This window comes from Duganella sp. OV510, assembly GCF_900100205.1.
Classification (GTDB): Bacteria; Pseudomonadota; Gammaproteobacteria; order Burkholderiales; family Burkholderiaceae_D; genus Rugamonas.
The window spans coordinates 285,769-397,376 of sequence record NZ_FNEQ01000003.1 but is presented as its reverse complement, the minus strand read 5'-3'; the positions used below and the strand labels follow the sequence as shown (position 1 = coordinate 397,376).

Here is a 111,608-nt window from a genome sequence, read left to right as displayed (position 1 = left end):
TGGTTGCGGGCGTTGAGGCTGGCGCCTTCAACCTGCGTAAATAAGCGGAGGCCCCATGCACATTACGCTTATCAAGCGCGCCGGATTGGTGCTGGCGCTGGCTGGCTCCGCCTTTCTGAGCGGTTGCGCCTCGCCGGCGAAAACGCTGTACGGCTGGGAAGGCTATCAACCGCAGGTGTACCAGCACTTCAAGGGCGAAAGCACGGACCAGCAGATCGCTGAAATGGAAAAGTCGCTGCAAACGATCAGCGCCCGTGGCGCGTCGGTGCCTCCGGGCTTCCATGCTCATCTCGGCATGCTGTATTCGCTGACCGGCAAGTCGGACCAGATGGTGGCGCAGTTCGAGGACGAGAAAAAACTGTTCCCGGAATCGGCCGCGTATATGGACTTCCTGCTGTCCAAAGTAAGCAAGGGTGAAAAATTATGATCAAGCGCATATTCAAACTGGCCGCGTGCCTGGCGCCGATGCTGCTGGCCGTCGGCTGCGCGACGCAGAAGGCCACGCCGTACGACTACACCGCCTTCAAGGCGGCGCAACCACGTTCCATCCTGGTGCTGCCACCGCTGAACAACTCGCCGGAAGTTAACGCCGGCAACAGCGTTTATGCGCAGGTGACTTATCCATTGGCGGAAGCGGGCTATTATGTGTTGCCGGTGGCGCTGGTGAATGAAACCTTCAAGCAGAACGGCATGACCACCTCGGCCGATATCCACATGCTGCCGCCCGCCAAGCTCAAGGAAATTTTTGGCGCGGATGCCGGCATGTATATCACCATCACCCGCTACGGCTCGACCTACACGGTGCTGGACAGCGTGGTGGTAGTCGCTGCCGAAGCCAAGCTGGTGGACCTGAAAACTGGTGCCGTGCTGTGGACCGGCACCGCCAGCGCCTCCAATAACGAAGGCGGCAACAACGGCGGCGGTGGCCTGATCGGCGCGCTGGTGGCGGCGGCGGTCAAGCAGGTCATCAACAGCACCACCGACCAGTCGCACCCGGTCGCCGGCGTGACCAGCGCACGTCTGCTCTCCGCAGGCTACAACAACGGCATCCTGTACGGCCCGCGTTCGGCCAACTACAGCAAGCAGTAAGGCCTTATTCCGCCAGCGCGGCCTGCACGCGTTGCAGTACCTCGTCCCAATCGCCGGGACGCTGCTGGCGGAATAAGCGCATGGTGGGATACCACGGGCTGTCCTGGCACTCCAGCATCCAGCGCCAGTCCGGCGCGTAGGGCAACAGCAGCCAGACTTGCTTGCCCATCGCGCCCGCCAGATGGGCAACCGAGGTGTCGACGCAAATCACCAGGTCCAGCTGCGCCAGCAGCGCGGCGGTTTCAGCGAAATCCGTCTGTGCAGCCGCATGGCTGTGCAAGGCTGGCAGGCGGGCCAGTTGCAACCGGTCGGCGGCGCTCAGGTCGCGTTGCAGCGAGATGAATTCCAGGCCGGGTTGCAGCAGCTGGCTGATTTGCCGCAGCGGTATCGAGCGCTGGCTGTCGTTGTCATGCTTGGGATTGCCCGCCCACGCCAAGCCGATACGCCGCGCACTGTTTGGGCCCAGCCTGGCCTGCCATTGCGCGCCGCGCGTGGCATCGGCCTGTACGTAGTGTGCGCTGGCGGGCAGGTTATCCAGGTGCGTGCCCAGCGCTGCCGGTAAACTCATCAAGGGAATATGCAGGTCGTGCGGTGGCGCCGCTTGCTGCGCGCCGATCACTGTGGCGCCGTCTGTGCCTTGCAGCAGTGGCAGCAGCGCCTCTTGCACTTGCAGGATCACCTGCGCGCCCTGCGCCACCAGCAGCGGCACATAGCGCACCATCTGTACCGTATCGCCCAGGCCTTGCTCGGCGTAGACCAGCAGGGTTTTTCCTTGCAGTGCTTCGCCCTGCCATGGCGCTTGCGTCGATTGTCGCGCCTGCGCCTGATAGGCCGGGCGACGCCGGCGCCATTCGTATTGCTGGAATCCTTGTGCCAGGTCGCCCATCAGCAGGCGGCAGGCGCTTTGCGCGAAGTGGGCATCGGCCATGTCCGGCGCCAGCGCCAGCGCGGCGTCGTAGCTAAGCATCGCTTCATCCAGCCGGTTCAGGAATTGCAGCGCGTTGCCCTGGTTGTAAAGAGCCAGCGCCAGGTCGGGCTGCAGTTGCAGCGCACGTTCAAGGCATAGCAGCGCGTCGTCGTAACGGCGCAGCTCCACCAGCGCGTAGCCCATGCCGTTCCAGGCGGTGGCGTCGTTGTCGTTGAGGCGCAGCGCGTGTTCCAGCAAGGGCAGCGCTTCCGCCGGCCGCTTGAGGTCCGACGACAGCAGGGCGGCGCCATTGTTGAGGGCCAGCGCGTGATCCGGCGCCAGCCGCAGCGCCTGGCGGATGGCGACCAGCGCTTCATCCAGCCGCCCCAATTTTTGCAGCACGGCGGCGTGGTGCACCTGCGCCAGCACGTCGTTGGCGTTGATGCGCAGCGCTTGCGTCATCAGCCTGTGCGCCGAGGGCAGGTCGCCAGTTTGCAGCGAGTACACGCCCAGCATGTGCAGGGCGTCGAAGTTGTGCGGCTCGGCGCGGACGATTTGCAGGTACAGCGCGGCGGCTGCATCCAGCTCGCCGCGCGTGTGCAGATCGATGGCTTGCGCCAGCTTGTCCGCCTGTTGCGTCATTTGGCTTTGACGCGCACACCCGCCAGTTGCGCCACGCCGGCCAGCGTGGTTTGCGCGGCGTTCAGGCCAAGCAGGAAGTCCTTGTCGGAGTAGGTGTCGTAGTTATCGGTCGGCTGGTGCCAGTTGGGATTCCAGCCGGAGCCGATCTGCTGGCCGCGTTCGTTCTCGCGCAGCGAGATCGATGGCACCAGCTCCATGAAAGGCGTCGAATCGGTATTCGTCATGTGGAAGCCGACGGCGGCCGGATAGTTGGTCGCGTACTTGTCGTTGGCGGCGCGGAAGGCCCACGCCAGTTTCGCAGAACCGTCGGCCTGCTTCGACACCGACTGGTACTCGATGTTGACGTCCGCCTCCAGGCGCTGCTCCGGCGGTGATACATAGATCGCCTGGCCTTTCTCATCCAGCACGGGCTTGCCGTTGGCGTCCAGCTTGGGGACAGGCATGCCATGGTCGTACATCATCATGTCGTGCTGGATCATGCCCAGCCACTTCGGCTCCGGATACTTGCCCGAGCCCTTGGGCGATTCGATGCCTTGCAGGTCCTTGCGCTGCTCGACGTAGGCGGCGGCGCCATTCAGGCCGGTCTCCTCGTTATTCCACAGGACGAAGCGGATCGAACGGTCGGTCTCCACGCCCGGCTGGCTGAAGATGCGTGCCAGCTCCATCACCAGCGCGGTGCCGGAACCATCGTCGTTGGCCGCTTCGCCGAAGCCGATGCCGTCCATGTGCGCGCTGACGATATACATTTCTTCCGGATGCTTGCTGCCCACTTTGGTGCAGTAGACGTTCTCGCGCTGCGAGGTGCCCACCGGCGTCTGCTCGGCATTCAGCGCGCGCAGGCGTTCGTTTGGCTGGCGCAGCGGATCGGCGTTGACGCCGGTCGGGATGCGGTTGCCGAACAGCGTACTGCCGCCTTGTCCTGGCGGGCCGCCGGCGCCGCCGCTCGGAATGCCGGGCGCGCGTTTGGCCGATGGCGCGCCTGGCGCCGGCTGGGTGAATTGATATTGCAGGCGCTCCGTATTGGTGCAGCCATAGGACTTGAGTTGCGCTTCGATCCAGTCCAGCGCGTCGCGGTTGCGTTGTGTGCCCTGGCGACGGTCACCGAACTTGGTCAGGCCTTTGATGGTGGCCTTGTATCGTTCCAGCTCCAGCTGTTTGACCAGTTGCGAGATGGGATCGGCGGGCGCTTGGGCCGAGGCCAGCGGCGCGGCAAAAGCCAGCGCGACGCTCAAAGCTACAACTGCTTTCATGGGACATCCTTATGGTTTTTAAATGGGAAGCCCGGTCATTCTGCATCAGATGCGCGCTGGCGTAAATCCATGTAAGCGCCGCACAACACTACGATACAAAACGGCTGTCGGTGGCAATGTTACAGACAACTACGGTTGGGAATATGCGGAATGACTCCACCATCTTCACCGCTCCTTAACATGACCCTACCGCGTTTGCTGCGCCACAGCTTGTACCTGCTGGCCATTTTCCTGCTCTGCCTGAGCTATTGGCTACACCGCTCCTTCGGCCAGCCAGACCTGGCGCAGATCGCCTATCACCTCGACTTTGGCGTAGAACTGATGGATACCGCCGATCCGGTCATCGTCAGGCGCTTCCTGCGCTGGTGCGTGCTGGCGCCGCTGATCTTCCTGGCGCTGATGTACTACGCCGAGCAGCGCTGGCTGTGCATGATCGAGAAGGCGCCGCAGCGCAGGCGCGCGTTGCTCTACCATCTGCACCGCTGGTTCCCGCAACTGATGGTGATGGGGGCGACGATTTTCTGGATGTCCGACGTATCGGCGTTTAAATATGTAACAGCAGATTTCGGACCGGATTATTTCGGCGCCAACTACGTGCATCCGGAAGCGGTGAAGATCGCTGCGCAAAAGCCGAAGAACCTGGTGCTGATTTATGTGGAAAGCCTGGAGCAGGGCTATAGCGATCGCGCAGTGTTCGGGCGCGACCTGCTGGCGCCGCTCAACGATTTGCCAGGCACCAGCTTCCGCAGCTACGAACAGGTGGCCGGCACCGGCTGGACCATAGCGGCGATGGTGGCGACACAGTGCGGCGTGCCGCTGGAGCGGGTCACCATCTTCGACGGCAATACCCAGGGCCAGATGATGAACTCCTTCCTCAAGAACGCCGTGTGCCTGACCGACCTGCTGGCGGCACGCGGCTATCGGAATGTCTTCATGGGCGGCGCGGCGACCGCGTTCGCCGGCAAGGACAAATTCCTCGGCCAGCATCATTATCATGAAGTGTATGGCCGCGAGGAGTGGCTGAAGAGCGGCGTGCCAGGCAGTGACATGAACGGCTGGGGTTTGTACGACGCCGACCTGTTCGCGCGCGCCAGGACCAAGCTGCGCGAGTTGTCCGCCTCGGGCGAGAAATTCAACCTGACGCTGCTGACGGTGGACACGCACGAACCGAAAGGGCACCTTTCCTCGTATTGTGCGCGGCGCGGCTTCCATGGTTTTGACGGCGTCGTGTCATGCACCGCGCAGGAGGTGGCGGACTTCGTGCGCTACGCACAGGACAATGGCTACCTGGAGGACACCAACGTCGTCATCCTGGGCGACCACCTGTCGCGCAAGAACCCGCTGACCGCGAAGCTGTCGCAGCTCGACGAGCGCACCATCTTCAACCGCTTCATCTCGAAGGACGCACCGCGACAGAACCGCACACAGATGCTGCACTTCGACATGCTGCCGACCATCCTGGAGTTCACCGGCTACACGGTGCCGGAAGGCCGCATGGCGCTCGGCTACAGCGGCTTCAATGCGCACAGCGCGCAGCCGCCAGCGGAGCGCATGGCCGACATGGATCAGAACCTGATGAATCGCTCAGCGCAGTACATGGCGCTGTGGTCCGATCCAGACGACCATTGAGCGGGCTATAGCGCGCCAAGCTTGCCAAGGCTGGGGATGCCCGCATAAAATGCCTGGCATGCGGGTGTAGTTCAATGGTAGAACGGCAGCTTCCCAAGCTTCATACGAGGGTTCGATTCCCTTCACCCGCTCCAGTCCGTACCGCCTTTCTCTTCCTGAAGTAATTGTATAAAAGAGCACAAGTGTTAGTGGATTTTAGCGCCGCCAGGAATAGTTTGACTGCACTGTCCAGCACGCTGGGCACCTTCAGCGGCGGCCAGGACCGCCTGATCGGTTTCGTGGTGCGTCGCCGCCGCTCAGGCCAGGCGCAAGCTAGGTTTTTCCCGGCGCCGCCTTTACCAGGTTGTTGCGCAGCTTGACCACGGCTTTTTGCAGCACCGGAAATTCTTCCGCTGTCAGGCCGGTGGCGTCGCGCAGGTTCATGTTCAGTGCGCTTTCGCGCAGTGCGCGGCCTTCCGGCGTCAGGCCGACGCGCACCACGCGCTCATCGGCAGCGTCGCGGGCGCGGTGGACGTAGCCCATCGCTTCCAGCTTTTTCAGGATCGGCGTCAGGGTGTTCGATTCAAGGAACAGTTTTTCTCCCAGACCGCTGACGGTCTGATTGTCTTCTTCCCATAACGCGATGATGGCGATGTACTGCGTGTACGTCAGCCCCAGCTTGTCCAGAATCGGCTTGTACGCCTTGCCGAACGCCAGGTTGGCCGAGTAGACCGCGAAGCACAGGAAATCCGCCAGCTGCGGCGTGTTCGATTTGCTCATGATGGTTCTCCTTTACGGAAATTATATATCGGATACGATTTAATCGAAAGTGCTTGACTTGCTCAAAAGCGCTGGTAATATGCAACGTATCCGCTTCAATCGAATACGATATAAATCAACCACAAGGAGCTCAGCATGACCAAAGTCCTCTACACCGGCAAAACCCACACCACCGGCGGCCGTGAAGGCGCCGCCCGCAGCAGCGATGGCCGCCTCGACGTGCAGCTGTCGTCGCCAGGCAGCAGCGCGCCGGGCACCAATCCGGAGCAGTTGTTTGCCGCCGGCTGGTCGGCCTGCTTCATCGGCGCCATGGGCCTGGCCGCCGGCCAGTTGCAAGTGAAACTGCCTGCCCACACAGCGGTCGACGCCGAAGTCGACCTGCTGAACAACGACAGTGCTTACTTCCTGGCGGCGCGCCTGAACGTTAGCCTGCCGGGCCTGGAGCGCGACACTGCCCAAGCGATCGTCGACGCGGCGCATGCCACCTGCCCGTACTCCAAACTTTCGCGCGGCAATATCGACGTGCAGATCAAGCTGATCTGACACACACAAGGGAGGGCGCATCATGAGCAACAATCTGCATCACGGTTCCTGCCACTGCGGCGCGGTTGAGTTTGAAGTGCGCAGCGTGCTGACGCCGGCCGCGCGCTGCAATTGCAGCCTGTGCCGCCGCAAGGGCGCACTGATGTCACCGCTGTTTCCAGCGGCCGGCCTGACCATTCTCAAGGGCGAGGATGCGCTCACCCTGTACCAGTTCAACACCCGCGTGGCACGGCATTACTTCTGCAAGCATTGCGGCATCTATCCCTTCCACCAAACGCGCAAGGACCCGCTGATGTGGCGCGTGAATATCGGCTGCCTGGACGGCGTCGATCCCTACGCTTTCGAGGCCGGCGTCAATGACGGCGCCAGCCTTTCTACCGTTCATCTGGAGGACGCATAATGAATACCACCCAACGCCAATTCGCCGCCGCCACTGCTTTCGCACTGGCTGCCCTGTTCGGACCGGCACAGGCTGCAACCCCGGCCACTTTCCCGGTCATCAAGCAGATCAACGCCGGCGACCTGAATGTCGGCTATGTCGATGCCGGCCCGGCCACCGGTCCGGTAGTGATACTGCTGCACGGCTGGCCTTACGATATCAACAGCTTTGTCGACGTGGTGCCGAAGCTGACGGCGCAGGGCTACCGCGTCATCGTGCCGCACCTGCGCGGCTATGGCACGACCCGTTTCCTCGATCCGCAGGCGCGGCGCAACGGCGAGCCTGCCGCGCTGGGCGCGGATGTGGTGGCGCTGATGGATGCGCTGAAGATCGACCAGGCCACGCTGGCTGGTTATGACTGGGGCGCGCGCACGGCCGACATCGTGGCGGCGCTGTGGCCTGAGCGGGTGAATGCGCTGGTGTCGGTCAGCGGCTACCTGATCGGCAGTCAGGAGGCGGGCAAGCAACCGTTGCCGCCGGCGGCGGAACTGCAATGGTGGTATCAGTTCTACTTCGCCACCGAGCGTGGCCGCGTCGGCTACGAAAAGAACTATCGTGATTTTGCCAAATTGATCTGGAAGCTGGCGTCGCCGCAGTGGCAGTTCGATGACGCCACCTACGAGCGCAGCGCGCTGTCGCTGGATAATCCGGATCACGCGGCGGTGACTGTATCCAACTATCGCTGGCGCCTCGGGCTGGAACAGAGCGAGGCGAAGTATGCGGCGCTGGAAGACAAGCTGGCCAGGCTGCCGAATATCAGCGTGCCGACCATCACCATGGAAGGCGATGCGAACGGCGCGCCGCATCCGGAGCCGGCCAGCTATGCGAAACGCTTCACCGGCAAGTACCAGCATGTGACGGTTGCCGGGGGCGCCGGCCACAACCTGCCGCAAGAGGCACCGGAGGCCTTTGCGCAGGCTGTGATCGATGCCGGCAAGCTTTAACGGATCAGGGCGATCAGGATGATGATGGGCAGCGGTACGCCGAGCATCCACAGTAGTATCGAGCGCATGGTGTTCTCCTTGGTTAAATGATGACGCGGGCGTGGTCGCGGTTGCGGCCACCGGCGATGGCGCTGATGGCGGCGATGAAGGCGCCAAGCAGCAGGGCGACGAACATCCACAGCGCCGAATGTGCTGCGGCCTTGCGTGCTTCGTCCGCTGCAGCCATGGCTTTGGCCTTGGCTTCATTGGCCGCCTGCGTGGCCTGGGCGTAGATCAGGTCGACGCGCTGTTCGGCTTCCGCCTGCGACAGGCTGGTGCGCTTGGCGATCACCTGCGCCAGATACAGGCGGTCTTCGCCGCTGATCTTGCCGGCGGCCAGGTCGGCCAGCAGGATGCGGTTGATTTCCGCGCGTTGCGCCTCGGTCGCCGCTTCGCCATCCGGCGAGCGCAGCACCATGTCGGCGAAGTAGGCGTTGGCGCGGCCACTGCCTGCCGCCGCTCCGGCGCCGGCTGCAGCAGCTGGGGCAGCGGCGGTGGCTACTGCAGCGCCGGTATCGATGGCGCCACTGAGCGCAGCGCGTGCGCCGCCGGCCAGCACGGCTACCGTCACCAGCGTTGCCACTGCCCAGGCCAGCAGGCCGTGCGCGGTGTCGCGGAAGTAGACTTCGTCGGTGTGGATGCTGACCCACTTGACGCGCAGGCGGCCGGCCATATAGCCGCCGATGCCGGATGCGGCCAGCTGCATGAAGGCGATCCAGACAATGCTGGCGACGCCCACTGGCGCGCTGTTGTACTGGTAGGGCGAGACTGACGACAGCCCCAGGCCCATGCCGAGTATCAGCAGGATGAAGGACAGTGCGGCAGCAGCAGCGGCGCCGGCCAGGATGGCGCCCCACGAGACGCCGGAGGTATGGCCGTCGCCGGCAACCACGCCGGCGGTGAGAGGTTGAGTTTGCATAATCGCTCCTTATTGTTGGTGCTCACATCATGCAGCGTCGTGCGTGGCTGGTATGTTAGTGCACCAACATAATGCGTCTATACTGTGGCCCTTCCACATTCAGGGCCAGTGCATGAATATCGTCGGACCGCAGCAACGCTTATCCACGCGTCTCACCTTTCTGGCTTCCGGACTGGCGATGGCGGCCTGGGCGCCGCTGGTGCCGTTTGCCAAGGCGCGGCTGGGACTGAGCGAGGCCGAGCTTGGGCTGCTGCTGTTGTGCCTGGGCGGCGGCTCGCTGGTGGCAATGCCGTTCACCGGCATGCTGACCGCGCGCTATGGCTGCCGGCTGGTGGTGCTGTTGTCCGGCGCGCTGATCTGCCTGGTGCTGCCCGGTCTGGCGTGGGCGCCGACCTCACTGCTGCTGGGCGCCACGTTGCTGCTGGTGGGCGCGGCCATGGGCACGATGGATGTGGCGATGAATGTGCAGGCGGTGATCGTCGAGCGCGACAGTGGCGGGGCGCTGATGTCAGGCTTCCACGGCCTGTTCAGCCTGGGCGGTTTCATCGGTGCCGGGCTGATGGCGCTGATGCTGTGGCTGGGCACGACGCCGACTGCTTCCGCCGCCGCCATTTCGGTGCTGGTGGCGCTGGCGCTGCTGGTCGCCAGCCCGTATTTGTTGCGCCATACCGACGTCGCCGACCGCGATACGCCGCTGTTCGTGGTGCCGCATGGCGCGGTAATCTTCATCGGCGTGCTGTGCTTCCTGTGTTTCCTGGCGGAAGGTGCGATTCTTGACTGGAGCGCGGTGCTGCTGACCACCGATCAGGGACTGGACGCCAGCCGTGCCGGCCTCGGCTACGCCGCTTTCGCCATCGCCATGACACTGGGCCGGCTGACCGGCGACCGCGTGGTCGGCAAGCTGGGTGGCAAGCGCGTGCTGCTGTTGGGCGGCCTGTGCGGCGCGGCCGGCTTCTTCCTGTCGGTGCTGGCGCCCTCGGTGCCGCTGGCGCTGCTGGGCTTCGTGCTGATCGGGCTGGGTGCGTCGAACGTCGTGCCCATCCTGTTCACCGCCGCCGGCAATCAGCGCGCCATGCCGGCCAGCCTGGCGATCGCTGCCGTTACCACGCTGGGCTATACCGGCATCCTGGCCGGGCCGGCGATGATCGGTTTTGTCGCCCATGCTTCCAGTCTCAGCCTCGCGTTCGGCGGCCTGGGTTGCTTCATGCTGTTGATCGCCACCAGCGCCCGGCTCGGCGCCGCCAAGGCAGGTTAAAAAAGCTACAATTTTTAATTTGACATTCCAACCTGGACTGGTATTATGAAATCGATTTCAGAAATCTAGAAAACGATTTCAGAACGAGTTTTTCATGTAGTCCAGTGTTGTCTGTGGTTTTACAGCCCCTCGCGCCTTCACCGGCCGAGGGGCTTTTTTATGCCATACTCGTAGCGATTTGCTGCCGAGGTATCCATGCCTGTTCTGAGTGCTGTTCTTGCCGCCGCGCTGGTGGCCACGCCGCCGTGTGTGGAGCCGCCGCCCGATCCCGCCAATACTTACGACGCTGCCCACACTTACACCAAGCTGGTGCGCGACTATCCTGCCATCCGCATCGCCAGCGATGCGTTGCCATTCGGCGTCAGCAAGACGGCGGACCTGGTGTATGCGCATTACGGCACGCGCTGCCTGAAGCTGGACCTGTACCGGCCGCAGGGCAGCCGGCTGCCAGTGGTGGTGTTTGTCCACGGCGGTGGCTGGAAGGCGGGCTTCCGCTCGGAATTCGTACCGATGGCGCTGCGGCTGGCGCAGCACGGCTATGCGGCGGTGACGGTCAGCTACCGGCTGTCCGGCGAGGCGCGCTACCCGGCGGCGGTGCAGGACGTGCAGGCGGCCGTACGCTGGGTGCGCGAGCATGCCGGCGAATATGGCCTCGATCCGCAACGGATAGCGCTGGCCGGCGGCTCGGCCGGTGGCCAGATCGCCAGCCTGGCTGGCGTCACTGGCGACGGCGTCAAGGCCATCATCAATATCGACGGCCTGTCCGACTTCACTTCCGCGCTGGCGCTCAAGCATGAAGATGATCCGGCCAAGAATCCGTCCTCGGCCGGCGCCTGGTTCGGTGGCCGCTACGCCGAGCAGACGGCGCTGTGGCGCGAGGCATCGCCAATCCGCTATGTGCGTCCCGGCATGCCGCCGATATTGTTCATCGGTAGCGGCCAGCCGCGCTTCTCCGCCGGACGAGAAGAGATGATGGCGAAGATGGCCGAAGCCGGCGTCGCCAGTGACAAGCTGGTGCTGCCGGGTACACCGCATTCGTTCTGGCTGTTTGATCCGTGGCTGCAAACAACGGTTGAGGCCAGCGTGGCATTCCTGCATCAGAACTTGCCGTAGCCCATGTTAGTATCGAAGCACTATGCACAAGACCATCTTTCTATTGCTGGCAATGGCATTCGGCGCGGGCACGCCGTTGCTGGCCCATGCGGTGGAGCGGTTGGCGGTGGGTGCCAGCTTTCACCAAATCTACGAGCAGCGCGACGATGGCAGCTGGCAGGGCCTGGGCGTCGACGTGTTGCGCCTGCTGGCAGCGCGCGCCGGCGACACGGTGAGTTTCAAACTGTATCCGTGGCCGCGTGCGATGGCGATGGTGGAGCGCGCCCAGGCCGACATCCTGGTCGGGCCGTACAAATCGCCGGAGCGGCTGAAAAATCTTTCCTTTACCGACCAGGCGTTTTACCGCGACCGGGTGGTGTTCTACGGCCGTCGCGACGGCAATGTGTTGTGGCGTGGCGACCTGGCGGCGCTGAAGGATAGACGCATCGCCACCATGCGTGGCTGGCACTATGGCTTGCAGTTCGATCAGGCGCGCCCGCTGTTCGACATCAACGAGGTGCCGCAACTGGAGAACGGCTTGCAGATGCTGGCGCGCGGCCGGGTCGAGCTGCTGGCTACCAATGAGCGCAATATCGCCGGCATGGTCGACAGTCTGCAACTGGGGGCGGCGGTGACGGTGCTGTGCCCCGACATTACGCAACTGGACGGCTACCTGGCTTTCCCGCGCGATCCGCGTTTCTCCGCCGTGCGTGAACGCTACAACACGCTGTTCACCGAGATGGTGCGTTCCGGCGAGCTGGCGCGGCTGGGTGCGCGCAATGGTGTGCTGGTGCCGCTGAGCGATACTGCCGCGCGTGGCGCGGCGCCCTGCGTGGAGAAGCTCCGATGAGGCGACCGCGCTTGCCTCGCCTGTCGCCGTTTGCGGCGCTGTTGCTGTGCCTGACGCCGGCGATGGCGCAGCAGCCGCCGGCAAAGTTCGCGCCGATCCCGGTCAGTGCCATCTTCCGGCCGCTGCAAGCCAACGGCACGGCTGACGATGCACTGGCCAGCGGCCGCGTGGTGACCGGGCAATACGGTCCGGCCATGCACGCGAGCAAGCGCTGGCGCATCGCCTTCCTGTTCCCGCATACCAAGGACCCATATTGGAGCGGTGTGGCGTATGGCGTCATCAGCGAAGCGCGGCGGTTGGGCGTGGCGGCCGATATCTTGCCGTCCGCCGGCTATGATGACCTGCAAGGCCAGTTGCGCAAGATGAATGAAGCGATTGCCGCAAAGTACGATGCGATCGTCGTGTCGCCCATCAGCATGACGGCCAATAATGCCTCTATCGCCAAGGCGCGCGCGGCCGGCATCACGGTGCTGGAACTGGCCAACGACAGCCGCAGCGATGATCTGCATTTGAAAGTCACCACCTCGCTGCGCGGCATGGGCCTGGAGGCGACGCGCTGGGTGATCCGCGACGCGCAGCAGCGCGGCCTGAAGTCGATCAACATCGCTCTGCTGCCGGGGCCGATGGGCGCGGGCTGGGTCAAGGGCGAGGTGGACGGCACGCGCATCGCTGCGCAGGAAGCGCCGATCGAAGTCAACATCCTCGACATCCGCTACGGCGACAGCGAGCGCGGCTTGCAGGCGCAACTGGCGGGCCGCATCCTGGCGCGGCATGGCAGGCGACTGGACTATCTGCTGGACTGCACCGGCTGCGCGCCGGCAGCGCTGGGGCCGCTGAAATCCGCCGGGCTAGCGGAGCAGGTGCGGGTGGTGGCCTACGACCTCACCAGCGAGATTATGCACTTGATTCGCAGCAAGGAAATCGCCGCAGCCGCCGATACCAAGGGTGTCAGTCAGGCGCGGGTGGCGATTAACGCCGCAGTCAATTTGCTTGAAGGACGGGCCAAGGAGCAGCCGCACACAGTGCTGGTCAAGCTGGGCATGCTGGATCAGCAGAACCTGGCCAGCTATCCTTTTGATACCTCGATCGCACCGGACGGGCACAAGCTGCAACTGTCGTACGACCCGGCGAAAGAATAAGCAAATCGGGCGCGCATCCGGCCTCATCTTGCGTTACCCTATGCGGACGCAAAGATGAGGAGATCACCATGATCCCGGATCACGACAGGCGCCAGTCCCGGCCGCAAACGTCGGACACTGCTGGCTGGCATTCCTTTGATTTTATTGTTCGGCAAGCGTTGCAAGTGCAGCGCGACATCGGCACGCCCGGCGCGGTCGAACTGCTGCAAAACATGGGACTGAATCCGCAAGTGATCGCCCGCGTACTCTCACCCGAGCGCAAGATTCGCTCCGAAGACCTGCGCGCTCTGGCCGTCGATTAAAAACCGGGGTCAGTTCTGCCAAACGGACACGAGCTCGTGTACGTTTGGCAGAACTGACCCCGAATTTAGAACTGACCCCGAATTTAGTCTTTGTGGTGGAAGGGGGCGAACCAGGTGACCAGGAAGGATGGGATGGTGGCCGCCATTACCAGCCAGAAGTAGTGCACATAGCCCATCATCTGTTGCAGGTGGCCGCTGACTACGCCGGTCACCATCATGCACAAGCCCATCAGCCCGGTGCCGAACGCGTAGTGGGTGGTGGTGTACTTGCCTGGCGCTAGTTGCTGCATCAGGTAGATCATGAAGCCCACCGAGCCAAAGCCAAAGAAGAATTTCTCTACAGCCACGCCGGCGCAAATCACGATCAGGTTGTCCGGCTGGTAGACACTCATCAGCAGGAAGGTGATGTTCGGGATGTTGACCGCGCAGCACAGCGTGAACAGCGTCTTTTGCAGCCCACGGCGGGCGACGAAGATGCCGCCCAGTAGCGAGCCGAGCAGTACAGCGATCAGGCCGTAGGTGCCGTAGATCAGTCCCAGCATTTCATTCGACAGGCCCAGGCCGCCTTGCGCGACCGGATCGACCATGAAGAACGGGCCGATCTTTTCCAGCAGGCCGATGCTCAGGCGGAAGACGAAGGCAAACGCCACCATCAGCCAGACATCGCGCTTCTGGAAAAATGTGACGAAGGAATCCTTGAGGATGAAGGCGGCCTCGGCCACCGAGGTTGGCGCGTTCTCGGCCTTGGCGCCCTCCGGCATCACGCGCATATGCCACAGCGCGGTGAGGATGGTGATGCCGGCCACGATGAAGAAGATGATGCGCCACGAGTCGATCCATTCCGGACCGAACACGCCGGCCTGGTGCTTGAAATAGTGGGTGTGCAGCCAGCCGCTCAGGTACACCATGCCGCCCGAGGCGACGATGGGACCGATGTTCCAGCTCAGGCTCTGGATGCCGCAGAACAGCGACTGCGTCTTGCTGTCCAGCGCGGTGACGTAGACGCCGTCCGAGGCGATGTCCTGCGTGGCGCCCACCAGCGACAGCACGCCGAACAGGAACACCATGATGACCATGTAGTCGGGCAGCGACATCGCCAGCGCCACGCCGGCAAAGCCGACACCGACGATCAGCTGCGCGCACAGCACAAAGAATTTCTTGGTGCGGTACATTTCCACGAAGGGCGCGAACAGCGGCTTGATGGTGTAGGCCAGGATCAGATAGCTGGCGTATTGCGCCGCCTGGCCGTTGTCCATGCCGAGGTTCTTGAACATGATGGAGGTCACGCTGGTCAGCATCATGTAGGTCAGCGCCATGGCGAAGTAGCCGCTTGGCACCCACAGCATCGGCGTGTTGCGCGCGAACATGGCGCGCAATAGCGATGGCGGCTGTGCCTGTGCCTGCGCTGCTTGCTGGTCTTGCGTTTGCTGCACAGTGGTGTGTGCGCTCATAGTGTCATCCTCGTTGTTCTCGGTGGAGTGTAGCACCAGCTCTGCGGCCGGTTTAAACGGGAGCCGCCGGCCCGAGGGCCGGCGGCGGTACTACTGTTGCGTTGCTCAGGCGGCGTTCGCGGTTTTCTGCGGACGCTGTTGGATCAGGTAATCGCGATACCACAGCGCGCTGTGCTTCAGCGTGCGCTTCTGCGTGGCGTAGTCGACGTGGACGATGCCGAAGCGCTTGGCGTAGCCGGAGTTCCATTCGAAGTTGTCCAGCAGGCTCCACAGGAAATAGCCCTGGATGTTGACGCCTTGCAGGCGGGCATCGTTGAGCGCCTTCAGGTGACGCTGGACGAAATCGATGCGCGCCGTGTCCGGGATCTCGCCGTTGACGATGCTGTCCGGATTGGCCATACCGTTTTCTGTGATGTAGATCGGTGGCAGCGCGTAGGCCGCGTTCAGCTTGAGCAGCAGCTCGGTCAGGCCGTCCGGGTAGATTTCCCAGCCCATGTCGGTCTTGCCCAGTTTGCACTCCGGCTGGCGCGGCGGCGTTTCGGTCGAGCAGAACGCGCGGAAGTAGTAGTTCACGCCGAGGAAGTCGATCTTCTGATGCGCGGTGGCGAGGTCGCCATCCTGCACCACCGGGCCGTTGTCGCCGTAGACCTGGAGCGCCAGTTCCGGATATTTGCCTTTGAAGATAGGGTCCATAAACCACTCGACCGAACGCGCATATTCGAATTCGGCGGCGGCCTTGTCGGCGGCGCTGTCAGTGGCTGGATCGGCGGTCCACTGGTTCAGCACGATGCCAAGCTGGGCCTTGCTGCCGACCTTGCGCATGGCGCTCATCGCCAGGCCGTGCGACAGCACCAGGTGGTGCGATACCTGTACCGACTGCTTGAGGTCGGCGACGCCTGGCGCGAACTGCGCATTGCCGTAACCGAGGTTGGCCGTGCACCATGGCTCGTTGTGCGTTGCAATCGTTTTCACGCGATTGCCGAAACGGCGCGCGACTTCGGCGGCGTACTCGGCGAAGTGGTAGGCGGTGTCGCGATTCAGCCAGCCGCCTTCGTCCTGCAGACCCTGCGGCAAATCCCAGTGGTACAGCGTGATGTGGGCGTCGATGTTCTTGCTGGCGAGTTCTTTCAGCAGGCGGTCGTAGAAGTCCCAGCCGGCCTCGTTCCACGCGCCCTTGCCCTGTGGCTGCACGCGCGACCAGGCCATCGAGAAGCGGTAGGCGTCCACGCCCAGGCCGGCCATGATGGCCACGTCTTCCGGGTAGCGGTGGTAGTGGTCGCAGGCGACGTCGCCGGTGGTGCTGTCGATGATCTTGCCTGGCGTGTGGGTGAAGGTGTCCCAGATCGACGGGCCTTTGCCGTCGACGTTCCAGGCGCCTTCAATCTGGAACGCGCTGGTGGCGACACCCCAGGTAAAAGTTGGGGGGAATTGCGTGAAATCGGTCATTTTTTAGGTTTTGTCAGAGTAGGATGGGAGGACATAGCGACGTTTGAAAACGATTTCACGCCTCGGGTGATGATTAGACCTCAACTACCTGTGAGTGTCAATCGATTTGAAAAATGGCATCGGCAAGCCTGATATAATGCCGCCTCAATAAAATTTAACGACCATTCCGACCATGTCTTCCGATACGCCTAAAGACGCCCCAGCGCGGGGCATGCTGTATGACCCGACCGAGCACCGCATCCGCAGCTTCGTCACCCGTGCCGGCCGCCTGTCGACCGCGCAGGCGCGCTCGCTGGAAGAGCTGGGCCCGAAGTTCCTGATCCAGTACGAGAAAGCGCCGCTGGATTATGAGAAGACGTTCGGCCGCAAGGCGCCGGTGGTGCTGGAGATCGGCTTCGGCATGGGCGGCACCACGGCGCACATCGCTGGCGTGATGCCGGAGAAGGACTTCATCGGCGTGGAAGTGCATACGCCAGGCGTCGGCAGCCTGTTGAAGCTGATCGGTGAGCAGAACCTGACCAACCTGAAAGCCATCCAGCACGACGCGGTGGAAGTGTTGAACTTCATGATACCGGACGGTTCGCTGCACGGCGTGCATATCTACTTCCCGGACCCATGGCACAAGGCGCGCCACAACAAGCGCCGTTTGATCCAGTCGCCATTCGTCAAGCAACTGGTGCAGAAGCTGGAAGTAGGCGGCTATCTCCATCTGGCCACCGACTGGGAAGATTACGCGGTGCAGATGCTGGAAGTATTGAGCGCGGAAGAGGGCTTGCAGAACACCGCTGACGGCTATGCGCCGCAGCCGGCCTATCGTCCGCTGACCAAGTTTGAAAACCGCGGCCTGAAGCTGGGCCACGGCGTGTGGGATCTGGTCTTCACCAAGAAGTAATCATTTGATCAGCGCCGCGTTCAGGCGCTGCATCGTCTCATCCGGCACCGATAGCGTGCACCACAGGCGCCGCTCGTCGTAGACCGGCGCCGAGAGTTTGCCGCTGCGCTCGCGTCCCGGCAGGCCGACCCAGGCCAGCATGCAGGCCGGCTGGCTGTTTGCCTTCAAGATCACCAATTGCTGTTTGGCCGGCGTGCTGCGAAGTTCGTAGGCTATGCCGGCGGCCACCAGCGCGCCGCTGACCTTATCGATGGCGGGGCCTTGCGCGACGCCGTGCCTGGTGTAGTGCTGCGGCGGCCGTTCGTTGTAGTGGATGAGCAACGGCGGCCCGGCGGCCAGGGCCAGCATCGGCGCGGCCGACAGCACTGCCGTTGCCCATGCGGCCAATGCTGCCCATGCGGCGCTGCGGCGGGCGCGGCGCTCCGTCATTTCTCCAGCCGCTCCAGGTCCAGCACCACGATGTATTGCAGGCGCTTGTCCTGCCACAGCGCGCCGCCGCGCACTTGCGCGTCGACGGTACTCAAATGGCCGGCAGCTTCCTGCTTGCGCAGCAGCTCGCGGAATTTGATCGATGCCTTCTGCGACAGGTAGCCCACCAGGCGGCCTTCGATGAACACCGCCACCGCTTCATTCTCGTAGGCGTTGTGATCGTCCGGCATCAACGTCGCCACATGGGGAGTAGCGGCGGCGCTGTCGCCATGATCGCCGGCCAGTTCGCGCAGCGTGGCCTGGTAGCGCGACTCGTTCATCACCTCCACCATGAAGTGCCCGTCGTCCGACCAGTGCAGCGCCGGCGCGCTATCCGGCAGTTTCGGCTCATACGGCACGCCGGTCGGCAGCGGCAACGGCTTCGGCTTGTTCGGATTGGTCTTGATGATCGCGTAGACCACCGCCGCCGTGGCGGCAATAATCAGCAGGGAGATAAGAAGCTGCATGGCGTGCTGTGTTTAAACAAAGGCCGACATCTTAACGCATGTCCTTGGACTGATAGACGATTTTGCCGCCCACCACCGTTTGCAAGACCTTGATGTTGGCGATGTCCTCGGCCGGAATGGTGAAGAAATTGCGATCGAGGATGATCATGTCGGCCAGCTTGCCCACCTCCAGCGAGCCGGTGTCCTTTTCTTGGCGCAGCGTGTAGGCGGCGTTCAGCGTGATCGCGCGCAGCACGTCGGCGCGTGGCATGCCTGGCTGCGCGGTCAGCTTGCCGGCGTAAGCTTGGCCGGCGTTGGGCGCGGCAGTGCGGGTCACGCCGACTTTCAAGGCGAACCATTCATCCAGCGGATCGACCGGCCAGTCGCTGCCATAGGCGACGCGCGCGCCGGCGTTGAGTAGCAGCGCCTGCGGCTGCACCACCGCGTAGCGTTGCGGGCCGAGATAATCCTTCAGCGCCTCCACCGTGTCCGGCGCCGGTTTCCCCCACTGGAAGGACAGCACTGGCGTCACATCCAGTTTGGCAAAGCGTGGATAATCGGCAGGGTCGACGATTTCATCATGCGCCAGTGCCGGGCGCACGCGCTTGCCTTCCGGCGTCGCACGCAGATCTTCGATGGCGTCCAAGGTTTCGCGCACGGCGCGGTCGCCGTCGACGTGGACGTGCGGATCGATTTTCGCCCGCGCCAGTTCGCTCAGCGTGGCACGCAGCGATTCCGCCGTGAAGTAGGTCGGCGGACCGTTATGCGGGCCAGGCTGCCAACTAGGCTTGTCCGGCGTGCCCTGGTTGACCAGATAGGGCTCCAGCATGGCGCCGGTGAAGGCCGGCGCGGCGATCACGCCGTCCATGAATAGTTTGGCGTGGCGCACCTGCATTGATGGCGCTACCTTGGTCGGCCCCTGGTCGAACTGCTTTTGCTGCTTGAGCAGTTCCGTCACCGTGCTTTGTGGCGTACCGCCTTTATCCAGGTCGATCAGCACCGCGAAGTGTGCACGCGCGGTCAGCTTGCCCTGTTTTTGCAGATCGGCGAAGGCGGTCATTGTTTCCGGATCGGTGTAGGCGTCGAGGAAGGTGGTGATGCCTTGCTGGCGCATCGCCGCCAATGCTGCCTTGGAGGCGGACAGGTTCTCGGCCACCGTCAGCGGCGGCAGCAGATTCATGGCCAGATCCTGCGCGGCGTCTTCCAGCAGGCCGGTGGCGTTGCCCTTGGCGTCGCGGGTGATGATGCCACCTGGAGGATTCGGCGTGTCGCGTTCTATCTTCGCTGTCCTGATGCCTTTGGAATTCAGTAGCGCCGAGTGGCCGAAGGACGAGCGCACGATGATCGGGCGTTCGGTCTTCAACGCATCCAGCATGACGGCGGTGGTTTCCACACCATCCGGCTGCATCCCTTGCTGGAACCAGTTCACCACAATCATCCAGCGCTCCGGGCCGGATTTCTTGTCGTTATCCAGGCAGGCCTGGATGCGCGACTGGAACTGCGCCACCGTCAGCGGCTCGTAATTCAGGCTGCAATTCAGCAGGCGGCTGCCGCCGGATTGCGGATGCATATGGCCGTCGATCAGGCCGGGCATCAGCATGCGGCCGTGCAGGTCGATGGTCTCGGTCTTCTTGCCGGCATACGCCTTGGCGCCATCGTTATCGCCGACGTAGACAATGCGGCCGCCGCGCACCGCCAGTGCTTGCTGCACGCTGTCCTTTGCATCCACCGTGTAGATGTAGCCGTTGCGGTAGATGGTGTCGGCCGGCGTGGGCGCGGCGTAGGCGTTGAGGCTCAGGGCAAGTGCGGCAAACAGGCCGGTGCGGATCATGCAATCTCCTATGTGGCTCCCATCAGCTTTGCACGCAGGGACGGCGGCAGAAACGCCAGCAGATTCCCCAGCAGTACCAGCGCCAGCCCGCACAGGGCCAGCGGTGTCCAATGGTAGCCTTCGTAAATGGTCGAAATAGTCAGCGCTACGATGGGGAATAATACCGTGGAATAGGCTGCGCGGTCCGGCCCGATGCGGCCCACCAGCAACAGGTAGGCGGTAAAGCCGATCACCGAACCGGGAATGGCAAGATACAGCAGCGCGCCGAGGTAGCGCGGCGACGGATCGAGTGTGAACGGCATGCCCAGTGCCAGCGCGCCCATACCGAGCGTGGTGGCGCCGATCAGCATCGCCCACGTGTTGGTCAGCCACGGCGTCAGGCCCAGCCCCATCGACTGCATGCGGCTGGACAGCAGGTTCCCGCACGAGAAGCACAGCGTGCCGCCGAGCGTCAGCGCGAGGCCAAGCAGTGTATGGCTGTCCTGCCAGTGGCCAGCCATTTGCGGCGCGAACAGCAGCACGATGCCGCCCAGGCCGAGCAGGGCGCCCAGCATCACCTGCGGCTTGATCGGCCGGCCGAGGAAGATGCGGCCATTGATGGCGTTCCACAGTGGTGCGGTGGAAAACACCACCGCTTCCAGGCCGCTGGTGATCCACTGGCTGGCGTAGTAGAAGCACAGGAAATTCAGGCAGAACAGCGCGATCCCCTGCGCGAACAGCCAGGGCCAAGCCTGGCGCGGCGGCCACCAAGGCTTGCGGGCGATCAGCAGAAAAGCCATCAGCACGGCGGCGGCGATCCAGAAACGGTAGGCGATCGACACCGGCGCCGGCACTTCGCCGAGCTGGAAGGAAATGGCGATCCAGGTGGTGCCCCAGATCAGCACAGTGAGAGCGTAGAGTAAAGTATTCATGCCGCCAGCTTGACGATTGCGCGGTGCGGCGACTTGTCTGAAATTGCGCATATGCCGCGTGGCCTGGCCGTGTGGCAGGCAGCGTGGCAAAGGCCGTGCTAGACTTTATCGCATGACTTCCCGTGCCAACAACCTGCCTGCCACGCTGCTGTCCGCGCTGCCGGACGGCCGGCTGTCGCATTCTGTCTTCAAAACCATGTCGGAGACCGAAGCACAACTGGAGCGTTTTGCATGGCTGGGAGACGAACTGGCGTTGGCGGTCTGGCGGCGCGATACGCCGGTGGCGGAAACCAGTTACAACCAGCCGGGGCATCACACGCTGTCGTTTTATCTGGACGGCGGCCACCGCACCGAGCGCTGGGAATTGCCGGGCCTGTACGGCGCACCGAAGCGGCTGTGCACTTTGCCGGACTGGCATGAATCGTCATGGACGGTGCGCGGACAGATGCACTTCATGCACCTGTACTTCCTGCCCGAACACTTTACGCGGCGCGCGGTGGTGGAACTGGACCGCGAACCGCGCGAACTGACACTGGCCGATCGCACCTATTTTGAACATGAGCGCATCGCCCAGTTGTGCGCAACGCTGGCGTCAATGTCGTGGGAAGGCGCCGATGCACAGTTGCGCGCCAACGAAATTACGCACGAAACGCTGAGCCATCTGCTGCTGGCACAGTCAGTGCCGCAGCATCAGCAGCGCGTGCGTGGTGGGCTGGCGCCGGTAGTGCGCCGCCGGCTGGCGGATTACATCGAAGCGCATCTGGCGCAGAGCATCACAGTGGGCATGCTGGCCGAACTGGCATGCCTGTCGGAGTACCACCTGGTGCGGATGTTCAAGACATCGTTTGGGATGACGCCCTCCGCCTGGATCGCTGCGCGTCGCATCGACCGCGCGCGCACGCTGCTGAAGTCCAGCGGCCAGCCATTGCAGCAGATCGCCGATGCCTGCGGCTACGCAGACCTGAGCCACTTCAGCCACCGCTTTCGCGACGCTACCAGCGCGTCACCTAGCCGCTACCGCGCCGTGGTGACGGCTTAGCGTTATTCCATCTCGTTGATCAGATCGACGATTTCGTCGCCATACGAGGCGAGTTTTTTCTCGCCCACGCCCGAAATGCCGCGCAGTTCGTCCAGTGCGGTCGGGCGGGCCTTGGCGATTTCGCGCAGCGTGGCGTCGTTGAAGATGATGTAGGCGGCGACGTTGTGTTCGCGCGCCGTGCCCATGCGCCAGGAGCGCAGACGGTCGAAGATCTTCTGCTCGTGCACCGACAGGTCGCTTTCCACATAGCCTTTGGCGGCGCGGCTAGGCTTGGCCGCCTTGACCGGCTTCTGGTACTGGCGCAGTTGCACCTTCTGTCCGCCTTTCAGCACCGGGCGCGCGGCGTCGGTCAGTTTCAGGGAGCTGAATTGTTCGTGGTCGACGGTCAGCAGGCCGAGCGCAATCACCTGGCGCAGGATGGCGCGCCATTCCTGTTCGCTGCGGTCGGCGCCGATGCCGAACACCGACAGCGAATCGTGATGCCAGGTTTTGATGCGCTCCGTCTCCTGGCCGCGCAGCACGTCGATCACATGGCCGGCGGCAAAGCGCTGGTCGACGCGGTACACCGTCGACAGCAGTTTCTGCACCGGCACCGTGCCGTCGAAGGACACCGGCGGGATCAGACAGGTATCGCAATTCCCGCAAGGGCCGGACGGTTCGCCGAAGTAGTCCAGCAGGCGCACGCGCCGGCAGCTCAGGGTTTCGCACAGGCCAAGCATCGCATCGAGCTTGTTGCCCAAGACACGCTTGAAGGTTTCGTCGGCTTCGGATTCGTCGATCATCCGGCGTTGCAGCACCACGTCCTGCAGGCCGTAGGCCATCCAGGCGCTGGCCGACTCGCCGTCCCGGCCGGCGCGGCCGGTTTCCTGGTAGTAGCCCTCGATACTCTTCGGCAGATCCAGGTGGCAGACGAAGCGCACGTCCGGCTTGTCGATGCCCATGCCGAAGGCGATGGTAGCGCACATGACGATGTTCTCTTCGCGCAGGAACTTCGCCTGGTTGGCGGCGCGCACCGAATGCTCCATGCCAGCGTGATACGCCATCGCGCGCACGCCGTTCTCGTTGAGGAAGTCGGCGGTTTCCTCGACCTTCTTGCGCGACAGGCAGTAGACGATGCCGCAGTCGCCGCTATGCTCGGTGGTGATGAAGTCCAGTAGCTGCTTGCGGCCATTGGCTTTCTCGACGATCTGGTAGCGGATGTTGGGACGGTCGAAGGACGAGACGAATTGCGCCGCGTCCTCCAGTTGCAGGCGGTGGACGATTTCGGCGCGCGTCTGCGGATCGGCGGTCGCGGTCAGGGCGATGCGCGGCACATTCGGGAACTGCTCGTGCAGGATCGACAGCTTGATGTACTCGGGGCGGAAATCATGGCCCCATTGCGATACGCAGTGCGCCTCGTCGATGGCGAACAGCGAAATATTCGATGACTGGAACAGGTTCAGGCAGCGGTCCGTCATCAGGCGCTCGGGCGCCACGTAGACCAGATCGATTTCGCCGGTGCGCACCAGGCGCTCGATACGGCTGGCCTCTTCGTAAGTCTGGGTGGAGTTGAGGAAGGCGGCGCGCACGCCGACTTCTTCCAGCGCGTCGACCTGGTCCTGCATCAGCGCGATCAGCGGCGAGACGACCACGCCGACACCATCGCGCAGCAGGGCCGGAATCTGGTAGCACAGCGACTTGCCGCCGCCGGTGGGCATCAGGACCAGGGCATCGCCGCCGCCGGCCACGTGGCTGACAATCTCCCCCTGATGCCCGCGGAAGGCTGGGTAGCCAAACACGGTTTGCAACAGATGGAGGGCGCGTTCGTTATTATCCTGATGAATCATGGTGCTACTGCAACTACTTTAGAGGTTAGTCCTTCCAGACGATCACGCCAGTGTAACCTGTGATGAGCACCAGCAGGCCAAAAGCGATGCGATACCAGGCAAAAATCGTGAAAGTATGGGAGGCGACATAGCGCAGCAGCCAACGAACGCAGAAGAAAGCCGAAATAAACGCCGACACGGTGCCGATGGTGAACATTGGCAGGTCGGACACTTCCAGCAGGTCGCGCGCCTTGAACAGCGAGTAGGCGGAGGCGATCAGCAGCGTTGGAATCCCCAGCAGGAAGGAGAACTCGGTCGCCGCCTGGCGCGAAAAGCCGAACATCATGCCGCCGATGATGGTGGAACCGGAGCGGCTGGTGCCAGGTATCAGCGCGAAGGCCTGGGCGATGCCCATTTTTAAGGCATCCAGCGGCGTCATGTCGTCGACCGAATGAATGCGCACGGAGACCGGGTTGGCCGCCACGTGGCGCTCGACGATCAGGATGACGATGCCGCCGATAATCAGCGCCAGCGCCACCGGCACCGGCTTGAACAGATGCTCCTTCAGCAGGTTGCCCAGCGCCAGGCCGAGGATGGCCAGCGGCATGAAGGCGATGGCGATATTCAGCGCAAAGCGTTGCTGCTTGCGGTCGGTGGTCAGCCCGGTGGTGACTTTGGCGATGCGGGCGCGGTATTCCCAGCAGACGGCAAAGATGGCGCCGGCCTGGATCACAATTTCAAATACATTAATTTTTTCTTCCATGCCCTGGAAGCCTAAAAGGTGCTCGGTGAGGATCAGATGGCCGGTGGAGGAGATCGGCAGGAATTCCGTGAAACCTTCAACCAGGCCCATGATGAGGGCTTTCAGCGCGAGAACAATATCCATGAAATTAAGTATTTACGGGTGAAAAGAAGGAGCAAACCGTCGAAGCTTAACATGTTCAGCATGTTGTTTTCTGATTATGACTCAACCGTAATACCCGTTTTTGTCTGACAAACGAAAAAAAGCCCCCGCAGCAGCGCTGCGGGGGTGGAAGTGCGACCAACAACAGCGTCGCGGGAGATGTCAGTTTAGAAAGTCACGTCGAGGCGGGCGCCGTAGTAGCGCTGGAAGTCGCGCGGCGGCATCCATTCGGTGGTGTTGACCGCGACCGGCGTGTTCGGCGCTTTCGGGCTCCAGGTGCCGTTGGCGATAGCGTTGTTCAGGCCTGTCGCGTAGCGCTTGTCGAACAGGTTGTTGACCAGGAAGGTCAGCTTGTAGCGGTCCTGCTTGTCCTTGACGCCGAAACTCAGGTTGGTGATGCTGTAGGCGCCCTGGATGGTGCCCGGGTCCTGGTTCAGCGAGAACTGCGTGCGGCTCTGGTAGCGCGTCGATCCGGCGATGAAGCCGTTGAAGCTTTGCGACGGCAGCATCAAATCATATTGCCCACCCAGGTTGAGCTTGACCTTGGGCGCGTTCGGCAGTGTCTTGCCGGCCAGGTTCTGCACGAAGGTGTTGTTGTACTTCGGATTTTGCGCGCAGCCGGGACCCGGCACGCCCGCCGTGCCGGCGGCGTTGATGACGTTGTAGCATGGCCCGTTCTCAAATGACTGGATCGTCGCTTCGGTGTAGGCCAGGCTGGCGTTCAGTTGCAGCGTGCGGGTGACGCGGACATTGCCTTCCACCTCCAGGCCCTGCGTGCGCAGGCCGCCAATGCTGTTCAAGCCGGTGCGGAAAGTGCCGTCATCGTCGAAGAAGCTGGACGACTGCTGGAAGTGTTTGAAATTCGTGCGGAACAGGGCGACGCTGAACATCGCGCGGTTATCCCACAGGCTTTGCTTCCAGCCCAGCTCATAGCTCCTGGCGGTTTCCGGCGCCACCGCAGGCAGCGCGGCGGTGGCGGCAGTGAAGCCGGAGGTCAGGTCGTATGCCTTGCCCTTGTGGCCAGTCGACGCCATGGCGTAGAACATGGTGTCCTTGTTCTGGCGGTGCTCCAGGCCCAGCTTGTAGGTACGGCTCTTGTCGTTGTCGGACTTGGTGTAGAACTCGGTCTGGGCAAACGCTTGCGGCGGCACCGTGTAGCGGCGGAAGTTGTAGCCGGTGTCCTCGTCGTTGTAGCGGGCGCCGAGAATCAGGCTGGTGTCGGCGCGGAAGTCCCACGTGCCCTGGCCGTAGATGGCTTTGCTGGTGTTCCAGGCGTCGGCGCCGTAGGAGGTGCCGTAGGACTGGATCAGCGGTACTTTGGTCAGCTCGCGCGTCAGGTCGTTCTTGCCGTACCACAGGCCGGCCACGTAGCGCAGCGCGCCCTTGTCCGGTGAGGTCAGGCGAAATTCCTGCGTGGTCGATTTGACGTCGAAGAAGCCGTATTGATACAGGCCGCCATGCATATTGGTCGGCTGGCCGTTCGGCAGCAGCAGGTAGGGCAGGATGTCGACGTCGGTGTTGTCGGTGTCCTGGTAGTCGTCCATATGGTATTTGCTGTACGACGAGATGGAGCTCAGCGTATGACCGGCCAGCGGGCCGTTGTCGTCGAACGCCCAGTCCAGCTTGACGCCGGTGCCGGCATCGTGGAATTTGCCGCCGGTCGGATAGTCGTTGCGCACATCGCGGTTGTCCGGGTTGATGTTGATGCCGGCCAGGACCACCGACGGCGGCAGCTGCGGCGCGTTGCGGTACAGCGCGCCCGGCGACATCGAGGTGAACGCGGTCGAGCAGCAGAATTTTTCGGTGCGGTTGTAGTGTGGCGTCAGCGTCAACGTCAATTGGTCGAGCGGCTGCCATTCCAGCTTGCCGCTGATGTTGTCGCCCTTGCTGCCATTGAGCTTCTTGCCGGTGGTGAGGTTGTTCAGCGTGCCGTCGAAGCTGGTCTTGCTGGCGGCGATGCGCAGGCGCAGCGTGTCCGACACGGCGCCGCCGGTGCTGACGCCGACGCGCCATTCATCGTCGTTGGTCACATAGGTGGTGGCGTTGGTTTTCCACGGGCCGCCCAGCGGCTTGGTGGTGATGTTGATGGCGCCGGCGATCGAGCTTTTGCCGAACAGCGTGCTTTGCGGGCCTTTCAGCACTTCGATGCGGCCGACATCGGCCAGGTCCTTGAAGGCGCCGGCCTGCATGCCGAGCGGGACGTCGTCGACGATCACCGCCACGTCGGCCTCGACGCCGATGCCGAGCGAGAAGGTGCCGATGCCGCGCATATTGATGCTGAAGTTGCCCGGCTGCGTGCCATAGGACAGCGTCAGCGCCGGCGATAGTGCCGGCACGTCTTCCAGGTCGCGCACATTGGCGCGTTGCAGGACGGCGTCGCTTAGCACAGTGATCGAGGCCGGCACGTCCTGCAGATTCTGCGCCCGCTTGTTGGCGGTGACGACGACGGATTCGAGTTTGCCGCTGTCGGCTTCCTGCGCGGCTGCTGCGCCGCCGATCAGGGCGAGTGCGACTGCGACTGTGACGCGCCGCAGTTGTGGTTGTTTCGGTTGCATATTGTAGTCTCCGTTATTATTAAAGTAGATTGTGGTAACGTTTCCATTTGGGTGAAAAAAAATCCGCCGGCGTGCTGCGTGGCCGGCGGGGCGAAGTTACTTGCTGCTGATCTTGAGCGGTGCTTTCAGCTTTTCCGTGTAGCTGCGGACGTAGGCGTCCCAGGCGTTGGCGTCGGCGAAATCGCCTTTGCTCCAGCCGGCGCCGAAGTAGTAGACGAAGGGCTTGCCTGGTTGCGCGGCGCCCAGCGTCAGTTGCTGCTGGTCGGTCACTGCGAAGCCGCTGACGCCGGCCGGCAGGATGACGGCGCAACCGGTACTGCCATCGTCGCCATGCGCAGGTTCCCAGTAGCTGTTGAAGCCAGCGGTGCCATCGGCCGTGTAATGGCCGACGCCGTCGCGCTGGACGATGCCGACACCGACCGTCAACGGCGCCTTGCTGCTGCTGGCGAACCTGGTTTCAACGCGGGTCAGGTTGGAGCCGGCGTCAATCGAGAAGCGCTTCACTTCCGAGACCTTGCGGCCGTTGCCCGCATCCCAGTCGCCATAGGTCAGCTCGAACACGGAGCGCAGCGGGCCGTCGGCCAGCACTTTCCAGCGCTTGAAGTTGGACGAGTTATGCAGTTTGCCATCGGTGTAGATGGTGGTGCCTCCGCAGCCACGGCTCTGGCCCACGCTGTAGTAGTCCAGGCCTTCGCCTTCGTCGTGGTGATACTCGCCGCGCTTGTACCATTTGTCGATGACCGGCGTGCGTACCTTCTTCACCCACACATCGACGCCGCTGCTGATCAGGTGTTCTTTGGGATCGTTGATGATGGCCGGGCCGTAGACGCGATGCGCGGTGCGGTCGCTCTCCCAGGCGAAATCATCGAGGCGCTCCGGCACAAAGCGCGCGTGCGTCTTCACCTGCGCCGGTGGCACGGCAGCCAACTGCGCGGCTGGCAGCACCAGATAGCGGCGCGTTTCATTGGCGGCCAGATTCACCGGGAACAGGATGTTCTTGCCAATCGCCTGTGAATTGACGATGGCCGACGTGGCGGCATCCATCACCACCGGCTTGCTGATGCCTTTGCCGACAGCGACTTCCGCCAGTTCGTCACTACGCACGCCGCCGGTTGGATTGCTTACGCTGACCGCCTGCGGCCTGGCCTTCTCCAGCGTCGCCATCCGATACATCTCGCTGCCCGCCAACAGGAAACCGCCGACGCCATACACTTCGGTCAGATTGTCGTCGAAGACTTTCGGCGCCAGGCCGATAGGCTGCACGTGCGTCAGCTTGCCGTCCGCCTGCACGTTGGCCACCAGTGCCGCCCACGCCTTCTGCACCGAGGGCTTGAAGGCTTTCGCATCCAGCAGTCCCTGGTTGACGCCCCAGGCGAACGCATAGGTGTACAGCGCCGAGCCGCTGGACTCTTTCATCGGATAGGTGGCCGGATCGAGCAGGCTGGCGCGCCACAGGCCGTCCGCCTGCTGCAGCATCAGCAGCTTGACCGCCATGTCCTTGTACTGCTGCACAAAGCGTGGACGCTCCGGATGGTTCTCCGGCAGGTATTGCAGCACGCGCACCAGGCCGCCCATCACCCAGCCATTGCCACGGCTCCAGTAGACCTTCTTGCCGTTGGCTTCGCGCTTGTCGAAGTAGTTGGAGTCGCGGAAGTACAGGTGTTCTTCCTTGTCGTACAGGTAGTCCGACGTCACCCACCATTCGCTGATGGCGAAATCGAGATAGCGCTGGTCGCCGGTAATGGACCACAGGCGCAGCCAGGCCGGCGGCGCCATGTACAGCGCATCGCACCACGACCAGCGGTCCTGGTTGCCCTTGACGGTGAACTCCAGCGTGCCGCTGCGGCGATTGGCGAGGATGTCGTCGAAATGCGCGCGCATCGGTGCGATCATTTTTGGATCGCGCGTTTGCAGATACAGCTCGGCGTAGGTCTGGCCGACGATGTGGTCATCGGCGTGGTAGTGGTTGGGGCCCAGCTTCCAGTTGTTCTTCTCGCCCATGGCGATCATCGCGTCGCGGTATTTGCTGTCGCCGGAAATGCCGGCCAGCGCCATGATGCCGTTGTAGCCGACCGCCTGTGTCCAGTCGTCCGGACGGTGCTTGCTTGGATTGGCCAGCTGCCAGTCGGCCACGCGCTCCATTACCGACAGCACGGCTTTCGGATTGATGGCGGCCGATGGTGCGGCTGCCTGCACCGCCGGCGTTTCGGCAGCGTAGGCGGGAACTGCTTGAGCTACGGCCGCCATGGCCGCCATGGCGGCCAATACAGCAATGCGCAGATGCGATGATGTCATGCGGTGTGTCTCCTCTATGGGTTTTTTATTTGTACATCGGTCCTGCGGTGACGAAGGGGCCGCCCTGGTAGATGGTTGGCGCGTCGCCCGCTGCGGGATACTCCGCATTATCCGGGAAGTGGCCGGCGAAGTTCTTTGAGCTGTGCTGCGGCACATAGCCCAGGTGCGAGGCATGCTTGTTGTCCCACCACTTGGTGGCGTTGTCCGAGGTGCCGAAGGTGATGGTGTGGCCGACGCGCGGCGTGAACAGCGAGCAGCGGATCAGTTCCACCAGGTCGTCGTAGGCGAGGTAGGTGACCATCATGCGTGGGTTCTTCGGTTCGGGGAAGGAGGAGCCGATGCGCAGGCAGACGGTCTCGGTGCCGAAGCGGTCGTAGTAGTAGCGCGACAGCGCTTCACCGAAGGCTTTCGACACGCCGTAGAAACCATCGGGACGCAGCGGCATCTGCGCATCCACCAATTGCGTGGTCGGGTAGAAGCCCACCACGTGGCTGGAGCTGGCATAGATCACGCGCTTGACGCCGCACTTCTGCACCGCTTCGTACAGATGATGCAGGCCGAGGATGTTGGCGTTCATGATCGGCTCGAACTTGTCTTCGACCGAGATGCCGCCGAAGTGCAGCACGGCGTCCACGCCTTCCATCATCTGCATCACCTTGTCGCGGTCGGCCAGATCGCCGATAACGATTTCCTCGCCATCCTGCGCCGGGCCGAGATCCTTGACGTCGTTCAGGCGGACGATGTCCGCCCAGGCCTTGGCGCGTTCGCGCAGCACGGTTCCCAGGCCGCCACCAGCGCCGGTCAGCAGGATGCGTTTGAAGGGTTTGTTGTTCGAAGTAGGGGTCATGATTTTATATATTTAGTTAAACGTTTAATCGCAAGTATAACCATTTTGCCGCAGCGGTCAATCTAAACCTATGCTGCAATGCTTTACCTGTTCAGAAAAATCACATACCATCTGTAAAACGTTTTCCATAATAATTGAGACACCATATGACATCCTTGAATTCCACCGCCCTGGCCGTGCTGCTGGCCTTCGCTCCCGCCTCCGCCGTTATCGCCCAAACCTCTCCCGCCAGCTACGTGCCACCGCTGGCCACCACGCCGATGAACCGCATCGTGCAGGACAACGCATACAAGCAACTGGACTTCTTCTTCAAGAAGCTGGTGGCGGAGCGCGAGGCCATGGTGCTGGACGGCGCCTCGCCATTCAAGAGCGGCGACAAATTCCTGCCGGGGAAAGTGGCGGCGGGCCTCGGCCATGTGCTGCTGAACACCGCCAAGGACGATCCGTCGCTGCCGCAGAAGCTGAAGAATTACCGCGACATCGCCGACATGACGGTCGGCATGGACAACCACACCTGGGGCATCTACTACTACATCGGCACGCTGGTGAAGCTGAAGCAGGCCGGCCTGCTGGAACGCGCCGTCAGCCCGGCCACGCTGGAGAAGCTGCGCAAGCAGCTGGACTGGCGTACCTTCATCACGCCGCAGTGGGATCTGATTAGTCTGCCGACCAATTACTATGGCGTCGCCTTCAGCATCGCGCGGCTACGCATGATGATGGGCTGGGAAGACGACAGCGCCGGCAAGGTACTGCTGGAAAAGATGATGTCCCACTATAAAAAATACTCCGGCAAGTTCGGCTTCTCCGACGAGACGGATGGCGAGGGCCGCTTCGACCGTTACAGCATCCTGCTGATCGCCGAGATCTGCGAGCGCTTCCTGGAAACCGGCCTGCAACCGGATGAAGAACTGAAAACGCTGCTGCGCAAGGCGGCCGACATTGCGCTGAATGTCGCCAACACCGCCGGCGATGGCTTCAGCTTCGGCCGCAGCCTCGGGCCTTATGGCGAGACGGCGCTGGTGGAGATCCTGTCCGTGTCGGCTTATCTGAATGTGCTGACGCCGGAAGAGAAACAGTATGCGTATGCCTTCTCGTCACGCGTAGCGGCGCGCTACATGGACTTCTGGTACGACCCGTCCATGCAGTCGATCGATATGTGGGGCAAGGGCCGCCGCACCGATACCTATCGCGGCAAGCACCGTATCCTCGGCGAGAATTTCTCGCTGTTGCATCAGCTGCTGTCCACCAACGAGACGTGGAACGAGGCCGGTTTCAAGGATGCGCAGCCGAAGGCCGACCTGCAGGCATGGCTGGACAAGAACCGGCCCCAGTTCAGCGTCACCACCTTCGCGCAAGGAGATTACGACCGCGCGCTGGCCATCTTCCGCGACGGCAGGCATGTGGTCAGCCTGAACATGATCAACGGCGGCGCCAGCCAGCATGACAACAGCCCTTACTATCCGCTGCCTTTCGCACCGGGCATTGTCTCCGGCGTGGCTGATGGCGGTGGCGCGCACGCGCAGCTGCTGCCGAAGTTCACCATGGCCGACGGCGCGCAACTGATTGGTGCCGCATGGATCAAGGACATCAAGACCAGCAGCAGCGGCCAGCGCCACACCATCACCTATCGCCAGGATGAACTGGACAAGCTGGGCAAGCGCGGGCCGGTGAAGGATGCGCGCATCAAGCTGAATACCACCTACACGCTGGAGCACGGCGTCATGACCCGTACCGATGTCTACACGCCGGTGGGCACGCAGGAAGTCGACAAGATCGTACTGGAATTCGCGTCGTTCTCGGATCAGGCTACTATTCAGGGCAATACCGTCACTTTCGCCCGGGGCGATGTGAAGGAGTACAGTGTCAGCGGCCTTCAGCAATGCCAGTCTGCGCCGACCAATGGCAGCAAGGATTTCCAGGCCCCATACGGACCGATGAAAACCCTGGTCACGTGTAGCACCGGCAAGCTGTCGATGAAGGAACCGCTGACCATCAAGTGGACCATCAAGTATCAATAAGGAGTTGTATGCCGCATCTGACGATCGAATACACCGCTAACCTGGATGCGCATTCCGATATCGGCGCCTTGTGCAAGGCGCTGTCGCACACGCTGGTCACGTTGAAAGACGCGGCCGGCGCGCTGGTATTTCCGCTGTATGGCACGCGCGTGCTGGCCTATCCGGCTGCGCAATACGCAGTAGCGGATGGGGAGCAGGGAAGAATCTTCCTCTATCTGAACCTGCGCATCACGCCTGGCCGCAGTGCGGATCTGGTCAAGACCATCGGCGACACTGTGCTGTCCGCTGCCAGGGAACATCTGGCACCGGTGATGGACAAGCTGCCGCTGCGCCTGACGCTGCACATCGATGAAACACCGCCGGCGTATGAAGGCAAATTCACCAACTAAGAAAAACTTCAGGAGACAATGAATGTATAAAGTGTGGAAGCTGCTGTTGTTATCAGGCTGCCTGGCCGTCAGTTCGCTGGCGGGCGCGCAGGACGATCAGGCTCCTGGCCAGGCGCAAGCCAATCAGGGCGCAGGCAAGCGCGCCGAACTCGCGCAGCGGCTGCCTACGCTGCAAAACATCTATGGCCGCCAGCACCTGTCGCTGAATGGCCGCTGGCACTACATCGTTGATCCTTACGAAACGGGCTTCTACAACTATCGCCGCCAGCCCTTCGATCAATCGGCCACCGGCGCCGGCGGTTTCTATGACGACCGCAAGCCGCGCTCCAAGGACGACGCGGTCGAATACGATTTCGATGGCTCGCCGACCCTGGCGGTGCCGGCCGACTGGAACTCGCAGAACGCCAAGCTGGAATTCTACGAAGGCACGGTGTGGCTGCGGCAGAAGTTCAACGCCGAGCCGAAACAGGGCAAGCGTTATTTCCTCTACTTCGGCGCGGTCAACTACGAGGCGCACGTCTACCTGAATGGCAAAAAGCTGGGCAGCCACAAAGGCGGTTTCACGCCGTTCCAGTTTGAAGTCACGGACCGGCTGCTGAAGGGCGGGAATACCGTGGTGGTCAAGGCGGACAACACGCGCCACCAGGATGACATTCCGACCGTGAACACCGACTGGTGGAACTACGGCGGCATCACCCGCGACGTGCTGCTCGCCGAAACGCCGGACACCTACATCGAGGATTACCAGATCCAGCTGGCCAAAGGCGATATGGGCCGCATTGAAGGTTATGTGCAGATGAGCGGCGCCAGGCGCGCACAGGATGTCACCATCGCCATCGCGGAACTCGGTGTCAAGACTACGGTGAAGACCGATGCCAATGGCCGCGCCGCCGTCAGCATCGCCCTGCCGAAGAACAAGGTGCGTTACTGGTCGCCGGAAGATCCGAAGCTGTACGCCGTGAGCATCGCCGGCGCCACCGACACGCTGAACGACCGCATCGGGCTGCGCACCATCACCACGCGCGGTCACGACATTCTGCTGAACGGAAAATCGGTCTTCCTGCGCGGCGTTTCGCTGCACGATGAGAATCCGCTGATCCCCGGCCGCCTGCGCGGCGAGGGCGATATGCGCATGATGCTGCAATGGGCCAAGGACATGAACTGCAACTACGTCCGGCTGGCGCACTACCCGCACAGCGAAGAGATGATGAAGCTGGCCGATGAAATGGGCCTGATGGTGTGGGCCGAAGTGCCGGTCTACTGGACCATCTCGTGGGAGAAGCCGGAAGTCTACGCCAACGCCGCGCAGCAGCTGACCGACCTGGTGGTGCGCGACAAGAACCGCGCCAGCGTGGTGATCTGGTCCATCGGTAACGAGACGCCTGTGAGCCCGGTACGCACTGAATTCATGGGCAGGCTGGCGGACACGGTGCGCAAGCTGGATAGCACCCGCCTGGTTGGTGCGGCGCTGGAAGTGCACCGCAACGGCGACGTGGTGACGGTGGAAGATCCATTGGCCGACAAGATCGACCTGGCCAGCTTCAACCAGTATGCCGGCTGGTACTGGTCCAACAACAAGGAGATGCTGAAGTTCTCCTTCAAGGTGGATTACAACAAGCCAGTGCTGGTGACCGAGTTCGGCGCCGACGCGCTGGGCGGCTACCACGCCGACGTGGACACCAAGTGGAGCGAAGAGTATCAGGACCAGCTGTACAAGAATACCTTCAAACTGCTGGACGCGATTCCCGGCCTGCGCGGCATCACGCCATGGATACTGACCGACTTCCGTTCGCCACGCCGTCCACATCCCGAATACCAGGACTACTGGAACCGCAAGGGCCTGATCTCGGAGACCGGCAAGAAGAAGCTGGCCTTCTACACGCTGAAGTCCTACTACGACCATAAACAACAACAGTACAAATGAAGACACGATACATTGCTGCCGCCGTCAGCGCGGCCCTGGCCTTCTCGGCCCAGGCGCAAGATGCACAGATCGACCGCAAGGTCGCCGACCTGATGAAGCAGATGACGGTGGCCGAGAAGGTCGGCCAGCTGCATCAACTGTCCGGCCGCCAGTTCACCGGTCCCACCAGCAGCGAGTATGCCGACAAGCTGGCCGACATCCGCGCCGGCAAGGTCGGCTCGATGCTGAACGTGGTCGGCGTGGCCGATACGCGCGAGATCCAGGCGCTGGCGTTGCAATCGCGCCTGAAGATTCCGCTGCTGTTCAGCCTTGACGTCATCCACGGCCACAAGACGGTGTTTCCGGTGCCGCTGGGCGAAGCGGCGTCCTGGGATATGGAGGCGATCGAGCTGTCGGCGCACATCGCCGCCAAGGAGGCCGCTGCCGCCGGCATCCACTGGACCTTCGCGCCGATGGTGGACGTGGCGCGCGATCCGCGCTGGGGCCGTGTGATGGAGGGCGCCGGTGAGGATACCTATCTCGGCTCGCAGATCGCCGTCGCCCGCGTGCAAGGCTTCCAGGGCAAGAAGCTGGGCGCCACCGATTCCGTGATGGCCACCGCCAAGCACTTCGCCGCCTATGGCGCGGCGGTGGCAGGGCGCGACTACAACGCGGTCGACATGAGCGAGCAGCAGCTGTTCGAAGTCTACCTGCCGCCGTTCAAGGCTGCCGCCGATGCCGGCGCCGCCACCTTCATGAACTCCTTTAATACGCTGAACGGCATTCCTGCCACCGGCAGCAGTTTCCTGCAACGCGATATCCTGAAGGGCGCCTGGAAGTACAAGGGCTTCGTGGTCAGCGACTGGGGCTCGGTGCGCGAGATGGTGCCGCATGGTTATGCGGCCGACTTGTCCGACGCCGCCGTCAAGGCGATCAACGCCGGCAGCGATATGGACATGGAAGGCTATGCCTACAGCCAGCACCTGGAAGCCGCCGTCAAGGCCGGCAAAGTGAAGATGGCGACGCTGGACGATGCGGTGCGCCGTATCCTGATCAAGAAATTCGAACTGGGCCTGTTCGACGATCCTTACCGTTATTCGGACGCCGCGCGCGAGAAGGCGGTGCTGAATGATCCGTCACACCGCAGCGCCGCGCTGGATGTGGCGCAGAAATCCATCGTGCTGCTGAAGAACGAAGGCAAGCTGCTGCCGTTGTCGCGCGACGCCAAACGCATCGCGGTGATCGGGCCGCTGGCCGATGCGCAACGTGATCTGGAAGGAGGCTGGGTAGTGAATGGCGAGCGCGCCAAGGTGGTCAGCATCCTCGAAGGCATCCGTGGCCACGCCGGCAAGGCCGACATCAGCTATGCCCAGGCTTGCGCATCCGGCTGCGCCAACAGCGATGGCTTCGCGCAGGCGGTGGCAACGGCGCAGAGTGCCGATGTCATCGTGCTGGCCGTTGGCGAAACCTGGGACATGAGCGGCGAAGCCAAGTCGCGCACCGACATTTCGCTGCCAGGCCAGCAGGAGGCGCTGTTCAACGCGCTGAAGGCCACCGGCAAGCCGGTCGTGGTGGTGATGCTGGCTGGCCGGCCGCTGGTGTTCAACACCATCGCCGACAAGGCCGACGCCATCGTCTACGCCTGGTTCCCCGGCAGCGAAGGCGGCAACGCCGTGGCGAATGTGCTGTTCGGCGATGTCAACCCGTCCGGCAAGCTGCCGATCACTTTCCCGCGCAGCGTGGGGCAGATTCCTATCTCCTACGCGCAGTACAACACTGGTCGCCCGGTCACGGATGAAAAAAATGTGGTCTACAAGTCGGCCTACATCGATTCCGTTAATACACCGCGCTACGCCTTCGGCCATGGCCTCAGCTATACCGACTTCAAATACACCGGCCTGGCGTTGAGCAGCTCTGCCATCAGCGGCGCACAGAAAGTCACGCTGTCGTTCGATCTGGCCAATAGCGGCAAGTTGGCAGGCACGGAAATCGTGCAGCTCTACCTGCGTGACATGGTGTCGTCGGTGGTGCGTCCGCTGAAGGAATTGAAGGGCTTCCAGAAAGTGCACCTGAAGCCGGGCGAAACGCGTCGCGTGACGTTCACCATAGACCGTGACACGCTGTCCTTCTTCAACAGCAAGCTGGCATGGGGCGCGGAGGCGGGCGACTTCAAGCTGATGGTGGGCAGCGCTTCCGATGACATCCGCCTCGAAAGCACGTTGACGCTGCGCTAGCGCAGTTTCAGGATGCCGGGCAGTTCGCCGCTCTTCTCCAGCGCATTCACCGCCGCATTGACTTCGTGGATGGTGACCTTGCTCTTGCGGGAGACGGCGCACATGGTCTTGACTTCCGAGACGATCATCACGTGATAGCCGTGCGGCAGTATGTCGTCGTTGGCGTGCTGCGTGATGACATTACGCGTTGTCAGCAGGTAATCGAAACGTCCACCGGTCCACTTCTTGATCGATAGTGAGCTGGTAGGCGCATCGTCACGGATGAAGTCCGCGCCTAGCGCTTTCTCCAGCGTCGGATAGCGGAAGCCCAGCACGGTGCCGAGGCGCTTGCCGCGCAATTCTTCGATCGATACAGGCGGCTTCACATGCGGAATGGTCAGCAGCACTTCAACCACCGGGATGAAGGCACGAGTCCAGTCGACATCGCCGGGCGTCCATTCCGGCAGATAGCTGCACAGCACATCGCCTTTGCCATTCTCCAGCGCCGCCATGATGCGCGTGCGTGGCAACTGCACGTATTTGATCGGGCGCCCCAGCTGACGCGCCAGAGCGGCGCCCATCTTTTGCTGGAACTCGGTTGGCTTTTGCTGATCGGCGCTAAGCATTGCATCTGTCTTCACCACATAGCGCAGCGGCTCCTTGTCTGCCGCCTGTGCCGGGGCAGTGGCGAGCAGCATGGTGAATAACAGTGGTTTTAACATCGGTTTAGTCCTCTTTGCATCGCGCTGACCTCGTCGCGCAGCCAGTCGCAAAAGTGCGTGATCTTGCTCATGCCGCGCTTGTCGCGGGCCACAATGATACGGTATCCGCGATCATACGGCGCACATTCGCAATCGACCATTTTCAGCGCGCCGCTGCGCAGGTCCTCGCTGGCGATGGCGTGCGATACCAGCGCGATGCCTTGTCCGGCCAGTGCTGACTGTACCATCACCGCAAAATTGGTGTAGCTCCGCGAGAACTGGTAATTCCCCTTCAGCGCATTGTTCGCGCGCAGCAGCGCGATCCAGGTATCGGTGGTGAATTCGTGCAGCAGCGGATAGCGTTCCAGGTCGGCCACGGTGATCTCGGTTGCGCCGGGCGCCAGCAGCGACGGGCTGTACACCGCCACCAGGCGGTCATGGAACAGCATGTCGGGATCGCCGGGAACGATGTTATAGGTGCGCAGCGCGATGTCGGTGCTGCCGTCGTTCATGTCGGCCAACTGGTCGCTGGAGTCGATGCGGATATCCAGTTCCGGATATAGCGCGGTGAAGCGGGCAATGCGCGGCACCAGCCATTTGATCGCCAGCGAGTGGGTGGTCGACAGGCGCAGGATCTTTTCTTCGTCGCCGCCCTGTAGTGCGGCCACTTTGGTATTCAGCTCGCTCAGCGTGCGGCGCACCGTGGCCGCCAGCTCCTGTCCTTTCTCGGTGAGCGTAATGTGGCGCGGGTGGCGCACGAACAGCTCAAAGCCCAGTGTCTCCTCCAATTGCTTCACTTGCAGGCTGATCGCCGCCGGCGTTTTATGCAGTTCCTGCGCCGCCAGCTTGAAGCTGCCCCAGCGCGCCGCGCAATCGAAATCGAGAAGGCCGGACAGGGAACGGAGTGGTTTGCTCATGGTTTAGTTTTTCTTGTTCAAATGGCGAAAATAACTCGTTTGATAACAATTTGATCCAAGTGGAGAATATAACGCATAAGTTTTCTTTACGGGAGTTCACCATGTTTCATGCTACTGCTTGCCCTCGGACGGCCGTTCCTGATCAACAAAAACGGTCTGTATTGATTGCGCGATTCCGCGCCGAGCTGGCGCGGATGCTGGCGCAAATGAGCGAGCGCCAATAAGACTCGCCAATCCAGTTACAGCTATCAGGCCGCCCGCTCAACCAGCGTGATATCACCGCGATGCGCGACAAAGAAAGTCGCATCGCTCAGCGCCAGGGCGTCGTGCACATCGCCCTGCCTGAGCAGCAGCGTATCGCCGGCTGTCAGCTCGACATCGCCGAAGCGGATCTGGCCGCTGAGCATGAGGATCTGTTCCCAGCCGTCGTGGTCATGCAGCGGAAAGCGGGTGCCGGCGGTGAACTGCACAAAATAACAGCCATCCGTGCTGTCGTTCCACACTGTCGCGACACGCATGCCTGGAATCTCGGTAGGGTTCCATTGGCGATTCAGTTGTCGTTCCAAAATCATGATTTTCTCCTTGGCTTAAGTTGGCTAACGGGCCTCAGGTTGCCGTCCGTGCGCCACTTGGTCAAGAAATCCCGCCCGCCTCGGGCATTTACCCGATAGGTCTGTTCAGCGCATCCAACCACAATCGCTGCATCAACCTTTTGGAGAACCATCATGTCCTCATCCGTCTCTTTCGACTATGCCTCGCTGAGCGTGCGCTTCCCTGGCCTGCCGGCCACGCCGGTGATCCTGCACGCCTTTGAATATGCCCGCGAACGCATGCCTGAATATCTGTTCAACCACGTGGTGCGCAGCTGGATTTTTGCGCACCAGCTGGGCCAGCTGAAAGGCTGGTCATATGACGCGGAAGTGGTGGCCGTCGCGACGCTGCTGCACGACCTCGGACTGACGGAGCATGCGGACGGCCCGCATCGCTTTGAGGTCGATGGCGCGGCAATCGCCGTGGCGTTTGCCCGTGAACATGGCTTTGACGGCCGCCGCTGCCAGCTGGTGTGGGATGCGATCGCGCTGCACGCGACGCCGTCGATAGGCTTTCTGAAGGAGCCGGAGGTCGCGCTTTGCGCGCGCGCCATCAGCGTTGATTTTGGCGCGCCGGATTACCTGGCCTTCGAGCAGGCCGATATCGACGCCATCGTGGCGGCGGTGCCGCGCCTGCAATTGAAACGTGAATTCGCCGCCTGCCTGTGCCAGATTGCGCATACCAGGCCGGAAACCACCTACGATAACCTGATCCGTGATTTCGGCGAACGCTACGTGCCCGGCTATCAGCGTACCTCGTGGGTGGACATCATTGCCGGCGGTCCGTTCAAGGAGTGATTAAGGCGCCACGCCAGATCGCATGCGCGCGCCAACTGACGCTTGCCTGCGGCGGTGCTCACGCCGCATTTTTTTCCCTGGTGCGGTCGAACGCCTGCAATAGCTGCTGGACGGCGCTATTCAGCGCCTTCAGTTCGGCCAGTTGCATGTCCGTCGCACTGCGCAGTATCTCGGTCAGCGAACACCGCTGCTGCAAGGCCCGTCCGGCGGCGCTCAGCGTCACCAGTACCTGCCGGTCATCCAAGGGATTGCGCTGACGTGACAGCAGGCCAGCCGCTTCCAGACGCTTGATCAGTGGCGTGATATTGCTCGACTCCAGCGTCAGCCGTTCGGCGATTTCGCCCACCGTGCGGCCATCCTTCTCCCACAGCGTATTCAACACCAGGAATTGTGGATAGGTCACGCCCAGGGTGTCGAACAGCGGCTGATAGGCGCGCCCCACCTCCAGGTTGGCGCGATACAGCGAAAAACATAACTGGTCTTCGAGGGCGGTGGTGGCTGTTTTAGGCATGGTATAAAAATATAAATACTTATCGCGATATATTTTACTGGACATCGACATTTAAAGCAGCTATCTTATTTATATATCGCGATATATATTATTGTGACACATATGCCAAGGGAATCTTATGCAATCTGCCACCGCCCTGGTCAGCATGCCAGAATGCCTGCGCGCGCTGGCCTTCATCGGCGATCTGGTCAGCGAACAGCCACCCGATCCGTCGCTGCGCACCATGTGCCTGGGGATGACCATCGCGCGGGTAGCAGGGACGCAACCGGTACCCGCACGGGTGATCGCGACGCTGGCCGGTGACCTTGAAGTGTTGAGCCGCACTGATGGCATCGCCGCAGCGCTGCGCGTGGTCGCGAGCCGTCACGGGCCATCGTATCCGGCATCGCTGATGGACACGGTGCGCCGCAATGCGCGCGACTGGCTGGCGGAGCTGGATGACCGCACGCTATGCAGGCTGCCGGTGGCGACCGGCGAACGTCCCAACGAGATGGTCTCGCTGGAACTGATGGCCGACCTGATCGACTTGCAGCAACCGTGGCTGCGCGTCACTCGCGCCGCGTGGCGGCGGCTGCAGCAAGCGCCGCCGCGCAGATCGGCCTGGATGAACAAGCGCAGCAGCGTTGCTATCGGGCTGGCCTGGTACACGGTATCGGGCGTGGCGCCGTGCCTGGCGCGTTGTGGAATGCCAGCGGCCCATTGATACCAGCGGCGCGCGAGCAGTTGCGGCTGGCGCCCTATTGGACGCTGCGCGCATTGCGTGAGGTCGGTGGACTGGAGGCTGAAGCGGAAATCGCTTCCTATGTCGGCGAGCGGCTGGATGGCTCGGGCAGTTTTCGCGGCGCCGCCGGCGCCGCCATGCCGATCGAGGGACAGGTGCTGGCAGCCGCATCGGCGTGGATAGCGATGCAGTCCCCACGTCCATGGCGCGCGGCATTGACGCCGGAGCTGGCTGGCGCGGTGCTGGCGCAGGAGGCGGCGGCCGGACGTTTTCATGCAGGCGTGGCGCAAGCACTGCGCGGCCTGCGCGAGGAAGCGGTACTGCCATCCATCAGCACCGCCGCCAGGATCAGCTTGAGCGAACGCGAGACCGCAGTGCTGCGCGCCATCAGCCAGGGACATACTAATAAGGAAGTGGCGCGCCAGCTGGAAATCAGCCCGCGCACGGTTGGCACGCATGTCGAGAGCGCGTTCCGCAAGCTCAGTTGTACCACCCGTGCGGCGGCAGCACTGAAGGCGCTGACGCTACGCCTGATATGAGCGACATGCAGCATGAAACGGAAAAGCGCCAACACAGGCGATGTTTAAAGTGGGTTTGGTGGCGAGCACATCGCCTGGATCGCATTTAAAAAGGAATCACAATGGACCAGCAAACAAGCAACCAGATTATCCGTTTGCAAGCAGTACAGGATTTGAAGCGCAAACAGGCGGGCGCCACGCCGGGCCTGTTTGCGCTGCTGGCCGAACCACGACTGGCGCCGGCCATGCAAGCCATGCTATTCCTGGTGCCGAACGGCTACCCGGTCACCATTGATGTTGCCCAGGCCAGCATTGGGGGTGCTGGCACGGCCATGCATTTCAGCTTGCCGCTCAACGGCCATAACCTGCCGCTGATGCATCAGCGCGAAAGCAAACTGCTGGTGGCGCTGGAAGGCGAGGTGGAGGTCCGCAGCGGTGCGCGGCGGATTGCTTTGCTGCGGCAGGGACAGGCGGTGCTGCTCAAGCCTGGCACCGCGCATCGCGTGCATCAGCATGGCGCGCAAGAGGTGAAAGTAGGCGTGGCGCTATGGCCGGGAAAGGTGGAGCAGGCTTTCCGCGACATGGCTGCGCGTGTCGTCGATGGCCGTTACAGCCGCGAAGAGATGGTGCGCATTCTGGCTGCCTACGATGTCGTCTGGCACGCGCCAACAGAAGGCGAGGGCGTGGCCGCAGAAGTGAAGTCGCTCGAAGCATGGCTGATGGCGCTTCCTGCCGAACTGGCGGCGCAGATCCGCTTGCGCTGGCTGAGCTGACCTGGAACGAATCCGCACCACATCCGAACCAATTCGTCTTCCAGCGCCAGTATTCTGACAGCTCCAAACACTTTCAGGAGCTAGGAAATGAAACCGTTAAAAACACTGGTGCTGGCCGCAGCACTGCTGGCCGCAAGCGTTGCCGGCGCCGCCGATATCGATCCTTATGCCGGCCCGGAAAAGCCAGCATTGCCGCCATCGACCTTTAAATGGGACGCCAGCCGCACCGCGATGGTGGTGATCGATCCGCAAATCGACTTCATGAGCGCAAAAGGTGCTTCGTGGGCGATCTTCGGCGAAAGCGTCACCGAGCAAAAACTGGTGCCGCACTTGCTGCAACTGTTCGCCGCCACCAAGCGCGCCGGCATCACCGTGGCCATCTCGCCGCACTATTACTATCCGCACGATCACAAGTGGAAATTCCAGGGACCCGCTGAAATCGTTCAGCATAAACTGGGCATGTTCGACCGTCATGGTGCGTTGTCGCTGGATGGCTTCCGTGGTTCCGGCGCTGACTTTATGCCGGAGTTCAAACAATATATCGAGGACGGCGAAACCTTGATTGCGTCGCCGCACAAGCTGTACGGACCACAAAGCAATGATCTAATGCTACAGCTGCGCAAGCAAGGCATCGATAAAATCATCTTGACCGGCATGGCCTCAAACCTGTGCGTGGAATCGCATCTGCGCGAATTCATTGAACGCGGCTTTGAGGTGGTGGTGGTGCGTGACGCGGTGGCCGGTCCCAAGCTGCCGGACGGCGATGGCTACAGCAGCGCGCTGGTCAACTTCCGCTACATCGCCAATGCGGTGATGACCACGGACGAAGTGCTGAAGCGTATTGAAAACAAGTAGGAGTTGGTGATGTCATTGAGTCTGGACCAGGCGTTAACGCAAATCGATATATCGTTCTCGACCTTTCGGCGAATGGAGAGCACGGATCAACTTGCGCCTGCGGTCATGCCTGGCCAGACGCATTTCGTGGCGGTGCTGGATGGCGAGGGCGAGCTGGCCTGCGGCGCCGGGCGCAGGCCCGTCAGGTCCGGCCAATTGCTGCTCTTGCCGGGCAGGGAAACACCGGCCTCGGTGCCGGGCGTGGTGCTGGCCCACGGCCTGCTCAGCGCAACGCTGCTCGATGGCCGCAGCCTGTTTGAGTTTTTCCCCTTGCCGCATCAGCTTGATGCGGCGGGAACCGAATTGTTTACCGGTGCGATCCCGGAATTGCTACGCGAATCCGCCTATGCCGGACCCGGATCGGCCGCCATCATTACCTGTCTGGCGCGGCGCTTGGTCACCACGCTGGTGCGCGATGCATGGCCGGATGATGGACAAATCGTTTCAGCCTGCACCGCAACGCGCCAGCAGCGCCTCGGGAAAATCGTTGACTTGTTCCAGAAAGATCCGGGACGGGAATATACGCTGGATGGATTGGCTGGTCTGGCAGGCATGAGCCGCACGGTGTTTCACCGCGAATTCGTTACGCTGCATGGGTGTTCGCCGCTGACGATGCTGCGCGGGCTACGCCTCAAACGCGCGGAGGAACTACTGCGCCAGACCGACATGCCGATCAAGACGATTTCCAGCCGCATGGGCTACCGCAGCCGCAGCCATTTCTGCAAAATATTCAAGGATGAATACGGTGTGGACCCTGAGCAGTTTCGCAGCACGCGCTGAAACACGCGTCACCGCCACATTCACGGCGCGGTGGCTTTTTCCAGCGCGTCCAGCCATCGGATGGCCCACGCGCGGTCCGTGCCACACATCTCCGCCGACGGTTGCAGGCCGCCGCAGAACGCCGGGCGCTCGGGCCGGCCGAATACCAGGCAGCGGTTATCGTCCGCCAGTTGCACGCAGCGCACGCCAGCCGGCTTGCCATTCGGCATACCGGGTATAGGGCTGGTGATGGAAGGGGCCGTGCAGCAGGCGCCGCAATTGGGCCGACACTCCAGGGGAGGCGTGGTTGATTGCATAGGGGCGGTATTTTACCGCGCTTTGCTGAGCCACTTGCCGATTTCGCTGGCAACCCAGGCGCCGGCGTCCAGCGGCAGGTCGTGGCCGGCGCTCGGATGAATGGCGTGGTCGGTTTTCCAGGCGCGCGCCAGGTTGGCCGAACAGCGCGGGTCGACCAGCTGATCGCCGGCGCTGCTCAATACCAGCAGCGGCACCGGTGGCCGCGTGGCTGGTGCACGGAAGCCGGCGGCCGACCATAGCTGGCGCAGTGCGTTGGCGCGCGTGACCGGGTATTCGCGCTGGTAGCTCAGCCAGCGTTCCAGCATGCCGTTGCGCCGTTCGATATCGCCTTCGCGGCTGGTCAGGCGTAAGATCAGGCGCTCCTGGTTTTCCACGCCGCCGTCCCACATCTGCTTGATGATGGCCGGGTAATTCTGCCAGCGCAGCCGTTGGTGGAAGCGGCTGTAGGGCCGCATCGAGGTGTTAATCAGCACGCAGCGTTCGATCTCCTGCGGATAGCGGCTGGCCCATTCCACCGCCACCATGCCACCCAGCGACAAGGCCAGCAAGGACCATGGCGCCGGCACGCCGCGCGCACGCAGGTCGGCACGGCAGAACTCCACCATCGCCGCCACTGTGGTGGGGCTTCGCTGCGCATGGTGTTCGCCATTGCCGGGCAGGTCGGTCGTGATGATGTTCGCCTCGGGCAGCACGTGCGCCAGCTCGCCGGGGAAGCGTCCCCAGTGCCGCTGTTCGCGCATCAGGCCGCGCAACAGAACCCAGTTGCTCATGTGTGATACCACTGCGTCAGCGCGCGGCGGTGCTGGATGGTGCGCGCCATGCCTTCCGGCAGCCAGCGCCCGTGGCTGTTTGCCGCACGCATCAGAAAATCGAACAGTATCAGGTGGCGGCGCAGAACCCGTTGCAGGCGATGGCGCGCGGTCGGGTTGAACATGGCGATGCGGTCGAAGATCTGACGCGGATTTTTTTTCACCCACAGCCACGAGCCCATTTCCAGCGTCAGCGGCAGGAACACGTTGTCGCTGTTCAGGTAAAGGTAGTCCCACAGGTCGCCGTGCGTGCGGTACTGGCGGCTTTGCGGCTCGAACACGTAGTTGTGGTTCGGGTAGCTCTGGCTGAACAGCTCTTCCAGCGCGCCGATATCGGCCAGGTGTGGAATCGGTATGGCGGTGTGCGCGTGCGGGAACCAGACGCGGTCACGCAGGCCGAAGCCGGAGTGGCAGTCGAGCGCCATGCTGAACTGGCGCGGCAGCAGCTCGCGCTTGACGATGTCGCACACCGCTTCGGCCTCCGGCTGCATCGGTGCGCCGCGCACGCCGCGATACCACGGCAGGTGGTGGCTGAAGGTTTGCCCGCCCAGCATGAACGGCACTTTCTCGACGGCGCTGAGCGGCGCGTTGCGCATCAGGTCCACGCCTTGCGGATTGCAGCGCGTCGCCTGCCACATGCCGCCCGGGTTCACCAGCGGCATGAACACCAGCCGCATCGACTCCAGCTGCTGGTGCAGCGTGCTGTCCCAGCGCAGTCGCGCCAGCAGGCTTTCCATGAACGACAGCACCACCTGGGTGCCGATGCGTTCCAGCCCGTGGATGCCGCCGAAGAAGCCGAGCGCCGGCACGTCCAGGCTGGGATTCCCCAGCGCGATGGTGTACACCGGGAACTGGCGGCCGTCCATCGCCACCGTGCACGAGGTCTCCACTTCGAGATGCTTCCCGCCTTCATCAATCAGACGTTTGAGGGTGATGAGTTCGGGCAGGTTCTTCTCGGGCATGACGGGTACGCAAAAAGATGTGACCAACAGTGTAGCCGATATTCTCAGCCTTTCGGCGCCAGTTCCAGCAGTGTTTCGCGGAAGATAGCGACCAGCGGCCGCAGGTTGACGCGGTGCCAGGCAGCCCACACCGCCGCGCGGTAGGTGAACCACGGCAGCTCGCGCAGTACCACGCCTGGCGGCGCCTGGTGGCGCAAGCCTTGCTGCACCAGTGCGATGCCCAGTCCCGCCGCCACCAGCCCGAGCGCGGTGGTCGGCTCGCTGGCTTCCATCTTGATGTTGGGCGTGAAGCCGGATTGCACGCAGGCGGCGACAAAGCGGTGGTGGTGGTCGCCGGTTTCCTGGTGCCGCACGACGATGAATTCCTGGCCCGCCAGGTCGGTGGGCCGCACTTCCTTCAGGTCGGCGAGTGGATGGCCTTCCGGCAGCGCCAGGATCATCGGATCGCTGAGCACCTTGACGCCTTCCAGGTCCGGGTCGTCGGCTGGCGGTGCATCGCAGATCAGCGCGATGTCCAGGCTGCGCTGGCGCAGCCCTTCCAGCTGCTCGGACGAGTGCAGGCTATACAGCGCCACGTGCACACTCGGGCGCGTGGCGCGCAGCTCGCGCAGGCCGGCCGGCAGCACGCCGGCGTGCATGGCGTTCTCGATGTAGCCGACGCACAGGCCGCCCTCGTCGCCGCGCCCGAGGCGTTTGGCCAGTCCTTCCAGCCGGGCGGCGTGGGTGAGGAAGGCTTGCGTCTCGGTGAGGAAGGTGCGGCCATCGCGCGTCAGGCGGATGCGCTGCTGGCTGCGTTCGAACAGCGTCAGCCCGAGCTTTTCTTCCAGCTGGGCGATCTGGCGCGACAACGGCGATTGCGAGATGTGCAGGCGCTCGGCGGCGCGGCCCACATGTTCTTCCTCTGCCACCGCGACAAAGTATTGGAGTTGGCGGATATCTAACATTTCAGACCTTTAAGGACTTAAGCTGTGCAAATTATGTCTTGGACAGTCTTATCTCGTCAACTTAAACTGGCATCACTTTCTCGTCATTTACTTAAAGGAATCAAGATGAGCATCCGCGACAAACTGACCGGCAAACTGGGCTTCGGCACCGCGCCACTGGGTAATATGTTCCGCAACATTCCTGAGGCCGAAGCGCTGGCCACGGTGGATGCAGCCTGGGAACAGGGCATCCGCCACTTCGACACCGCGCCGCTGTACGGTGCCGGCCTGGCCGAGATCCGCCTGGGCGAAGCACTGGCCAAGCGCAAACGTGATGAGTATGTGCTGAGCACCAAGGTAGGCCGCCTGATCCTCGACGAAATTGAAGATCCGGCCCTGCGTGACATGGGTGAAAAAGGCGGCGTGTTCGAACATGGCCGTCCGAACAAGATTGTCAACGACTACAGCGCAGACGCCACGCTGCGCTCCATTGAAGACAGCCTGAAACGCCTGAAAACCGATCACCTGGACATGGTCTACGTGCACGATGTCGCCCAGGATTTCTATGGCGACGACTGGCTGGCGCAATTCGAGATCGCCCGCACCGGCGCCTTCCGTGTGCTGGACCGTCTGCGCAACGAAGGCGTCATCAAGGGATGGGGACTGGGCGTGAACCGTGTCGAAGCGCTGGAAACGCTGCTGGACCTGAACGAACCGCAGCCGAACGTGTCGCTGCTGGCCGGCCGCTACACGCTGCTTGACCACGAGCGTGCCCTGCAACACCTGATGCCCGCAGCGGCCAGGCGTGGCGTCGACATCGTCGTCGGCGGCCCTTACAGCTCGGGCATCCTGGCCGGCGGTGCGCACTTTGAATACCAGAAGGCGCCGGCCGACATCATCGCCAAGGTGGAGCGCATCAAGGCCATCGCACAGAAGCACGGCATCAGCGTCAAGTCGGCGGCATTGCAGTTCTCGCTGGCTCACCCTGCGGTGGCTGCCGCTATTCCTGGCGCCAGCCGTCCGGAACGCATCACCGAAGATGTCGCCGCGCTGAACGAGAACATCCCGGCCGCCTTCTGGCAAGAGATGCGCGAACAAAAACTGGTGGCCGCCTCGGCGCCGCTGCCAGGCGATAAAGTGTAAGAACATGGCCAGCACCATTGCAAGCATTGCGCTTCCCGTGGCTGCGGGCCGTGTATGGGAACTGACCGGAGGTCGAACACCAATGGGCTGCAAACTTTAAAGGAAAAAATCATGGGTATTCCCGCACTGGGACTTGGCACTTTCCGCCTGCAAGGCGATGTGGTCATCGATTCGGTACGCAACGGCCTGGAAGCAGGCTATCGCGTGATCGACACGGCGCAGATCTATGGTAACGAGGCGGAAGTTGGCGCGGCGATTGCCGCCAGTGGCGTGCCGCGTGCGGAGCTGTTCATCACCACCAAGATCTGGATTGATAACCTGTCCAGGGAAAAGCTGATTCCCAGCCTGAAGGAAAGCCTGGCCAAGCTGCGCACCGGCTACGTCGACCTGACGCTGATCCACTGGCCGTCGCCGGGCGGTGACGTGCCCGTGGCCGAGTTCATGGCGGCGCTGGCGGAAGCCAAGGCACAAGGGCTGACGCGCCAGATCGGTGTCTCCAACTTTACCGTGGAGCTGATGCAGCAGGCGATTGATGCGGTCGGCCCCGAGGCGATTGCCACCAACCAGATCGAGCTGCATCCGTATCTGCAAAACCGCAAGGTGGCGGACTTCGCGCGTGAGCAGGGCATACACATCACGTCCTACATGACGCTGGCCTATGGCAAAGTGCTGGGCGATCCGGTGATCGCGAAGATCGCCGAACGCCATGGCGCGACGCCTGCGCAGGTGGTGCTGGCGTGGGCGATGAAGCTGGGCTATGCGGTGATTCCGTCGTCGACCAAGCGCGCCAACCTGGAAGGCAACCTGAAGGCGCTGGATCTGAAACTGAGTGACGAGGACATGGTGCAGATCGCGTCGCTGGAGCGCCACGAGCGCCTGACCAGTCCTGCCGGGCTGGCGCCAGCCTGGGACTGATCGTGCTATAGTGTTCGTTCACTACATATGAGGTATTCGTCCGATGCGCAATTAATGCTGTTGTCTGTTCAACCGTTGACACAACATTATTGGGCTCGCCATGACGAATACCTGTCTGACGCTGGAAGGCGTCTCCTTTACGCTGGCTGACGGCCGCGTTCTTTTCCACGACCTGCACGAAGTTTTCGACCAGCGCCGCACCGGGCTGACCGGCCGCAATGGCGTCGGCAAGAGCGTGTTGGCGCGCTTGCTGGCCGGTGAACTCACGCCATCGGCGGGACGTATCGTGCGTAGCGGCGACGTGTATTACCTGTCGCAGCATATTGCGCCACAAGGCACGGTGGCCGCATTGGCCGGTGTGCAGCCGGTAACGGAAGCGCTGGCGCGTATCGAAAGCGGCAGCGCCGATCCGGTGGACTTCGACGCCGTCGGCGACCGCTGGGACATGCGCGAACGGCTGCAATCCGAACTGGATCGCTGCGGCCTGGCGCATCTGCGACCTGCAACGCCGGCGTCCGCGTTGAGCGGCGGTGAAGCGATGCGCGTGTCGCTGATCGCTGCGTGGCTGTCCGGCGCCTCCTTCCTGATTCTCGATGAACCCACCAACCATCTGGACCGCGCCAACCGTGACGCCTTGCTGGCGCAGTTGCAGCGCTGGCCGAACGGCCTGCTGGTGGTCAGCCACGACCGCGAACTGCTGGAGCAGATGGAACGCATTGTCGAACTGTCGCCACTGGGCCTGCGCAGTTACGGCGGCGGCTATTCCTTCTACGCGGAATGCAAGCAGCAGGAACGCGACAGCGCGCAGCGCCGCCTTGACCAGCGCAAGCTGGAACGCAAGCGCGACACGCTGGCCATGCGCGAACAGCAGCAACGCCAGGAACGCCGGCTGGCGAAAGGCGCCAGTGATAGGCGCGACGCCAATCAGGCCAAAATACTGCTGGGCGGGCAGAAGAACCGCGCGCAGGGCACGGCGGGCAAGCTGCGGCAGCAGCACGCGGCGCAACAGGAACTGCTGTCGCAGCGCGTGCAGGAAGCCGCACAGCAGGTGGCGCTTTCCACAGCCATCGCCATGCATGCGCTGGCGCCGCCGCAGGCCGCGCGGCAGCGCATGGCGGAACTGGAGGATGTCGTGCTGCCGCATGTGCCATCCACCACGCCGGCGGTCAGCCTGGCCATCACCGGCCAGCAGCGCATCGCGGTGGTGGGGCCGAATGGCTGCGGCAAGTCGACCTTGCTCAAGGTGCTGGATGGCCAACTGGCGTCGCTGGCCGGCCGCTGCGAAGTGCATGCGCGCACCGCTTATCTGGATCAACAACTGGCCAGCCTGGCGCCGCAACGCTCGGCGATCGAGCATCTGCTGGCCGTCAACCGCGAGGCCGGCGAAGCGACACTGCGCACCCATCTCGCGCAAATGGGGCTGGATGCGCAACTGGCCGCCGCGCCGGTCGGCGCGTTAAGCGGTGGCGAGCGCCTGAAGGTGGCGCTGGCCTGCGCGCTGTACGCGCATCCGCCAGCGCAATTGCTGCTGCTGGATGAGCCGAGCAACCATCTCGACCTGGACTCGCTGGCGGCGTTGGAAACCATGCTGCGCCAATACCAGGGCGCGCTGGTGGTGGTGTCGCACGACGAGACCTTCTTGCGGGCGCTGGATCTCACCGCCCGCTTGCACTTGCCGTGAGCTACGCCGCCATCGGGCCCGTCAAGGCTTGATGATGGCCACGGCGCCGCCGGACGGCGCCAGCTTCAGCGTGATGGTCTGCATGGCCGTGACCTTGCTGTCGCTGGCTTCCAGGCGGGTGACGTCTTCGCCATCCTGTAGCACATGGGCGTTGTACTCGCCCTTGCCGAGGAATGCCAGCGGCACTTTCAGCGTGCGTTCCGATTCATTGGTCATGGCGCCGATGTACCAGACATCACCCTTGCGTCGGGCCGAAACGATGTACTCGCCGATGTCGCCGGCGATGATGCGGGTTTCGTCCCAGGTGGTGGGTACCTGCTGGATGAACTCCGCGCCATCGGCCCATTTGCCGTCGGCAGTCTTGTAGGCGGCCGGGCTGTCGGACACCATCTGGAACGGGCTGTCGTACACGACGAACATGGCGATGGCCTGGCCGCGCGTGGTCATCACCATCGGCTCGCGGTTGCGCGGCGCGAAGTTCGACGGTGTGACGTTGTGGAAGCCGCCCGGCGTGTAATCCATCGGGCCGAGGATCATGCGGGTGAACGGCAGCGTGACATTGTGGGTGGCGGTGATGCGGGCGCCCCACTTGTTGTATTCCGCGCCGAGCACACCTTCCTGCGTCACGTAGTTAGGCCAGGTGCGATTCAGGCCGTTGGGCGGATAGGCGCCGTGCAGGTCGACCATCAGCTTGTATTCAGCTGCCTTTTGCAGCACCTTGTGATACCAGTCGACCATCTCCTGGTCGTTACGGTTCATGAAGTCGATCTTCACGCCCTTGGCGCCCCAGGCGGCGTACTTCCTGAAGGCGGCATCCATCTGCTTGTCCAGCTGATGCCATTGCACCCACAGCCATACTCCCACACCCTGCGACTTGGCGTATTGCAACAGCTCCGGCATGTCCATCTCCGGCTTGCCTTTGGTGATGTCGGCTTTCGGATTCGGCTCGATGTCGCTGCCGACCGACCAGCCTTCGTCGATCAGGATATCGTCCAGCTTCATGTCTTTCGAGAAGTCGATGAAAGCCTTGTAGGTGGCGGTGTTGATGCCGGCGTTCGGCACGTTGACTGCCCAGTCATTCCACCAGTCCCACGAGGTCTTGGATGGCTTGATCCAGCTGGTGTCCTTGATCTGCGACGGCGCCGCCAGCGTTGGAATCAGCGAGGATGCGGCCAGGTCGCCCGGCGTATCGCCCAGCATGACCACGCGCCATGGCGTCCTGAATCCTTGTCCTTTCAGCTCGACGCTGGCGGAGATGCTTTTACGCGAACGGAAGTCGCGGTTGTTGTCGAAGCGCTGCGGCAGCGTGACCTGCACACCCAGGCCGGCATCGCCACGGCCAGACAGGAAGAAGCCCGGATAGTCCTTGACGTCGGATTCGGCGATGGCAAAGGTGGTGGCGTTGACGCCGGTCTTGCACACCAGCGGCGCCATATAGTTGTTGAACGGGCGGATGCGCGACGCCTTGGTCAGGTCGTATTCGGCTTCGAAGCTGGTGTCATAGCGGCCCATGTTGGCGCCCCAGCAGTCGTAATCCTTGGCGAAGTTGAATTGCGTTGCCTCACTCATCACCTTCACGGTTTTGAGGCCGGCCTGTTCGGGAATCGCGTAGCGCAGCGCCACGCCGTTGTCGTAGGCGCGCACCAGCAGCTTGAATTGCAGCTTGCCGGCAAAGCTGATTTCCGACTGGTTGTAATGATCCGGTGCGCTGCGCGCCTTGCCCAGCACGATCTCGTACGTGTCCTTGACGGTGCTTTCGGTGTGGCCGGTGAGCTTGGCGGCGGCGCCGATCGGCCCCTGTTCCAGCAGTTTCAGTCCCAGCGGCGACGGCTCGATGATGCGTTTGCCGTCGCGGTTGAGAGACCACGTGAGTTTATCGCTGTCGATGCTGACCGCGTTGCGGCCGTCGGGGGATTTAACAGTGACCGTTTCGGCGCTGGCCGAAGCGGCCAACAGGCCGAGTGCCAGCAGGCTGGCAAGGCGGATCTGATCTACCATGGGTGTACATGCTCCATTCTCGTTTTAATGATCAATATTCTGCTATCAGCACAGTTATACCGCAATTACGAAAATCACCAAGTTTAGGCATGTTTATTCACCCGTCACGCGACAAGCCTCAGAACGACAGCGTCAGCCCGATATCCACCGAGCGGCCGTAGCCCGGCAGCGGTTGCAGCGCGCCGCCCTGGCGTTGCAGGCCAGCCAGGTAGACGCCACCCATCGGATCGGCGTAGACCTTGTCCAGCAGATTGCTGACGCCCAGCGACACGCGCAGGTTTTTCTGCAACTGGTAGTTGGTGCGGGCGTTGAGCAGGCCATAGCCGGCGGTTCTCGGCTCCAGCCGGCGCAGGTCGGCGTGATCCTTGTTGGCCACCAGCCTGGCTTCGATCTGGTTGGTCCAGGCGCCGCTGCTATGCTCCAGCGTCAACAGGGCGTTGAGCGGCATGATGTGATACAGATCGCCATCGTCACTGCGCTTGCCGCGTGTGTAGGCGGCGTTGCCGTTGAATTTGAGATTGGCGGCCACCGGCACATTCCACGACAGGTTGGCGCCGTACAGGCGGGCGTCGTGGTTGGCGAAGCGCAGCAGGGCGCCGCTGGCGTTCATCTGCATATAGGGATTGAAGCTGCCCAGCACATCGACATCGATGTAATCCTGCACCCGGTTGAAATACGGATTCAGCTTGACGAACCAGGCTTGCGCGCCTTCGCCGCCGTGCCAATGGGCGGTGAAGCCCAGCGTGTAGGCGGTCTCCGGTTTCAGGTCGATATTGCCGACATAGCCGTTGCCATCGCCGAACCAGTTGGTCATGGTCATGGCCATGGTGCCGCGTCCCCATGCAAAGCGCTCATACAGGTTGGGTGAGCGGGTCTTGCGGGCGGCGGCCAGTTCCAGCGTGGTGTTGGCATTCGCCTCGTAGCGGGCCAGCGCGGTCAGGTCAAGATTGCTGTCGCGCTGATGGCGGTCGCGCGCGTTGAAGGCGCTGGCGGCGGCTGCATCGGCGGCGTTCATCATCGAGGTGGAATAAGGCTGCACGTCGCCGGCGTTCATGCGCACGGATTCCCAGCGGGCGCCCAGCAACGAAGTCCATTGTGCGCTGTGGATGGTTTCCGCTTCGCCGTACAGGGCGATGCGGTCGCGCTGGCCGTCGTTGATGTTCACATAGGTGTTCGGCCCCATCATCATCGAGCCGCTGACGGCCGGCCAGAAATCTTGCAGGCGGAAGGTGTGGTATTCCTGGCCGATGCGCAGTTTGACCGCTTCGTCCAGCGGCAACGTGGCCTTGAGCGTGTAGCCAATGTTGCGGCCGTGCGTGACCATCGGCATGGTGCCGGGACGTTCGGGCGAGAAGAAGCCCATTTCGTGGTCGGTGCGCTGCCAGTACAGATTCGCCTCCAGTTCGCCCCAGCCGAAGCGGCGCAGATAGTCGGCGTTGACGAACTTGCCGGTGTTATCGGTCATGTCCATGTACTGGTTGGGGAAGCCCTGATACGGAATGTGCTGCACGCCGGCGCGCACTGTCAGTTGCTGGTCCTGGTCGCGCAACGCCAGCACCGCCGACTGGTTGATGCTCTCATACAGGCTGCCCAGCACGCGCTTGCCGTTGCCGTCTTCATAGCTATGACCATGCGCATAAGCGGCGCTGTAGCCGAAGCTCATGCTGTCGCTGGCGATACCGGCCGAGACGCCGGCGTTGAGCGCTTCGCCGTTGCTGCGGCCACTCAGCGTGATGCGGCCGGAGGTGCGCAGCTTGTCCGCCGTCTCGGCAAACTGCGGCGCGCTGGATTTGACGGTGATGGTGCCGCCTATGCTGTCGCCGCCGGCGCTGACCGGCGTGACGCCGGCCAGCACTTCGATGCGGCCGACCTGCGTTGGATCGAGATAGGACAGCGGCGCGTTCATGTGGTTGGCGCAGGCCGAGGTGATTTCCATGCCGTCGATACGGATCTTCAGGCGGTCGTCACCGAGGCCGTTGATGAAGGGCAGGCCGGAGACGCCGCCGGCCTGCGCCACGCTGTAGCCTGGCGTGGAACTGAGCAGCAGGGCGGCGTCACTCGGGCCGGTGGGACGTTGCAGCCAGCTTTCGCCAAGGGCAGAGACGATCACCTTGAGTTTCGGATCGGTGATCGGTGCGACATCGGATTGGGCGTGGGCGATGCCGGCGGCGGCCAGGCAAATGGTCAGGTAAAGCGATTTCATGATATTCCTCGTTGTATTCGTATCAGGCGCAGCGCGGCGCCACGCGCGCAGCCGGGCTGGCGCGATGGAGTGGGTGAAGACGAATCAGGCGAGGAAAGGCGGGGCGCGCTGCTGCGCGGCCGACCAGGTGAGCTGGCTGCGCGGGGCGCTGTAGAACAGGGGCGGATAGATGTCGCGGCCAGTGCTCAGCACGAGCGCCAGCGTTGGGGCGGCAGGCAGCGCATCAGCGCCGCCATGCAGCGTGCAGAAGGCGCAATGCTGCATGCTCTTGGCATCGGCAGGCGCCTTGCTGTCGTCGGCTGGCGCCTTGATCATCTGGTAACCGCTGACGGTACACAGCATCATGCTGCTGTCGGCTGGCCGGCCGGCAGCCAGCGCATGCGATACCGTCGGCGCGAGCGCGCCGAACAGGATGGCCAGCATGGCGATCCACAGGTACAGCGTTTTTCGCTTGGCCAGGTTGATCATGTCGCCATTATAGCCAAACGAAAAAAATCGCGGATTTAGCGGCGTTTACAGCAAGGTATAGTTGGCCAGGCGCTGCGCGATGGGGGCGCCGTTGCGCACGGCGGTGATTTCGGCCACGATGGCGACCGCGATTTCCGGCGGCGTGTGGCTGCCGATCGGCAGGCCCACCGGACCGTACAGGCGTTCCAGTTCGGCGCTGGAGAAATCAAAGTGCTGCATCAGGCGTTCGCGCCGGCGTGCGTCGTTGGCGCGCGAGCCGACCGCGCCGACGTAGAAGACCGGGGAGCGTAGCGCTTCCAGCAACAGCAGGTCGTCCAGCTTGGGATCATGGGTCAGCGCCACTACCGCGCAGCGGGCATCAGGCTGCATGGCCAACAGGGTATCGTCCGGCATGGTGGTGACCAGCCGCGTGCCCGGCACCTGCCATGTGGCGCCGTATTCTTCGCGTGGCTCGCAGACGATGACTTCGTAGCCCAGCGCCTGCGCCATGGGCGCCAGATACGCTGCGATCTGGCCGGCACCGACCAGCAGCAGCCGCCATTGCGGGCCATGCACGGTGCGCAGCAGTTCGCCATCCCAGTGCAGACTGTCGCCACGGCTGGCGTCGCGCAGGGTGATAACGCCGGCGCCAAGCGCAACCTCGCGCAGCACCAGTTCGCCGCGTTGCAGCCGTGCGGCCAGTTCGTCCAGCTGGGCCGGATCTGGCCGAGGCTCGACCACCAGCTCCAGCGCGCCGCCGCAAGGCAGGCCGTAGCGCGCGGCCTCGTCCTGGGTGACGCCGTAGGTCAGCAGGAATGGCTGGCGCTCACCCAGTCGGCCCTCACGCATGCGGGCAATGATGTCGTCCTCAACGCAGCCGCCCGACACCGAGCCGACCGCCATGCCATCGTCGCGGATCGCCAGCCACGAGCCGGGCGGGCGTGGCGCCGAGCCCCAGGTATGCGCCACTGTCACCAGCGCATAGCGCCGTTCCTCGGCCGACCAGCGGCGCACGGCTTCCAGCACTTGCAGGTCGACGCTTTCCATCAGGCCTTCAGCTCGTCGGTGCGGATAGGCAGCGTGCGCACGCGCTTGCCGGTAGCGGCGGCCAGCGCGTTGGCCAGCGCCGGCGCCAGCGGCGGCACGCCCGGTTCGCCGATGCCGCTTGGCTTTTCCGCTGACGGCAGGATGTGCACTTCCACCTTGGGCATCTCGGTGATGCGGATCGGTGCGTAGTCGTGGAAGTTGGATTGCTCCACCGCGCCATCCTTGAGCGTGATGGCGCCATGCAGCGCCGCCGACAAGGCAAAGCCGACACCGCCTTCCACCTGCGCACGCACCACGTCCGGATTGACGACGATGCCGCAGTCGACCGCGCACACCACGCGGTCTACCGTGAACGCGCCGTCGGCTTGCACCGTCACCTCGGCCACCTCGGCGACAAAGGTGCCGAACGATTCATGTACCGCCACACCACGTCCACGGCGGGCGCCGTCTTTGGCGGCCGGCAGCGGCTGGCCCCAGCCAGCTTTGTCGGCGGCCAGCTTGAGCACGGCCGCATGGCGCGGATGCTTGTCCAGCAAAGCCAGGCGGTAGGCCACCGCATCCTGCCCGGCGGTGGCGGCCAGTTCGTCGATAAAGGTTTCGGTGGAGTAGGCGGTGTGGGTCGAGCCCACCGAGCGCCACCAATGTACCGGCACCGGAATATCGGTTGGCGTGTGCAGCTCGACACGCAACGCCGGAATGCCGTATGGCAGATTGCTCGCACCTTCCACCGACACCGCATCGATGCCATCCTTGATCATGCCGGCAAAGGCACTGCCGGCCAGGATGGACTGTCCAACCAGGCGGTGACGCCAGCCGTCCGGACGGCCCTGCGCATCCAGCGATGCTTCCAGCGTGTGATGGAAGGCCGGGCGGTAGTAGGCGCCTTTCATGTCGTCCTCGCGCAGCCAGACCAGCTTGACCGGCACGCGCGCTTTGGCGACCCTGGCGATCTGCACCGCTTCCAGAATGTAGTCCGCGTCCTTGCTGGCGCGGCGGCCGAAGCTGCCGCCGGCGTACAGCATATTGATCTTCACCTTTTCAGGCGGCAGACCAAGCAGGCTGGCTACGGCCGGCTGGTCAATCGACTGGAACTGCGCGCCGTACCACAGCTCGCATTCATTATCGCGGAGGTGCACGACGCAGTTCAGCGGCTCCATCGCGGCGTGTGCGAGATATGGGAAGTCGTAAGCGGCGCGCAGCACGCGTGTTGAGCCGGCCAGCGTGGCGCCGGCATCGCCCTCGTTGCGTGCGACGAGTCCCGGCTTTTGCGCCAGTGCGCGGAACTGTGCGAAGATTTCTTCGCTGCCCAGCTTGAAGGCCCTGGATTCGTCCCAGACGATGTGCAATGCATCGCGGCCCTGCTTGGCGCTCCAGGTGTCCTTGGCCAGCACGGCAACGCCACTGGGGATCTGCACCACATTGACTACGCCCTTGACGGCCCTGGCCTTGCTGGCGTCGAATGACTTGACGGTGGCGCCGAAGCGCGGCGGATGCGCGACCACGGCGGTCAGCATGCCGGGGAGGTGCACGTCCTGCGTGAACCTGGCGCGGCCATTGGTCTTGTCGCCGCTGTCCTTGCGCGGCGCCTGCTTGCCGATCAGTTTAAAGTCCTGCGGCGATTTCAGTGTGACCTCTGCCGGCACCGGCAGTTGCGCGGCGGCGTTGGCCAATTCGCCGAAGCTGGCCTTGCGGCTGCCATGCGAGAGCACGCCGTCGCTGACGCTGATCTCGGCGGCCGGCACTTGCCACTGCGCGGCGGCGGCCGAGACCAGCATGGCGCGCGCACTGGCGCCGGCCTTGCGCATCTGTTCAAACGAGTTGGCGATGGCGGTGCTGCCGCCGGTGCCTTGCACCGGACCGAAGGCCAGGTTGTTATAGCGGCTGGCGTCTGCTGGCGCGCCTTCCACACTGACCTGTGACCAGGCCGCGTCCAGTTCCTCGGCCACCAGTGTGGCGAGGCCAGTGTACGCGCCCTGGCCCATCTCGACGTGCTTGGCGATCACCGTCACAGTGTTGTCGGCGCCGATACGAACGAAGGCGTTTGGTTCAAAGGCGGCGGTGGTGACCGGCGCCGCGTTGGCTGCACCCGGCAGGTAGATGGCCAGCGTCAGGCCGGCCGCGCCTTGCAGTGCGCCGCGCAGGAAGTCGCGGCGGCTGCCATTTTCGATACGTGGAGTGTTCATGTTGATTGTCCCTTTCACGCCAGTGCCTGAGCGGCTTCGTGGATGGCGGCGCGGATGCGGACATAGGTGGCACAGCGGCAGATATTGCCAGCCATTGCGGCATCGATGTCGGCATCGGTTGGCTTGTGGTTGTGCTCCAGCAGCGCGACCGCGCTCATGATCTGGCCGGACTGGCAGTAGCCACACTGGACCACGTCAAGCTTTTGCCACGCTGCCTGCACCACCTGGCCGACGCGCGCGCGGTCGATCGCTTCGATGGTGACGATCTTCTTGCCGACCGCCGCCGATACCGGTGTGCTGCACGAACGGATCGCTGCGCCGTCGAGGTGCGCGGTGCAGGCGCCGCACAAACCCATGCCGCAGCCGTATTTGGTGCCGGTCATTTGCAGGGAATCGCGCAGCACCCACAGCAGGGGCGTGTCGGCGGCGACGTCAACGCGCTTGAGGTTGCCGTTGATGTTGAGGGTGATCATGTGTATTTCTCCGATGTGGAAATGCAAGCTTGCATTCTACGAAGCGGGTTTTCGCAACCGGTATCACGATTCCATCGGATTCTTGCCTGATCCTCTTTAGATTGCTGGCGCGGCTACGCGGCGCATGGTGTCGATGTCGCGCCTTGGCGGTGCGCCGAACTGGCGGCTGTATTCGCGGCTGAACTGCGATGGGCTCTCGTAGCCGACGCGGAAGGCGGCGCTGGCCGCATCCAGGTGTTCGTTGAGCATCAGGCGTCGCGCTTCATTCAGGCGCAGCCATTTTTGATACTGCAAGGGGCTCATCGCGGTCAGCTGGCGGAAGTGCAGGTGCAGGTTCGATGCGCTCATCCTGACGTGGGCGGCCAGTTCATCGATGCGCAATGGCTGGGTGTAGTTGTTGCGCAGCCAGTCCAGCACGCGGGCGATGCGGAAGCTCTGGCTGCCGGTGGCGGCGATCTGGCGCAAGCGCGCCGACTGGTCGCTGAGCAGCAGGCGATAATGAATTTCGCGCTCGATCAACGGCGCCAGTACTGTACAACTCTCCGGCTCATCGAGCAGGGCAATCAGGCGGCGGAACGGCTCGGCCAACGCCGGCGTCAGGCGGCCGATGGCAGCGGCACCCTGGTTGGTGCTGTCAACCGGCGGCGGCAGGCCGCTGTGTGTGGCCAGCTCGGTGATGGTGCGCAGGTCCAGCTTGTAGACCAGACCGAGACAGGGGCGTTCCGGCGCGGCTTCCAGCACCTGCGAGATGCCAGGCAGATTGAGCGATGTGACCATGAAGCGTTCGGCGTCGTAGCGGTATGCCTGCTCGCCAATCACCAGCTGCTTGGCGCCTTGCGCCACCAGCACGATGCTCGGCTCAACCAGGCACGCGACGGGTGGCGTTGGCAGGTTGCGCCGGTAGAGCGACAGGTTGGGGATGGCCGTTGGACAGTGTTCCTGGCCGCCGGTCCAGTGCGCGATTGCTTCAGCCAGTGTATGCATGGGGGAGTCCGACTTGATGTCAACGCGCGAGCATAGCGCGGCGCCGATGCCGGAGTTAGCCTGCTTCCTTGATTAACCTTATGAAGATTATTCATGAATCACAGGTGTACACTGGCCACTATGGCAAAGACCGACTTCAATCATCTGCAAGCATTTTTGCTGGTTGCGCGCGAGCGCAGCTTCACGCGCGCCGCCTTGCAGCTGGGCGTGTCGCAATCGGCGCTGAGCCATACGATACGCGGGCTGGAGGCCAGGCTGGGCGTGCGGCTGCTGGCGCGCACCACGCGCGGCGTGACGCCGACAGAGGCTGGCGAGCGTTTGTTCGCATCGTTGTCGTCGCATTACGAAGGTATCGAGGCTGGCCTGGCGCTGCTGAATGAAGGGCGGGACAAGCCGGCCGGCACGGTGCGCATCAGCACCCACGACCACGCGGCGCGCATGGTACTGTGGCCGAAGCTGTCGCCGCTGCTGAAGCAGTACCCGGACATCAAGCTGGAACTGAACATCAACTATGGTTTGATCGACATTGTTGCGGAACGCTATGACGCCGGCGTGCGGCTGGGCGACCAGGTAGCCAAGGACATGATTGCCGTGCGCATCTCGCCCGATGTGCGGATGGTGGTGGTGGCCTCGCCGACCTATCTGCAAGGACGCGCGCTGCCGCAGACGCCGCAGGATCTGGCCAGCCATCAGTGCATCAACATGCGGCTGCCGACTTATGACCACGTCTCGCCGTGGGAGTTCATGCAGGACGGCCGCACGTTCGAGCTGCGGCTGGATGGCCAGTGCATCTTCAGCACCACGCCGCAGAAGCTGCAGGCCGCATTGGACGGCCACGGTTTCGCCTATGTACCGGAAGACCTGGCCGCGCCGCATGTGGCGGCGGGCCAGTTGCGGCGCGTGCTGGACGAATGGAGCGCAACCTTTGCGGGCTACCATCTTTACTACCCGAGCCGGCGGCAAGCATCGCCGGCGTTCGCGCTGGTGCTGGATGCGCTGCGCGCCTGATTCATGAATATCCCTCATATCGGTATTGACCTGCCGCCTGCTACTGCGATGACTTGCTGACAGCTATATTGGCTGCATCAACAAAAATCGGAGCAGACATGAAAACCATCGTCGCTATTGTGTTGGCGCTTGCCGCATCCGCGCAGGCGCAGGAAATGAGCATCGCGCGCGCCGGCAGCCAGGCGTCCTACAAAGGGCCGGAGCAGTACTTCAGCGGCGCCGTGCGGGTCGATCCGCTGTTTGCCGCCGCCGCGCCTTCCACTACCGCCGGCGCCGCCGTGACGTTTGAGCCGGGTGCACGGTCTGCCTGGCATACGCATCCCGCCGGCCAGGTGCTGATCGTTACGTCCGGCGTCGGCCGCGTGCAGCAGTGGGGCGGGCCGTTGCAGGAAATACGGCCCGGCGATGTGATCGTCACGCCGCCGGGCGTCAAGCACTGGCACGGCGCTGCGCCAAGCACCGCCATGACGCACCTGGCGATACAGGAAAGCGTGGCCGGAAAAAACGTCAACTGGATGGAGAAAGTCAGCGATGAACAATACGACAAGTAAGGCAGGCCTGCTGGCCGCTACCGCAGCCCTGTGCTACAGCGCGCATGCCGCGCCGGTGGCGCCGGCGCTTGAAAACTACACCGCGAACCTGCTGCTCGGCGAGGTGTGGCAGCGCCCCGGCCTGTCGCCGCGCGACCGCAGCATCGTCACGGTTGCTACGCTGATCGCGCGCAACCAGCCGCAGGAATTGCCGTTCTACCTGAGGCGCGCGCTGGACAGCGGCGTCAAGCCGGGCGAGATCGCGGAGATCATCACCCATCTGGCGTTCTACTCCGGTTGGCCAAACGCGATGGCAGCAGTCAGCGCGGCGCACCCGGTATTTGAGGAACGCAAGATCGCTGCCGATCAGCTGCCGGCTGCGAGCGTGCAGAAGCTGCCGCTAGACGAAAAGGCTGAAGCGGCGCGCGCCAGCATGGTTGAAGCCAATTTCGGCAAGGTGTCGCCGGGCGTGGTGAAGTACACCACCGACGCGCTGTTCCGCGACCTGTGGCTGCGTCCCGGCCTGGCGCCGCGCGATCGCAGCATGGTCACGGTGAGTGCGCTGGTGGCGTCGGGCCAGGTGGCGCAGATCACCTATCACCTCAACCGCGCCATGGAGAACGGTCTCACCGAAACCGAGGCCGGAGAAATGCTGACGCAGCTGGCGTTCTACGCCGGCTGGCCCAACGTGTTTTCCGCCATGCCGGTATTCAAGGAAGTCTTCGCTAAACGAAAGGAATAATCATGGAACTCAAACGTGCAGGCTCGCAGCCATCGGTTCAGGGACCGGAACAATACTTTACCGGCACCGTGCGCATCGACCCGCATCACACCGCCGCAGCGCCGGCGCGTGTGTCGTCGGCCAGCGTGACTTTTGAGCCGGGCGCGCGCTCGGCCTGGCATACGCATCCCTTGGGGCAGACGCTGATCGTCACCTCCGGCTGCGGCTGGACCCAGTGCGAGGGCGAGGCCAAGGTCGAAATCCGTGCCGGCGATGTGATCTGGTGCCCGCCCGGCCACAAGCACTGGCACGGCGCCACCGCCACCACCGCCATGACCCACATCGCGATTCAGGAAGCGCTGGATGGTGTGGCGGTGGTGTGGCTGGACAAGGTCACTGATGACGATTATCTGAGCCCAGTGGCGGCGATTCATGAAGCGCATTAATAAACCCATGCAAAAGCCAGCCCGTTTTGTCCCTGTTTTTGTCGCTATGATGCTGCCATTGGAAATCAAGGATCTATCTCATGACGATTAAAGCTTATGGCGCCCACGCTGGCGATCAACCCCTTGTCTCGATGGACATCACCCGCCGCGCACCGGGCGCGCATGATGTGCAGATCGATATCGCCTTTTGTGGCGTATGCCATTCGGACCTGCATACGGTGCGTGCGGAATGGGCGGGCACGCTGTTCCCGTGCGTGCCGGGCCACGAGATTGTCGGCCGCGTTGCTGCGATTGGCGCGCATGTGAAAAACTACCAGGTCGGGGACCTGGTCGGCGTCGGCTGCATGGTCGACAGCTGCCAGCATTGCGCCGAGTGCGAGGATGGGCTGGAAAACTATTGCGACAATATGGTCGGCACCTACAACGGTCCGACCGACGATGCGCCGGGCCACACGCTGGGCGGCTATGCGCAGCAGATCGTGGTGCACGAGCGTTATGTGCTGCGCATCCGCCATCCAGAGCAGGACCTGGCCGCCGTGGCGCCGCTGCTGTGCGCCGGCATCACCACGTACTCGCCGCTGCGCCACTGGAACGCCGGTCCGGGCAAGAAGGTTGGCGTGGTCGGCATCGGTGGCCTCGGCCACATGGGCATCAAGCTGGCGCACGCGATGGGCGCGCATGTGGTGGCGTTCACCACTTCGGAATCCAAGCGCGAGGCCGCCAAGGCGCTGGGCGCCGATGAAGTGGTGGTGTCGCGCAACGCCGAGGAGATGGCGGCGCACGCCAAGAGTTTCGACTTTATCCTCAACACGGTGGCCGTGCCGCACGACCTGGACGCCTTCCTGGTGCTGCTGAAGCGCGACGGCACGCTGACGCTGGTGGGTGCGCCCGCCACGCCGCATCCGTCGACGCAGGTGTTCAACCTGATCATGAAGCGCCGCCAGATTGCCGGCTCGATGATCGGCGGCATTCCTGAAACGCAGGAGATGCTGGACTTCTGCGCCAAGCATGGCATCGTCGCCGATATTGAGTTGATACGCGCCGATGAAATCAACGATGCCTACGCGCGCATGATCAAAGGCGACGTCAAGTACCGCTTCGTCATCGACAGCGCCTCGCTGGCTGCCTGATCCCTTCTTTCGTCATCCCACACGCCGCGCGTTAAATGCGCTGGCGTGTGCTTTCGTTCGTCCTGAAAAAAATGAATCCTACTTCTCTTGCTACCGGCGCGCGTGCGCCGGGACAGGCCGCGTCCTGGGGCGCGGTGCTGGCGATGTCGCTCGGCGCTTTTGTGCTGGTGGCGTCCGAATTCATGCCGGTCAGCCTGCTGACGCCGATCGCAGCCGACCTGCATATCACCGAAGGCCAGGCCGGCCAGGCGATCGCCATTTCCGGCGCCTTCGCTTTGCTTACCAGTCTGTTTATCAGCGCGGTGGCGGGCAGCATGGACCGCAAGCGTTTGCTGCTGTCGATGTCCCTGCTGATGATGGTGTCCGGCACCGTGGTGGCGTTCGCGCCGAATTACCTGATCTTCATGGCGGGCAGGGCCTTGATCGGTGTGGCCATCGGCGGCTTCTGGTCGATGTCGGCGGCCACCGCGATGCGGCTGGTGCCAGCCGACCAGGTGCCGCGTGCGCTGGCCATCCTTAACGGCGGCAACGCGCTGGCGACGGTGGTGGCGGCGCCGCTGGGCAGTTTTCTTGGCGCGGTGATCGGCTGGCGCGGTGCGTTCTTCTGCGTGGTGCCGATGGCGGCGCTTGCCTTCGCGTGGAAGTTCGCCAGCCTGCCGTCCATGCGCAGCGAACAGCGCGGCGGCGCCGGCAATGTGTTCAGCCTGCTGAAGCGGCCGGTGGTGGCGCTGGGCATGGTCGCGGTCAGCCTGTTCTTCATGGGGCAGTTTGCGTTGTTCACCTATTTGCGGCCGTTTCTGGAGACCGTCACGCACGTCAATGTATCGAGCTTGTCGCTGGTGCTGCTGATGCTGGGCGTATCCGGTTTTGTCGGCACCACCTTGATTGGCCGCTTCCTTGGCGCGGGACTGTATCGCACCTTGATCGTGATTCCGCTGTTGATGGTGGCGATTGCCATGGCGCTGGTGGCGTTCGGATCGTCGCTGCCGATGGTGGCCGGGCTGCTGATGGTCTGGGGGCTGGTCGGCACCTCGGCGCCGGTCGGCTGGTGGACCTGGCTGGCCAATACCTTGCCGGATGATGCCGAAGCCGGCGGTGGCCTGATCGTGGCGGTGGTGCAGCTGGCGATCATGCTGGGCGCCACGGTGGGCGGCCTGGTATTCGATGCCAGCGGCTATCGCGTCACCTTCCACCTGAGCGCCGGCATTCTAGCGCTGGCGGCACTATTCGCCGGGCTGGCTGCGCGCTCAGCCCGGATGGCGGATGGCGTCAACCACCAGCCCCAGCGCACGCGATGAGTGACGGCGGCTCGGGTAGAACGCATACAGCGGCTCGAACGGTTTGCAGAACTGCTGCATCACCTGCACCAGGCGGCCGGACTGGATGTGCTGCGCCGCCAGGCTGTGCGGAATAAAGGCGATACCGCAGCCGGCCAGCGCCGCATCCAGCATCGGGTAGACACTGGTGAAGATCGCCTGGCCGCGCACCTTGGCGTCCACTGCGCGGCCCTGGTCTTGCAGCTCCCAGGCATAGATGCCGCCGCTGCTCGGCAGTCGCATGACGATGCAGTTGTGACGCAGCAGCTCCGCGATCGACTGCGGTGGCTGCCGGAGGGCGAAATACGCCGGCGCGGCGACGATCGCCATCGGCACCTCGTCGGTCAGGCGCACGGCGATCATGTCTTTTTCCACCTGGTCGCCGTGGCGCACGCCGATGTCGAAGCGTTCGGCGGCGATGTCGATCAGGCGGTAGTCGGAATGGATTTCGACTTGCAGATCGGGATATTCCAGCAGCAGCGGCGCGATGCGCGGCCACAGCAAGCTATCGACCACGAAGTCGATGGCGGTGATGCGCACGGTGCCGGACGGCTTGTCGCCCAGGTCGCTGATGGCGGCAATCTCGGCTTCTACTTCCTCCAGCCGGGGCGCGACATTCTGCAACAGCCGCTCACCGGCCTCGGTGGGCGAGACGCTGCGCGTGGTGCGCGTCAGCAGGCGCACGCCAAGACGGCTTTCCAGCGACCGGATGATGTGGCTCAGCGCCGATTGCGTCATCCCCAGCTTGGCGGCTGCGCGCGTAAAACTGCGCTCCCTGGCCACCGCCAGAAAAACCAGTATGTCGTTGATATTGTCCCGCGCCATGTGACAAGCTTTCCGTAAATGATCAGCGATCATACACGCTACCGCCGCTGCCTGCCTCTGATGCTGCGGCGTCCGACGGACATCGGATGGCCGAAAGCGAGGGTTATTTGTCCCTTTCAAATGTTAAGCCGATCCTATAATTTGTGACGATTAGCAAAGAAAGAGCACATGACCAGCCTTCCGTCCCCGCGCACCATACTGCTGCAAACGACGATTGCTCATGATGGTAACGACTGGGCCATCGAGCGCTTCGGCCGGCTGGCAACACTGCTGGCCGGCCTGCGGGACGGCCAGGGACGGCCGGAATTCAAGGTCATCGCCAGGAACCGCGATGCCGGCGACAAGCCTGATAGCGTATTGTCGCGGCTGGACCAGAGCGACATCGATGTGCTGTGGCTGCTCGCGGTGGACACCGGCCAGGGCTTGCATGCCGGCGAATGCCAGGCGATCTTGCGCTTTCAACAGCGCGGCGGCGGCCTGCTGGTGGCGCGCGACCATATGGACCTGGGCTCGTCGGTCTGCGCGCTGCCCGGCATCGGCCAGGCGCACCATTTCCATACGACCAACCAGGAGGCGGACCCGCAGCGCCAAGTGAACGATGACACCGGTACGCCTTACATCCGCTGGCCCAACTACCACTCCGGCGCAAATGGCGATTACCAGGCGGTGACTGCACACGGCGCCGTGCATCCAGTGCTGGTCGATCCGGCCTCGCCAACCGGTGCCATCCGATTTTTTCCGGCCCATCCGCATGAAGGCGCGATCAGTGTGCCGCCGGACGAGCATGCGCGCGTGGTGGCCTGCGGCCGCAGCAAGAGCAGCGGCGCGGAATTCAATCTGGTGGTGGCGTTCGAGCGCACCCGTAGTCGGGGACGCGCCATCGCGCAAAGTTCGTTCCACCATTTTGCCGACTACAACTGGCATCCCGGCGCTGGCTGCCCAAGCTTTGTCAGCGAGGCGTCGGGGCAGGGCATGGCCGCCAACCCGGCCGCGCTGTACGATATCCAGCGCTACGTCGCCAACACCGCGCGCTGGCTGGCCGGCGCCTGAGCTATTCCTTTTTCCCATCCAAGCGAGAACACAATATGCACGAACTGTTAAGCAAAGCGATTGAAGCGCATGGCGGCCTGGCGCGCTGGAAGCAATTCAGCACACTATCAGCCCATCTTTCGCAGGGCGGCATCCTGTGGCCGCTGAAAGGCAAGGGCGGCATGCTGGATGAAGTGGACATCCGCATCAAGCTGCACGCGCCGTGGACCTCGCACAGTCCGTTTGGTGCGCCCGGACGCCGCACCGCCGTAACGCCGCAGCAAGCGGTGATTGAAGATGGCGACGGCGCGCTGATCGAATCCGCGCTTGCCCCGCGCGCCTCGTTTGCCGGCCATCAGCTGGACACGCCGTGGAGCGACCTGCAACTGGCCTACTTTGTCGGCTATGCGATCTGGAACTATTTCACCGTGCCGTACAGCCTGGCGGGCGAGGGCTTTGCGCTGGCCGAACTGGCGCCGTGGCAGGAAGACGGCCAGACCTGGCGCCGCCTGCAAGTGACTTTCCCGGAGCACATCGCCACGCACAGCCGGGTGCAGACTTTCTATTTCTCGGATGACGGCTTGCTACGCCGGCACGATTACGAGGTCGAGATCAGCGGCGGTGCGCCGGCCGTGCATTACCTATCGGACCACGTGAGCGTGCAAGGCATTACCTTGCCAACGCGGCACCGCGTGTATGTACGTGATGCCGATGGCGGACATCAGGCGGAACCTTTGGTGGTAGCAATCGATGTCAGCGCGATTCAATTCGGCTGAGCCGGCCCGCGCGCTGGTTCCGGTCAGCATCCGCCATGCCGAGGCGATCGTCAACGCCGGCCTGGTCCGGCTGCTGGCGGACTGCCCGCATGTGCGCCTGGTCGAGGCAAGCGAGGATGCGGCGGTGATACTCACCGATTATGCCGACGCCATGGCGCGCCTGTCCGCTGCCCGGCCGGAGGTGGCCAGGCTGGTGATCGTCAGCCAGCGCGAGCGCGAATGGGAAGTACGCGCGGCCATGATGGCCGGCGTGGACGGCTATCTGCCGCAGCGCTGCGACGCGGACGAACTGCACCACGCCATGCGCGCGCTGGCGCAGGGACGTCGTTATTTCAACAAGGAGTTGCTGGAGCGCGCCATGGCGCACCTGGGTGACAGCGCGCTGACCGTGCGTGAAAGCCAGGTATTGGGTTTGCTGGCCACAGGCTGCTGCAACAAGCGCATTGCGCTGACGCTGGATATCGGCGTCGGCACCGTCAAAACCCATATCAAGTCGCTGCTCGGCAAACTCGGCGCGCGTGCCCGCACGCATGCGGTGGTGCTGGCGACACAGCGCGGCATGCTGGCCGACCTGTTATCCTGAACGATATCCGATTTTCTTTGAAGGCGAGGCAAGCGTGACAGCCAAGATTGCATTGGTGGTATTCCCCATGTTTCACATCCTCGACCTGTCGGTGCTGTCGGTGCTGGGTATCGCCAACCACTTCGCGCCGGGCAGTTACACCGTCGAGATCGTATCCACCACCGGCGGGCTGATAAAGAGCATCTCCGGCGTCGGCGTCGAGACCACGTTGTTCAAGCCGGACGATTACGACACCGTGATTCTCGGCAGCACACCGGGCATCCCGGTGCCGGATGCGGCCTTGCTGGGCAGTCTGCAAACGGCGGCGCTCAGCGCGCGCCGCATGGCCAGCATCTGCACCGGCGCCTTTATTCTGGCAGAAGCTGGCTTGCTTGACGGCCGTTCGGTGACCACCCATTGGAGCTTTGCCGACCTGCTGGCGCTGCGCTTTCCACAGATCCGGGTGGAGCCGGACAAAATCTTTGTGCGCGACGGCCATGTGTGGAGCTCGGCCGGCATGACCGCCTGCGTCGACCTGGTATTGGGCATGGTGGAGGCGGATCTCGGCCACGAGATCACCAAGAAAATCTGCAAGACGATGGTGCTGTACCATCGCCGTCCCGGCGGCCAGAGCCAGTTCTCGGTGCTGGCCGAGATCGATCCCAAGCAGGAACGCATTCGCCGCGTGCTGTCCTTCATCAAGGACAATCTGCGCGAGCCGTTGTCGGTGCAGCAGCTGGCCGACCATGTCAACTGGAGCCCGCGCCACTTCAGCCGCGCCTTCCAGTCCGAGACCGGCATGACGCCGGCCAAGGCGATCGAGAAGTTGCGCGTGGAAGCCGCGCAGGTGCTGATTGAAAGCGGCCACGCATCGGCCGCGCGCGTCGCCCTGCTGACCGGCTTCGGCGACGATGAGAGAATGCGCCGCGCCTTCCTGCGCGTGCTGGGCGATGTGCCGCAAAAACTGGTGCGCGACTCGCGCGTGCGCAAGCTGGCCATCGTGGTCTGAGGCGGACAAGCCGTCAGCCGTCGATGGCCGTTTTTGCGGCATCTTTGTCCATGTGGTATTGCAAGCCATTCGTATAATCAAGACGATACTGACCCAGCGCTGCGCGCAAGGAGCTTGCATGACCGATCGTCGTTTTTTCCTCAAGGCCATGGCCGCAGCAGGCGGTGGCCTGATGCTGTCGGTGGTCATTCCCAATGCGCGGGCAAGGCAAAGCATGGCGGCATGGGAGGCCAACGCCGTGGTGCGCATCGCCACCGACGGCAAGGTGCATCTGGTGATGCCATATGTCGAAATGGGCCAAGGCACTTACACCTCGATTCCGATGCTGATCGCCGAGGAACTGGAAGTCGATCTGAAGGACGTGGTGCTGGAGCACGCGCCGCCCGACGACCAGCGCTTCATCAATCCGGCGCTGGGCTTCCAGGTGACCGGCGGCTCGACCACCATCCGCGCCGCGTGGCTGCCGATGCGCCAGGCCGGCGCCGCAGCGCGCCTGCTGCTGGTGCAGGCGGCAGCCCAGCAATGGCAGGTCGATCCTTCCAGCTGCCGCGCTGAACATGGCATGGTGATGCATGCCCCGTCCGGCCGCAAGCTGCGCTACGGCGCGCTGGCGGAGGCCGCCGCCAGACTGCCGCTGCCGGCGCCGGACACCATCGTGCTCAAGCAGCCCAAGGATTTCCGCCTGATCGGCAAGGCGGCGCGCCGGCTCGATACGCCGGGCAAGCTGAACGGCTCGGCGCGCTATGGCATCGATGTCCAGCTGCCTGGCATGAAGGTGGCTGCGCTGGCCATCACGCCCAGCTACGGCGGCCGCTTGATCGGACTGGACGAGACTGCGGCGCTGAAAGTGCCGGGTGTGCGCCAGGTGGTGCGGCTGGACGATTGCGCTGCCGTGGTGGCGGACAACTATGGCGCGGCGCAGAAGGGCTTGTCGTTGCTGGCGTTGCGCTGGGACGACGGCGCCAATGCGCAGCTGTCCACGGCGGACATTGTGGCCGACATGGCACGCGCCGCCGGCGCGGGCGCGGCGAAAGTCCGCAGCGACGGCGAACCGGAACAGGCGCTGGCCAAGGCCAGCCGCGTGCTGGAAGCCACTTACGAACTGCCATTCCTGGCGCACGCGGCGATGGAGCCGATGAACTGCACCGTGCATGTGCAGCCCGACCGCTGCGAGGTATGGACCGGCACCCAGGTCATCACCCGCGCGCGCGCGGTTGCGGCCAAGGTCACCGGCCTGCCGGAAGAAAAAGTCATCGTGCATAACTTTCTGCTGGGTGGCGGTTTTGGCCGCCGCCTGGAAATCGACGGCGTCGAGCGCGCGGTGCGCATTGCGCGCCAGGTCAAGCATCCGCTGAAGGTGATCTGGAGCCGCGAAGAAGATATCCAGCACGATATGTACCGGCCGTATTTCTACGACCGCGTGCGTGCCGGCCTGGACGAGCAAGGCATGCCGGTGGCGTGGTTCCATCACCTGACCGGTTCCTCGGTGCTGGGCCGGTTCATGCCGCCAGCCTTCAATAACGGCTTTGACCCGGAAACCGTGGATGGCGCCGACGCGCCGCCATACGCCTTCAAGGCGATCCGCGTCGATTACACGCGGCACGAGCCGCCGCAGATTCCCACCGCCTTCTGGCGCGGTGTCGGGCCGAGCCACAATGTATTTGTGGTCGAGAGCTTTATCGACGAACTGGCGGCGGCGGCCGGCGTCGATCCGCTGCAATACCGGCTGGCGCTGCTCAAGGACCATCCGCGCGCGGCAAATGTGCTGAAGCTGGCGGCGCAAAAAGCTGGCTGGCAGGGGCCGCGCAATGGTGACATCGGGCGCGGCTTGTCGGTGCAGTTCGCCTTTGGCACGTATATGGCGATGGTGGTCGATGCGCAGCTTGAGGATGGCGAGGTGCGCGTCAAGCGCGTGGTCTGCGCGCTCGACTGCGGCGTGGTGGTCAATCCGGACACGATACAGGCGCAGGTAGAGGGCGGCGTAATCTTCGGCATCTCCGCTGCGCTGTGGGGCGACATCACGTTCAAGAACGGCCGCGTCGAGCAGAGTAATTTCCACGATTACCGCGTGCTGCGCATGCATGAAACGCCACAGATCGACACCCACATCGTCGCCAGCAACGAAGCGCCCGGCGGCATGGGCGAACCGGGCACGTCGGCGCTGATGCCGGCGCTGGCCAACGCCGTCTACGCCGCCACCGGCAAGCGCGTCCGCAAGCTGCCGATCGCCACCGCCTTGCAAGCAACCTGACAGGAGTACACATGATCTCAATAAATATCAACGGCAAACCGGTTGCGGTGCAGGCTGAAGCGGACACGCCGCTATTGTGGGTGCTGCGCGACGAGTTGCAGCTGTCCGGCACCAAGTTTGGCTGCGGCATGGCGCTGTGCGGTGCTTGCACCATCCATGTCGACGGCCAGCCGGCGCGTGCCTGCGTGATGCCGGTGTCAGCTGCGGTGGGGAAGAAGATCACTACCATCGAGGCGGTCGGTGCCACGCCGGTGGGCAAGCGCGTGCAACAGGCCTGGGCCGAGATCGACGTGCCGCAATGCGGCTATTGCCAGTCCGGCCAGATCATGGCGGCCACCGCGCTGCTGCGGGCAATACCCAAGCCAACCGATAAGGATATCGACCAGGCCATGGCCGGCAACATCTGCCGCTGCGGCACCTATCCGCGCATCCGTGCGGCGATACACAAAGCAGCGGGGCAGGCATGAAGCGTCTTGTTTGCATGCTGTTGTGGCTGGGCCTGGCCGGGCTGGTGCAGGCTGCGCCGGAGATTGGCAACGGCGGCGGCAAGCTGTTCGACCCGGTCGCCAGCGTGGTGATGTCGCCGCGCTGCATCAACTGCCACCAGGCCGAGGCGCCGAGGCAGAAGGATAGCGGCGTGATGCACGCGCAGCAGGTGGTGCGCGGCAAGGACGGCCACGGTTCCGCCGTGCTGCACTGTGCGGCCTGCCATCAGAGCAGCAATACCGCGCAGGGCAAGGTGCCGGGCGCGCCGAACTGGCATCTGGCGCCGCTCAGCATGCGCTGGCAGGGGCTGGACAAGCCGGCGGTGTGCCGGCAGATGCGTGACCCGGCGCGCAACGGCAATCGCAAGACTGGCGAACAGGTCATCGAGCACATGAAGACCGATCCGCTGGTGCTGTGGGCATGGCAGCCGGGCGCCAGCCGTACGACTCCGGCCCTGTCGCATGAAGAATTCATCCGCGTGCTGCAGCAGTGGGCGGACGCCGGCATGCCTTGCCCGGATTGAGGCTTAGCTGGCGTGATTCATGTAGGGGTGGGCGCGCAGCGAGGCGGCCAGCAGGTCGATGAAGTGGCGCACCCTGGAGGCGCCAAAGCTGCTTTCACGGTGCACGATGTGCACCGGCCACGGCGCTTCTTCGTAATCCGGCAGGATGATTTTCAGGCGGCCCTCGGCCACCTCGTCGGCCACCTGGCAGCACAGCAGGCGGCAAATGCCCAAGCCGGTCAATACGGCGCCGATGGCGGCGTCGCTGGAGACGGTCAGGCACGGCTTCAGCCGCACCGTGATCGGATGCTGATCGCTGCCGAACTTCCATTCCACGCTGGGCGACACGCTGCTGGCGGCGATGATGGTATGCCGCAGCAGATCGGCCGGGTGTTGCGGCACGCCGTTGCGCGCCAGGTATTCCGGCGATGCGCACAGCACGCGCCGCACCTGACCGACGCGCAAGGCACGCAGGCTGGAATCCGGCAGGTGGCCGATGCGCACCGCGACGTCGATGCCTTCGTCCACCAGGTTGACTGTGCGGTCGAGGAAGTGGGCCGACACTTCGACCTCCGGATAGCGTTTGAGGAATTCCAGCAGGCAGGGCATGACGAAGGACTTGCCGTACAAGGTCGAGGCGCTGACTGACAGGTGGCCCTTGGGCGCCGCGTTCATGTCGGCCGCCACTTCGTTGGCGGTGGAGATGCGCGCCAGGATGTCGCGGCTGTCGTCGAGGTAGCGGCAGCCGGCTTCCGTCAGGCGCACGTTGCGGGTGGTGCGCAACAGCAGCCGCACGCCCAGCTGCGCCTCCAGCGCGCCGACGGCGCGCGTGACCGCCGCCGGCGACAGGCTGAGCTGGCGCGCGGCGCCGGCAAAGCTTTCCTGTTCGCCGACGGCGATGAATACCCGCATGAGATGTATCTGATCCATGGTAGAACGGTGGCCGAGTCGTGATGACAAGGATCAGTGTGCATGATTATGCGCGCCCGGTGGCCGGCGGCGGCGCAGATGGCCTGGCGCGCTCCCCCTGAAATGGGGGGCGGGGCGATGGCCATGGGGGAGAGGGCGGTGAATCAGAGGCTGAGGATGCCGCGTTCCAGCGCGATCATCACCGCGTGCGTGCGGTCGCGCGCCTGCAGCTTGAGCAGGATGCTGCTCATATAGCCCTTGACGGTTTCGCTGGAAATGCCCAGCGCCTCGGCGATCAGCGCATTGGAATTGCCGCGCGCGGCCAGCTTCAGCACGTCGACTTCGCGCTTGGTGATGTTCTGGCCGCTGCGGGTTTCCACCAGCGCGTGCGCCACCGAGGCCGGAATGCTGCGGCCGCCGGCGTGCACGCTGCGCAGCGTTTCCACCAGGTTTTTGCGCACCGAACTCTTGAACAGGTAGCCGACCGCACCGGCATTGATGGCGCGCGCGGCCTGGACGTCGCCTTCCAGCGTGGTCAGCACGACGATGCGGGCGGCCGGAAATTCGCTGCGGATGGCGGTGATGGCGTCGATGCCGCTCATGTCCGGCAATTGCAGGTCCATCAGCGTGATGGCCGGACGGAACTCGCGGAACATCGCCACCGCCTCGGCGCCGCAGCCGGCCTGGCCGACCAGGTACAGGTCGGCTTCGGCGGTGATGACGCCGGCCAGTCCCTGCTGGTACAGCGGGTGGTCATCCACGGTCAACACCGTGATCGGCAAGGGTTTGAATGTACTCATGGCGGCAATTTTGCCATAAGCGCCAGACTAGCGATACGCAAGCGTCGCACGTAGCGTCAGCACCACGCGGGTGCCGGCGCCAGGCGTGCTGAGGATGGCCAGCTTGGCGCCGATGCGGGCGGCGCGCTCGCGCATGCCGGCCAGGCCCCAGTGGCGCTCGCGGTGGCCGGCGCTGCGGACTGCGTCGGGCACGCCTTTGCCGTTGTCGCGCACTTCCAGCGTCAGGCTGGAGGCACCGTAGCTGAGCCGGACCTGTACTTCGCTGCCGCCGGCGTGGCGCAGCGCGTTGCCGACCGCTTCGCGGGCAATCGCGAACAGCTCCTCCTGCGCTTCGGCCTGCAGCAAGCGGCGCGTGCCCTGCTCGTGCAGCGTGAAGGCGACGCCATGCTGGGCGGCGGCCGCGCTGCCAAGGGATTGCAGCACCGGCGCCAGCTCGCCCCGGCAGGCGTAATTGACGCGCAGGTCCATCAGCTGCTCGCGGCCTTCCTCGGCCACGGCGTCGGCAGCGTCCAGCGCATCGTCGATCTGCTGGTGGATGGCATCGTTTTTCGGCAGCACCGCCTTGATGCCCTGGAAGCGCAGGCTCAGGCTGTGCACACTTTGCAGGAAGGTGTCGTGCAAAGTGCGGGCGATGCGTTCGCGCTCGTCGACCCGCGCGCGCATGCGGTCGATCACGCGTGCCGTCATCTGCCCGATGCGCCACAGGTACATCCGGTACAGCACGCCAACCAGCAGCGCCGCGCAGGCCAGGCCGAACCAGCTGGTCTGGTAAAACGCCGGCGCGATGCGGAAACTCAGGCTGGCCGGCGCTACGCTCCACAGGCCGTCCTCGTTGGCGGCCATTACTTCGAAGCGGTAGTCACCGGGGCCGAGATTGGTATAGAAGGCCTGGCGCAATGCGCCGGCGTCGCGCCACTCGTGGTCCTGGCCGACCAGCCGGGTGCGGAAGCGCGCCCGCTGCGGCACGGACAGCACGGCGGCGGTGAAGTCGATATGCAGGTTATGCGTATGTTGCGGCAGGTCGATGCCGCTGGCGGCACGGTAGTGCTGGCGGTCGGTGTGCAGCCAGGTGATCACCGGCGTCGGCGCCACCGGGTTGCGCGGCGTCGCGCGGCGCGGATCGGCCAGGCCGACGCTGCTGGAGGTGGCGTACCACAGGCGGCCGTCGCCGGCCTCGATCAGCGTATTCAGCGGGATGACCTGATGGGCGGCGCCGGCGTAGCCGTCAAGGTAGCTGTAGCGTTCGGCGCTCACGCGCTCGCTGTTGCCGCGCAGCGTGGCGGCCAGGTCGGCGGCGCCGATGCGCAGCAGGCCGTCCTGCCCGTGCAGCCACAGTTCACCCTGTGCCGTTTCGACGATGCCGGCGACGCCGGCAAAAGGCTGGCCGTCGCTGTCGTTGAGCGCGACGAAGCGGCCGTTGTGGAAGCGCGCCAGGCCCTGGTCGCCACCGACCCACAGCGTGCCGCGGCGGCTGACCATGGCCAGCGCGTTGCCGATTTTCAGGCCGTCGGCGGCGCTGAACTGCTGCAGCTTGCCTTGCTGGAGCATCGCCATGCTGTTGCCGGTGTAGCCGAACCACAACCTTCCCTGGCCGTCGGCGTGCAGTGAAACGGCGCTGCGCCCGGCCAGCGCGGCGTGGCCGCCGCCGGCTTGCCAGGCCCCGTCCTTGAAGGTGTACACGCCCCGCCGCATGATCGACAGCCACAGCCGGCCGTCGCCATCCATGGCGATCGCCTGCACCGGCTGCTCGATCAGTTCCGGCGGCAGCGGCCAGCGCTGTGTCTTGCCGTCGCGCCGGCTCCATACCCAGTGGACATTGGCGAACCACAACGTGCCGTCGGCAGCCAGGGTGCCGGCGGTGGCGGACGGCATGTCGCTGGCGATGCGCCGGCCGTCGGCGGCAATGGCGAAGGTCGGCGGCGAGTACGGGTCCAGCGACGAATGGCTGCTGATCCACACTTCGCCATCGGGGCCGGCGGTGATGCTGAAATCGGTGCTGCCGGCCGGCATGTCCTGCACTGTCAGCCGGGTTTCGCGGATGCGGTCGACACCGTTTTCGGTGAGGAACCACAGATTGCCTTCGCGGTCGTCGAACGGCGGCCGGAAGATGCGCACCGCGCTGAAATCGTGCGGCGCCTTGAATTGCTTGTGCAGTTGTAGCTCGGGATTGTACAAGCGCATGCCGTCGCCCGGACCGATCCACCAGGCGTTGCGCCGATCGCGGTGGACGCTGTACGGCGGCACGCCCATGTCGGGCAAGCGCAGCGGCGTCGAGCTTTCGGTGACCGGATCGAATAGCCGCACCGGATAACCGAAGCGGAACACCAGCAGCTTGCCATCGGCGGTCAGCTGGCTGCGCTGCATGCTGCCAAAGTCGTCGACCCTGCGGAAACGGTGCGTGCCGGGCAGATTGCGATACAGGCCGCTGACGTGGGTGACCAGCAGGCCGCCTTCGGGCAGCACATTCAGGGTGGCCTGGTCGGTGGAGGGCAAGCCATCCGCCGGCCCGACGCGGCGCCAGCGCGTGCCATCCAGCCAGTGGATGCCGGCCGCCGAGGAAAACCACTGCCTGCCGTCGGCGGTGCGGCCGAATTGCATGATGGCGCTGGCCGGAACGCCTTCCGCCTCGCCGTAATGGCGCACGGCGCCATGTTCGAACACGCTGATACCGCCATGTGCATAGCCCAGCCACAGCGCATCGCCGAACAGCGCCAGCGCAAAGACATTGGGCGACAGCAGCGCATGGCCACCCAGCTCGTCGACGCGCTCGAAGCGCACGCCGTCAAAGCGGAACAGGCCGTTGGATGCGCCCAGCCACAGCATGCCGGTCTGGTCCTGCACGATGGCGCTGGGATTGGACGGCGCGCCGTCCTGCTTGGTCCAGGCCTGGTGCGACAGGCTGGAGCGCCAGAACGGCAGTGGTTCGGCGGCAACGCTGGCCGTCGCGATGGACAAGAGCAGCAATGGCTGCACCCAGAAAACGCTCATACCGTCGGGATAGCTATAAAAACAATAGGCTATAACAGAAGTTTGCCTGGTTCAATGCCTCCATCGGGTAAAGGCCGATTAATTGTAGCTGGAGCGGATATCGAGCCTGAAACGCAGCGCTGTGCCGCCGCCATGATTGTGCTCGATCGTCAGCTCTCCGCCGAGCTTGGCGACGCGCTCGCGCATGCCGATAATGCCCCAGTGGCCGGAGATGCCCGATTGCGCCGTCTGCGGCGGGATGCCGATGCCGTTGTCCAGAACCGTTCCCTGCACCAGGTATTCATTCATGGTAATGGTGGCAAGGATGCTGGTGGCGCCGGAATGCCGGCAGGCGTTGCTTACCGCCTCTTTCAAGACCTGGCAGATTTCACTGGCGACGTCGGGGCGCAGCTGCACCAGCTTGCGTGACACGCTGAGCTTCAGGCGGCCGCCTGCCGCCGGCTCCAGCAGTTCGATCTCGTCATGCAGCGCGGCGACGATTTGCGCGGCCGATTGGTCCTCCCTCAGCGCCATCACCTTATCGCGGGTATTGGCGACCAGTTTTTCGGCCTGGTCCAGCGCCGACTCCAGGATGCGTTCTTCGTGGCTGTCCTTGGGCAGGCGCGTGAGGAGGGTGGTGAAGCGCAGGATCAGCGCATGCACGCCCTGCAGCAGATCGTCGTGCAAGGTACGGGCAATGCGCTCGCGCTCGTCCAGGCGGGTCGCGCTGCGCTCAGCGGAACGGGTGGCGGCAGCGGCGACGCCCCAGCGGTGGAAGGCGATCAGCATCGACGCCAGCAGGAACAACGCGCTCAGGCGCAACCATGTCGCCTGCCACAGCGTGGGCAATATCTCGACCTCCAGCGCCGCGCCTTGCTGGTTCCAGACGCCGTCCTGGTTGGCGGCGGCCACCTGGAAGCGGTACTTGCCGGGCGCCAGATTGGTATAGAAGGCTTCCCGCCGGCCGCCAGCCTGCTGCCAGTCGGCGTCGACGCCGTGCAGGCGGTAGCGGAAGGTGCTGCGGTCAGGGCGCGTCAGGTTGAGGGCGCTGAAGGCGATCCGCAGGTTGTCGCTGCCCTCGGGCAGGCGCAGCCCGGCCGCCGGCACATAATCTTTGCCATTGCTGCTGATGGCGCGGATTTCCACCAGCGGCGCGTGGGGATTGCGCGGGATGGCAGTCGGCATCAGGCTGCTGACGCCCTCGTTGCTGGCGACCCACAGCCGGCCATCGCCGGCCTCGACCAGCGAAGGAAACGGTCCGACCGGCGAGACCGGTGCGCCGACGCCATCGTCGGTGTCAAACAGTTCGGCGCGCACCGGCCTGCCGTCACGCAGCAAGTCGCCGACCTGCGCGGCATCGATGCGGTACAAGCCGTCCTGGCCACGCAGCCACAATTCCCCGGCAGCGGTCTCGACGATGCCGCTGATGCCACGCAGCGCCTGCCCGCCTTGCAGTGTCAGCGAACGGAAGCGGCTGCCATCGAACCAGGCCACACCTTCGGCGCCGCCGGCCCACAGGCGGCCCCGGCGCGAGTACAGGAAGTTGACTTCACCCAGGTTCAGGCCCTGCGCCGCGCCGAAGGCCGTGATGGTGCCGCCGGCATAGCGCACCACCGTGTTGTGCAGATAGCCGAGCCAGAGCTGGCCGCTGTCATCGGTGTGCAGGACGCGTGGCCGGCCCGGCGGCAGGCCGGCCACGCTGTGCTGCGCCGCTTGCCATGCGCCACCGATATGGCGCATCAACGCCAGCCCGCGGAAATTGGCCCACCACACGCCACGATCGTCGCGCGCAAAGGTGCTGATATCGGCATCCTGGCGCACGGCCTCGGGCGTCGCCGGTATCAGGCTGCCGCCGCCGGGTCCCTCGCTCCAGATCCCGGCACGGCTGCCCAGCGTGATGCGGCCGTCCGCGCCGGTGAGACCGCTGGCGAAGGAATACGGCACGCGCTCCCATTCCCGCCCTTGCACATCGAAGCGGCGCGCCGCCAGCCGGTTCTCGCTGATCCACATGGTGCCATCGCGGCCCGCCACCATCGCCGACGAGACGATGCGCATGGCGGCCGGCACCGGCGTGACGCGCCAGCGGCGCAGGCGGTCCAGCCCGTTGTTGGTGCTGATCCACAGATTGCCGTCGCGGTCCTCGAAAAATGCTTGCGGCTCCCTGCCGCTCAAGCCCTGGGCCGGTCCCAGCAACTGGCGCGCGGCGCCGGGGACGCCGGCCGGCAGCCACTCCAGGTTGTCGGCGTGTGCCAGCCACAGCGCCCCGGTGCTGTCGGTCCAGGCGGCCGAGCCGTGGAGTACCGGCGTGGCCGCTTGCGGCGTGCGCGAGATACGGTAGATATTGTTCATGCCATCGCCGGCCAGGATCTCGCCGCTGGCGGTCTCGCTCAGCGTCTCCGGACGGATATCACGCGGCCAGGCCAGCTGAAAGCGTGCGCTGCCTTGGGGACGGAAATACACGCCAGCCGCGCTGGCGACCCAATGGGTGCCGTCGCGGGCGAACAGCATGCGTATCACCTCGCCTGGCGTCGCGCTCATGCCGTCTGCCGCGCCGGCCATGATCCAGCGGCCGTTGACCAGGCTGGCCATGCCCCGGCTGGTGGCCATCCACATGCGGCCATCGGGAGCGCGCAACAGCTGGAAGGCGAAGCCATCCGGGAAGCCGCGCTGTTGGTCGTAATAGATTTCCTGGCCGTCCTTGTAGTAGCTGACGCCATCGCCGCGATAGCTCACCCACAATCCGCCATCGGCTTCCGCCAGCACCGCCACCGCGTGCGGCGAGCGCAGCCGATGACCTCCTATGTCGCGGATCAGGTCGAAGTTGCTGCCATCGAAGCGGTACAGGCCGTAATCGCTGGCCAGCCACAGATAGCCGTCGCGGCTTTGCGTCATGCCCTGGATCTGTACCGGTGCGCCCTGGCCTGCCTTCCATGCATGATGATGATAGGTTTGTGGCAGAGTCGGCTGCGGTGCCACCGGCGCGGCCGCCACCGCCCCAGCCAGCAGGGCACCAGCCAGTCCCATGACGTAATAAATGATGCTCAGCATGGAGGTTTGGAGGTGATGGCTGTCATACCGCAAGCATAACCAAAAAATTGCGTGCTTTGCGTAATCCCAGGCATCATGCTTGACGCTTGCCAGCCTTGCGCTTATATTAATGACTTACGAGTAAGTTACTTTCATACCCACCCATGCAAGCCCCTCAAGATACCAAGCCACGCTGGGAGCGGCGCAAGGATGCGCGACCGCAGGAGTTGCTGGCGGCGGCGCTGGATCAGTTCGTGGAGCGCGGCTATGCCGCCACCCGCCTGGAAGACGTGGCCAAACACGCCGGCGTCTCCAAGGGCACGCTGTATTTATATTTTGCCAACAAGGAAGAACTGTTCAAGGCGGTGGTGCGCGCCAATATTGTCGCGACCATCGGCGAGGCGGAACAGGATGCGGCCAGCTACGACGGCCCCAGCGGCGAGCTGCTGGGTGCGCTGATGATGCGCTGGTGGCGCGAAATCTGCGCCACGCCGCTGGGCGGCATCACCAAGCTGATGTTCGCCGAGGGGAATAACTTCCCCGAGCTGGCGCAGTTCTACAATGATGAGGTGGTGGCGCGCGGCAGCAATCTGTTCATCCGCGTGCTGACCCGTGGCATCGAGCGCGGCGAGTTCCGCCCGGTCGATCCGGTGGTCATGACCCGCGTGCTGATCGCCCCGGTGCTGATGCTGATGATGTGGACCCACTCCTTCATGCCGACCTGCGACATGCCGGATATCCCGGCCGAGGCCTTCATGGAGACGCTGATCAGCACCACGCTGCGCGGCCTGAAGGCCGATCCGCCGTGACTTGCGCCCATGGTAATTTCCATCCAGCTTGCCTTTTTCGCAGGTTCACCCCCCTTAAACTGCAGACTGTCGCATTTTCCCGCGATCCAGCCGTCTAATCGTTAATATGTGCCTCCATGCCAGTTCAACGATAAAATGACGGATTATTTAATCCCGACCTGAGTCATAAGATGAATATCGAACAAGCCCGCTTCAACATGATCGAACAGCAAATCCGCCCTTGGGACGTCCTGGACGCCGAGGTGCTGGAGCTGCTGCACGTGGTTAAACGTGAAAACTTCGTGCCTGCCGCGCACAAGGCGCTGGCGTTTGCCGACATCGAAATCCCGCTGCCGGGCGGCGAAGCGATGCTGGCGCCGAAGATCGAAGCCCGCCTGTTGCAGGACCTGGGCCTGAAAAAGCATGAGTCGGTGCTGGAAATCGGCACTGGCAGCGGCTACCTGACCGCGCTGCTGGCGCACAAGGCGCGTCACGTGACCAGCGTGGAAATCTCGCCGGCGCTGAAGGCGCTGGCCGAGAAGAACCTGGCCGACAACGGCGTCACCAACGCCAGCGTGGAACTGGGCAATGGCGCGCAGGGCTGGACCACCGGCGCGCCATGGGATGTGATCGTGGTCGGCGGCTCGCTGCCGGTACTGCCGGAAGCGCTGTTGCAACAATTGAAAGTGGGCGGCCGCCTGGCGGTCATCATCGGCGCGGCGCCGGCGATGAAGGCACAGCTGGTCACCCGCACCGGCGAAGCGGGCTACGACACCCGCACGCTGTTCGAGACCAACGTCAAGGCGCTGGAATCGGCGGTGGCGCCATCGAAGTTCACGTTCTGAGCGGTGTCGCCATGCAGCAGATGACCGCGCTGGAGCTGGCCGACTGGCTGGCAGACGATGCACGTCCGAACCCGGTGTTGCTGGACGTGCGTGAAAACTGGGAATTCGAGACCTGCCGCATTGACGGCTCGGTGCAGATTCCGATGAATACCATACCGGCGCGCATAGACGATCTGGATGAGGATGCGGAGATTGTCTGCATCTGCCATCACGGCGCGCGCAGTATGCAGGTGGCCGCCTTCCTGGAGCGTAACGGCTTCGGCAAGATGATCAACCTGACCGGCGGTATCCACGCCTGGGCGCTGCAAGTCGATAGCACGATGGCCAAGTACTGATGGCTGACGCGCTGGTCGGCCGGCGCGGCGGTGTGTGTTTTTGATTTGTTCAACTTTTTTGATGACTCCAACGGAGATTGCAATGCAGAGACCCCTTATCGCCGTGCTGATCACCAGCGCCTTCCTGACGCTCAACGCACAGGCGGCCGACCTGATCCAGGTGTACCAGCAAGCACTGGCTAATGACGCTACCTACGCCAGCGCGCGCTCGTCGCTTGCCGCAGGCCAGGAACGCATCACCCAGGGACGCTCTGGCCTGCTGCCGGTGATCGCCGCCAGCGGCAGCAATACCCGCAACTCCGGCGACGCCACGTCGGCCGAGTTCCTGACCGGGAACCCGATCAAGAACGACACCAACTACCACGCCAACACCTACACGGTGTCGCTGTCGCAGCCGCTGTTCAACTGGGGCGCATGGGAAACCTACCAGCAGAGCAAGCTGTCGCAGGCCAGCGCCGAAGCCACCTTCTCGCAAGCGCAGCAGGACTTGATCGTGCGCGTGTCGCAAGCTTACTTCGACGTGCTGACGGCGCAGGACAACCTGACCTCGACCCAGGCGCAGAAAGTGGCGACCACCGAGCAGCTGGCGTCGGCCAAGCGCAACTTCGAGGTCGGCACGCAGACCATCACCGATACCCACGAGGCGCAAGCCGCGTACGACCTGGTGGTGGCACAGGAATTCGCCGCCATCAACGATCTGGAAAACAAGCGCACCGCCTTGCAGGTGGTGATCGGCCAGACGCCGGCCGCGCTGGCGCCGCTGCGCACCGGCGTGACCATCGCGCCGCCGTCGCCAGCCAGCGTGGAGCCTTGGATCAGCTCGGCTGAATCGCAGAACTACTCGGTGGTGGCAGCCGGCCTGAACGTGGAAATCGCCAAGCGCGAGATCAAGCGCAACCGCGCCAATCACCTGCCGACCGCCAACCTGATCGCCAGCAGTTCGCACCAGAGCCAGACCGGCGGCGGCAGCACGGTCAACAACAATGCCATCGGCGTCAGCTGGAACATCCCGATCTTCAACGGCTTTGCCATCACCAGCAAGGTGCGCGAGACCATCGCGCTGGAAGACAAGGCGCGCAACGATCTGGAAGCCACCCGTCGCGCCGCTTCGCAGAACGCGCGCCAGGCTTTCCTTGGCATGAACAGCGGCCTGGCGCAGGTCAGGGCGCTGGAAGCGGCGGAAGTGTCGAGCAAATCGTCGCTGGAATCGAACAAGCTGGGCTACCAGGTCGGCGTGCGTATCAACATCGACGTGCTGAATGCGCAAAAGCTGCTGTACTCGACCCAGAAAGACCTGTCGAAAGCCCGCTACGACACCATCATGAACGGCCTGCGCCTGAAATCGGCAGCCGGCTCGCTGAAGGAAGAAGACCTGCAGCCGATCAACGCGCTGCTGCAGCACTAAGCCAGGATGCCGGCCTCAGGCCGGCATTTTTTTTTCGCGCTGATTATTAGTGAAATTTGCATAGTCATAGCAGTTTTCATGGATTTATTCCATTCGTTAGATGGTGGATACTCATCCCATCGTAACCAACAACGAAGGAGTACATCATGAAACAAGTCGCTATCATCACCGGCGCCTCGCGCGGCATCGGCGCTTCCATTGCTCAACGTTTGGCCAAGGACGGCTTTGCCGTGGTGGTCAACTATGCCGGCAACGCCGCCGAGGCCGCCAAGGTGGTCGATGCCATCAACGCCAATGGCGGCAGTGCCATCGCCGTGCAGGCGGACGTGGCCGATCCCGCCGCCGTACGCGGCCTGTTCGACCAGGCCATCGCCCAGCTGGGCCGCGTCGATGTGCTGGTCAACAACGCCGGCATCATGCCGTCGCAATTGCCGCACCTGGCCGCCACCGACGATGACACCTTTGACCGCCTGGTGGCCGTCAACCTGAAGGGCAGCTTCAACACCATGCGCGAGGCGGCGACGCGGCTGGAGCAGGGCGGCCGCATCATCAACTTCTCGTCCAGCCTGGTCGGCACGCGGTTGCCCGGCTATGCGGTGTACACCGCCACCAAGGCCGGCGTGGAAGCGATGACCAACATCCTGGCCAAGGAGCTGCGCGGCAAGAACATCACTGTCAACGCTGTCGCGCCGGGTCCGACCGCCACTGCGCTGTTCCTCGACGGTAAAACACCGGAAACCATCGAACGCCTGGCCAAGATGCCGCCACTGGAACGCCTGGGCGAGCCGGAAGACATCGCCAACGCGGTGTCCTTCTTTGCCAGCAAGGATGGCGGCTGGGTCAACGGCCAGACGCTGCGCGCTAATGGCGGCATGGTGTAAGGAGAACCATCATGGAAAAATCGATTGTTCTGGTCACCGGTGCGGGCACCGGTATCGGCCACCTGTCGGTCAAGTCGCTGGCGCTGGCCGGCCACACGGTGTACGCCTCGATGCGCGACATCCATGGCCGCAACGCGTCCAAGGTGCGCGAGTTGCGCGACTGGGCGTTTGCCAACGGCGCCGATGTGCGCGCGGTAGAGCTGGATGTGCTGTCGCAGGCGTCGGCCGATGCGGCGGTGGCTAGCATTGTGGCCGAGCGCGGGCGGCTGGATGTGGTGGTGCATAACGCCGGCCACCTGGTGATCGGCCCCACTGAGGCTTATACGCCGGAGGAAATTAGCAAGGTGTTCGACACCAATGTGCTTGGCGCGCAGCGCGTCAACAAGGCTGTGCTGCCGGTGATGCGCCAGCAAGGGCAGGGCCTGCTGCTGTGGGTCAGCAGCTCGACCACGCGCGGCGGCTTCCCGCCTTTCCTCGGGCCGTATGCGGCAGCCAAGGCGGCCATGGATTCGCTCGCGGTAACGATGGCGTACGAGCTGGCGCGCTTCAATATCGAAACCTCGATCGTGGTGCCGGGCGCCTTCACTTCGGGCACCGACCATTTCGCCAACGCCAGCAAGCCGGCCGACACGGCGACCAGCGCCGCCTATGCCGTCTACGATGGGCTGATGGACCAGGTCGGCGCACGCCTGACCGAGCTGATGCCGCCGGATGCGGACCCGGCGGCGGTGGCGGCCGACATTGCCTACATCGTCGGCCTGCCGCACGGCACCCGTCCGTTCCGCTCGATCACCGATTTTGTCGACGACGGCGTGACGGCGGTGACCGAAGTGGCGGAGCGCGTGCGCCATGAGTTTGCCGAACGCATCGGCATCGCCGACCTGCTGCGGCCTGCGTTGTATACTTAGAGGCCGGCGCCCTGGCCGTCGAAGCTGCGTTCGATCAGCTCGATCTTGTAGCCGTCCGGATCGGTGACAAAGGCGATCACCGTGGTGCCGCCCTTGACCGGGCCGGGCTCGCGGGTGACGGCGCCGCCATTGGCTTTGACTGCGGTGGCGGCGCTGTAGATGTCTTCCGTTGAAATCGCGATGTGGCCATAGGCGTTGCCCATGTCGTAGCTGGTGGTGCCGTAGTTATAGGTCAGCTCCAGCTCGGCGTGTTCGGGATTTGAGCCATAGCCGAGGAAGGCCAGCGTGTACTGGTATTCCGGGTTGTCGCTGGTGCGCAGCAGCTTCATGCCCAGCACATTGGTGTAGAAATCGATGGAACGCTGCAGGTCGCCGACCCGCAGCATGGTGTGCAAAATGCGCATGGTAAATCCTTGTAGATGAAAGCCAAACAGGGATTTTATCAGCGGCTGGCGGTTTTCGCCGCCGCCGGCGCAACTCTCCAGATGACATTGCCCACATCGTCCGCGACCAGCAAGGCGCCTTGCTTGTCCACCGCCACGCCGACCGGGCGGCCGCGCGCCTTCTCATCCTTGTCGAGGAAGCCGGTCAGGAAATCCTGCGGCGGGCCGGATGGCTTGCCGTTGGAGAACGGCACAAACACCACCTTGTAGCCACTGTGCGGCTTGCGGTTCCAGGAACCGTGCTGGCCGATGAACACGCCGCCCTGGTAGGTCTGCGGGAACAGCTTGCCGGTGTAGAACGCCAGCCCCAGCGAGGCGGTGTGGCCGCCCAGCGCGTAGTCGGGCACGATGGCCTTGGCCACCAGTTCCGGCTTCTGCGGCTTGACGCGGCTATCGACGTGCTGGCCGAAGTAGCTGTACGGCCAGCCGTAGAAACCGCCCTGTTTTACCGAGGTCATGTAGTCGGGCACGAGATCGTTGCCCAGTTCGTCACGCTCGTTCACCGCTGTCCACAGCGCCTTGGTTTGCGGCTCGAAGTCCATGCCGTTCGGATTGCGCAGGCCGGTGGCGAACAGCTGCGACTTGCCGGTGGCGATGTCAAATTGCCAGATGGCGGCGCGGCCCTGTTCCGCATCGATGCCGTTTTCAGCCACATTGCTGTTGGAGCCGACCGTCACGTACAGGGACTTGCCGTCCGGGCTGGCGACCAGGTTCTTGGTCCAGTGGTGGTTCAGCGTGCCGGCCGGCAGGTCCATCACCTTGGTGCCGGCGGCGCTGATGCTGGTGGCGCCTTCCTCATATGGGAAACGGACCACGGCGTCGGTGTTGGCCACGTACAGGTCCTTGCCCACCAGGGCCATGCCGAACGGCGAGTTCAGGCCCTTGAGGAAGACGCTGCGGCTTTGCGCGCCGCCCTTGCCGTCAACGCCGCGCAGCAGCGTAATGCGGTTGGCCGACTGGCTGACCGCGCCGGCCTTTTTCTGGACCTGCTTCATCACAGCGCCCTTGATGCCCTTGCTGTCGTCCGGCTTGGGCGGGGCGTTGGTTTCCGCCACCAGCACGTCGCCGTTCGGCAGTGTGTAGACCCAGCGCGGATGGTCGAGGTCGCGCGCATAAGCGGTGACGCTAAAGCCGGCCGCCGCTACCGGCGCTTCTGCGGCAGATGACCACGGCGCGGCTGGCGCGATGTTCACCGTCGGCACCAGCTTGCGTTCCGGCTCGGGCAGCTTGGGCTGCGGGCCAAAGCCGACCGGGTAGGACTGGGCGCCCGCCATTGGCGGGACCAGGGTGGCGAAGGCGGCGGTGACGAATACGGCGAGAACAGTTGGCTGGCGCATGGGCAGGGGCTTTCAGATCGGGTTAGTCGCGGCTGACGTTGGGTAGCGGTTGCGCCTTGGCGTCCTCGCGCGGCTTTTGCACGCCGCGCTGGTTGTGCAGGTCGGTGTCGACCATGCCGCTGTCGATGTCGGCGGCGGCCTGCTTGATGACGCTGCGTTCCTTGTGCGGGTGGCCGTCCGGCGATTCGTCGCGCTCGTGCGGCATGCGTTCGACGCCGTCGTCCTTGACCTTGGCGTCGGTGTTGATGTGCTGTTGTCTTAACATGGCGACCTCCTTGATGGTTGGCACCATCTTAGCGAGTTGGTTTTACGTCAGTCGCCACATTGAATTTTGACAACTCTGGCGGGAAGTCGTTTATCATTTGGACCATCTTTCTCGACTGGATAGCTGCATGAGCGTCACGCCCGCCAACTGTGCCAACTGCGAAGCGCCGCTGAGCGGCCATTACTGCTCCAACTGCGGCCAGGAGGCGGTGCTGCACCATGCCAGCACGCGCGAGTTCCTGCACGAGTTTGTCGGCCATTACGTTGCGCTGGAGGGCAAGCTGTGGGGCTCGCTGGCGCGGCTGGTGTTCCGTCCCGGCCTGCTGACCAATGAATACATGCGTGGCCGCCGGGTGCGCTTTGTGCAGCCGCTGCGCCTGTACCTGTCGTTCAGCCTGTTGTTCTTCGTGTTGCTGAAGCTGGGCGGCTTCCATCTTGACGATGCCGACAGCGATGCGCAGACCGCGCAGATGGCGGTGCTGGAAAAGGCGGTCGAGCAGACCAGGCGGATGGAGCAGCTGAAGCCGGCCGATCCGGCCGCCGCCGAAAGCGCTGCCGCCGCCGAGGCCGCCATTGCCGAGATGCGCAAGGAACAGCGTGCCGACACGCGCGAGCGTGAAAAAGCCGTGCAGGCTGCCGCGCGCAGCAACGCCAGGGATGCTGCCAAACCGGCTCCGGCAGCGCCGCACAGCGTGGTGGAACCGGGCCAGCCCGGCAGCCCGGAGCGGCAGATGGCCACCGACGATATCGACCAGTGGCTGGCCGCGCGCGGCCTGGACACGCTGCGCCACAAATGGGCGTCGCTGAACCAGATGTCGAGCGAGCAGCAGAAGGCTGCGCTGCAGGCGGGCTTCTACCGCTACGCGCCGTACGCGATCTTCTGCCTGATGCCGGTGTTCGCGCTGTATCTGAAAATCCTCTACCTCGGCTCCGGCCGCCGTTTTGGCGAGCACGTGCTGTTCGCGCTGCACACCAATGCCTTTGCCTTCCTGCTGTTCAGCGTGATGCTGCTGATACCGATCGGCCTGGTCAACTTCCTGCTGTGGTGCTGGCTGCTCGGCTACCTGCCGTGGGCGATGCGGCGCGTATATCACAGCGGTCGCGCCGGCACGCTGCTGCGCTGGGCGGTTCTGATGTTCTTCTACGCGATCTCGATCGGCGTGGCGCTGGGCATCGCCGGCGCGCTGGGTGCGGCCACCGCCCACTAAGCATCAGGGCGATGCTTGCATTAAATACTGTTTAAATGTACAGTGGCGAGGCCGGTAGGTGATGGCACGCGGCAGGTTTATGGGTTACCCTGCTGCGTGTTCCCGCCCCTAGCCTAAAGCCGAGATTTTTATGACCGCCACGCACGCTGTTTTTCACACTATCGCACTGGTCGTGCGCCCGAATACCGACGGCATTGCCGAGTCGGTGGGCAGCGTGGTCGATTTCCTCACCAGGCGCGGTTTGGAGGTGGTGTTTGAAGAACAGACCGCTGCCCACCTGGGCATGCAGCTGGACGATGCGCGCGTGCTGAGCGCGGCTGGCATCGGCGCCGAGTGCGACGCTGCCATCGTCATGGGCGGCGACGGCACCATGCTGGGCATCGCGCGCCAGCTGGCGCCGTTTGATGTGCCGCTGATCGGCATCAACCAGGGCCGGCTGGGCTTCATGACCGATATTCCGCAGGAAGGCATGCTGGACGTGCTGTCTGGCATTCTCAGCGGCAGCTACAAGGCCGAGCGCCGCACCTTGCTGGAAGGGCGCGTGCTGCGCGCCGGCCAGACCATCCATGTCGGCATGGCGGTCAACGACGTGGTGGTGTCGCGCGGCGCCGGCGCCGGCATGGCCGAATTGCGCGTCGATGTCGACGGCCAGTTCATGTATAACCAGCGTTCTGACGGCCTGATTATTTCCACGCCGACCGGTTCCACCGCCTACGCGCTGTCGGCCGGCGGGCCGCTGCTGCATCCGTCGCTGGGCGGCATCGTGCTGGTGCCGATCGCGCCGCATGCGCTGTCCAACCGGCCGATCGTGCTGCCGGAATCAAGCGAGATCATCGTCGAAATCGTCCGCGGGCGCGACATCAGCGTCAATTTTGATATGCAAACCTTCGCCAGCCTGCAAGCGCAGGACCAGATCGTGATCCAGCGCTCGCCGCACGCGATCACCTTCCTGCATCCGGACGGCTGGAGCTATTACCACACCCTGCGTGAAAAGCTGCACTGGAACGAGTATCCGTCCGGTGAGGGCAAACTCAATTAACCATATTTACAGGCATCCATGCTGCGTACCCTGTCCATCCGCGATTTTGTCATTGTCGATACGATAGAACTGGAATTCTCCGCCGGCTTCACGGTGTTCACCGGCGAGACCGGGGCCGGCAAGTCGATCCTGATCGATGCGCTGACCCTGGCGCTGGGCGGACGCGGCGATGCCAGCGTGGTGCGCGAGGGCGCGGCCAAGGCTGACATCACGGCCGATTTTGCGGTCAGCGCGCAGGCGCGCGACTGGCTGGCGGCCAATGAATTCGCGCTGGAAGAGGGCGGCGCGCTGCTGCGCCGGGTGATCGACAACGCCGGCCGCAGCAAGGCTTACATCAACGGCGTGGCGGCGACTGCTGCGCAGTTGCGCGAACTGGGCGACCTGCTGGTCGACATTCACGGCCAGCATGCGCACCAGTCGCTGATGAAGACCGATGCGCAGCGCGATCTGCTGGACGGCCAGGCCGGCGCCAGCGGCGAGGCGCGTGCGGTGGCGACTGCTTACAAGGCGTGGCGCGCGCTGGCCAAGCAGCTGGAGGAGTTCGAGAGCAATGCGGCCAATGTGCTGTATGAGCGCGAGCGGCTGGAATGGCAGGTCAACGAGCTGGAAAAGCTGGCGGTCAAGCCGGGCGAATGGCTGGAGGTCAGCAATGAGCAGAGCCGTTTGTCGCACGCGGCCAGCCTGATGGAGGGCGCGCAGGAGGCGCTGGCCGTTATTTCCGAGGCCGAGGATCATCCCATCCTGTCGCAGCTGTCTTCGCTGAACCAGAAACTGGGCAAGCTGGCGGATATCGACAGCGGCTTGCAGCCGATTGTCGACCTGATCGAACCGGCGCGCATCCAGTTGCAGGAGGCTGTGTATGCGCTGAACGATTACCTCGACCGCGTCGACCTCGATCCGTCGCGCCTGCGTACGGTGGAGGCACGCATGGACGCGATCCATTCGGCGGCGCGCAAGTTCCGCGTGCCGGAAGAACAGCTGCATGAAGAACATGCCCGCCTGGCGACGCGCCTGTCGCAACTGGCTGATGCCACCGATCTGGATGGCTTGCGCAAGCAGGAGGAAAAGCTGAAGGCCGCCTATCTGGCCGAAGCGCAGAAGCTGTCTGCCACGCGCGCGAAAGCGGCGTCGTCGCTGGGCGAGGCCGTCACCAGGGCGATGCAGGAACTGAACATGACCGGCGGCCGCTTCGAGGTCGCGCTGCACGCCTGCGAGCCGGCAGCGTATGGCGTCGAGCAGGTGGAATTCCTGGTGGCCGGCCATGCCGGCGTGGCGGCGCGGCCGCTGGCCAAGGTGGCTTCTGGCGGCGAGCTGGCGCGTATTTCGCTGGCGATTTCGGTGATTACCTCCAACGCCACCACCGTGCCGACGCTGATCTTCGACGAGGTCGACAGCGGTATCGGCGGCGGCGTGGCGGAAGTGGTGGGACGTTTGCTGCGTCGCCTGGGCCAGGAGCGCCAGGTGCTGTGCGTAACGCACTTGCCGCAGGTGGCCAGCCAGGCCGGCCAGCACTTCCAGGTGGCCAAGGGCACGCTGGACAATGGCAAGACCGCCTCGCGCATCGACGTGCTGGACGCCAAATCGCGCGTGGAAGAAATCGCCCGCATGCTAGGCGGCCTGGAAATCACCGCCACCACCCGCAAACACGCCCGCGAGCTATTGGCGTCATAAGGAGCGTCTGCATGCGTGACGTGATCGGTAACTGCTTCTGGCGTTTCGCGTTGTGCTCTGCGGTGGCCATGCCGGCCGCCGCCGCCCCTGGCTGGGATGATTGCGGCACGTTGGAAGTCTCTATTTTCTTCAAGCAGGATGCAGGCCGGGGCGTTGTACACCCGCTGGTGATGCGCTCGCGCTTGCAGAATTTCTCCAACAAGGAAAAGCGTACCGAAAACGAGTTTTATCAGCCCGAGGAAGATGGCAAATCGCTTTTGGTGGGGCGAAAGATTTACATGGTGGCGTTGCCATCCAAAGTGGCGCTGTTCCAGGGATGGGAACCGACGGACCCACCGGCCAAAATGATCACCAACGAGCAACTGGTCGACCTCAATTTTCTGCGCGCGGCTTTTCCGCGCGGGCCGCAATCCGTGGATAGCAAGCCGCGCAGCGCGGTTGCGTTGCTCCCGGGGGAGGGAGGTGGAGCGCCGATTCCCCACACGGTCACTGCATGGAAAAGCGCCGATGGCGTGATTCACTATCGCTACAAGGATACCGACAAGATCGGCAGCTTCGATTTTTCCGGCACCTGCACGCTGGCGTTGCCCGTGCCATTGGGCGACAGTACGCCGATGCGCCAGGCCAGCAGCAATGTCCGCCGCCAGTTCGATACCCTCGGCGTTGCTCGCCGCTACCGGCGCTGAGCGTTTGATACAGGTCAGACGCATAACAGCTAAAGCGCGTTAAGATTGATCATTCCTCTTTACAGGGAGGCGATCATGGCGCTGGAGCAACGGGTTGAAAAGCTGGAAGGGTTCGCCGAGGAGGTAAAGCAGCGGCTGGCGCGAATTGAGGCGCGGCTCGATGTGATCGATTCCCGGCTGGACCACATGGCGACCAAGGCAGATCTGGCGGCATTGGAAACCCGGCTGATCAAGTGGCTGATTGCCACGGCATTTGCGACCATCACCGTCATGGGCGGCGTTGCGGCCGTAGTTGCCAAACTTCTGCATTAAGGAGCAGGGAGCAGTATATGGACCTGGAACGGCGGGTGGAAAAACTGGAGGCTTTTGCGGAGGATGCCAAGGAGCGGCTGGTTCGTATCGAAACGCACCTGGACGGCATGGCAACCAAGGCAGATCTCGCCGCACTCGAAGCGACGATCTTAAAGTGGTTCATCGCAACGGCCGTTGCCTTGACCGGACTGGCTTTCGCCGCCGGCCGGTACGTTCATTAAAATAGTAAGATAGCGGCTTACGGTACAACCTAAGCCATACATGACCTTCCAAAAAGAACCTCCCCACAAGCACGGCGCAGTTGGCCGCAGCGCCATCGTCCTGGTGAACCTGGGCACGCCGGATGCGCCGACGCGCTCGGCCGTGCGGCGCTACCTGAAAGAATTTCTGTCCGACCCGCGCGTGGTCGAGATCCCGCGCGCCGTGTGGTGGTTCATCCTCAACCTGATCATCCTGCCGTTCCGCTCCGGCCAATCGGCGAAAAAATACGCGTCGATCTGGACCAATGAGGGCTCGCCGCTGCGCACCCACACCGCCGCCCAGGCGCTGGGCTTGCGCGCCGCCCTTGGCGATCGCGGCCACGAGGAACTGACGGTCGCCATGGCCATGCGCTACGGCTCGCCATCGCTGCCGGACGTGCTGGCCAAGCTGAAGAACGATGGCGCTGACCGCATCCTGCTGCTGCCTGCTTATCCGCAATACTCCGGCACCACCACCGGCTCGATCTACGACGCCGTGTTCCAGCATTACGGCAGCGTGCGCAACATCCCGGAGCTGCGCTTTATCCGCAACTATCATGACCACGAAGGCTATATCCATGCGCTGCGCGATTCGGTGCTCAACCATTGGGAGCAGCATGGCAAGCCGGAGAAGCTGGTGATGTCCTTCCACGGCGTGCCGAAACGCACGCTGATGCTGGGCGATCCCTATCACTGTGAATGCCTGAAGACCGCGCGCCTGCTGGCGGCCGCCCTCAAGCTGACGCCGGAGCAATACATCGTCACCTTCCAGTCGCGCTTCGGCAAGGCCGAGTGGCTGCAACCGTACACCGCGCCGACCGTGGCGCAACTGGCGCGCGACGGCGTGCGCAAGCTGGACGTGATCTGCCCTGGCTTCATCAGTGACTGCCTGGAAACGCTGGAGGAAATCTCCATGGAAGTACGCCACGATTTTGAAAGCAATGGCGGCAAGGAATTCCACTACATCCCGTGCCTGAACGAATCGCCGGCCTGGATCGCCGCACTCGCCGAAATTGCCGAACAGCACATCATCGGCTGGCCCACGCAGCTGCCGCCATCGCAGCGCGAGCTGCTGAAAAAAGAGGCGGAAGCTGGCCGCGCCACGGCGCTGGCGCTGGGCGCCGCCGACTGAAAAGCAACAATCCCGCCATCTCCACACCGTCACCCGACAATCAGCACTTGCGGGTGACGAGTGCCAGCCTGTTAAAATAGCCGCCTGATGCAAGCTCAACGTTGTCTAAATGGCAGGTGAAATAAACCCTTGAAGTTGTAGGTTATTGCCCCATTTACTGCCACAGCGGTAATAAAAGTAATGTCAAACAAATACGATTGTAGGAGTCTCTAGATGCAAGATCAGGAAAACCAGGCCGTACCACCTAATCCAGAGGCGGCAGAAGCCGCTGCGTCGGCCCCACCATCGACCCCGGAAGCCGGCCAGCTGACGCTGGAAGAACAGCTGGCAGCCACCGAAGCCAAACTGGCTGACATGCACGACGCCTTCATGCGCGCCAAAGCCGACGGTGAAAACATCCGCCGCCGCGCCCAGGAAGACGTTGCCAAGGCCCACAAGTTTGCGGTTGAAAGCTTTGCCGAAGCCATGGTGCCGGTCAAGGACAGCCTCGAAATGGCGCTGAAAGTGGAAGCGCCAACCGTTGAATCGCTGAAGGAAGGCGTTGAAATGACGCTGAAGCAACTGTCCTCGGCCTTTGAACGCAACCGCCTGATCGCCATCGAACCGGCGCAGGGCGAGAAACTGGATCCGAACAAGCACCAGGCGGTTGCCGTGGTGCCGGCGGAACAGGAAGCCAACACCGTCGTGTCGGTGCTGCAAAAAGGCTATATGATCGCCGACCGCCTGCTGCGTCCGGCCATCGTTACCGCAGCGCAAGCAAAATAATTTTTAAGCTCTTGAAAAGACAGAGCTTTTCCACATATTAGTACCATCTGAACTTTAGCAAATTAAGGAAGAAAATCATGGGTAGAATTATCGGTATCGATCTGGGAACCACGAATTCCTGCGTTTCCGTCATGGAAAACGGTCAGCCAAAGGTAATCGAAAACGCCGAAGGCGCACGTACGACGCCATCGATCATTGCTTACCAAGAAGATGGTGAAATCCTGGTTGGCGCGCCGGCAAAACGCCAGGCCGTGACCAATCCTAAAAACACCCTGTTCGCTGTGAAACGCCTGATCGGTCGTAAATTCGACGAGAAGGAAGTACAGAAGGACATCGGCCTGATGCCTTACACCATCACCAAAGCCGACAACGGCGATGCGTGGATCGGCGTGCGCGACAAGAAACTGGCCCCGCCACAAATCTCGGCGGAAGTACTGCGCAAGATGAAGAAAACCGCAGAAGACTACCTGGGTGAAGAAGTCACCGAGGCCGTCATCACCGTGCCAGCGTACTTCAACGACTCGCAGCGTCAGGCGACCAAGGACGCCGGCCGTATCGCTGGCCTGGACGTCAAGCGCATCATCAACGAGCCTACCGCTGCGGCGCTGGCGTTCGGCCTGGACAAGACCGAAAAGGGCGACCGCAAGATCGCCGTGTATGACCTGGGCGGCGGCACGTTTGACGTCTCGATCATTGAAATCGCTGACGTCGATGGCGAGAAGCAGTTTGAAGTGCTGTCGACCAACGGCGACACCTTCCTGGGCGGCGAAGACTTCGATCAGCGCATCATCGATTACATCATCGAAGAGTTCAAGAAGATCAACGGCCTGGATCTGAAAAAAGATCCGATCGCCCTGCAGCGCATCAAGGCTTCGGCCGAGCGCGCCAAGATCGAACTGTCGTCGTCGCAGCAGACCGAAATCAACGAGCCGTACATCGCCATGGCGAACGGCGCACCGGTCCACCTGACGCTGAAAATGACCCGCGCCAAGCTGGAATCGCTGGTGGAAGAGCTGATCATCGCTACCATCGAGCCATGCAAAACCGCAATCAAGGATGCGGGCGTCAAAGTGTCGGACATCGACGACATCATCCTGGTCGGCGGCATGACCCGTATGCCTAAGGTGCAGGAAAAGGTCAAAGAGTTCTTCGGCAAAGATCCACGTAAAGACGTGAATCCGGACGAAGCGGTGGCAGTTGGCGCGGCAATTCAAGGTTCGGTGCTGTCGGGCGAGCGTAAAGACTTGCTGCTGCTGGACGTGACCCCGCTGTCGCTGGGTATCGAAACCCTGGGCGGCGTGATGACCAAGATGATTCACAAGAACACCACGATTCCGACCAAGTTCTCGCAAGTGTTCTCGACCGCTGACGACAACCAGCCTGCAGTGACCATCAAGGTCTACCAGGGCGAGCGCGAAATCGCCGCCGGCAACAAGGGCCTGGGCGAGTTCAACCTGGAAGGCATCCCGCCAGCAGCACGCGGCACGCCACAGATCGAAGTGACCTTCGACATCGACGCCAACGGCATTCTGCACGTCGGCGCGAAAGACAAGGCCACCGGCAAAGAGAACAAGATCACGATCAAGGCCAACTCCGGCCTGACCGAAGCGGAAATCCAGAAAATGGTGAAAGACGCTGAAGTCAACGCCGAAGAAGACAAGAAAGTGAAAGAACTGGCTGAGTCGCGCAACCAGGCCGACGCGCTGGTGCACTCGACCCGCAAGTCGCTGACCGAATACGGCGACAAGCTGGAAGCCGGCGAAAAAGAGAAGATCGAAGCTGCGATCAACGACCTGGAAGCCTCGATCAAATCGGGCGACAAGGCCGAAATCGACGCCAAAGTGGCAGCGCTGTCGACCGCTTCGCAAAAGCTGGGCGAGAAGATGTACGCTGACATGCAGGCGCAGCAAGGCGCTGGCGGTGCCGAAGGCGCAGCCCCAGGCGCGGGTGCCGGTGCTGAACAAGCCAAGCCACAGGACGACGTGGTGGACGCCGACTTCAAGGAAGTCAAAGACAGCAAGTAATCCCGTCATTCCCGCTTGCGCGGGAACGACATACGCCGAGTCGTGTGGCAACGCCGCCGGCTCGGCTTTTTCGCATAAATCAGTACAGAATATAAGCAGGATTCCGACACTATGGCAAAGCGTGATTTCTACGAAGTACTCGGTGTCGCCAAGAGCGCAACCGAAGACGAGATCAAGAAGGCCTACCGCAAGCTGGCGATGAAATACCACCCGGACCGCAATCCGGACAGCAAGGACGCGGAAGACAAATTCAAGGAAGTCAAAGAAGCCTACGAGATGCTGACCAATCCGGAAAAGCGCGAGGCTTATGACCGTTACGGTCACGCCGGCGTTGATCCGAATGCGGGCGGCGGCGGTTTCGGCGGCGCTGGTGGTTTCGGCGACGCCTTTGGCGACATCTTCGGCGATATCTTTGGCGGCGGCCGTGGCCGCAGCCAGGGCCCGCAGGTATATCGCGGCGCCGATCTGCGCTACAACCTGGAAATCACGCTGGAACAGGCAGCGCACGGCTTCGACACCACCATCCGCGTGCCGTCGTGGGACAAGTGCGACACTTGCCACGGCTCCGGCGCCAAGCCAGGCACCTCGCCGGTGACTTGCTCGACCTGCGCCGGCCATGGCCAGGTGCGCATGCAGCAGGGCTTCTTCAGCATCCAGCAGACCTGCCCGAAATGTCACGGCACCGGCAAGATCATTCCTGAACCGTGCGCAGCCTGCGCGGGCCAGGGCCGCATCAAGCGCAACAAGACGCTGGAAGTGAAGATCCCAGTCGGTATCGACAACGGCATGCGCATCCGCTCGTCCGGCAACGGCGAACCGGGCACGAATGGCGGGCCGTCGGGCGACCTGTATGTGGAAATCCACATCAAGCCGCATCCGGTGTTCCAGCGCGAAGGCGACGACCTGCATTGCGAAATGCCGATCTCGTTTGCCAAGGCAGCCTTGGGCGGCGAAATCGAAGTCCCGACCTTGTCTGGTAAAGTAGCGTTTACGATTCCTGAAGGCACCCAGTCGGGCAAGACCTTCCGCCTCAAGGGCAAGGGCATCAAGGGCGTGCGTTCCGGTTTCGCCGGCGACCTGTTCTGCCACGTGGCGGTGGAAACGCCGGTCAAGCTGACCGACAAGCAGAAAGATCTGCTGCGTGAGTTCGAGAAATCGACCACCGAGGGCGGCAACAAGCACAGCCCGCAGACGAAAACCTGGCGCGACAAGGTGAAGGACTTCTTTGAGTAATCAATGAATCACTTCGTTGTAACGCTGGATTGGTAGTATCAAGACCGCCGCGCTGCCTTCTTTTGAGGCAGACCGGCGGTCTCTTTATGTACGAGAGGAGCATCATGGAAAGTCTGAAAAACAGCGTTTCGCCACTGCGTCACCTGCTGGAGAACAACCGCAACTGGGCGGCGTCGGAAGTCGAGCGCGACCCGGAGTTCTTCCGGCGTCTGGCCAACCAGGCCGCACCGGAATACCTGTGGATCGGTTGCTCGGACAGCCGCGTGCCGGCGAATGAGCTGCTGGGCCTGGCGCCTGGCGATGTGTTCGTTCACCGCAACATCGCCAACGTGGTGGTGCATTCGGATTTGAACTGCCTGTCGGTGCTGCAGTTCGCGGTGGAGGTGCTGAAGGTCAAGCATGTCATCATCGTCGGCCACTATGGCTGCAAGGGCGTGCACGCGGCCATGACCGGCACCCGCGTCGGCCTGGTGGACAACTGGCTGCGCCATGTCACGGATGTGCATCAGAAGCACGAGCGTTATATGGGCACCGTGGTCAACGAGCAGAAGCGCTCGGAGCGTCTGGTCGAGCTGAATGTGGTGGAGCAGGTCTCCAACGTGGTGCAAACCACCATCGTGCGCGACGCCTGGGATCGCGGCCAGGAGCTGACCGTGCACGGCTGGGTCTACGGCATCAACGACGGCAAGCTGCAAGACATGGGCATCGCCGTCAGCGCGCTGGACCAGCTGGCGCCAGCCGTCCAGCAGCGTCTGGCGAAGTACGAAACGGCCTAAGCGCCGGACGCCGCCAGGCGGCGCGCTGCCTGTACCGGTGGCGTGTCGCCCAGCGGCACCAGCGTCGCGGCGCGGGCCAGCGCGCGCACCAGTGTGGCTTCGCCGAAGCGCAGGCCACGGCCGCGTAGTTGCGGTAGCGAGCGCACTGGTTCGGGCGTGATGTCTACCGCTGCGCGCACCAGCAGGCGTTGCAGCCAGCGCAGTGGCGCCGGCAAGATCTTCGCCTGCGCCATGATCTGCATGAAATCCGCAAGGATGTCCGAGCCTTCGAGCCCGGGCGCGGTGGCTTCCAGCAGTGTTTCCCATTCCGCCCACGAGCGCGGCGCACCGACGGCGCCATACAGCAGGGCGGACGATTCGCCTTCCGCAAAGGAGGCGTCCTTTTCTTCCCGCGACAAACGGTGCGCATACTGGTGATAGGCCTCGGTGAAGCCGAAGCCGGCGGTGGCGTGCACCCAGTCCAGCAGGCGCGGATCATTGGCGCGGTAGGCGGTGCCGTCCGGCGTTGTCCCCTGGACGTGGCCGTGCATGTGCACCACGTGGGCGATCAGCTTTTCCGCCGCCGAGCGCGGACCGTAGACGGTCATCATCGCGGCGAAGCCGGTGCGTTTCAGCCGCGTCTGCGGATCGCGCTGGAAGCTGCTGTGGTCCCACACGCCGGTGCGTACCGACGGCTCGGCGAGCTCCAGCAGCACCGCCGTGACGCCGCCGACAAACAACACCACCGGGTTCGCGAATATTCTCCAGGAAACGCCATTCGACGGCGACAGCGCTGGCTCGCCGGCTGGCTGGCTGAAGTCGAAGGCCATGCCGGCAGGGGGCTTCATCAGTTCTTGGATGGCACTCAGCATCGATAGGGCTCCTCAGGCGTTCAGGTAATAACGATATCGGATAAGCTTCGTTTTCTAAATAAGGATCGCGGCATAGACTGTATCGCACATTATTGACGGGGTATGTGCGATGGCTGCCGTTCTGCAGGATACTTTTCAGGTCGCGTTGTTGGATGCGCCGCTGGGCGCCGAGATTCTCGGGCTGGACCTGAACCGTCCGCTGCCACAGCGGGACTTCCAACGCCTGCACAAGGCGCACCTGGACCACCATCTGCTGGTGTTCCGCGACCAGCGCATCACGCCGCAGCAGCAGGTGGATTTCAGCCGCCGTTTCGGTCCGCTGCAAATTCATGTGCTGCGCAACTTCCAGCTGCCTTCCAACCCGGAAGTGCTGATTATTTCCAACATCATCGAGGATGGCCAGCCGATCGGCCTCGGTGACGCCGGCCATTTCTGGCACTCCGATCTGTCGTACAAGGTGACGCCGAGCCTGGGTTCGATGCTGCATGCGCAGGAGCTGCCGGCCGAAGGTGGCGATACGCTGTTCGCCAATATGCACCTTGCCTGGGAGACGTTGCCCGTCGCCTTGCGCAACGCGGTGCATGGCGCGCGCGCCGAGCATAGTTATCTGGCCCAGTACGAGGAGCTGCGCCGCCGCAGTCCTTTCCGCCCGGCGCTGACGCAAGCGCAGATCGACGAGGTCAAGCCGGTGGTGCACCCGGTGGTGCGCACGCATCCGGAGACGGGCCGCAAGGCATTGTTCGTCAGCGAGCATTTCACTACCCGCATCGTCGGACTGCCGGAAGACGAGAGCCGTGCGCTGCTCGCCGAACTGTTCGCGCACAGCGTGCAGCCGCAGCACGTCTACCGCCATCGCTGGCAGCCGCACGACCTGATTTTCTGGGACAACCGCTCGCTGATGCATCTGGCGGCCGGCACGCCGGCACATCTGCGCCGCAAGCTGTATCGCACCACCATCGAAGGCGACCTGCCTTTCTAATTCAACGAGGACTACCATGTTCAAACTGACTGCCGCCACGCTGGCGCTAAGCCTGGCCTTCGTCGCTCCGGCACACGCCGAGGGCCGTATCCGTATCGCCGAGCAGTTCGGCGTCGTGTACCTGCTGCTGAATGTGGCGCAGGACCAGCAACTGATCGAGAAGCAGGGCAAGAAGCTGGGCGTTGATATTACCGTGGAGCGCTTGCAACTGTCCGGCGGCTCGGCGGTGAATGACGCGTTGCTGTCGGGCGCCATCGACATTGCCGGCGCCGGCGTCGGCCCGCTGCTGACCATCTGGGACCGCACCAACGGCAAGCAGAATGTGAAGGGCGTGGCATCGCTGGGCAGCTTCCCTTATTACCTGGTCAGCACCAATCCGAAGGTGAAGTCGATTGCGGACCTGACCGAGAAAGACCGCATTGCGCTGCCGGCGGTGACGGTGTCGGTGCAGTCGCGCATCCTGCAATATGCGGCGGCCAGGCAGTGGGGCGACAAGGAGTTCGCGCGGCTGGACAAGTACACGCAGACCTTGCCGCATCCGGATGCGGCGGCAGCCATCATCGCCGGCGGCACGGAGATCAACGGCCACTTCGGCAATCCGCCGTTCCAGGAGCAGGAACTGGCCGGCAATCCGAATGCGCGCATCATCCTGAATTCCTACGATGTGCTGGGCGGCCCCAGTTCGGCCACCGTGCTGTATGCAACCGAGAAGTTCCGCAACGAGAATCCAAAAACGTATCGCGCCTTCACCGCCGCGCTGGCGGAGGCGGCACAGTACATCAGCAAGAATCCGGAGGGTGCTGCCGATACGTATCTGCGCGTCAGCAAGGCCAAGGTGGACCGCGAGCTGCTGCTGAAGATTATCAGGAATCCGCAGGTGAACTTCAGCGTGGCGCCGCAGAATACCTATGGGCTGGCGCAATTCCTGTATCGCGTGGGCGCGATCAAGAAGCAGCCGGCCAGCTGGCGCGATTACTTCTTTGACGATCCTGTGATCGCGGCCGGATCATGAGTTTGCAGATCGTCAGCCCGACCGGGGGCATCGCGCCGCTGTTGCGCGCCGATGGCGTGACCCTGGAGTATGGCGGCACGCGCGCCACGCACGATGTCAGCTTCGATGTGTATCGCGGCGACCGCTTTGTGCTGCTGGGGCCTTCGGGCTGCGGCAAATCGTCGCTGCTGAAGGCTGCCGCGGGATTCCTGACGCCGGCCGCCGGCAGCATCTCGGTCCACGGTGCGCCGGTGCGCGGGCCGGGGCCGGACCGGATCGTGGTGTTCCAGGAATTCGACCAGCTGCCGCCGTGGAAGACGGTGAAGGAGAATGTCATGTTCCCGCTGCTGATGGCCAAGCGCGTCAGCCGGCATGAGGCGCAGGAACGGGCCAGGCACTGGATCGTCAAGGTGGGGCTGGCGGGATTTGAGCATGCGCATCCGCACACGCTATCGGGCGGCATGAAGCAGCGCGTGGCGATTGCGCGTGCGCTGGCGATGCAGCCGGAGATACTGCTGATGGATGAGCCGTTCGCGGCACTCGATGCGCTGACTCGGCGCAAGATGCAGGAGGAGCTGGGAAGACTGTGGGAGGAGTTGCGCTTTACCTTGTTGTTCGTGACGCATTCGATTGAGGAGGCGCTGGTGGTAGGGAATCGGATTCTGTTGTTGTCGCCGCATCCGGGGCAGGTCAGGGCGGAATTGAATAGTCATCAGTTTGATTTGGCCAGTGCGGGCAGCGCCGAGTTTCAGGCGGCGACGCAGCGCATTCACGGGCTGCTGTTTGGCGAGGCCGCACCGGCCAACGCGGTTGCCCATGCTGAGCGGGCCGTCACGCGTTCCATGGATTCCGGCCTGCGCCGGAATGACGGAGTATGAGTTTGCTACTTGATCCGCCGATCCGGCAAGAGCGTGAATACACGGTCGCACCACCAACGATGCGCGCTGCCGATCCGCTGCCGCCGCTGGCGCGCCGCGCATGGCAGCAATCCTGGCTGCGCAAGTCGCTGATCCTGATCCTGCTGGCCGCCGTGTGGGAAGCCATCGCCCGCTATCAGGCCAACGACCTGTTGCTGCCAACCTTCCTGCAAACCGCGCAGGCTTTCGTTGACGGTATCGTCAGCGGTGAACTGCTTGACCGCATGCGCGTCTCGCTGGCCGTCCTGCTGCAAGGCTATGCCCTCGGCATCATCGCCGCCTTCGCGCTGACCGCGCTGGCCGCCTCCACCCGCATCGGCCGCGACCTGCTGGAAACGCTGACCGCCATGTTCAATCCTCTGCCGGCCATCGCCCTGCTGCCGCTGGCGCTGCTGTGGTTTGGCCTCGGACGCGGCAGTCTGCTGTTCGTCATCGTTCACGCGGTGCTGTGGCCGCTGGCGCTGGGCGCCTATGCGGGCTTCCAGTCCGTGCCCGAAACGCTGCGCATGGCCGGCCGCAACTACGGTTTGAACGGCCTGCGCTTCGTGCTGCACATCCTGGTGCCGGCGGCGCTGCCCTCGATCCTGTCAGGCCTGAAGATCGGCTGGGCTTTTGCGTGGCGCACGCTGATCGCCGCCGAGCTGGTATTCGGCACCACGGCGGGACAGGGGGGCCTCGGCTGGTACATTTTCCAGAACCGCAATGAGCTCTACACCGACAAAGTGTTTGCCGGCCTGGCTGCCGTCATCCTCATCGGCCTGCTGGTGGAAAACGTCGTATTCCGTCCACTGGAAACGCTGACCGTGCGGCGCTGGGGCATGCAACGTTAGAAGCAGGGCTGGCAGAATGCGTCGGTTCTGACTTAGAATCTGCGCATGATCATCAAAACCAAGCCGGCCATGCCCAATTTGCGGATTGTCGTCGTCAATACCGTCATCCATGACGAGGATGACGAGGCACTGCATGCGCAGGCCGAGCGGGCGCGCGTGCTGCGCATCGGGCTGCTGGAGGCGGGCTACGACATCATCGCCTCGCTGCCGCCGGATATGTACCTGCCCGAGCGCATCGCCCAGCTACAGCCGGACATGATTATCGTTGACGCCGAATCCGACGCACGCGACGTGCTGGAACACGTGGTCATCGCCACCCGCGACGAGCGCCGTCCGATCGTCATGTTCACCGAGGACCAGGACCCCGAGAGCATGGAAGCGGCGGTGGAAGCCGGCGTCTCGGCCTATGTGGTGGCCGGCCTGCAGGGTGAACGCATCAAGCCGGTGCTGCAAGTGGCGCTGGCGCAGTTCAAGCGCGAGCAAAAGCTGCTGGACGAGCTGTCCGATACCAGGAGCAAGCTGGCCGAGCGCAAAGTCATCGAACGCGCCAAAGGCCTGCTGATGGAGCGCCAGCGCTACACCGAGGAGCAGGCCTACCAGAAGCTGCGCTCCATGGCCATGAGCAAAAACCTGAAACTCTCCGAAGTCGCCCAGCGCATCCTCGACGTGGAAGACCTGCTGGGCTAAAACAGCCCCCCAAAATGATGCACCGCGCAGTTGCGGTGCATTTTTTTTGTGCACCACGCTGCGCTTTCCCTCTGTAAACAGTCTGGCACGGACATTGCATAGCTATAGGCAAGCGCAATGATGCGCGGATGTGCCTCGCCAACGGCGGTGAGGCCCACCAGACAATGACGTCTACCGATCATGAATCCGTTCGTGAGGTAGGCGTTTTTTTTGGCCCATAGTTATTGACGACTACCAGAAGGGATCACCATGAAACACGAAGAGCATGCAGCGAACGATGTTGATGTCACACGCAGGAAAATCATTCATGGTGCAGGTCTGGTAGCGGGAGGAAGCATGTTGGGATTGGCAACGGGTGGCGTGTGGGCAGCGGGTTCGGACAAGCCGGAGAAAGAAGAAGTCAAGATCGGCTTCATTCCGCTGACCGACTGCGCCTCCGTGGTCATGGCCTCGGTGCTGGGCTTCGACAAAAAATACGGCGTCAAATTCGTATTGAGCAAAGAGGCTTCGTGGGCCGGCGTGCGCGACAAGCTGGCCAATGGCGATCTGGATGCGGCCCATGTGCTGTATGGCTTGCTTTACGGCGTGCAGATGGGTATCGGCGGCCAGAAAAAAGACATGGCGGTGCTGATGGGCCTTAACAACAACGGCCAGGCGATCACGCTGTCGAAGAAAATCGCCGACAAGGGCGCGGTCGATGGCGCCTCGCTGGCCAAGTTGATGAAGACCGACAAACGCGAATACACGTTCGCGCAGACCTTCCCGACCGGCACCCACGCGATGTGGCTGTACTACTGGCTGGCCGCCAACGGCATCAACCCGATGAAGGACGCCAAGGTCATTACCGTGCCGCCGCCGCAGATGGTGGCGAATATGCGCGTCGGGAATATGGACGGTTTCTGCGTGGGTGAGCCATGGGGCCACCGCGCCATCATGGATGGCGTAGGCATCACCGCCACCACCACGCAGGACATCTGGAAGGACCACCCGGAGAAGGTGCTGGGCTCGACGCTGGAATTCGCGAAAAAGAATCCGAACACCTGCCGCGCCATGATGGCGGCGATTCTGGAAGCAAGCAAGTGGATCGACGCCTCGCTGGCCAACAAGAACAAGATGGCCGAGGTCATCGCTGACAAATCCTATGTCAACACCAGCAAGGATGCGATCGACCAGCGCATCATGGGCCGCTACCAGAATGGCCTCGGCAAGACCTGGGACGACGCCAACCACATGAAGTTCTACAACGATGGTGCGGTCAACTTCCCGTACCTGTCGGACGGCATGTGGTTCATGACCCAGCACCGCCGCTGGGGCCTGCTGAAGGACGATCCGGATTACCTGGCCGTGGCGACCTCGGTCAACCAGATCGATTTGTACAAGGATGCGGCCACCATGACCAAAACGCCGGTACCCAAGAGTCCTCTGCGTACCTCGAAACTGATGGATGGTTCCGTGTGGGACGGCAAGAACCCGAAAGCGTTCGCCGCCTCGTTCAAGATCAAAGCCTGATGACAGGAGTTAGCCATGAACGCCATGCTCAAACCTGATAGTGCTGAACCGGTGGAGGCTGCTGCGCCGGTCGCTGCCGCGCCGGGCCGCCGGCCGCGTCGTCCGCTGGCCGCCAACTCGACCGCGCGCGTGCGCCAGCAAGTCTCCGCGACCGTGATGAAGATCGTCGCGCCGCTGGTGGGCGCCGCCTTGCTGGTCGCGGTCTGGCAGCTGATCACCGTGAACAATGCGACCTTCCCGACGCCAGCCGCCACGCTGGAAGAGGCGATCAAGATGTTCTCCGATCCATTCTATCGCAACAGCCCGAATGACCAGGGCATCGGCTGGAACCTGCTGGCGTCCTTGCAGCGCGTAGGCATCGGCTTCGGCCTGGCGGCGCTGGTTGGTATCCCGCTGGGTTTCATGATCGGCCGCGTGCAATTCATCGGCAGCATGTTCGGGCCGATTATCAGCCTGCTGAAACCTGTGTCGCCGCTGGCGTGGCTGCCGATTGGCCTGCTGGTATTCCAGTCCGCCAATCCGGCCGCGATCTGGTCGATCTTCATCTGCTCGATCTGGCCGATGATTATCAATACCGCCGTCGGCGTACAGCGCGTGCCGCAGGACTACATGAACGTCGCCCGCGTGCTGAATCTCTCCGAATGGAAGGTGCTGACCAAGATCCTGCTGCCATCGGCGCTGCCCTACATCCTGACTGGCGTGCGCCTGTCGATCGGCACCGCGTGGCTGGTGATCGTCGCGGCGGAAATGCTGACCGGCGGCGTGGGCATCGGCTTCTGGCTGTGGGATGAATGGAACAACCTGAATGTGCCGCACATCATCATCGCCATCGTCTCGATCGGCGTGGTGGGTTTGCTGCTGGAACAGGGGCTGGTGGCGCTGGCCCGTGCATTCACCTACGAACAAGTATCGAACTAAGGAGCGGCGATCATGGACGAATCCAAATTCATCGATATCGAAGGCGTGGAGATGGTCTTCCACACCAAGAAGGGCATGTTCCACGCATTGCGCGAGATCGACCTGACGGTGCGCAAGGGCGAATTCATCACGCTGATCGGCCACTCCGGTTGCGGCAAGTCGACCTTGCTCAACCTGATCGCCGGCCTGTTGAAGCCGAGCGACGGCGTGCTGTTGTGCGCCAACCGCGAAATCGCCGGCCCTTCGCCGGAGCGCTCGGTGGTGTTCCAGAACCATTCGCTGCTGCCATGGCTGACCTGCTATGAAAACATCTACCTCGGCGTGGAGCGCGTGTTCGGCAAGACCGAGCCGAAAGCACAGCTGAGGGAGCGCACCATGCAGGCGCTGTCGCTGGTGGGATTGACTGCGGCGGAGGCCAAGCGTCCGCATGAAATCTCTGGCGGCATGAAGCAGCGTGTCGGCATCGCCCGCGCGCTGGCGATGGAGCCGAAAGTGCTGCTGATGGACGAACCGTTCGGCGCACTCGATGCACTGACTCGCGCCCATCTCCAGGATGAGCTGCTGAAGATCGTCGCCGCCACCAAGTCCACTGTGGTGATGGTCACGCACGATGTCGACGAGGCGGTGCTGCTGTCCGACCGCATCGTCATGATGACCAATGGCCCGGCCGCTACCATCGGCGAGATCGTTGATGTGCAGCTGGCGCGTCCGCGCGACCGTGTGGCGCTCGCGTCCGATCCGCAGTACATGGCGTACCGCACCGCCGTACTGGAATTCCTGTACCGGAAACAGGCGCATCCAGCCAAAGAGGCCGCGTAATGGATATGTCGACTGCCGGTCTTGCCCCTGCCGGCAGCAAGCCGCTGTCCGGCGAAGTATTCAGCGCGCTGATTAATCTATCGGGCCGCCGCCGCTTTACGTCGCAGCGCATCGTGCTGTACGCGCTGCTGGCGTCGCAGGGACAGGATGGCAGCACGGCCACGGCACAGGAAGCGTTGTCGCTGTTCCGTGGCGCGCACAAGTCGCTGCTGGGCGAAGCGGATGGCTTGCCGGGCGTGTTCTGCCCGGAGCTGCGCGAAGCCTACTTCGGCAAGCTGGATGGTGACAGGCAGATCGTTGCCTTCGCCGATCTGGGCGAGCGCACGTTGAAGGCGATCGCCCAAGGATCGGCGCAGTCGGCCGAGCTGCTGGCTGAACTGGTGCACATCACCACGCCGACGCTGGCCATCCTCAACGCCATCACCGGCATCTACGAGGAGCAAGCCAAGCAGAATGCGCGGTTGATGCGCAAACAGCTGCGTGGCGTGATTACGGACATTGAAACCATCAACCGCCAGGCGCGCATGGTGGCCTTCAACGCCCGTATCGTTGCCGCACGCGCCGGACAGGCCGGTAAAGAGTTCTCCGTGGTGGCCGGCGTGCTGTCCAACATCTCCGGCGAGATCGACGAAATGGTCGCCGCCGCGCTGGCCGCCGCCGGCTAGTCCAGCTCTGCCAACCGGGCGCGCACCAGGTCTCGCAACAGATCCCGGTCGATATGCCAGTCGACCGGGATCTGGAAGCAGTTCTTGAACACGACCAACGGCGCCAGGCGCTGCTTGAAGTCATCCATGACAAAAACGCTCCATGGCGACACTGTCAGGTGCTTTTTATAGGCGGCCAGTCCCATCACGTATTTTCCGTCCAGGTGAATGTGCGGGACGTTCCATGCGAGCCTGGCTTGCAGCTTGGGGAATTCCGCCACCACGAAATCGATGATGGCCTTGAGTGTTTCCGCCTTCTGGGCATCGACGGAAGCGAGATAGGCGTCGATCGATGCGAATTTTGCTGCGCTCATCAGACTTCTCCCATTGCAGTGTATCGAATGCCAGCAGAAGCGCGGCAGATCATGGCGTGCTTTTCCATGCTATTGGCGGATAGGCGTAGTTCCAGCTGCGATACGACTGCGCGATGCCGATGTCGTAGCCGCTGGACAGCCGTACCGTCACCGCCCGCAGGTTCTGGCCGTCGGGATAGTTTTCCAGTCCGGTGCGGGCGATGCTGCGCGCCAGCGCCTCGCGGTCGGACACCGAGTTGTCGATGGTGGTGCTGACGCTCAGGATCGGCGCAGTGACGCCCTGGGACTGCTGGAAGCTCACCGCGATCGCAGCTTCGTACACGCCGGGCATGCGGGCGACCGTCTGCTGTAGCTGGAGCATGGCGGTAAATGGATTGTTCGGCCATATCGGCAACGTCGCCAGCAGGCCACCGACCGTCAGCACGACAATCGTGCCACCGGCAATGATGGCATGGCCGCGCCACACCGGCAGCACCGGCAGCGCGAGCGGACCTGGGGCGGTTTTGACTACATACGCGCGGAACGCCAGGTCATGCAGCGACTGGCGTGTGCGGCGGTTAAACAGCAGCAGGTAGAGGATGCTGAAATAGATGGCGAACAGCGGCGTGGACAGGATGCCATTGATCCATGGATTACCGCCGCTGAGATAGGTGGACAACCCGCTGAGGAAGTAGGCGACGCAGAAGATGGTGGCGCGTCCGACCGCCTGCCGCAGGTCCAGCAGGCCGCCATCCTGCCGGATGACTTTCAGGCCGAGGACCCGCATGCCGAGCGACTGGCCGCCGCCCTTGCTGCTTTGTGTGTAGCCGAAGTAGACGACTGCAATCGCGAAGCCCAGCAGCCGTCCCCATGGTCCCAGCGCCGTGAACGGCTTCGCCAGGATGGCGCCTGCGGCCAGCCCACCGAGGCCAAGTATCAGCGCGTCGATAAGGAAGGCGCCGATGCGCCGCCACCTGCCCGCGACCATGATCGGTGGCGCCGATGCCGATGCCGATGCCGATGCCGCCTGGGGTTCTTCGGTGGTGTATTTGCTGTAGTCCGGCTGTTCCATTGATAAGTGATTTGAGTTTTTGATAACACAGTATAGCGCACCGTCATTGCGCACCGATAGCGTGCACCGCGCACCGCAACATCGCACCGCAGGCACGCACACGCCGCGCCAGGTCGCCGCATCCCCCTGTAAGCCAGCGTTTTAGCGACTGGCACGGCTCTTGCAAAGCATAGGGCAAGAGATCAACGGCGATCTCCCGGAAGTACACGAATGCATGGCTGGTCCAAGGACGGACTGGCAGGACAACGGCGTCCGCCCAACCCGGTCTTTGAGGCCTGCGGTTGCGCGGACGCCTTTTTGTTTTCTGAACGGGATAAAAAATGGCCAGCAAAGCTACCAGCATCAAGCTCTTCTCGATTTCAACGCCTCAGATGCGGGCGTTTCACTTGACCTGGATGGCGTTCTTCGTCTGCTTTTTCGCGTGGTTCGCCTGCGCCCCGCTGATGCCGGTGATTAAAGGGGAATTCGGCCTGACGCCAGGCCAGATCGCCAACATCAATATCGCCGCCGTTGCCGTCACCATACTCGTGCGTCTGATTGTCGGCCCGCTGTGCGATCACTTCGGCCCACGCAAAGCCTATACGGGCTTGCTGCTGCTGGGTTCCATCCCGGTGATCGGCGTCGCCTTCGCGCAGAGCTACGAGAGCTTTTTGTTCTTCCGCCTCGCCATCGGCGCGGCTGGCGCCAGTTTCGTCATCACCCAGTACCATACCTCGGTGATGTTCGCGCCTAACGTGGTGGGCACGGCCAATGCTGCCGCTGCTGGCTGGGGCAATGCCGGCGGCGGCGTGGCGCAAGCCCTGATGCCGCTGCTGATGACCGCCATGGTGATGCTGGGTGTCAGCGAGGGCTTTGGCTGGCGCGCCGCGCTGATGGTGCCGGGCGTGCTGATGATCGTCATGGCCTTCGTCTACTACCGCTATACGCAGGACTGTCCGCAAGGTAACTACAAGGAGTTGCGTGCTGCAGGCGTGGCGATTGAAGGTGGAAAGAAAGGTGGCTGGTCGTCGTTCAAGCTGGCCGCTGCCAACTACCGCGTATGGCTGCTGTTCATCACCTACGGTGCTTGCTTCGGCATCGAGATCTTCATTCACAACATCGCCGCCATTTATTACGTCGACCACTTCAACCTGACGCTGGCGCAAGCCGGCATGGCGGCCGGCAGCTTCGGCCTGCTGGCGCTGTTCGCCCGCGCGCTGGGCGGCTGGGTATCCGACAAGGCGGCTGCCGGCGGCAATCTGAATCATCGCGTCACGCTGCTGTTCGTGCTGATGCTGGGAGAGGGCGCCGGCCTGCTGATGTTTGCCCACGCCGGCAATGCCGCGCTGGCGATCGGCGCCATGCTGGTGTTCGGCCTGTTCACCCACATGGCATGCGGCGCGACTTACGCCGTGGTGCCGTTCATCGACAAGCGCGCCCTTGGCGGCGTGGCCGGCATCATTGGCGCTGGCGGCAATGTGGGCGCCGTCGCCGCAGGCTTCCTGATGAAGGGCACCGGCGATGTGCAGCAGACGCTGAGCATCCTCGGCGTCCTGGTCGCCATCTCCGCGCTGTGCGCACTGGCTGCGCGCTTCAGCGCAGACACCGTCGAAAAATCCGCAATCGCTACCGCTTAAAGGGAAGGCATCATGAAAATTATCGCTATCGGTCACGGCATGGTGGGCCACAAATTCCTGGAAAGCCTGGCGAATAGTGGCGTCGCCAACCTGCAAGTGACGGTACTGTGCGAGGAGCCGCGTCCCGCCTACGACCGCGTTCACCTGTCAGAATTCTTCTCCGGTAAAACCGCCGACGACCTGTCGCTGGTGAAGCCTGGCTTCTTCGACCGCGACGACATGGTGCTGCGCCTGAATACCCGCGCCACCGCCATCGACACCAAGGCGAAGACCGTCACCACTGGCGAAGGCGAGGTTCTGCCGTATGACAAACTGGTCATCGCCACCGGCTCGTTCCCGTTCGTGCCGCCGCTGCCGG

109 protein-coding genes and 1 tRNA gene (2 of these 110 only partly in view) are annotated in these 111,608 nt (G+C 63.3%); 69 read left to right on the top strand and 41 right to left on the bottom strand.

The window, feature by feature from the left end; all coding sequences use genetic code 11:
• The 3 genes in view from BLS51_RS11665 to BLS51_RS11655 are tightly spaced (at most 11 nt apart) and all read left to right on the top strand, a layout consistent with a single transcriptional unit that may run on beyond the window.
• A protein-coding gene (locus BLS51_RS11665) for a CsgG/HfaB family protein (protein WP_090182522.1) crosses the window boundary here: on the top strand, positions 1–44 show its 3' end. The gene continues 634 nt to the left of window position 1, outside the view; the window shows 44 of its 678 coding nt (coding positions 635–678); its start codon lies off the left edge, out of view; it ends in the stop codon at positions 42–44.
• Between the two features lie 11 nt (positions 45–55).
• Positions 56–427: a DUF4810 domain-containing protein gene (locus tag BLS51_RS11660; RefSeq protein WP_090182524.1), complete on the top strand. Its 372-nt coding sequence runs from the start codon at positions 56–58 to the stop codon at positions 425–427.
• Complete coding sequence (locus BLS51_RS11655) at positions 424–1,089, top strand: DUF799 domain-containing protein (protein ID WP_090182528.1); 666 nt, start codon at positions 424–426, stop codon at positions 1,087–1,089. Before BLS51_RS11660 ends, BLS51_RS11655 begins: the two co-directional genes overlap by 4 nt.
• A 4-nt stretch (positions 1,090–1,093) precedes the next feature.
• Here BLS51_RS11655 and BLS51_RS11650 read toward each other — a convergent pair whose 3' ends face one another.
• Together BLS51_RS11650 and BLS51_RS11645 are read right to left on the bottom strand one after the other, a co-directional pair.
• Positions 1,094–2,638: a tetratricopeptide repeat protein gene (locus BLS51_RS11650; protein WP_090182529.1), complete on the bottom strand. Its 1,545-nt coding sequence runs from the start codon at positions 2,636–2,638 to the stop codon at positions 1,094–1,096.
• Positions 2,635–3,888, bottom strand: a complete 1,254-nt coding sequence (locus tag BLS51_RS11645) for a M20/M25/M40 family metallo-hydrolase (RefSeq protein WP_090182531.1) — start codon at positions 3,886–3,888, stop codon at positions 2,635–2,637. Before BLS51_RS11645 ends, BLS51_RS11650 begins: the two co-directional genes overlap by 4 nt.
• Positions 3,889–4,068: 180 nt before the next feature.
• Here BLS51_RS11645 and BLS51_RS11640 point away from each other — a divergent pair, with 180 nt between their 5' ends.
• Positions 4,069–5,517 carry a sulfatase-like hydrolase/transferase gene (locus tag BLS51_RS11640; protein ID WP_175472556.1) on the top strand — a complete coding sequence of 483 codons (1,449 nt, stop codon included), beginning with the start codon at positions 4,069–4,071 and terminating at the stop codon, positions 5,515–5,517.
• Between the two features lie 60 nt (positions 5,518–5,577).
• Positions 5,578–5,651 (top strand) — tRNA-Gly (locus BLS51_RS11635).
• Between the two features lie 178 nt (positions 5,652–5,829).
• Here BLS51_RS11635 and BLS51_RS11630 read toward each other — a convergent pair.
• Positions 5,830–6,276, bottom strand: coding sequence for a MarR family winged helix-turn-helix transcriptional regulator (locus tag BLS51_RS11630; RefSeq protein ID WP_090182535.1), 447 nt, complete (start codon positions 6,274–6,276; stop codon positions 5,830–5,832).
• 135 nt (positions 6,277–6,411) lie between these two features.
• Here BLS51_RS11630 and BLS51_RS11625 point away from each other — a divergent pair, with 135 nt between their 5' ends.
• Genes BLS51_RS11625 through BLS51_RS11615 form a run of 3 tightly spaced genes read left to right on the top strand, consistent with a single transcriptional unit; the run spans position 6,412 to position 8,202 of the window.
• Positions 6,412–6,819, top strand: coding sequence for an organic hydroperoxide resistance protein (locus tag BLS51_RS11625; protein WP_090182538.1), 408 nt, complete (start codon positions 6,412–6,414; stop codon positions 6,817–6,819).
• A gap of 22 nt (positions 6,820–6,841) precedes the next feature.
• Positions 6,842–7,219, top strand: a complete 378-nt coding sequence (locus BLS51_RS11620) for a GFA family protein (RefSeq protein ID WP_090182540.1) — start codon at positions 6,842–6,844, stop codon at positions 7,217–7,219.
• Positions 7,219–8,202, top strand: a complete 984-nt coding sequence (locus BLS51_RS11615; RefSeq protein ID WP_090182542.1) for an alpha/beta fold hydrolase — start codon at positions 7,219–7,221, stop codon at positions 8,200–8,202. The genes BLS51_RS11620 and BLS51_RS11615 overlap by 1 nt, the downstream gene beginning before the upstream one ends.
• 82 nt (positions 8,203–8,284) lie before the next feature.
• On the opposite strand, the gene BLS51_RS29700 is transcribed toward BLS51_RS11615, so the two are convergent.
• Entirely contained in the window at positions 8,285–9,160 is an 876-nt protein-coding gene (locus BLS51_RS29700; RefSeq protein WP_090182545.1) for a hypothetical protein, read from the bottom strand.
• 112 nt (positions 9,161–9,272) lie between these two features.
• Here BLS51_RS29700 and BLS51_RS11605 point away from each other — a divergent pair, with 112 nt between their 5' ends.
• The 5 genes from BLS51_RS11605 to BLS51_RS11585 all read left to right on the top strand — a co-directional run bounded on the left by BLS51_RS11605 (position 9,273) and on the right by BLS51_RS11585 (position 13,798).
• Positions 9,273–10,415 (top strand): MFS transporter, encoded by a 1,143-nt coding sequence (locus BLS51_RS11605; RefSeq protein WP_090182548.1) that lies wholly within the window; start codon positions 9,273–9,275, stop codon positions 10,413–10,415.
• Positions 10,416–10,610: 195 nt separating this feature from the next.
• The gene (locus BLS51_RS11600; RefSeq protein ID WP_090182551.1) at positions 10,611–11,528 is read left to right on the top strand and encodes an alpha/beta hydrolase; all 918 of its coding nucleotides are present in this window, start codon (positions 10,611–10,613) and stop codon (positions 11,526–11,528) included.
• Positions 11,529–11,550: 22 nt separating this feature from the next.
• On the top strand, positions 11,551–12,357 hold the full coding sequence (locus BLS51_RS11595) for a substrate-binding periplasmic protein (RefSeq protein WP_090182553.1): 807 nt from the start codon (positions 11,551–11,553) through the stop codon (positions 12,355–12,357).
• Positions 12,354–13,496 carry a TMAO reductase system periplasmic protein TorT gene (gene torT, locus BLS51_RS11590; protein WP_090182556.1) on the top strand — a complete coding sequence of 381 codons (1,143 nt, stop codon included), beginning with the start codon at positions 12,354–12,356 and terminating at the stop codon, positions 13,494–13,496. The genes BLS51_RS11595 and torT overlap by 4 nt, the downstream gene beginning before the upstream one ends.
• 68 nt (positions 13,497–13,564) lie before the next feature.
• Positions 13,565–13,798: a hypothetical protein gene (locus tag BLS51_RS11585; RefSeq protein WP_090182558.1), complete on the top strand. Its 234-nt coding sequence runs from the start codon at positions 13,565–13,567 to the stop codon at positions 13,796–13,798.
• Positions 13,799–13,881: 83 nt separating this feature from the next.
• Here BLS51_RS11585 and BLS51_RS11580 read toward each other — a convergent pair whose 3' ends face one another.
• Both BLS51_RS11580 and BLS51_RS11575 read right to left on the bottom strand, forming a co-directional pair.
• On the bottom strand, positions 13,882–15,165 hold the full coding sequence (locus BLS51_RS11580; protein WP_090183468.1) for an MFS transporter: 1,284 nt from the start codon (positions 15,163–15,165) through the stop codon (positions 13,882–13,884).
• A 189-nt stretch (positions 15,166–15,354) separates the two neighbouring features.
• Entirely contained in the window at positions 15,355–16,695 is a 1,341-nt protein-coding gene (locus BLS51_RS11575) for a GH1 family beta-glucosidase (RefSeq protein ID WP_090182560.1), read from the bottom strand.
• Positions 16,696–16,906: 211 nt separating this feature from the next.
• Between BLS51_RS11575 and trmB the strand changes: the two genes are divergently transcribed.
• Positions 16,907–17,587, top strand: coding sequence for a tRNA (guanosine(46)-N7)-methyltransferase TrmB (gene trmB / locus BLS51_RS11570; protein WP_090182562.1), 681 nt, complete (start codon positions 16,907–16,909; stop codon positions 17,585–17,587).
• Here trmB and BLS51_RS11565 read toward each other — a convergent pair whose 3' ends face one another.
• Genes BLS51_RS11565 through BLS51_RS11550 form a run of 4 tightly spaced genes read right to left on the bottom strand, consistent with a single transcriptional unit; the run spans position 17,588 to position 21,243 of the window.
• Positions 17,588–18,016 carry a hypothetical protein gene (locus BLS51_RS11565; protein ID WP_090182563.1) on the bottom strand — a complete coding sequence of 143 codons (429 nt, stop codon included), beginning with the start codon at positions 18,014–18,016 and terminating at the stop codon, positions 17,588–17,590.
• Positions 18,013–18,522 (bottom strand): hypothetical protein, encoded by a 510-nt coding sequence (locus tag BLS51_RS11560; protein ID WP_090182566.1) that lies wholly within the window; start codon positions 18,520–18,522, stop codon positions 18,013–18,015. The genes BLS51_RS11565 and BLS51_RS11560 overlap by 4 nt, the downstream gene beginning before the upstream one ends.
• A gap of 31 nt (positions 18,523–18,553) precedes the next feature.
• A complete protein-coding gene (locus BLS51_RS11555; protein WP_090182569.1) occupies positions 18,554–20,332 on the bottom strand; it encodes an amidohydrolase in 1,779 nt (592 codons plus the stop codon).
• 8 nt (positions 20,333–20,340) lie between these two features.
• Entirely contained in the window at positions 20,341–21,243 is a 903-nt protein-coding gene (locus BLS51_RS11550; RefSeq protein WP_090183470.1) for a DMT family transporter, read from the bottom strand.
• A gap of 112 nt (positions 21,244–21,355) precedes the next feature.
• Between BLS51_RS11550 and BLS51_RS11545 the strand changes: the two genes are divergently transcribed.
• Positions 21,356–22,282, top strand: coding sequence for a helix-turn-helix domain-containing protein (locus BLS51_RS11545; protein ID WP_090182571.1), 927 nt, complete (start codon positions 21,356–21,358; stop codon positions 22,280–22,282).
• A 2-nt stretch (positions 22,283–22,284) separates the two neighbouring features.
• On the opposite strand, the gene recQ is transcribed toward BLS51_RS11545, so the two are convergent.
• From recQ to BLS51_RS11520, 5 genes are all read right to left on the bottom strand, one after another.
• Positions 22,285–24,108 (bottom strand): DNA helicase RecQ, encoded by a 1,824-nt coding sequence (gene recQ / locus BLS51_RS11540; RefSeq protein ID WP_090182573.1) that lies wholly within the window; start codon positions 24,106–24,108, stop codon positions 22,285–22,287.
• A 25-nt stretch (positions 24,109–24,133) separates the two neighbouring features.
• Positions 24,134–24,973, bottom strand: coding sequence for an undecaprenyl-diphosphate phosphatase (locus BLS51_RS11535; protein ID WP_090182575.1), 840 nt, complete (start codon positions 24,971–24,973; stop codon positions 24,134–24,136).
• A gap of 185 nt (positions 24,974–25,158) precedes the next feature.
• Positions 25,159–27,546: a TonB-dependent receptor gene (locus tag BLS51_RS11530; protein ID WP_090182577.1), complete on the bottom strand. Its 2,388-nt coding sequence runs from the start codon at positions 27,544–27,546 to the stop codon at positions 25,159–25,161.
• Positions 27,547–27,642: 96 nt separating this feature from the next.
• Complete coding sequence (locus tag BLS51_RS11525) at positions 27,643–29,841, bottom strand: glycoside hydrolase family 88 protein (protein WP_175472555.1); 2,199 nt, start codon at positions 29,839–29,841, stop codon at positions 27,643–27,645.
• A 25-nt stretch (positions 29,842–29,866) separates the two neighbouring features.
• Positions 29,867–30,688 carry an NAD-dependent epimerase/dehydratase family protein gene (locus BLS51_RS11520; protein ID WP_090182583.1) on the bottom strand — a complete coding sequence of 274 codons (822 nt, stop codon included), beginning with the start codon at positions 30,686–30,688 and terminating at the stop codon, positions 29,867–29,869.
• Between the two features lie 146 nt (positions 30,689–30,834).
• On the opposite strand from BLS51_RS11520, the gene BLS51_RS11515 reads away from it, so the two are divergent.
• From BLS51_RS11515 to BLS51_RS11500, 4 genes are read left to right on the top strand one after another with little or no spacing between them, the layout of a single operon-like run.
• A complete protein-coding gene (locus BLS51_RS11515; protein ID WP_175472554.1) occupies positions 30,835–32,706 on the top strand; it encodes a hypothetical protein in 1,872 nt (623 codons plus the stop codon).
• Positions 32,707–32,714: 8 nt separating this feature from the next.
• Positions 32,715–33,095 carry a 5-carboxymethyl-2-hydroxymuconate Delta-isomerase gene (locus BLS51_RS11510; protein ID WP_090182585.1) on the top strand — a complete coding sequence of 127 codons (381 nt, stop codon included), beginning with the start codon at positions 32,715–32,717 and terminating at the stop codon, positions 33,093–33,095.
• Positions 33,096–33,117: 22 nt separating this feature from the next.
• Positions 33,118–35,019: a glycoside hydrolase family 2 protein gene (locus BLS51_RS11505; RefSeq protein WP_090182587.1), complete on the top strand. Its 1,902-nt coding sequence runs from the start codon at positions 33,118–33,120 to the stop codon at positions 35,017–35,019.
• Positions 35,016–37,232, top strand: coding sequence for a glycoside hydrolase family 3 N-terminal domain-containing protein (locus BLS51_RS11500; protein ID WP_090182592.1), 2,217 nt, complete (start codon positions 35,016–35,018; stop codon positions 37,230–37,232). The genes BLS51_RS11505 and BLS51_RS11500 overlap by 4 nt, the downstream gene beginning before the upstream one ends.
• Here the strand turns inward: BLS51_RS11500 and BLS51_RS11495 are convergent.
• The 3 genes from BLS51_RS11495 to BLS51_RS11485 all read right to left on the bottom strand — a co-directional run bounded on the left by BLS51_RS11495 (position 37,229) and on the right by BLS51_RS11485 (position 39,401).
• Positions 37,229–37,933: a substrate-binding periplasmic protein gene (locus BLS51_RS11495; protein ID WP_090182594.1), complete on the bottom strand. Its 705-nt coding sequence runs from the start codon at positions 37,931–37,933 to the stop codon at positions 37,229–37,231. The two genes, BLS51_RS11500 and BLS51_RS11495, sit on opposite strands and share 4 nt — an antisense overlap.
• On the bottom strand, positions 37,927–38,829 hold the full coding sequence (locus tag BLS51_RS11490; RefSeq protein WP_090182596.1) for a LysR substrate-binding domain-containing protein: 903 nt from the start codon (positions 38,827–38,829) through the stop codon (positions 37,927–37,929). Before BLS51_RS11490 ends, BLS51_RS11495 begins: the two co-directional genes overlap by 7 nt.
• Positions 38,830–39,077: 248 nt before the next feature.
• Positions 39,078–39,401 carry a cupin domain-containing protein gene (locus BLS51_RS11485; RefSeq protein ID WP_090182598.1) on the bottom strand — a complete coding sequence of 108 codons (324 nt, stop codon included), beginning with the start codon at positions 39,399–39,401 and terminating at the stop codon, positions 39,078–39,080.
• A gap of 153 nt (positions 39,402–39,554) precedes the next feature.
• Here BLS51_RS11485 and BLS51_RS11480 point away from each other — a divergent pair, with 153 nt between their 5' ends.
• Positions 39,555–40,217 carry an HD domain-containing protein gene (locus BLS51_RS11480; protein WP_090182599.1) on the top strand — a complete coding sequence of 221 codons (663 nt, stop codon included), beginning with the start codon at positions 39,555–39,557 and terminating at the stop codon, positions 40,215–40,217.
• Between the two features lie 58 nt (positions 40,218–40,275).
• On the opposite strand, the gene BLS51_RS11475 is transcribed toward BLS51_RS11480, so the two are convergent.
• Positions 40,276–40,728: a MarR family winged helix-turn-helix transcriptional regulator gene (locus BLS51_RS11475; protein ID WP_090183472.1), complete on the bottom strand. Its 453-nt coding sequence runs from the start codon at positions 40,726–40,728 to the stop codon at positions 40,276–40,278.
• Positions 40,729–40,846: 118 nt separating this feature from the next.
• On the opposite strand from BLS51_RS11475, the gene BLS51_RS30200 reads away from it, so the two are divergent.
• The 5 genes from BLS51_RS30200 to BLS51_RS11455 all read left to right on the top strand — a co-directional run bounded on the left by BLS51_RS30200 (position 40,847) and on the right by BLS51_RS11455 (position 44,414).
• Positions 40,847–41,431, top strand: coding sequence for a hypothetical protein (locus tag BLS51_RS30200; protein WP_229207533.1), 585 nt, complete (start codon positions 40,847–40,849; stop codon positions 41,429–41,431).
• Complete coding sequence (locus BLS51_RS30195) at positions 41,323–41,988, top strand: HD domain-containing phosphohydrolase (protein WP_229208062.1); 666 nt, start codon at positions 41,323–41,325, stop codon at positions 41,986–41,988. The genes BLS51_RS30200 and BLS51_RS30195 overlap by 109 nt, the downstream gene beginning before the upstream one ends.
• A 101-nt stretch (positions 41,989–42,089) precedes the next feature.
• On the top strand, positions 42,090–42,740 hold the full coding sequence (locus tag BLS51_RS11465; RefSeq protein ID WP_090182607.1) for a cupin domain-containing protein: 651 nt from the start codon (positions 42,090–42,092) through the stop codon (positions 42,738–42,740).
• 87 nt (positions 42,741–42,827) lie between these two features.
• Complete coding sequence (locus tag BLS51_RS11460; RefSeq protein ID WP_090182609.1) at positions 42,828–43,595, top strand: cysteine hydrolase family protein; 768 nt, start codon at positions 42,828–42,830, stop codon at positions 43,593–43,595.
• 9 nt (positions 43,596–43,604) lie between these two features.
• Positions 43,605–44,414 carry a helix-turn-helix transcriptional regulator gene (locus tag BLS51_RS11455; RefSeq protein WP_090182611.1) on the top strand — a complete coding sequence of 270 codons (810 nt, stop codon included), beginning with the start codon at positions 43,605–43,607 and terminating at the stop codon, positions 44,412–44,414.
• 20 nt (positions 44,415–44,434) lie between these two features.
• Here BLS51_RS11455 and BLS51_RS11450 read toward each other — a convergent pair whose 3' ends face one another.
• Genes BLS51_RS11450 through BLS51_RS11435 form a run of 4 tightly spaced genes read right to left on the bottom strand, consistent with a single transcriptional unit; the run spans position 44,435 to position 47,426 of the window.
• Positions 44,435–44,710: a YkgJ family cysteine cluster protein gene (locus tag BLS51_RS11450; protein ID WP_090182614.1), complete on the bottom strand. Its 276-nt coding sequence runs from the start codon at positions 44,708–44,710 to the stop codon at positions 44,435–44,437.
• Between the two features lie 12 nt (positions 44,711–44,722).
• Positions 44,723–45,481: an alpha/beta fold hydrolase gene (locus BLS51_RS11445; RefSeq protein ID WP_090182615.1), complete on the bottom strand. Its 759-nt coding sequence runs from the start codon at positions 45,479–45,481 to the stop codon at positions 44,723–44,725.
• The gene (locus tag BLS51_RS11440) at positions 45,478–46,482 is read right to left on the bottom strand and encodes a M14 family zinc carboxypeptidase (protein WP_090182618.1); all 1,005 of its coding nucleotides are present in this window, start codon (positions 46,480–46,482) and stop codon (positions 45,478–45,480) included. The genes BLS51_RS11445 and BLS51_RS11440 overlap by 4 nt, the downstream gene beginning before the upstream one ends.
• 44 nt (positions 46,483–46,526) lie before the next feature.
• Positions 46,527–47,426, bottom strand: a complete 900-nt coding sequence (locus tag BLS51_RS11435) for a LysR family transcriptional regulator (protein ID WP_090182621.1) — start codon at positions 47,424–47,426, stop codon at positions 46,527–46,529.
• A gap of 105 nt (positions 47,427–47,531) precedes the next feature.
• On the opposite strand from BLS51_RS11435, the gene BLS51_RS11430 reads away from it, so the two are divergent.
• From BLS51_RS11430 to BLS51_RS11420, 3 genes are all read left to right on the top strand, one after another.
• On the top strand, positions 47,532–48,548 hold the full coding sequence (locus tag BLS51_RS11430) for an aldo/keto reductase (RefSeq protein WP_139168688.1): 1,017 nt from the start codon (positions 47,532–47,534) through the stop codon (positions 48,546–48,548).
• Positions 48,549–48,656: 108 nt separating this feature from the next.
• Positions 48,657–49,463 (top strand): 2,5-didehydrogluconate reductase DkgB, encoded by an 807-nt coding sequence (gene dkgB, locus BLS51_RS11425; RefSeq protein WP_217636441.1) that lies wholly within the window; start codon positions 48,657–48,659, stop codon positions 49,461–49,463.
• 100 nt (positions 49,464–49,563) lie between these two features.
• Entirely contained in the window at positions 49,564–51,144 is a 1,581-nt protein-coding gene (locus tag BLS51_RS11420) for an ABC-F family ATP-binding cassette domain-containing protein (protein ID WP_090182626.1), read from the top strand.
• 21 nt (positions 51,145–51,165) lie between these two features.
• On the opposite strand, the gene BLS51_RS11415 is transcribed toward BLS51_RS11420, so the two are convergent.
• The 7 genes from BLS51_RS11415 to BLS51_RS11385 form a co-directional block, all read right to left on the bottom strand.
• Positions 51,166–53,142: a glycoside hydrolase family 97 protein gene (locus BLS51_RS11415; protein ID WP_175472553.1), complete on the bottom strand. Its 1,977-nt coding sequence runs from the start codon at positions 53,140–53,142 to the stop codon at positions 51,166–51,168.
• Between the two features lie 118 nt (positions 53,143–53,260).
• The gene (locus BLS51_RS11410) at positions 53,261–55,345 is read right to left on the bottom strand and encodes a TonB-dependent receptor (RefSeq protein ID WP_090182628.1); all 2,085 of its coding nucleotides are present in this window, start codon (positions 55,343–55,345) and stop codon (positions 53,261–53,263) included.
• A gap of 84 nt (positions 55,346–55,429) precedes the next feature.
• Positions 55,430–55,813, bottom strand: a complete 384-nt coding sequence (locus BLS51_RS11405; protein WP_090182630.1) for a DUF2946 domain-containing protein — start codon at positions 55,811–55,813, stop codon at positions 55,430–55,432.
• A gap of 45 nt (positions 55,814–55,858) precedes the next feature.
• Positions 55,859–56,839, bottom strand: a complete 981-nt coding sequence (locus BLS51_RS11400) for an XdhC family protein (RefSeq protein WP_090182633.1) — start codon at positions 56,837–56,839, stop codon at positions 55,859–55,861.
• Positions 56,839–59,022, bottom strand: a complete 2,184-nt coding sequence (locus tag BLS51_RS11395) for a xanthine dehydrogenase family protein molybdopterin-binding subunit (protein ID WP_090182635.1) — start codon at positions 59,020–59,022, stop codon at positions 56,839–56,841. Before BLS51_RS11395 ends, BLS51_RS11400 begins: the two co-directional genes overlap by 1 nt.
• A 14-nt stretch (positions 59,023–59,036) precedes the next feature.
• Positions 59,037–59,495 carry a (2Fe-2S)-binding protein gene (locus BLS51_RS11390; protein WP_090182637.1) on the bottom strand — a complete coding sequence of 153 codons (459 nt, stop codon included), beginning with the start codon at positions 59,493–59,495 and terminating at the stop codon, positions 59,037–59,039.
• A gap of 96 nt (positions 59,496–59,591) precedes the next feature.
• Positions 59,592–60,479 carry an AraC family transcriptional regulator gene (locus BLS51_RS11385; protein WP_090182639.1) on the bottom strand — a complete coding sequence of 296 codons (888 nt, stop codon included), beginning with the start codon at positions 60,477–60,479 and terminating at the stop codon, positions 59,592–59,594.
• Positions 60,480–60,599: 120 nt separating this feature from the next.
• Here BLS51_RS11385 and BLS51_RS11380 point away from each other — a divergent pair, with 120 nt between their 5' ends.
• From BLS51_RS11380 to BLS51_RS11355, 6 genes are all read left to right on the top strand, one after another.
• Positions 60,600–61,487 carry a LysR family transcriptional regulator gene (locus tag BLS51_RS11380; RefSeq protein WP_090182641.1) on the top strand — a complete coding sequence of 296 codons (888 nt, stop codon included), beginning with the start codon at positions 60,600–60,602 and terminating at the stop codon, positions 61,485–61,487.
• A gap of 98 nt (positions 61,488–61,585) precedes the next feature.
• Positions 61,586–62,038, top strand: coding sequence for a (R)-mandelonitrile lyase (locus BLS51_RS11375; protein ID WP_090182643.1), 453 nt, complete (start codon positions 61,586–61,588; stop codon positions 62,036–62,038).
• Positions 62,019–62,759, top strand: coding sequence for a carboxymuconolactone decarboxylase family protein (locus tag BLS51_RS11370; protein ID WP_090182645.1), 741 nt, complete (start codon positions 62,019–62,021; stop codon positions 62,757–62,759). Before BLS51_RS11375 ends, BLS51_RS11370 begins: the two co-directional genes overlap by 20 nt.
• 2 nt (positions 62,760–62,761) lie before the next feature.
• Positions 62,762–63,184, top strand: a complete 423-nt coding sequence (locus BLS51_RS11365) for a (R)-mandelonitrile lyase (RefSeq protein WP_090182647.1) — start codon at positions 62,762–62,764, stop codon at positions 63,182–63,184.
• An 80-nt stretch (positions 63,185–63,264) separates the two neighbouring features.
• Positions 63,265–64,314: an NAD(P)-dependent alcohol dehydrogenase gene (locus BLS51_RS11360; RefSeq protein ID WP_090182649.1), complete on the top strand. Its 1,050-nt coding sequence runs from the start codon at positions 63,265–63,267 to the stop codon at positions 64,312–64,314.
• Positions 64,315–64,385: 71 nt separating this feature from the next.
• Complete coding sequence (locus BLS51_RS11355) at positions 64,386–65,612, top strand: MFS transporter (RefSeq protein ID WP_090183479.1); 1,227 nt, start codon at positions 64,386–64,388, stop codon at positions 65,610–65,612.
• Here the strand turns inward: BLS51_RS11355 and BLS51_RS11350 are convergent.
• Positions 65,562–66,455: a LysR family transcriptional regulator gene (locus BLS51_RS11350; protein ID WP_090182652.1), complete on the bottom strand. Its 894-nt coding sequence runs from the start codon at positions 66,453–66,455 to the stop codon at positions 65,562–65,564. The genes BLS51_RS11355 and BLS51_RS11350 overlap by 51 nt on opposite strands.
• A 168-nt stretch (positions 66,456–66,623) precedes the next feature.
• Between BLS51_RS11350 and BLS51_RS11345 the strand changes: the two genes are divergently transcribed.
• The 7 genes from BLS51_RS11345 to BLS51_RS11315 all read left to right on the top strand — a co-directional run bounded on the left by BLS51_RS11345 (position 66,624) and on the right by BLS51_RS11315 (position 73,091).
• Positions 66,624–67,505, top strand: coding sequence for a hypothetical protein (locus tag BLS51_RS11345; protein WP_090182655.1), 882 nt, complete (start codon positions 66,624–66,626; stop codon positions 67,503–67,505).
• A gap of 35 nt (positions 67,506–67,540) precedes the next feature.
• Positions 67,541–68,260: a hypothetical protein gene (locus BLS51_RS11340; RefSeq protein WP_090182657.1), complete on the top strand. Its 720-nt coding sequence runs from the start codon at positions 67,541–67,543 to the stop codon at positions 68,258–68,260.
• The gene (locus BLS51_RS11335) at positions 68,235–68,843 is read left to right on the top strand and encodes a LuxR C-terminal-related transcriptional regulator (RefSeq protein WP_090182659.1); all 609 of its coding nucleotides are present in this window, start codon (positions 68,235–68,237) and stop codon (positions 68,841–68,843) included. The genes BLS51_RS11340 and BLS51_RS11335 overlap by 26 nt, the downstream gene beginning before the upstream one ends.
• 34 nt (positions 68,844–68,877) lie before the next feature.
• Positions 68,878–69,831: a GlxA family transcriptional regulator gene (locus BLS51_RS11330; protein ID WP_229207534.1), complete on the top strand. Its 954-nt coding sequence runs from the start codon at positions 68,878–68,880 to the stop codon at positions 69,829–69,831.
• A 118-nt stretch (positions 69,832–69,949) separates the two neighbouring features.
• The gene (locus BLS51_RS11325) at positions 69,950–72,082 is read left to right on the top strand and encodes a xanthine dehydrogenase family protein molybdopterin-binding subunit (protein WP_090182663.1); all 2,133 of its coding nucleotides are present in this window, start codon (positions 69,950–69,952) and stop codon (positions 72,080–72,082) included.
• Positions 72,083–72,093: 11 nt separating this feature from the next.
• The gene (locus BLS51_RS11320) at positions 72,094–72,549 is read left to right on the top strand and encodes a (2Fe-2S)-binding protein (RefSeq protein WP_090182665.1); all 456 of its coding nucleotides are present in this window, start codon (positions 72,094–72,096) and stop codon (positions 72,547–72,549) included.
• The gene (locus BLS51_RS11315; RefSeq protein WP_090182667.1) at positions 72,546–73,091 is read left to right on the top strand and encodes a hypothetical protein; all 546 of its coding nucleotides are present in this window, start codon (positions 72,546–72,548) and stop codon (positions 73,089–73,091) included. Before BLS51_RS11320 ends, BLS51_RS11315 begins: the two co-directional genes overlap by 4 nt.
• Positions 73,092–73,094: 3 nt before the next feature.
• Here the strand turns inward: BLS51_RS11315 and BLS51_RS11310 are convergent, their stop codons facing one another.
• The 4 genes from BLS51_RS11310 to BLS51_RS11295 all read right to left on the bottom strand — a co-directional run bounded on the left by BLS51_RS11310 (position 73,095) and on the right by BLS51_RS11295 (position 80,794).
• Positions 73,095–73,982 carry a LysR family transcriptional regulator gene (locus BLS51_RS11310; protein ID WP_307188148.1) on the bottom strand — a complete coding sequence of 296 codons (888 nt, stop codon included), beginning with the start codon at positions 73,980–73,982 and terminating at the stop codon, positions 73,095–73,097.
• 161 nt (positions 73,983–74,143) lie between these two features.
• Positions 74,144–74,779 carry a response regulator gene (locus BLS51_RS11305; RefSeq protein WP_090182673.1) on the bottom strand — a complete coding sequence of 212 codons (636 nt, stop codon included), beginning with the start codon at positions 74,777–74,779 and terminating at the stop codon, positions 74,144–74,146.
• 27 nt (positions 74,780–74,806) lie between these two features.
• The gene (locus BLS51_RS11300; protein WP_090182675.1) at positions 74,807–77,767 is read right to left on the bottom strand and encodes a sensor histidine kinase; all 2,961 of its coding nucleotides are present in this window, start codon (positions 77,765–77,767) and stop codon (positions 74,807–74,809) included.
• Between the two features lie 78 nt (positions 77,768–77,845).
• Positions 77,846–80,794, bottom strand: coding sequence for a sensor histidine kinase (locus BLS51_RS11295; protein WP_090182677.1), 2,949 nt, complete (start codon positions 80,792–80,794; stop codon positions 77,846–77,848).
• A 143-nt stretch (positions 80,795–80,937) separates the two neighbouring features.
• Between BLS51_RS11295 and BLS51_RS11290 the strand changes: the two genes are divergently transcribed.
• The 6 genes from BLS51_RS11290 (at position 80,938) to BLS51_RS11265 (ending at position 85,935) form a co-directional block, all read left to right on the top strand.
• On the top strand, positions 80,938–81,582 hold the full coding sequence (locus BLS51_RS11290; protein WP_090182679.1) for a TetR/AcrR family transcriptional regulator: 645 nt from the start codon (positions 80,938–80,940) through the stop codon (positions 81,580–81,582).
• Between the two features lie 170 nt (positions 81,583–81,752).
• The gene (locus tag BLS51_RS11285; protein ID WP_090182682.1) at positions 81,753–82,406 is read left to right on the top strand and encodes a protein-L-isoaspartate O-methyltransferase family protein; all 654 of its coding nucleotides are present in this window, start codon (positions 81,753–81,755) and stop codon (positions 82,404–82,406) included.
• Positions 82,407–82,417: 11 nt separating this feature from the next.
• Entirely contained in the window at positions 82,418–82,741 is a 324-nt protein-coding gene (locus BLS51_RS11280) for a rhodanese-like domain-containing protein (protein WP_090182686.1), read from the top strand.
• Between the two features lie 82 nt (positions 82,742–82,823).
• Positions 82,824–84,146, top strand: coding sequence for a TolC family outer membrane protein (locus tag BLS51_RS11275; RefSeq protein ID WP_090182690.1), 1,323 nt, complete (start codon positions 82,824–82,826; stop codon positions 84,144–84,146).
• 146 nt (positions 84,147–84,292) lie between these two features.
• On the top strand, positions 84,293–85,027 hold the full coding sequence (locus BLS51_RS11270) for an SDR family oxidoreductase (RefSeq protein WP_090182692.1): 735 nt from the start codon (positions 84,293–84,295) through the stop codon (positions 85,025–85,027).
• Between the two features lie 11 nt (positions 85,028–85,038).
• Positions 85,039–85,935, top strand: coding sequence for an SDR family oxidoreductase (locus BLS51_RS11265; RefSeq protein WP_090182695.1), 897 nt, complete (start codon positions 85,039–85,041; stop codon positions 85,933–85,935).
• Here BLS51_RS11265 and gloA read toward each other — a convergent pair.
• The 3 genes from gloA to BLS51_RS11250 form a co-directional block, all read right to left on the bottom strand.
• The gene (gloA, locus tag BLS51_RS11260) at positions 85,932–86,339 is read right to left on the bottom strand and encodes a lactoylglutathione lyase (RefSeq protein WP_090182698.1); all 408 of its coding nucleotides are present in this window, start codon (positions 86,337–86,339) and stop codon (positions 85,932–85,934) included. The genes BLS51_RS11265 and gloA overlap by 4 nt on opposite strands.
• Positions 86,340–86,377: 38 nt before the next feature.
• Positions 86,378–87,652: a PQQ-dependent sugar dehydrogenase gene (locus BLS51_RS11255; protein WP_229207568.1), complete on the bottom strand. Its 1,275-nt coding sequence runs from the start codon at positions 87,650–87,652 to the stop codon at positions 86,378–86,380.
• Between the two features lie 85 nt (positions 87,653–87,737).
• Positions 87,738–87,980, bottom strand: a complete 243-nt coding sequence (locus tag BLS51_RS11250) for a hypothetical protein (protein ID WP_090183482.1) — start codon at positions 87,978–87,980, stop codon at positions 87,738–87,740.
• Positions 87,981–88,107: 127 nt separating this feature from the next.
• Between BLS51_RS11250 and BLS51_RS11245 the strand changes: the two genes are divergently transcribed.
• The 11 genes from BLS51_RS11245 (at position 88,108) to can (ending at position 99,064) form a co-directional block, all read left to right on the top strand.
• Positions 88,108–89,187, top strand: a complete 1,080-nt coding sequence (locus BLS51_RS11245; RefSeq protein WP_090182703.1) for a DUF3667 domain-containing protein — start codon at positions 88,108–88,110, stop codon at positions 89,185–89,187.
• 130 nt (positions 89,188–89,317) lie between these two features.
• Positions 89,318–90,226: an NAD kinase gene (locus BLS51_RS11240; protein WP_090182705.1), complete on the top strand. Its 909-nt coding sequence runs from the start codon at positions 89,318–89,320 to the stop codon at positions 90,224–90,226.
• An 18-nt stretch (positions 90,227–90,244) separates the two neighbouring features.
• Positions 90,245–91,897 (top strand): DNA repair protein RecN, encoded by a 1,653-nt coding sequence (gene recN, locus BLS51_RS11235; RefSeq protein ID WP_090182707.1) that lies wholly within the window; start codon positions 90,245–90,247, stop codon positions 91,895–91,897.
• A gap of 11 nt (positions 91,898–91,908) precedes the next feature.
• Positions 91,909–92,583, top strand: a complete 675-nt coding sequence (locus tag BLS51_RS11230) for a hypothetical protein (RefSeq protein WP_090182710.1) — start codon at positions 91,909–91,911, stop codon at positions 92,581–92,583.
• A 75-nt stretch (positions 92,584–92,658) separates the two neighbouring features.
• On the top strand, positions 92,659–92,895 hold the full coding sequence (locus BLS51_RS11225; RefSeq protein WP_090182713.1) for a hypothetical protein: 237 nt from the start codon (positions 92,659–92,661) through the stop codon (positions 92,893–92,895).
• Between the two features lie 17 nt (positions 92,896–92,912).
• On the top strand, positions 92,913–93,116 hold the full coding sequence (locus tag BLS51_RS11220) for a hypothetical protein (protein ID WP_229207535.1): 204 nt from the start codon (positions 92,913–92,915) through the stop codon (positions 93,114–93,116).
• A 40-nt stretch (positions 93,117–93,156) separates the two neighbouring features.
• Complete coding sequence (gene hemH / locus BLS51_RS11215; protein WP_090182716.1) at positions 93,157–94,266, top strand: ferrochelatase; 1,110 nt, start codon at positions 93,157–93,159, stop codon at positions 94,264–94,266.
• A gap of 213 nt (positions 94,267–94,479) precedes the next feature.
• Positions 94,480–95,031, top strand: coding sequence for a nucleotide exchange factor GrpE (gene grpE, locus BLS51_RS11210; RefSeq protein ID WP_090182720.1), 552 nt, complete (start codon positions 94,480–94,482; stop codon positions 95,029–95,031).
• A 77-nt stretch (positions 95,032–95,108) separates the two neighbouring features.
• Positions 95,109–97,055: a molecular chaperone DnaK gene (dnaK, locus tag BLS51_RS11205; protein WP_090182722.1), complete on the top strand. Its 1,947-nt coding sequence runs from the start codon at positions 95,109–95,111 to the stop codon at positions 97,053–97,055.
• 111 nt (positions 97,056–97,166) lie between these two features.
• Positions 97,167–98,288 carry a molecular chaperone DnaJ gene (gene dnaJ / locus BLS51_RS11200; RefSeq protein WP_090182725.1) on the top strand — a complete coding sequence of 374 codons (1,122 nt, stop codon included), beginning with the start codon at positions 97,167–97,169 and terminating at the stop codon, positions 98,286–98,288.
• 104 nt (positions 98,289–98,392) lie between these two features.
• Positions 98,393–99,064, top strand: coding sequence for a carbonate dehydratase (can, locus tag BLS51_RS11195; protein WP_090182728.1), 672 nt, complete (start codon positions 98,393–98,395; stop codon positions 99,062–99,064).
• Here can and BLS51_RS11190 read toward each other — a convergent pair.
• Entirely contained in the window at positions 99,061–99,915 is an 855-nt protein-coding gene (locus BLS51_RS11190; RefSeq protein ID WP_090182730.1) for an oxygenase MpaB family protein, read from the bottom strand. The two genes, can and BLS51_RS11190, sit on opposite strands and share 4 nt — an antisense overlap.
• A gap of 109 nt (positions 99,916–100,024) precedes the next feature.
• On the opposite strand from BLS51_RS11190, the gene BLS51_RS11185 reads away from it, so the two are divergent.
• The 9 genes from BLS51_RS11185 (at position 100,025) to BLS51_RS11145 (ending at position 108,230) form a co-directional block, all read left to right on the top strand.
• Positions 100,025–100,894 (top strand): TauD/TfdA dioxygenase family protein, encoded by an 870-nt coding sequence (locus BLS51_RS11185; RefSeq protein WP_090182732.1) that lies wholly within the window; start codon positions 100,025–100,027, stop codon positions 100,892–100,894.
• Positions 100,895–100,910: 16 nt separating this feature from the next.
• Positions 100,911–101,906, top strand: coding sequence for an ABC transporter substrate-binding protein (locus BLS51_RS11180; RefSeq protein WP_090182735.1), 996 nt, complete (start codon positions 100,911–100,913; stop codon positions 101,904–101,906).
• Positions 101,903–102,763 carry an ABC transporter ATP-binding protein gene (locus tag BLS51_RS11175; protein WP_090182737.1) on the top strand — a complete coding sequence of 287 codons (861 nt, stop codon included), beginning with the start codon at positions 101,903–101,905 and terminating at the stop codon, positions 102,761–102,763. The genes BLS51_RS11180 and BLS51_RS11175 overlap by 4 nt, the downstream gene beginning before the upstream one ends.
• Complete coding sequence (locus BLS51_RS11170) at positions 102,760–103,632, top strand: ABC transporter permease (protein ID WP_090182740.1); 873 nt, start codon at positions 102,760–102,762, stop codon at positions 103,630–103,632. Before BLS51_RS11175 ends, BLS51_RS11170 begins: the two co-directional genes overlap by 4 nt.
• Positions 103,633–103,701: 69 nt before the next feature.
• Entirely contained in the window at positions 103,702–104,319 is a 618-nt protein-coding gene (locus BLS51_RS11165; RefSeq protein ID WP_090183487.1) for an ANTAR domain-containing response regulator, read from the top strand.
• Positions 104,320–104,655: 336 nt separating this feature from the next.
• The gene (locus BLS51_RS11160) at positions 104,656–105,828 is read left to right on the top strand and encodes a CmpA/NrtA family ABC transporter substrate-binding protein (protein ID WP_090182743.1); all 1,173 of its coding nucleotides are present in this window, start codon (positions 104,656–104,658) and stop codon (positions 105,826–105,828) included.
• Between the two features lie 15 nt (positions 105,829–105,843).
• Complete coding sequence (gene ntrB, locus BLS51_RS11155) at positions 105,844–106,746, top strand: nitrate ABC transporter permease (RefSeq protein ID WP_090182745.1); 903 nt, start codon at positions 105,844–105,846, stop codon at positions 106,744–106,746.
• 12 nt (positions 106,747–106,758) lie between these two features.
• On the top strand, positions 106,759–107,565 hold the full coding sequence (locus tag BLS51_RS11150; RefSeq protein WP_090182748.1) for an ABC transporter ATP-binding protein: 807 nt from the start codon (positions 106,759–106,761) through the stop codon (positions 107,563–107,565).
• Entirely contained in the window at positions 107,565–108,230 is a 666-nt protein-coding gene (locus BLS51_RS11145; RefSeq protein WP_090182751.1) for a methyl-accepting chemotaxis domain-containing protein, read from the top strand. The genes BLS51_RS11150 and BLS51_RS11145 overlap by 1 nt, the downstream gene beginning before the upstream one ends.
• Here BLS51_RS11145 and BLS51_RS11140 read toward each other — a convergent pair.
• Positions 108,227–108,583 carry an iron chaperone gene (locus BLS51_RS11140; protein ID WP_090182754.1) on the bottom strand — a complete coding sequence of 119 codons (357 nt, stop codon included), beginning with the start codon at positions 108,581–108,583 and terminating at the stop codon, positions 108,227–108,229. The two genes, BLS51_RS11145 and BLS51_RS11140, sit on opposite strands and share 4 nt — an antisense overlap.
• Before the next feature lie 49 nt (positions 108,584–108,632).
• Positions 108,633–109,634: an RDD family protein gene (locus tag BLS51_RS11135; protein WP_090182756.1), complete on the bottom strand. Its 1,002-nt coding sequence runs from the start codon at positions 109,632–109,634 to the stop codon at positions 108,633–108,635.
• Positions 109,635–109,954: 320 nt separating this feature from the next.
• On the opposite strand from BLS51_RS11135, the gene BLS51_RS11130 reads away from it, so the two are divergent.
• Both BLS51_RS11130 and nirB read left to right on the top strand, forming a co-directional pair.
• Complete coding sequence (locus tag BLS51_RS11130) at positions 109,955–111,250, top strand: MFS transporter (RefSeq protein WP_090182758.1); 1,296 nt, start codon at positions 109,955–109,957, stop codon at positions 111,248–111,250.
• 12 nt (positions 111,251–111,262) lie between these two features.
• Positions 111,263–111,608, top strand: partial view of a nitrite reductase large subunit NirB gene (gene nirB / locus BLS51_RS11125; RefSeq protein ID WP_090182759.1) — the beginning only. The gene runs 2,186 nt beyond the window's last position; only the first 346 of its 2,532 coding nucleotides appear in the window; its start codon is at positions 111,263–111,265; the stop codon falls past the right edge of the window.

Excerpts from the sequence above, each read along its gene's own strand:
- BLS51_RS11660 (WP_090182524.1), top strand. The coding sequence starts at position 56 with ATGCACATTACGCTTATCAAGCGCGCCGGATTGGTGCTGGCGCTGGCT.
- BLS51_RS11655 (WP_090182528.1), top strand. The coding sequence starts at position 424 with ATGATCAAGCGCATATTCAAACTGGCCGCGTGCCTGGCGCCGATGCTG.
- BLS51_RS11650 (WP_090182529.1), bottom strand. The coding sequence starts at position 2,638 with ATGACGCAACAGGCGGACAAGCTGGCGCAAGCCATCGATCTGCACACG.
- BLS51_RS11645 (WP_090182531.1), bottom strand. The coding sequence starts at position 3,888 with ATGAAAGCAGTTGTAGCTTTGAGCGTCGCGCTGGCTTTTGCCGCGCCG.
- BLS51_RS11640 (WP_175472556.1), top strand. The coding sequence starts at position 4,069 with ATGACCCTACCGCGTTTGCTGCGCCACAGCTTGTACCTGCTGGCCATT.
- BLS51_RS11630 (WP_090182535.1), bottom strand. The coding sequence starts at position 6,276 with ATGAGCAAATCGAACACGCCGCAGCTGGCGGATTTCCTGTGCTTCGCG.
- BLS51_RS11625 (WP_090182538.1), top strand. The coding sequence starts at position 6,412 with ATGACCAAAGTCCTCTACACCGGCAAAACCCACACCACCGGCGGCCGT.
- BLS51_RS11620 (WP_090182540.1), top strand. The coding sequence starts at position 6,842 with ATGAGCAACAATCTGCATCACGGTTCCTGCCACTGCGGCGCGGTTGAG.
- BLS51_RS11615 (WP_090182542.1), top strand. The coding sequence starts at position 7,219 with ATGAATACCACCCAACGCCAATTCGCCGCCGCCACTGCTTTCGCACTG.
- BLS51_RS29700 (WP_090182545.1), bottom strand. The coding sequence starts at position 9,160 with ATGCAAACTCAACCTCTCACCGCCGGCGTGGTTGCCGGCGACGGCCAT.
- BLS51_RS11605 (WP_090182548.1), top strand. The coding sequence starts at position 9,273 with ATGAATATCGTCGGACCGCAGCAACGCTTATCCACGCGTCTCACCTTT.
- BLS51_RS11600 (WP_090182551.1), top strand. The coding sequence starts at position 10,611 with ATGCCTGTTCTGAGTGCTGTTCTTGCCGCCGCGCTGGTGGCCACGCCG.
- BLS51_RS11595 (WP_090182553.1), top strand. The coding sequence starts at position 11,551 with ATGCACAAGACCATCTTTCTATTGCTGGCAATGGCATTCGGCGCGGGC.
- torT (WP_090182556.1), top strand. The coding sequence starts at position 12,354 with ATGAGGCGACCGCGCTTGCCTCGCCTGTCGCCGTTTGCGGCGCTGTTG.
- BLS51_RS11585 (WP_090182558.1), top strand. The coding sequence starts at position 13,565 with ATGATCCCGGATCACGACAGGCGCCAGTCCCGGCCGCAAACGTCGGAC.
- BLS51_RS11580 (WP_090183468.1), bottom strand. The coding sequence starts at position 15,165 with ATGTTCGCGCGCAACACGCCGATGCTGTGGGTGCCAAGCGGCTACTTC.
- BLS51_RS11575 (WP_090182560.1), bottom strand. The coding sequence starts at position 16,695 with ATGACCGATTTCACGCAATTCCCCCCAACTTTTACCTGGGGTGTCGCC.
- trmB (WP_090182562.1), top strand. The coding sequence starts at position 16,907 with ATGCTGTATGACCCGACCGAGCACCGCATCCGCAGCTTCGTCACCCGT.
- BLS51_RS11565 (WP_090182563.1), bottom strand. The coding sequence starts at position 18,016 with ATGACGGAGCGCCGCGCCCGCCGCAGCGCCGCATGGGCAGCATTGGCC.
- BLS51_RS11560 (WP_090182566.1), bottom strand. The coding sequence starts at position 18,522 with ATGCAGCTTCTTATCTCCCTGCTGATTATTGCCGCCACGGCGGCGGTG.
- BLS51_RS11555 (WP_090182569.1), bottom strand. The coding sequence starts at position 20,332 with ATGATCCGCACCGGCCTGTTTGCCGCACTTGCCCTGAGCCTCAACGCC.
- BLS51_RS11550 (WP_090183470.1), bottom strand. The coding sequence starts at position 21,243 with ATGAATACTTTACTCTACGCTCTCACTGTGCTGATCTGGGGCACCACC.
- BLS51_RS11545 (WP_090182571.1), top strand. The coding sequence starts at position 21,356 with ATGACTTCCCGTGCCAACAACCTGCCTGCCACGCTGCTGTCCGCGCTG.
- recQ (WP_090182573.1), bottom strand. The coding sequence starts at position 24,108 with ATGATTCATCAGGATAATAACGAACGCGCCCTCCATCTGTTGCAAACC.
- BLS51_RS11535 (WP_090182575.1), bottom strand. The coding sequence starts at position 24,973 with ATGGATATTGTTCTCGCGCTGAAAGCCCTCATCATGGGCCTGGTTGAA.
- BLS51_RS11530 (WP_090182577.1), bottom strand. The coding sequence starts at position 27,546 with ATGCAACCGAAACAACCACAACTGCGGCGCGTCACAGTCGCAGTCGCA.
- BLS51_RS11525 (WP_175472555.1), bottom strand. The coding sequence starts at position 29,841 with ATGACATCATCGCATCTGCGCATTGCTGTATTGGCCGCCATGGCGGCC.
- BLS51_RS11520 (WP_090182583.1), bottom strand. The coding sequence starts at position 30,688 with ATGACCCCTACTTCGAACAACAAACCCTTCAAACGCATCCTGCTGACC.
- BLS51_RS11515 (WP_175472554.1), top strand. The coding sequence starts at position 30,835 with ATGACATCCTTGAATTCCACCGCCCTGGCCGTGCTGCTGGCCTTCGCT.
- BLS51_RS11510 (WP_090182585.1), top strand. The coding sequence starts at position 32,715 with ATGCCGCATCTGACGATCGAATACACCGCTAACCTGGATGCGCATTCC.
- BLS51_RS11505 (WP_090182587.1), top strand. The coding sequence starts at position 33,118 with ATGTATAAAGTGTGGAAGCTGCTGTTGTTATCAGGCTGCCTGGCCGTC.
- BLS51_RS11500 (WP_090182592.1), top strand. The coding sequence starts at position 35,016 with ATGAAGACACGATACATTGCTGCCGCCGTCAGCGCGGCCCTGGCCTTC.
- BLS51_RS11495 (WP_090182594.1), bottom strand. The coding sequence starts at position 37,933 with ATGTTAAAACCACTGTTATTCACCATGCTGCTCGCCACTGCCCCGGCA.
- BLS51_RS11490 (WP_090182596.1), bottom strand. The coding sequence starts at position 38,829 with ATGAGCAAACCACTCCGTTCCCTGTCCGGCCTTCTCGATTTCGATTGC.
- BLS51_RS11485 (WP_090182598.1), bottom strand. The coding sequence starts at position 39,401 with ATGATTTTGGAACGACAACTGAATCGCCAATGGAACCCTACCGAGATT.
- BLS51_RS11480 (WP_090182599.1), top strand. The coding sequence starts at position 39,555 with ATGTCCTCATCCGTCTCTTTCGACTATGCCTCGCTGAGCGTGCGCTTC.
- BLS51_RS11475 (WP_090183472.1), bottom strand. The coding sequence starts at position 40,728 with ATGCCTAAAACAGCCACCACCGCCCTCGAAGACCAGTTATGTTTTTCG.
- BLS51_RS30200 (WP_229207533.1), top strand. The coding sequence starts at position 40,847 with ATGCAATCTGCCACCGCCCTGGTCAGCATGCCAGAATGCCTGCGCGCG.
- BLS51_RS11465 (WP_090182607.1), top strand. The coding sequence starts at position 42,090 with ATGGACCAGCAAACAAGCAACCAGATTATCCGTTTGCAAGCAGTACAG.
- BLS51_RS11460 (WP_090182609.1), top strand. The coding sequence starts at position 42,828 with ATGAAACCGTTAAAAACACTGGTGCTGGCCGCAGCACTGCTGGCCGCA.
- BLS51_RS11455 (WP_090182611.1), top strand. The coding sequence starts at position 43,605 with ATGTCATTGAGTCTGGACCAGGCGTTAACGCAAATCGATATATCGTTC.
- BLS51_RS11450 (WP_090182614.1), bottom strand. The coding sequence starts at position 44,710 with ATGCAATCAACCACGCCTCCCCTGGAGTGTCGGCCCAATTGCGGCGCC.
- BLS51_RS11445 (WP_090182615.1), bottom strand. The coding sequence starts at position 45,481 with ATGAGCAACTGGGTTCTGTTGCGCGGCCTGATGCGCGAACAGCGGCAC.
- BLS51_RS11440 (WP_090182618.1), bottom strand. The coding sequence starts at position 46,482 with ATGCCCGAGAAGAACCTGCCCGAACTCATCACCCTCAAACGTCTGATT.
- BLS51_RS11435 (WP_090182621.1), bottom strand. The coding sequence starts at position 47,426 with ATGTTAGATATCCGCCAACTCCAATACTTTGTCGCGGTGGCAGAGGAA.
- BLS51_RS11430 (WP_139168688.1), top strand. The coding sequence starts at position 47,532 with ATGAGCATCCGCGACAAACTGACCGGCAAACTGGGCTTCGGCACCGCG.
- BLS51_RS11420 (WP_090182626.1), top strand. The coding sequence starts at position 49,564 with ATGACGAATACCTGTCTGACGCTGGAAGGCGTCTCCTTTACGCTGGCT.
- BLS51_RS11415 (WP_175472553.1), bottom strand. The coding sequence starts at position 53,142 with ATGGTAGATCAGATCCGCCTTGCCAGCCTGCTGGCACTCGGCCTGTTG.
- BLS51_RS11410 (WP_090182628.1), bottom strand. The coding sequence starts at position 55,345 with ATGAAATCGCTTTACCTGACCATTTGCCTGGCCGCCGCCGGCATCGCC.
- BLS51_RS11405 (WP_090182630.1), bottom strand. The coding sequence starts at position 55,813 with ATGATCAACCTGGCCAAGCGAAAAACGCTGTACCTGTGGATCGCCATG.
- BLS51_RS11400 (WP_090182633.1), bottom strand. The coding sequence starts at position 56,839 with ATGGAAAGCGTCGACCTGCAAGTGCTGGAAGCCGTGCGCCGCTGGTCG.
- BLS51_RS11395 (WP_090182635.1), bottom strand. The coding sequence starts at position 59,022 with ATGAACACTCCACGTATCGAAAATGGCAGCCGCCGCGACTTCCTGCGC.
- BLS51_RS11390 (WP_090182637.1), bottom strand. The coding sequence starts at position 59,495 with ATGATCACCCTCAACATCAACGGCAACCTCAAGCGCGTTGACGTCGCC.
- BLS51_RS11385 (WP_090182639.1), bottom strand. The coding sequence starts at position 60,479 with ATGCATACACTGGCTGAAGCAATCGCGCACTGGACCGGCGGCCAGGAA.
- BLS51_RS11380 (WP_090182641.1), top strand. The coding sequence starts at position 60,600 with ATGGCAAAGACCGACTTCAATCATCTGCAAGCATTTTTGCTGGTTGCG.
- BLS51_RS11375 (WP_090182643.1), top strand. The coding sequence starts at position 61,586 with ATGAAAACCATCGTCGCTATTGTGTTGGCGCTTGCCGCATCCGCGCAG.
- BLS51_RS11370 (WP_090182645.1), top strand. The coding sequence starts at position 62,019 with ATGAACAATACGACAAGTAAGGCAGGCCTGCTGGCCGCTACCGCAGCC.
- BLS51_RS11365 (WP_090182647.1), top strand. The coding sequence starts at position 62,762 with ATGGAACTCAAACGTGCAGGCTCGCAGCCATCGGTTCAGGGACCGGAA.
- BLS51_RS11360 (WP_090182649.1), top strand. The coding sequence starts at position 63,265 with ATGACGATTAAAGCTTATGGCGCCCACGCTGGCGATCAACCCCTTGTC.
- BLS51_RS11355 (WP_090183479.1), top strand. The coding sequence starts at position 64,386 with ATGAATCCTACTTCTCTTGCTACCGGCGCGCGTGCGCCGGGACAGGCC.
- BLS51_RS11350 (WP_090182652.1), bottom strand. The coding sequence starts at position 66,455 with ATGGCGCGGGACAATATCAACGACATACTGGTTTTTCTGGCGGTGGCC.
- BLS51_RS11345 (WP_090182655.1), top strand. The coding sequence starts at position 66,624 with ATGACCAGCCTTCCGTCCCCGCGCACCATACTGCTGCAAACGACGATT.
- BLS51_RS11340 (WP_090182657.1), top strand. The coding sequence starts at position 67,541 with ATGCACGAACTGTTAAGCAAAGCGATTGAAGCGCATGGCGGCCTGGCG.
- BLS51_RS11335 (WP_090182659.1), top strand. The coding sequence starts at position 68,235 with ATGTCAGCGCGATTCAATTCGGCTGAGCCGGCCCGCGCGCTGGTTCCG.
- BLS51_RS11325 (WP_090182663.1), top strand. The coding sequence starts at position 69,950 with ATGACCGATCGTCGTTTTTTCCTCAAGGCCATGGCCGCAGCAGGCGGT.
- BLS51_RS11320 (WP_090182665.1), top strand. The coding sequence starts at position 72,094 with ATGATCTCAATAAATATCAACGGCAAACCGGTTGCGGTGCAGGCTGAA.
- BLS51_RS11315 (WP_090182667.1), top strand. The coding sequence starts at position 72,546 with ATGAAGCGTCTTGTTTGCATGCTGTTGTGGCTGGGCCTGGCCGGGCTG.
- BLS51_RS11310 (WP_307188148.1), bottom strand. The coding sequence starts at position 73,982 with ATGCGGGTATTCATCGCCGTCGGCGAACAGGAAAGCTTTGCCGGCGCC.
- BLS51_RS11305 (WP_090182673.1), bottom strand. The coding sequence starts at position 74,779 with ATGAGTACATTCAAACCCTTGCCGATCACGGTGTTGACCGTGGATGAC.
- BLS51_RS11300 (WP_090182675.1), bottom strand. The coding sequence starts at position 77,767 with ATGAGCGTTTTCTGGGTGCAGCCATTGCTGCTCTTGTCCATCGCGACG.
- BLS51_RS11295 (WP_090182677.1), bottom strand. The coding sequence starts at position 80,794 with ATGCTGAGCATCATTTATTACGTCATGGGACTGGCTGGTGCCCTGCTG.
- BLS51_RS11290 (WP_090182679.1), top strand. The coding sequence starts at position 80,938 with ATGCAAGCCCCTCAAGATACCAAGCCACGCTGGGAGCGGCGCAAGGAT.
- BLS51_RS11285 (WP_090182682.1), top strand. The coding sequence starts at position 81,753 with ATGAATATCGAACAAGCCCGCTTCAACATGATCGAACAGCAAATCCGC.
- BLS51_RS11280 (WP_090182686.1), top strand. The coding sequence starts at position 82,418 with ATGCAGCAGATGACCGCGCTGGAGCTGGCCGACTGGCTGGCAGACGAT.
- BLS51_RS11275 (WP_090182690.1), top strand. The coding sequence starts at position 82,824 with ATGCAGAGACCCCTTATCGCCGTGCTGATCACCAGCGCCTTCCTGACG.
- BLS51_RS11270 (WP_090182692.1), top strand. The coding sequence starts at position 84,293 with ATGAAACAAGTCGCTATCATCACCGGCGCCTCGCGCGGCATCGGCGCT.
- BLS51_RS11265 (WP_090182695.1), top strand. The coding sequence starts at position 85,039 with ATGGAAAAATCGATTGTTCTGGTCACCGGTGCGGGCACCGGTATCGGC.
- gloA (WP_090182698.1), bottom strand. The coding sequence starts at position 86,339 with ATGCGCATTTTGCACACCATGCTGCGGGTCGGCGACCTGCAGCGTTCC.
- BLS51_RS11255 (WP_229207568.1), bottom strand. The coding sequence starts at position 87,652 with ATGGCGGGCGCCCAGTCCTACCCGGTCGGCTTTGGCCCGCAGCCCAAG.
- BLS51_RS11250 (WP_090183482.1), bottom strand. The coding sequence starts at position 87,980 with ATGTTAAGACAACAGCACATCAACACCGACGCCAAGGTCAAGGACGAC.
- BLS51_RS11245 (WP_090182703.1), top strand. The coding sequence starts at position 88,108 with ATGAGCGTCACGCCCGCCAACTGTGCCAACTGCGAAGCGCCGCTGAGC.
- BLS51_RS11240 (WP_090182705.1), top strand. The coding sequence starts at position 89,318 with ATGACCGCCACGCACGCTGTTTTTCACACTATCGCACTGGTCGTGCGC.
- recN (WP_090182707.1), top strand. The coding sequence starts at position 90,245 with ATGCTGCGTACCCTGTCCATCCGCGATTTTGTCATTGTCGATACGATA.
- BLS51_RS11230 (WP_090182710.1), top strand. The coding sequence starts at position 91,909 with ATGCGTGACGTGATCGGTAACTGCTTCTGGCGTTTCGCGTTGTGCTCT.
- BLS51_RS11225 (WP_090182713.1), top strand. The coding sequence starts at position 92,659 with ATGGCGCTGGAGCAACGGGTTGAAAAGCTGGAAGGGTTCGCCGAGGAG.
- BLS51_RS11220 (WP_229207535.1), top strand. The coding sequence starts at position 92,913 with ATGGACCTGGAACGGCGGGTGGAAAAACTGGAGGCTTTTGCGGAGGAT.
- hemH (WP_090182716.1), top strand. The coding sequence starts at position 93,157 with ATGACCTTCCAAAAAGAACCTCCCCACAAGCACGGCGCAGTTGGCCGC.
- grpE (WP_090182720.1), top strand. The coding sequence starts at position 94,480 with ATGCAAGATCAGGAAAACCAGGCCGTACCACCTAATCCAGAGGCGGCA.
- dnaK (WP_090182722.1), top strand. The coding sequence starts at position 95,109 with ATGGGTAGAATTATCGGTATCGATCTGGGAACCACGAATTCCTGCGTT.
- dnaJ (WP_090182725.1), top strand. The coding sequence starts at position 97,167 with ATGGCAAAGCGTGATTTCTACGAAGTACTCGGTGTCGCCAAGAGCGCA.
- can (WP_090182728.1), top strand. The coding sequence starts at position 98,393 with ATGGAAAGTCTGAAAAACAGCGTTTCGCCACTGCGTCACCTGCTGGAG.
- BLS51_RS11190 (WP_090182730.1), bottom strand. The coding sequence starts at position 99,915 with ATGCTGAGTGCCATCCAAGAACTGATGAAGCCCCCTGCCGGCATGGCC.
- BLS51_RS11185 (WP_090182732.1), top strand. The coding sequence starts at position 100,025 with ATGGCTGCCGTTCTGCAGGATACTTTTCAGGTCGCGTTGTTGGATGCG.
- BLS51_RS11180 (WP_090182735.1), top strand. The coding sequence starts at position 100,911 with ATGTTCAAACTGACTGCCGCCACGCTGGCGCTAAGCCTGGCCTTCGTC.
- BLS51_RS11175 (WP_090182737.1), top strand. The coding sequence starts at position 101,903 with ATGAGTTTGCAGATCGTCAGCCCGACCGGGGGCATCGCGCCGCTGTTG.
- BLS51_RS11170 (WP_090182740.1), top strand. The coding sequence starts at position 102,760 with ATGAGTTTGCTACTTGATCCGCCGATCCGGCAAGAGCGTGAATACACG.
- BLS51_RS11165 (WP_090183487.1), top strand. The coding sequence starts at position 103,702 with ATGCCCAATTTGCGGATTGTCGTCGTCAATACCGTCATCCATGACGAG.
- BLS51_RS11160 (WP_090182743.1), top strand. The coding sequence starts at position 104,656 with ATGTTGGGATTGGCAACGGGTGGCGTGTGGGCAGCGGGTTCGGACAAG.
- ntrB (WP_090182745.1), top strand. The coding sequence starts at position 105,844 with ATGAACGCCATGCTCAAACCTGATAGTGCTGAACCGGTGGAGGCTGCT.
- BLS51_RS11150 (WP_090182748.1), top strand. The coding sequence starts at position 106,759 with ATGGACGAATCCAAATTCATCGATATCGAAGGCGTGGAGATGGTCTTC.
- BLS51_RS11145 (WP_090182751.1), top strand. The coding sequence starts at position 107,565 with ATGGATATGTCGACTGCCGGTCTTGCCCCTGCCGGCAGCAAGCCGCTG.
- BLS51_RS11140 (WP_090182754.1), bottom strand. The coding sequence starts at position 108,583 with ATGAGCGCAGCAAAATTCGCATCGATCGACGCCTATCTCGCTTCCGTC.
- BLS51_RS11135 (WP_090182756.1), bottom strand. The coding sequence starts at position 109,634 with ATGGAACAGCCGGACTACAGCAAATACACCACCGAAGAACCCCAGGCG.
- BLS51_RS11130 (WP_090182758.1), top strand. The coding sequence starts at position 109,955 with ATGGCCAGCAAAGCTACCAGCATCAAGCTCTTCTCGATTTCAACGCCT.